Below are 82687 nucleotides of genomic sequence, written 5' to 3'. Positions count from 1 at the left end.
CGCTCCCACCCCCCGCCGGCGCCACCCTGCGGCGGCCCCCCGCGTAACCTCCCCCGGGGGGGGGGCGCTGGGCCCCCCCCCCCCACCGCTCGACTCTCAACTCCACATCCCTCCTAGCCCAAGATGGAGGTGACCCATGCCCCCCAGGGTCCGCCCCCCGCTCCATCGAGGCCCTGCGGACAGCACAACGACCGGCGACGCCGGCTTCACAGTGCTCGAGGCGCTGGTCTCCTTCACTCTTCTCGCCGTCGTCGGCGCCGCCAGCGTCACGGCGTCGGTCAATGTCACGAGCACCTCGAACAATTCCGGCAACCGGGTCGCCGCAGCGAACCTCGCCCAGCAGGATCAGCAGGCTGCGCAGGCCTTGCGCTACCCCACTTACCCTGCAGCCATAGCTGCAAGGTCCGTCGTGGTCGGCAGCACCACCTACACCGTGACGCGCACGGTCACCGGTTCATGCCCGCTGCCGCCGAACTACGACACGAACCCCTACATGACGGTGAAGAGCATCGTCACGTGGCCTCCGGCCAGCACGGCGCGCACGGTCACCATGGCTCAGGAACTGGCATGTTGAAGCGGGCGCGCCGACGCGACGACGCCGGCATGACGCTCGTCGAGGTCATCGTCGGGATGACTCTGCTATCCGTCGTGGGCGCGGTCGCGGTCAGCTTCTTCATCGGCACGGAGGCGCAGGCGAACCGCGTCACGGAGCAAAGCCTGGTGGGTGCCACCGCTCGGACGGCAGTCGCCCAGGTGACCAAGCTTCTGCAGGTCGCCGACACGCCCACGGCGAGTCCGGGCGACGCTACGAACCGCTTCGTGAACATGACGGCGACGGACGTGACTTTCTACGCGAACATCGCTGCGACCAACCGCAGCGGCACTGCGCTCCGCGGAGCTCCGACGAAGGTCGACATCCAGCTGACGAACGGGACCCTTTTTCAGTATCTGTACGCGCCACAGGGCAGCATCGCGCCCGCGACGTATCCGACGACCGCCACCTCGAAGACCGCGCTGGTCAGCGGCGTCACCAACTCGACCGTGTTCACGTACTGCTCGGACGCCACCGATCCGTCGTCGAGCTGCACCGTCACAACGAATGCAGCGTCCGTATCCCTGGTTCAGATCACCCTGACCGTGCAGGGCGCACGAGGGACGAACGCGCAGGTCGTGCAATCCGGCGTCGCCATCACCGGAGCCGTGTCGTGATCGCGTCGCGGCTGGGCCGGCGCGACGGCGACGAGAGCGGGTTCGCCCTGGTCTTTGTCCTGCTGGTAACCGCGATGGCCATGATCGGCCTGGCCACGACCTTCTCCGTGGCGGCGCCGAACATCATCGCGAGCAAGAAGAGTCAGGATGTCGCGGCCGCGCTCCTGGCCGCTCAGTCGGGCATCAACGACGCCGTCGCCTACTTGACCAACGTGCCGGCGTGTCGGTCGGAGACGCGCATCTGCCCACAGGCCCTCGGCGCCGATAGCGCAAGCCTCAACCGACCGTCGCTAGGCACCGCGCAGACGTTCCACTGGACGACTGCCACCTCGGTGACTGCCGATCAGGATGTCCGACTGACCTCGACCGGCACGGAAGACGGCGTCAATCGCACGCTGATCGCCGACCTGTCTCTCAATCCCAGCATCCTGCGCTACGGCTACTACACCGATTACGAGTCGCAGTCACCCACGTTCTTCGACAACTACTTCACCCAGCGCAACATAGATATCACCGACTCGAGCGTCTACGGCCAGACGAACTACAGCGGTTCGGTGCCGCAGGTCGCTTCCTGGAATGGCGCAAAGGCGGCCGTCACGTACCCCGATTCAGTGTGCGGACAGCATTACTACAGCGACTCAGCGACGCTAAAAGGACGCGCCTCGGTCGGCTCCACATGGCAAGAGACCGGAACCGTGAACGGGAGCGCGACAACGCACACGGGCCAGTGCGAACTCGTCTTCACGACCGGCATGGTGGCGAACGGGCCGACCTACACACGCGACGCGCTGTTAGTCAGTGACCTCGGCGGCAACGGACCATTGTTCAAGTCGCCGGTCGACACCCTGTGGGGTTACCCGGGGCACGACAGCCCGGCCCCATCGAACAACCTGTATTACCGGCAGAACGAGAAGGGCGCCACCGTGGACCCGTCGGGCCAATCGCCCGAGCTCGCTACCCAGGACATCACGCTGCCGACCACGATCGGCACCGACGGAGTCGAGACCAACAGCTGCGTCTACTACGGGCCGACCCGAGTCGTGCTCAACGGCGACGGCACGGCAACAGTGACCAGCCCGGCGACGAAGTCGAAAGCCTCCGGCGCGGACACGGGCTGCTACCCCAACGACGTCTCGAAAGGTGTCGCGGGCTGGACCTACAACTACACGACGACCGGTAGCGGCACCATCTATGCGAAGAACCTCAACACGCCGAGCAGCGGGACGTGGCCGCAGTCGACGCTGACCACCGCAACCTCGCCATCGGCCAGTAACGAAATTTTCTACCTGCCGGCGACCGGCGGCACCGCCGCCGATCCGTCCCCCTCTGCGCACAACCACTCGACGTCCGCGCTGTCCTCGGGTTGCTCGGGCTCCACGAAGTACGCGGCAACCGCCAACGCCAAGTGTGCGTGGACGGGCGTGACCACGGCCACCGATGCCACCTCGGCAACCGGTTGGACTGCGGATTCACGCGGTAGCCAGAAATGCTCGGCACTCACCAACTGGGCTGACCGAGCGACATTTGAATGCGATTACGGCAACCTGTCCAGCACAGCGACACCGTCAGCTTCGACGAACGGGTACGGCACACTCCGCTCAAAAATCCAGAGCGACATCGCGGCCAGCACGTGCCTGTCCGGTGACGCGAGTTCGCAGGCGACGTGCCTTGACACCCTCGTCACCAATGACCTGAGCAGCCAGACCACAACGACCAGTCGGTATGTCGCCACGGCCACCGCGGGAACGCCCGTCGTAACGAACACGACCGTCGGCGCCACGCCGACGTCTGCGGTGTCCGGCGACTCGTTGTTCTCCCCGCTGAGCGCGGCAAACGAGACCCAGACCGTCACGCCGGTGACAGTCACCGTGTATCACGAGACCAAGTCCCGTTCAACCTGGGGCAGCGACGTCGCCCAGTTCACGCTGACGAGCACCCAGACGAATTGGAACTTCACCCCGGCCAGCACAGCGAGCATGTTCCCGAACCCCAAGGACGTGACGCAGTATGCGATCGGCGCTACGTCGGCAGGCGCCGCGGCCGGCTCGTCCGGAACCTCACAGCCCGGTGACCTTTACGTTCAGGGTGTCAATCAGGGCACGCTGAGCCTGATCGCGCAGAACAACGTGGAGATCACCGGCGACGTCACAAAAGGGAGCGGTAACGACAGCTCGTCCTCCAATCCGGTGAGCATCACCGCCGGCAACGACGTCCGCAATTACCACCCCGTGTACTGCGCCGACCAGGCCACAGCAGACATCACGCAGACGACGGCTGGTTTCTGCCCGAACGATCTAACCGGGCTGACGTCAAATGGCGTCGTCTCAGGCAACGGGACCTTCTACTCATGGGCACCGCAGGCGCAGTACACGAACATGATCGCCAGCGGGAACCGAACAATCGATGCGGCCGTATTCACCCTCACCGGCTCGCTGCGGACCGACAACTACGACCGCGGCACGCTTGTCGGCAATCTGACCGTCAACGGCGGCATCTACCAATCACATCGCGGCGCCAACGGGGTGCAGAACAGCAGTGGCGGCAATGTCGCCCGGACCGGCACCGTCCTCCAGTACAACTATGTCGATCTTCAACGCGGGAACCTGCAATACGTGCCGAGCGCCCGGTACAGCACTAACCCGCGCGTCTGGAACATCGTCAGCATCTCGGCGGGCTCGTGATGACCACGCCGCGCCGCTCCCCATATGCAAGGAGTTTCTGATGGCCAACCCCGTTTCGATCGGACTCGACATCGGCTCGGTCTCGGTCCGTGCCGCCGAGGTGCGGCGCGGCAAGGGCCGGCCGATGATCGACCTCTTCGGTGACGTCGCGCTGCCCGACGGCGCCATGTCCGGCGGCGTCATCAAGGACGAGCGCGCGGTCACCGATGCCGTCCGAACGCTTTGGTCGAACGAGAAGTTCAGCTCCAAGAAGGTCCGTCTCGGCATCTCGCACCGTCAGGTCGTGGTCCGCGAGGTCGAGATCGCCAATCTGCCACCAAAAGAGATGAAGCAGGCACTGCCGCACCAGGTGCGCGACTCCGTGCCGATGCCGATCGAGCAAGCGATCTTCTCGTTCCGTCCGCTCGAAGACGCACCGAAGAAGGAAACCGTGCGCGGGCTGCTCATCGCGGCGCCCAAAGAGCCGGTACTCGCGACGGTCCAGGCGGTCGAGCGAGCAGGGCTTCATGTGGAGCACGTCGACCTCGCAGCCTTCGCGGTGCTGCGCGCAGTCGCCTCCGCGACCACCGGCGCCGAGGCGATCGTCGACATCGGCGCGAGCACCACTGTGTTGGTCATCCACCGTGGCGGCGTGCCGGAGATCGTGCGCACGATTCCCCGCGGCGGCGAAGAGATCACCCGCATGCTCAGCGCGCGGCTCGGCCTGTCCACTGCTGAGGCAGACTCCCTCAAGCGGTCACTCGGCGAAGCGCCGCCGCAGCTGCGCAGCGACGCTGTCGATGCTGTCCGCGACGCGCTGCGCCCGCTGATCAGCGAGCTCCGTAGCTCGGTGACGTTCTATCTCAACAACGGACACCAGCGGTCCCTGAACCACGTCACGGTCGTCGGGCGAGCTTCCTTGCTACCAGGGCTCGCCGACGAACTGCACGCGAGCACCAACGTGCCGGTGCGCGCCGGCGACCCGCTGCGCTTCGTGCGCTCCGCGCAGCACCGGGACAGCCGCGACGAGCTGATGGAATTCCGGGCCGCAGCGGCGGTCTCGGTCGGCCTTAATCTGGGAGCAGCGTCATGACTACCGTCATCGAGCCGCCCGTCGGGCCGCCACTGGTGTCGGGCGCACACGTGTCCGAACCGCTGTCGACGATCACCGCAGACCTGATGCCGGACGAGATTCTCGTCGGACGGCGGGTTGCCTTCCTCAAGCGGAGACTGGCCGTCGTCATGGTCGGGCTCGTCGCGCTCGTCGTGCTCGGCGACGCGCTGGCGCGCGAGCAGACGAGTAGCGCGCGTAGTGACCTCTCAGCCGCAAACGACCGGACTGCGTCGTTGACCCGTCAGTCAGAAGGCTTCAGCACCCTGCTCACTACCAAGGCCGACACGCAGAGCATCCGGACCCAGCTGGCGGGTGCGATGGTCGACGACGTTTCGTGGACGGCGCTGTTGAACAAGCTGGCGCGCCCCGCGCCGGCCGGCCTACAACTCACCGCTGTTGCAGCGCAGCTTCCCGGCCCCAATGCCGCTGACGGTGCGGGCGACGCCACGAACACTGCGCCGATCACGTCCGCGCAGCCGATCATCGGCACGATGACACTATCCGGCGTGGCGCGCAGCTGGGCCTCGGTCGCGACCTACGTCAGCGGACTCTCGGCGATCAACGGCATCACCGCCGTCAACCCGTCCACCGTATCGGCCGTCGCGGGGACGCCCGGCGTGTCAGCGCACAGCATGATCTTCACGATTACGTTGTCCCTGACGAAAGCCGTACTGAGCAATCGGTACGCGGCGGCGCCGAGCGCGAGTCAAGGGGCTACCGCCGCCCCTGACGCAAGAACGACGACCCCCGCTGCCGCAGTGAACGCCGTGCCAGCTCCGAGCACAGCGCGTCCCCGACCCGCAACGCACTCGCCCGTGGTCAAGCCACACGCCGAGGGCCACTCGACGCGGCACGTCAGCAAAAAGCGCTCGCGCGTCTCGCGCGGTTCCCAGGAAGCGAATTGACATGACCCGTACCCGCACCGAACGATTCTGGCTCGGCGGTGGCGTCGCCGTCGCCCTGCTCATGGCCGTCGTCGGCTACTTTTTCCTGATAAGCCCGCAGCGCGCCGAGACGGCGGACGTGCAGGGTCAGGTGGCGAACGCCCAGTTGCAGGCAACGACACTGCAATCGCGCATCGTGAGTCTCACGGCGGAGCAGAAGAAGCTACCGACCTACCGGGCGGCCCTGGCCCAGGCCCAGGCGGGCCTGCCGTCGCTCGACGATCAGTCGGCCAACCCGAGCCTGCTGCGTTCCCTGCAGGCAATCGCCCGCGCGACCTCCACCAGCGTTTCCACGCTGACCGTTGCCGCGCCCTCGGCCAGCGCAGCACCCGCTGCGCCCACCGGCAGCGCCAGCGGGGGAAGCGCGTCACCGAGTGCGTCGCCCAGCAGTACGGCCGCTAGCGGGGCGGTCGTCGCGTCCAGCAGTCTCTACTCCGTGGCGATCACGGCCGCGGTCAGCGGCACGACCAGCAACCTGACGGCATTTCTCACTCGACTGCAGCTGCACCAGCCCCGCGCACTGCTGGTCAGCGGCGTCACCATCGGCACCGCGGGCACCCAGCCCGGCGCTCATAGCGACCAGACGATGACGCTCACCATGACTGCATTCGTCCGACCGTCGTCAGCTGCGGCGCCCGCAGCGGCGACGCCGTCTGCAAGCCCGGGCACTCCGTAGGAGACCGAGTGCTCGCTCGACGCCGCACCCTTCGGGTGCGTCGGCCGGATCAGCGGGCACGGCCGGCAGGCCGTGTCCGCTCGATCCGGCACAACGTCCGCCTTGTCTGGGGAGGCACCTGGCGGACAGCAGAAAGCGGGGCCGCGGCCAGGCAACGACCGGGGCGGTCAGGGCCTGGCTGCGGTCCCGCAGCTGCACCAACGATGACGTGAGGAGGTACGGACCATGAGCTTCGTCGTCGTGCTCGCGATCGCCGCGGGTGTCCTCGGCCTCGCGGTCGGGTCGTTCCTCAACGTCGTCATCCACCGCGTGCCGCGCGGCGAGTCGGTGGTGTCTCCGCCGTCGCACTGCCCGCGGTGCCACTCGCGCATCAGGTCGCGGCACAACGTTCCGGTGTTCGGCTGGCTCGTCCTGCGCGGACGCTGCTTCGACTGCGAGCTGCCGATCAGCGCTCGGTACCCCCTGGTAGAAGCTGCGACCGGCGCGCTGTTCGTCGCGGTGACCCTGTGCTTCGGTGTGACCGCGACCCTGCCGGCCTACCTCTACCTCGCCACCGTCGTGGTGACCGTGGCGATGATCGACGTCGACCTGCGCCGGGTGCCGAGCGCCGTCGTACGGCCGTCCCTGATCGTGGCTGCCGTGCTGCTCGCGACGCCTGCCGTCGTGGACGGCGACTGGTGGCGCATTGCGCGTGGACTAGTCGGGGGTGCCGCGCTGGTCGCGGTTGTGTTCGGCATCGGAGCGGTCACCCAGCGGCTCGACGCGAGCGCAGGCGCGCTTGTCGCCATGCTCGGGCTCTACCTGGGCTGGCTCTCGTGGACCGCCCTGCTGCTCGGCGTGCTTGCCACGGCCGCCCTGAGCGGCGCAGACGCGGCTGCAGGCGCGTCGTCGGAAGCCGACCCCGGAGGTCCCGTCGCAGTCGCGGTGGCCTGTCGCACCCGCGTGCCGCTCGCGGCGTGCCTGTGCGCCGCGACGATCGTCGTCGTCCTGAGCACTGCGTCCGCATCCGGATTGCCGGCACTTCGATGAGGACGGCAAAACGTCTTAGTGCGTCGGTGGCGATCACCGCCGACGCCGCCTCGCAATGCGATGTGTGCCTCGCGCACACGTCGCATTGAGCACGTGTCCTCGGACGCGTGAGCTGGTGCCGGCGGGATCCGGCTGGGGGGCTCGCACCCGCCGGCACCAGCACCCTTGTGCGGTTCAGCCGTGCTCGCGGAACCCGCGCGTCGGGTAGTCCTGCCGATACTCGTCCCACTCGTCGCCGCGCTGCGGCGCCACGCCGTAGGCTGGGCGCGAACGGCGCTCGCCGTCCTGCTCGATCAGCCTGTTGATCAGCTGCTGCTGGTCGTCCGAGCGCGGCACGTCGGTCAGCGTCTCCTGCCCGTGCTCGCCGGCCGACTCGATGGTCAGCGTGCCGGCGCCCACGATGCGGTCCCACAGCGACTGCACGAACCCGACGTCGTTGATGCGCTGCAGCGAGATGTCGCGGCCGACCCGGCGCAGCACGCCGCGGCGGATCAGGACGCGGTGCGTGGTGAAGATGTAATGCGTCGTACGCCAGCGGATGGCCGGCCCGAGCGTGAGCCAGCAGACCAGCAGCACGGCCGCCACGACGATGGCGATGACCGCGGCCTCGCGAGCAGTGCCGCTGTCCGGCGCCTTCGCGATGCCGAAGCCGGCCGCGGCGCAGATCACGAGGAACCACAGCGTCGCCGGCACGAGCGTGATCCAGTGCGGGTGCAGCCGCTCGACCACCTGCTCGTCCTCGGCGAGGATCTTCTCCGGATACGCCACGACGACCTCCCCTCGACGGGTGTGAGGCTATCCGGGCGCCGGCCGGACGTGTGTGACGTCGCCGGCACCGATTCGCTGCTCGCCGTGCGCGGTCGCCAGCACGAGCCGGCCCGTGTCGTCGACGTCGCGCGCGGTGCCCAGGAGCGGCGCGCTGCCCTCGACGTCGACGCGGACGTCGCTGCCGAGTGTCACGCACCGGGCACGATAGGCCGCCGCGATGCCGCTCGCTTCGGCGTCACCGGCCGCTGCCGCCCACGCGGTGAGCCGGTCGTCGAGCCGGTCGAGGATCGCCGCGAGCAGCTCGGTGCGATCGACCTCGGACGCCCCCTCGAGCGCCAGCGAACCGGCCGTCGGAACGGGCAGCTCCGCGCGCTGGGTGTCGACGTTCAGGCCGACCCCGACGACGGCGTCCGGCCCGGTCGTCTGGGCGAGGACACCGGCCAATTTGGCGCCGGACGCCGCAGCGAGCAGGTCGTTCGGCCACTTCAGCGCGGTCGCGACGCCGGTGCGGTCCTGGACGGCCTCGGCCAGCGCCAGCCCGGACAGCAACGGCAGCCAACCCCACTGCGCGAGCCCGACGTCCGGGCGCACCCGCACCGAGAACAGCAGGCCGGCGCGCGGCGGCGACGACCAGCCGCGGTCCAGCCGCCCGCGGCCCTCGCTCTGGTGTTCGGCGACCAGCACGCGCAACGCGTCCGGGCCGGACCCGGCGAGCAGGTCGGCGTTGGTGGATCCGGTCTGCTCGACGACCTCCAGCCGCATCCAGCGGGCGGGCAGCCGGGCGCGCAGCACGGCGACGTCGAGCGGGGCGCGCGGCATGCGGTCACCGTAACCGCGGCCGTCCGGGCGTCCGCGAGATCGGTCACCTGCGGCGGGCCGGTCCGCACGGCGCCACTAGGCTCCGATGCCATGGCAGCAGACGCGGTTGGGCCAGACATCGACCCGCACACCACGGCCGGCAAGCTGGTCGAGCTCGAGCGGCGTTACGACGAGGCAGTGCACGCGGGTTCCGAGCGGGCCGTCGAGAAGCAGCACGCCAAGGGCAAGATGACCGCCCGCGAACGCATCCTCGCGCTGCTCGACGAGGGCTCGTTCATGGAGTTCGACGAGTTCGCCCGGCACCGGTCGACGTCGTTCGGGATGGAGAAGAACCGGCCGTTCGGGGACGGCGTGATCACCGGCTGCGGCACCGTCGACGGTCGGCCCATCGCCGTCTTCAGCCAGGACGTCACCGTCTTCGGCGGTGCGCTCGGCCAGGTGTACGGCGAGAAGATCGTCAAAGTGCTGGACTTCGCGATGAAGACCGGTTGCCCCGTGGTCGGCATCAACGAGGGCGGCGGCGCACGGCTGCAGGAGGGCGTCGTCTCGCTCGGCCTGTACGGCGAGATCTTCCACCGCACGGTGAAGGCGTCCGGCGTCATCCCGCAGATCTCGCTGATCATGGGCGCTGCGGCGGGTGGGCACGTCTACTCCCCCGCGCTGACCGACTTCGTCGTCATGGTCGACAAGACGTCACAGATGTTCATCACCGGACCCGATGTCGTCAAGACGGTCACCGGTGAGGACGTCACCCTCGAGGAGCTCGGCGGCGCCCGCACGCACAACACCAAGAGCGGCAACGCGCATTACCTCGGCTCGGACGAGGACGACGCGATCAATTACGTCAAATCGCTGCTGAGCTATCTGCCGTCGAACAACCTCGACCCGGTGCCGGTGTACGAGTCGGACGTCAGCGACGTGCCCGACGAGTCGGACGCGTTCCTCGACACGTTCATCCCGGACTCGGCCAACATGCCGTACGACATGCACGAGGTGATCTCGCACCTGCTAGACGACGGCGACTTCCTCGAGGTGCAGGAGCTGTTCGCGCCGAACATCCTCGTCGGGTTCGGCCGTATCGAGGGGTATCCGATCGGCGTCGTCGCGAACCAGCCGACGCACCTCGCGGGCTGCCTGGACATCGACGCCTCGGAGAAGGCGGCACGCTTCGTGCGTACGTGCGACGCGTTCAACATCCCGGTGCTGACGCTCGTCGACGTGCCCGGCTTCCTGCCCGGTGTCGACCAGGAGCACACCGGCATCATCCGCCGCGGCGCGAAGCTGATCTACGCGTACTGCGAGGCGACGGTCCCGAAGGTCACGGTGATCACCCGCAAGGCATTTGGCGGTGCGTACGACGTGATGGGCTCGAAACACCTGGGCGCGGACATCAACGTCGCGTGGCCGACGGCGCAGATCGCGGTGATGGGTGCGCAGGGCGCGGCGAACATCCTCTACCGCAAGCGATTGGCCAAGGCCGACGATCCCGAGGAACTGCGCGCGAAGCTCGTGCAGGAGTACGAGGACGAGCTGTTCAACCCCTACGTCGCCGCCGACCGCGGATACATCGACACGGTGCTGCCGCCGTCGCAGACGCGTGCGTTCGTCGTGCGTTCGCTTCGGATGCTGCGCAACAAGCGCGAGTCGCTGCCGCCGAAGAAGCACGGGAACATCCCGTTATGAGCGACAACGAGCAGGCGCGGCCGGCGCTGCTGCGGGTGGTCGGCGGCTCGCCGACCCCGGAAGAGCTCGCGGTCCTGACGGCGCTGGTGTCCGCGGCCGGGGGTGGTGACGAGTCCGCGCCGCGGGTCCGTCGCGGCGGCTGGGACGACCCGTCGGCCCTGCACCGGCGGCAGCTGACGCCCGGCCCGAACGCCTGGCGCTCCGCCCTGCGCTGAACGTCACCCGCAGCGATTCGCGGTGCGGCGTTCGACGCCGCTGTCGGTCACCACCCAAGGCGGTGTCGAGCAGACGCCAACAATCCGTCGCCGCGGCGACAAATAATTGGCGTCTGTCGGGTCAGCCCGATGTGGGTGGCGTGCCGGCGCCCGAGCCTGCAGCGACGCTCAGTGGCCGGTGTAGGTGGCCTTGCCGGGGCCGTCGCGCAGGAACGACGCGACGGCATTGCGCAGGTCGTCGGTGCCGAACAGCGCACCGCTGAGCTGCGGTGTCACCGCGTCGGCCGCGCGGGTGCCGGCCGCAACCTGGGTCGCGACGATCGCCTTGGTGGCCGCGTGCGCGCGCGTCGGCCCGTTGGCGAGCCGCAGCGCGAACTCCCGCGCCGCCTCGGCGAAGCCGTCGTCGGGTAGCACCCGATTGACGACGTTCCATCGCTCCAGCGTCGCGGCGTCGTACAGCTCGCCGGTGTAGACGAGCTCGCGGGCGCGGGCGGGGCCCGCGCGTTCGGCCAGCCGCTGCGGACCACCCATCGACGGCGTCAGGCCGACGACGATCTCGACCAACCCGAACTTCGCGGACTCCGCGGCCAGCAGCAGGTCGCACGCCAGCGACACCTCGAACGCGGCGGTCAGGCACAGCGCGTGCGCCGCGAAGACCGTCGGGACGGGCAGCGACTCCAGCTGGTGGATCAGCTCGAACAGCGAGCGCCACAGCGCGGCGCCCGACTCGGGCGTCAACGGCTCGAACAGGTGCACGTCGACGCCCCCGGACACCGCCCGTCCGTTCGCGCGGATCAGCAGCCCACGGGCGTCCGGCGAGGCGGCCACCGACGCGACCGCAGCGCGCAGGCCCTCGATCAGGTCCTCGTCGAACAGGTTCAGCGGCGGGGCGTCGAGAGTGATGACCGCGAGGGGTCCGTCGTGGGCGAGATCGACCGAAGGCATGACCGCAGGCTATCCAGATGCCGCACCGCTGCGATGGCGATCGTGATGATCGTCGCCCACAGATAGATCGCGACGCTGTGGTGTGTATGGACGAGGTAGCACAGCCCCGGGGCCAGCACGATCGGCAACCACTCCACCGCGCCGGACAGCGCGACGAGCGCCAGCAGGATCCCCGCGTACCACCCGAAGGTCGGGGTGAACACGACGAGCGCGAGTCCCACCACGACCACCGCCGACCGCTCGACGTGCTCCGTGGGCCCGCGCAACCAGGCCCACAGCGCGGCCACGGCGACGATGCACACCGCGACGATCGTGTTCGCCGGGTGCGGCACCACCTGCCGCAGCAGCAGCAGGCGCTGCCCGCTGTTGTACTGCTCCTCCTGCAGGTAGCCGGGCAGGTAGCCGATGACGGCCGAGCCGGCTGCGATGAGGTGCGGCACGTAGACGAGCACGACGAGCCCGGCGGCGGACACCGCGGCGAGCCACGAACGGCGCATCAGCGACGGCAGCACGAGCACCGGATAGAGCTTGACCGCGATCGCCGCGCCGACGAGCGCGCCCGCACGCCACGGCCCGCGAGCGATCAGAGCGAGCACCACGAACAGCGCCGCCAGCCAGTCGATGTGCGCGTTGTTGGCGAATTCGATCACCACGACCGGACTCCACGACCACAGCGCAGCTGCCCACGCCGGACGCCGGCGCAACAGCAGCCAGCCGAGCGCGAGCGAGCCGAGCGCCCCGGCCAGCTGCAAAGGCAGATGGTTCCCGTGGCCGCCGAAGGACGCGAGCCGTAGGACGTCGAAGGCTCCCTGCGCCACCGGCGGGTAGATCGTGTGCACGGTCGGCCGGTTGATCGACGTGCAACCGCCGGGGAAGCGGTGGACGCAGTGCGCAAGATCGCCGGGACCGCCGAACAACGACGGCGTGCGCAACCTGGCCAGTGCCGGCGACGCCGCCGTGTGGGTGTACGGGTCGATGCCGGCGAGCTGCACCTTGGCGTCCCACATGTAGCGGTAGTCGTCGTCGGAGGTCGTCGGCGGGTGGGTCAGCGCGATCGCGCTGAACACCGTTGCGGCGCCGAGCACGACCACGCCCGCGGTGCGTCGCGTCGGCCGCAGCCGGGCGAGCAGCAGGACGGCCAGCACCCACAGCGGCGCGGTGGCCTCGATCAGCCACTGCGCGTGGTGGACGTGGCTCAGCGAGTCGTAGCGCAGCAGCCAGGCGAACAGCACCGCCTGCGCGGCCAACACGATGCCGAGCGCCGTCGCGGTCACCCTCCGCGCAGCCGCCACCACCCGAGCCTGCCAAATCCGGTGGAACCGCGACGCACCGACTCGTCGAATGTCTTGATGTCGTAAGCATCGGCTCGAGGTGGACGGGTGACAATCAACAAGTGGCCACACGACTGACGCTCGGCGCACGCCCGAAGCTGTGGCCGCATTTCACCAGCACCCTGCGCTCGACAGCGGTGACCGCGCGGGTGGGCCGGGTGCTGGGCATCTGCTTCGGCATCTGCTTCGTCACCGGCATGCTCAGCCACTACCAGTACCAGCCGTGGTCGTGGCTGCCCGAGCCGTCGGCACCGAAGTACCTCTACCGCATCACCCAGGGCACGCACGTGCTGACCGGCACGTTGTGCATCCCGCTGATCCTGGTCAAGTTGTGGTCGGTCTATCCCAACCTGTTCCAGTGGCCACCGGTCAAGTCGACGAAGAACGGGCTGGAGCGGCTGTCGATCGCGATCCTCGTGTCGTCCGCGCTCGTGCAGCTGACGACGGGGTTCCTCAACGTCCTCAACTGGTACCCCTGGCCGTGGAGCTTCGTGCCGGTGCACCGTTTCCTCGGCTACGTCGTCATCGGCTCGATCCTGCTGCACATCGCGATCAAACTGCCGGACATCAAGTACGGCCTCGGTACCAAGCTCAAGCAGGGCGATGTGCTGAACGAGCTCGGCTGGGAGGAGAACCCGAACGCGTACAGCAACAACGACAACACGCATCAGGAAGCCCCACCCACCGAAGGCATCTCGCGCCGCGGCGTGTTCATCGCGGCCGGCACCGGCGTCGGCATCGTGGCGGTGACCGCTGCCGGGCAGACCGTCACCCCGCTCGAACCGATCGGCCTGCTCGCGGTCCGGCAGTTCCCGAAGGGCCCGCTGCACGTGCCGGTCAACCGCACGGCACACCAGGCACGCATCACCATGGCGGGATCCTCCTATCGACTGTCGATCAAGGGTCCGAAGCCGTTCGCGCTGTCGATCGCCGAACTCGAGGCGATGGCGACGCACGAGGAGAGCTACCCGATCACCTGCGTCGAGGGGTGGAGCGTCGGCGCGCACTGGCGCGGCGTACGCCTGGTCGACCTGCTCGAGCGCGCGGGCGGCGACGCCGGCTCACGAGTGAGGGTGACGTCGATGGAGCGCCGCGGCTCCTACAACCACTCGTTCGTCGACGGCCCGCAGGTGGCGGCGGCGTTGCTCGCGACGCACCTGAACGGCGAACGCATCACGATCGACCACGGTTACCCGATCCGGCTCATCTGCCCCGACCGTGCCGGTGTGCTGAACACCAAATGGCTCGAGTCGGTGGAGATCCTGTGATGAACGCTCGCGCGGTGTGCCGGCGGCGAACATGAGGACGCGCGTACTGATCGCCGTTCCCGGCGTACTGCTGGGGTTGTTCGGCATCTTCCGGCTGCTGACCCAGATCGACGGCGCGGACCTGCTCGTGCTGTTCATGTGGCTGGTCGGCGCGTTGATCATCCATGACGGCATCCTGTCGCCCGTCGTCGCGACCTTCGGCGCCGGCATCTCGCGGGTCGTACCACCGCGGGCGCGGCGCTTCCTGCAGGGCGGTCTGATCGCCGCGGCACTGATCACCGTGGTCGCACTGCCGCTCATCTACCGGCAGGGCACGCAGCCACGCGTCAAAGCGATCCTGCAGCAGAACTTCAAGGCCAATCTCGGCATCCTGTTGCTGATCGTGCTGGTCGGGTCGGTGCTGCTCTACGTCGCGAGCGTGCTGCGTCGCGGCGCTCCCGCGTCCGCAAGCGCGCTGCCCGACAGTGCGCAGAACTCCCGACCGGACGCGGACCACGACTCGACGACCGAGTAGCCGCCGGCCGCGGCGTACCGGGCCAGCGCGCGCCGGCCGACGAGCGCCCAGTCGAACAGCGGGCCGACCGGCCGACCGTGCTCGGTGAAGCGCACCGCCAGCACGTCGTCGGCATCGTCGTCGGCAGCGACCTCGACCAGCACCCGGCCGTCCGCCGCGAGCAGCGCGCGCACGCGGCGTAATAGACGCGCAGGATCCCCGCCGATGCCGATATTGCCGTCGATCAGCAGTGCGGTGGGCCAACGTCCCTCGCCGGGCAGGTCGTCGAAGACATTGCGGCGCAGGGCGAGCATCCCGCGCTCGCGATTGAGCGCCACCGCCGTCTCGGCGATGTCGACGCCGAGCGCCGGCACGCCGCGCTCGCTGAGCGAGGTCACCAGCCGACCAGGGCCACACCCCATGTCGATCACCGGCGCCACGCATCGACTCAGCACGGTCTCGTCGGCGGCGTCGGCGACGGCGAGCCAGCGCCGCACGTCCAGCGTCACGACCCGGCCGTCGTCGGTGCACAACCCGAGCGGCCCGCCACCGCCGAGCGCGCGTTCGAACGGTGCGAGTGCACCCGCTTCCATCAGCCGCTCCCGTTCACGCCGCGCGTCGCATCCCGGTGAGGACGGCCGCGAACCGCGTGTCGGGCGCCGCGGCGGCGACGGCATCCGCGTCCGCGACGGTGTCGACGTCGGTGAGCACGCCGAGCAACTGCACGTCCAGCCCGGCCGACTGCATGCGGCGCAGCTGCTCGGCACCGGTGTCCGACGTCGACATCGGCACGCCGGAGATCACCGACCGGGCGACCGACGGATCCCGGAAGCCGATCGTCCAGAATCCGCCGTCGGTCGCCATGCCTAGGCAGGCGTCGTACCGCACCGGGTCGAAGGCATCGAGGTGGACCGGCCGCAGCTGCGGGGTATCCATGCCGACGAGCACGGCCGGGACGCCGGCATGTGCCGCGTCGAAAGCCGCGCCTAACCGCTCGTCGAGCCCACCCTCGGGCTGATCGACGTGCGTCCAGCCGTGCGGTAGCCACCCGCTGACGTCGCCGTCGAACGCCAGCACGTGTTTCCTCGCGCGGACCGCGTCAGCAGCCGCGAGCGTGTCGTGCAGCGCCGCACCGGCGAGCGTTGCCGCCTGGTGGTGGGTCAGCGGCGGGACGAGCCGGGTCTTCACCCGTCCCGGCACCGGTTCCTTCGCGATGACGAGCACCGTGCCGAACGCGGTGGTCACGAGGCCAGCACCGCGCTCATGTCGCGCACCGCCTGCACCGTCCCGCGCAGCGTGCCGGTGACCTTCGAGCGGCCGGCGCGGGGCAGGTAGGCGACGTCCAGCTCCTGCACCGCCCAGCCGGCCTGCACCGCACGTAGCACCGTCTCGACCGGGTAGCCGCTGCGCCGGTCGGCGATGGGCAGCGCCAGCAGCGGGGCGCGGCGGGCGGCGCGCACCGGGCCGATGTCGCGCAGTGACAGCCCGGTCCGGGCGCGGACACGCCGCGCGAGCTCGCGGTTCGCGAAGCGCGAGCTCAGCGACCAGGCGCCCCGCTCGGCCGGTACCCGACGACCGACCACCAGGTCGGCGCCGGCCTCCAGCGCGGCCACGAACTGCGTCGCGACCGCCGGGTCCAGGGAGGCGTCGCAGTCGCAGAACATCACGAATTCGGCCGTAGCGGCCTCGAGCCCGGCATGGCAGGCGGCGCCGTAGCCGCGGCGGCCGCACTCGACCACGAGCGCCCCGCGATCGCGGGCCAGCTGAGCGGAACCGTCGCGTGAGCCGTTGTCGACGACGATCGCCCGCGCCTGCGGCGGTATGCGATCGAGCACCCAGGGCAGCGCGGCGGCCTCGTCGAGGCATGGCAGCACGATGTCCACGACTGCCACATACCCAGAGTAGGCAATGCGTGTCGCGAGACTCTTACAGTGCCGTGACGAGCGGACGCCGGGCCCAACACCTGACCACGCCCTCCATACGATGATCCGATGGCGTACGTGTTGGTCGTCGACGACGACGACACGGTCGCCGCCGTCGTGCTCAACTACCTCGAGCGGGCCGGCCACAGCACCCGGCACGTCAGCGACGGCCCGTCCGCGATCGAGTCCGTGCGCGACAAGCTGCCCGACCTGATGGTGCTCGACCTCATGCTGCCGGGGATCGACGGGCTCGAGGTGTGCCGGCGGGTGCGGGCCCAACACCGGGATCTGCCCGTCGTCATGCTGACCGCACTGGCCGAACCCGACGACCGCATCGCCGGGCTCGAGATCGGCGCGGACGACTACGTCAGCAAGCCGTTCTCGCCGCGCGAACTCGTCCTACGCGTCGATTCCGTGCTGCGCCGCGTCACCGCGCCGGCGCGCTCGCAGACCGCGCAGCTGCTCACCGCGGGCGACATCGCGGTGGATACCGCGGCCCGGCGCGCCACCCGAGAAGGTGCCGAACTCGCACTCACCGTGCGCGAACTGGACCTGTTGACGTTCCTGCTGGCGCATCCGGGGCAGGCTTTCGGCCGGGAGCAGCTGATGCACGAGGTGTGGGGCTGGACGTTCGGTGACCAGTCGACGGTCACCGTGCACGTGCGCCGGCTGCGCGAGAAGATCGAGAAGGACCCGAGGCACCCGGCGTTGATCCAAACGGTATGGGGCATCGGTTACCGCTTGGAGCTGCCGTGAACCTCACGATCGGTAACTTCGGTGCGGCGCTGCTCTGGTGCGTGATCGGCGGCGTCGCAGCGTGGCTTGCGCTCACGCCGGTGCGCCGCCGGTCGACGACCGGCCTGCTCGTCACCCTCGTGCTCACCGGTGCCGCTGCGTCGGCGTGTGCCCTGTGGGGCGCGATCCACGCGATGCTTGTGCCGTGGTGGAGCTGGCAGACGGTGATCGCGGTGACCGCGTTCAGCGCGCTGGTCACGGGCAGCGCGGCGTTCGCCGTCGGCCGCCGGCTCGCCCGCGACAACGCGGCACTGCGCACGGCCGTCGCCGACGTCGGTGCCGGCCGGCTGCCCGAGACGGACGGTCCGCGGCTGAGCGCCGAGGTCGAGCAGGTGCGCAGCGAACTGAGCGCGACGGCCGCCGCGCTGGCCGCGACGCGCGAGCGCGAACGCGGCCTGGAGTCCGCGCGCCGCGAGCTCGTGTCGTGGGTGAGTCATGACCTGCGCACGCCGCTCGCCGGGCTGCGCGCGATGGCCGAGGCCCTCGAGGACGGCATGGCTGACGACCCCGAGGTGTACTACAAGCAGATCGCCGCGTCCGTCGAGCGGTTGAACCAGATGGTCGAGGACCTGTTCGACCTCTCGCGTATCCAGGCCGGCGCGACATCGCGCGACATGGAGAGCATCGCCCTCGGCGACCTGGTGTCGGACTGCGTCGCGGCGCTCGAACCGCTGGCCACCGCGCAGGGCGTGCGGCTCGTCGGTCGCGTGCACGAGGACGTCGACGGGACGACCGAGGTGAACGGCAACGGCCCGGAGCTCAACCGCGCGCTCACGAACCTGGTGGCCAACGCCATCCGGCATACCCGGGCTGCCGGCAACGTGGACGTGCGCGTGAGCGTCACCGGCGAGTTCCGGACGCATGCCGAGGTCGAGGTCCGCGACGAATGCGGCGGCATCCCGGATCGTCATCTGCACCGCGTCTTCGACGTCGGCTATCGCGGTGAGCCCGCGCGTACGCCGGACGCTGCCGGCCGTAACGGCGCCGGCCGAGGTGGTGCCGGCCTCGGGCTGGCGATCACCCGCGGCATCGTCGAGGCGCACGACGGCACGGTCGAGGTCCGCAATACCGACGACGGCTGCAGCTTCCGGGTGCGTCTCCCGGTCTCGACTCAGTCGAAGCGCTGATCAGCCGGCGAGTTCGCGCATCCCGTCGGCGAAGTCGACCGCCGGACGCCAGCCCAACTCCTGCCGGGCGCGCGACGAGTCCGCCGTGACGTGCCGGACGTCGCCGAGCCGGTACGCGCCGGTGATCGATGGCGCTGGGCCGCCGACGGCGTCGGCGAGCGCGGCGGCCATCTCCCCCACCGTGCGTGGTATGCCCGAGCCGACGTTGTACGCCCGCACGCCGTCGTCGTGCGCAAGTGCGGCGACGGTTGCCGCAGCCACGTCGCGCACGTGCACGAAGTCGCGTCGCATGCCGCCGTCCTCGTTGACCTGTGGCGCCGCACCGCCGCGCAGCGCGGACAGGAAGATCGCCGCGACACCGGCGTAGGGCGTGTCCATCGGCAGGCCCGGGCCGTAGACGTTGTGGTAGCGCAGCGCGGCCACCGACGATCCGGTGACCCGCGCCCACGACGACGCGAAGTGCTCCTGCGCGAGCTTCGCGGCCGCGTAGGCGTTGCGCGGATCGAGCGGCGCGTCTTCGGGCACCAGGGCCGGCTCGAGCGGGCGCCCGCAGATCGGGCAGGGCGGCTCGAACCGCCCCGCGCGCAGGTCCGCCTCGGCGCGCGCACCCGGTCGGACGTCGCCGTGCTCGCGACATCGGCCGAGACCCTCGCCGTAGACGACCATCGAGCTGGCGAGCACCAGCCGCCGCACGCCCGCGTCGGCCATCGCGGCGAGCAGCACCGCGGTGCCGTGCACGTTCGAGTCGGCGTAGTCCGGTGCGTCGGCGATGTCCACACCCAGGCCGACCTTCGCCGCGAGGTGGATGACGGCGTCCGCACCGGCCAGGGCCGCGTCGACGGACGTGCGGTCACGCACGTCGCCGACGACCAGCCCGTCGAAGGCCGGCGGGGCGCCGCGGTGCACATCGGCACGCAGCGAATCGAGCACGACGCTCTCGTGGCCGCCCGCGGCGAGTGCCGCCCGCACGTGCGTGCCGACGAACCCGGCGCCGCCGGTGAGCAGCACCTTCACGGCAGGACGTGCGACGACGGGTAGCCGGAGGTGTCGGCGCAACTGCAGTCGTCCTGTCTCTCGGGCAGCTGCTCCAGCGTCGCGATCAGCAGGTCGCGCAGCCGCGGCAGGTTGGCGGCGAACTGCTCGAGCACCTCCGCGTGCGTGACGCCTTCGCCGGCCTCGACGCCCGCGTCGAGATCGGTGACGACCGCAAGCGTCGTGTAGCACAGCGCGAGCTCGCGGGCGAGCGTCGCCTCGGGCATCGCCGTCATACCGATGATCGACCAGCCGTGCGACTGGAACTCGAGCGACTCGGCACGCGAGGAGAACCGCGGGCCGTTCACCACGACCAGCGCGCCGCCGTCGTGCACCGCGCCGCCGTCGTGCACCGCGCCGCCGTCGTGCACCGCGCCGCTGTCGGCGAGCGCGGCGGCACGCCCGCGCGGGCAGTAGGGATCGGCGAAGGTCGCATGTCCGACGCCGTCCCCCGCGCCGAAGAACGTGTGCTCGCGCCCGGACGTGCGGTCGACGAGCTGGTCCGGCACGACGAGCGTGCCCGTGGGCAACTGCGTGGTCAGCGACCCGACCGCCGACAGGGAGACGACCTGCCGCACGCCCTGCGCGCGCAGCGCCCAGAGGTTGGCGCGGTACGGCACGACGTGCGGCGCGAAACGGTGTCCGCGTCCGTGCCGCGGCACGAACACCACGTCGCGCCCGGCCAGCGAGCCGTGTGTCAACGCGTCGCTGGGCGCGCCGTACGGCGTGTCCACGGTGCGTTCGTCCGGGTCGTCGAGCAGGGAGTAGAAACCGGAACCGCCGATGACGCCGATGGGTTCGCTCACTGCCTCGGGCACACGGCAACACTAGGACGTCGGCAGGTAGTAGGACGTCCTAAGATCAAGGTCATGGACCGCAAGCACTACGACGAGGACCACCGCGCGTTCGGCGAGGCGTTCCGTGCCTTCGCCGACAAGGAGCTGGTGCCGAATTACCTCGAATGGGAACGCGCAGGGATCGCGCCCCGCGAGATCTTCGCCGCGGCGGGGCGCAGCGGGTTCCTGGGCATGGCCGTGCCCGAGGAGCACGGCGGCGGCGGCGTCGAGGACTTCCGCTTCAACCAGATGCTGAACGAGCAGATCGCCCTGGCCGGCGTCACCGGCGCAGGCCTCGGCATCTCGCTGCACAACGACACCTGCTTGCCGTACTTCCTGTCCTTCGCCGACGACGAGCAGCGCAAGCGCTGGCTGCCGGGCATCGCGTCCGGTGAATTGATCACCGCCGTTGCGATGACCGAGCCGGGCGCAGGTTCCGACCTCGCCGGCATCCGTACGAACGCGAAGCGCGACGGCGACAGTTACGTCGTCAACGGCTCGAAGACGTTCATCACCAACGGCATCAACGCCGACCTCGTCATCACGGCGGTGCAGACCGGCGGCAGCAGCGACGACCGCCGCAGCGGCGTCTCCCTGTTGATCCTCGAACGCGGGATGCCCGGCTTCGAGCGCGGCCGCAACCTGGACAAGCTCGGCCTGCACTCGCAGGACACCGCCGAGCTGTCGTTCACCGACGTCCGCGTCCCCGTCGACAACCTGCTCGGCGAGGAGGGCAGCGGCTTCGCGCAGCTGACGCAGAAGCTGCCGCAGGAGCGCACGTCGATCGCGGTCAACGGCGTGGCCGAGGCGACGGCGGCATTCCAGGAGACGCTGCAGTACGTGCAGGATCGCAAGGCGTTCGGCAAGTCGATCGCGTCGTTCCAGAACTCGAAGTTCGTGCTCGCCGACGTGGCCACCGAGATCGACGTCGCGCAGGCCTTCCTGGATCGATGCGTCGACCGGCTCAACGCCGGCGAACTCTCCGCCGCGGACGCCGCCAAGGCGAAGTACTACAGCACGGAGCTGCAGGGCCGGGTGATCGACAAGTGCCTGCAGCTGCACGGCGGGTACGGCTACATGACCGAATACCCCATCTCGCGCCGGTACGCCGACGCACGCGTCACCCGCATCTACGGCGGCACCAGCGAGATCATGAAGTCAGTGATCTCGAAGTCCTACGGCCTGTGACGGCGTCCCGCGGGCTGGTGACGTTCGTCCTGGCGTCGCAGTCGCCTGCTCGCCTCGCGACGTTGCGCCGGGCCGGCGTCGAGCCCGAGGTGATCGTGAGCGGCGTCGACGAGGACGCCGTCGACGCACCCACGACCGCCGAGCTGGTGACCCGGCTCGCCGTCGTGAAGGCGCAGGCGGTCGCCGATCGGTGCCCGGACGCCCTGGTGCTCGGCTGCGACTCGCTGCTCGACCTGGACGGCGTCGCGCTCGGCAAGCCAGGCACGCCCGACGCCGCGCGCGACCGCTGGCGGCAGATGCGCGGGCGGACCGCGGCGCTGCACACCGGGCACCACCTGATCGACACCGCGACCGGCCGCTCGGTGACGCGTGCCGTCGCCACCCGGCTGCGCTTCGCCGAGGTCACCGACGACGAGATCGACGCCTACTGTGCGACCGGCGAGCCGTCGGCCGTGGCCGGCGCATTCACCATCGACGGGCTGGGCGGTTGGTTCGTCGAGCGCATCGACGGCGACCCGCACAACGTCGTCGGGCTGTCGCTGCCGACGGTGCGCGCCATGCTGCACGAGCTCGGCCACTCGCTCGCCTCGATCGGCTACCCGGCGTCCGACTGACGAACCCGCACCGTCTTCCCACCCGGGATGGCCGCTCTCGCGCGCAAAATCGCGACCATCTCGGGTGGGAAGGCGATGGTCAGTCGCGGCTGAGTGGTGACAGGTCGGTGACGACGCGCGCGGCGCCCTGCAGCCGGCGCGCGATGCTCGGGGGCGCGTCGGTGTCTGCCGCGGTGGCAGTGCGGTAGGTGTCGGTCGGCGTCTCGCGCCCGCGCAGCCGCAACTGCCGGCCGTGCACCCAGTGCGCGCGCTCGGCGTCGTCGGCGGCGTCGACGGTCGTCGCGCTGGCGAGCACCCGCCCGTCGACGCGCTTGGCGAGCTCGGTGAGGCGCGACGCTTCATTCACCGCGTCGCCGATGATCGTGTACTCCAGCCGGCTCGCGGAGCCGATCTGACCCGCGATGACCGGACCCGACGCGACGCCGACACCGATGTCCACCTCACCCGCCTCGGCGACGCGATCGCGGATGGCACGCGCCGTGGTCAGCGCGGCCGTCGCGGGATCGTCCAAATGGGCCGGTGCGCCGAAGACGCAGAGCACCGCGTCGCCCTCGAACTTGTTCAGCAGGCCACCGCACCTCTCGACCTCCTCGACAACGATCTCGAAGAAGCGGTTGAGCATCTCGACGAACGCGACCGGCTCGGTCTCGCGCGTCAGCTTGGTGGAACCGGTGATGTCGACGAACAGGGCCACGACGTCCAGCGATTCACCGCGCAGCGTCACGCCGCTGTCGATCGCCCGCTCCGCGACCGCAGACCCGACGTGCCGGCCGAAGAGATCCTGGATGCGTTCGCGCTCGCGCAGCCCCGCCACCATGTCGTTGAAGCCGTTCTGCACCAGGCCGATCTCGCCGGCGTCCTCGATGTCGACATTGCCGCGGAGGTCGCCGTCACCGACCTTGCGCAACGCATCGACCATGCCGCGCAACGGCTCGCCGATGTCGCGGGCGGACAGCGCGATTGACAGCCCGCTCACGAGCAGCGCGAGGAGTGCGACGACGATGCTGACGCCGACGATGTGCGTCTTCCCGTGCGGCGAGGTGAGCACCACGATGACACCGACGATCGGCGTTGCCGTCGTCAGCACCCAGTTCAGCATCAGCCGCCAGCGCACGCCGACCACCGGTACGGTCTTCGGCGGTTGCGCGGCGAGCGCGAGCAGCGCGACCGGCTGGTGCGCGCGGCCGATGAGCAGGTAGCTCAAACCGGCCGTCGCCAGGCCGGCCAGCGCGATGCCGGCACCGATGCCGAATGCGGTGTGCCCGTCCTTGCCGACGATGGCTGCGGTCGCCGACACCACCACCGCACCGATCGTCCACAGCACGACGGTCAGCGCGGCGATGCGTAACGGGAAGCGCAATGCGAGCCGGGCGTCGGCGGGCGAGGGTTGCTCGCCGCGCAGCACCCACCGCAACGTGCGCCTGTGCAGCAGCAACGCGGTACCCAGACCGACCACCACCGCGGCGGCGGTGAACACACCCGATGCGATCAGTACGTCGACCAGCTGGCGATGCGTGGCCGTCTCGTTCAACCCGACGCTGGCCACCACGACGACGCCGACACCGATGATGTTGGTGAGCACCGCCAGGGCGGCCATGCCGAGCAGCGTGCGGACGAGGAACGGCAGGTTGTTGGCAACCTCCCGGACGTCGAGCGGTTCGCCGGTCCGAGGGCCGGCGTCCGCGACGCGCTGCACGACGCGATCCACGCGTCCATTGTCGCCTACCGACGCCCTCCCCGCCGGTTCAGCAGCTCGCTATTTAGCCTGCGCCACAGCGATTTGCCGCACTCGTCGCCATTTCTCGTAGTTGTTCACCGGCTGTTCGCGCGCACGCTGCGCAGCCAAGGCCGCGAGCACGGCGGCGACCTCGACGGGAGTGGCGCTCACGTCGGTGGCACCCCGTGCCGCTTCGCGGCAACGTCGCGCGACTTGCCGACCAGCACGGCGTAGCGCCGGATCAGCTCGCCGCGCAGCTCGCCGGGTTCGATGACGGCGTCGAGGACGAGGTCCGCGGCGAGCCGGAGCAGGTCCACGTCCTGCTCGTACTCGGCTCGTTTGGTCGCGACGTACTCGTCGCGCTCGTCGGTGTCGGCGATCTCGGCGATCTTGTTCGCATAGACGGCGTTGACCGCGGCCTGCGGACCCATGATCGCGATCTTCGCGGTCGGCAGCGCGATGCAGGCGTCCGGCATGAAGCCCGGGCCGGCCATTGCGTAGAGCCCGGCGCCGTACGCCTTGCGCACGATCACCGACACCTGCGGCACGGTCGCCTCGGACACCGCGGTGATCATCTTGGCGCCGTGCCGGATGATTCCCTGCCGCTCGACATCGCTGCCGATCATGAAGCCGGGCACGTCGGCCAGGTAGAGCAACGGGACGTTGAACGCGTCGCACAGCCAGATGAAACGCGCACACTTGTCGGCGGAGTCGACGAACAGCACCCCGCCGCGCACCGCGGAGTTGTTCGCGACGATGCCCACCGGCCGCCCGTCCAGCCGGCCGAACCCGACGACGACCTCCACGGCGAACAACGGCTTGATCTCGAAGAACGAGCCGTCGTCGACGAGCCCGTCGATCATGCCGTGGATGTCGAACGGTGCCGACTCCTGCGCCGGCACGCAGTCGTCGGCGAGCTCGACGGCGGCCGGCTCCGCTGCGCTGTCCGGCGCCGGCTCGCGCCAGCACGTCGGCAGGTAGGAGAAGAAGAGCCGGGCCTGCTCGATGGCGTCCTCGTCGTCGTCGGCGAGGTTGTCGCCGCAGCCGGACACGGTGGCGTGCATGCGCGCGCCGCCCATCTCCTCCAGCGTCACCTTCTCGCCGACGACCATCTCGGCCATCCGCGGCGAGCCGAGGTACATCGACGCATTGCCCTCGACCATGATCACGATGTCGCAGAACGCCGGGATGTACGCGCCGCCGGCGGCGGACGGACCGAACAGGCAGCAGATCTGCGGCACCTTCCCGGACAGCGCCACCTGGTTGTGGAAGATCTTGCCGGCGCCGCGCCGCCCCGGGAACAGCGCAACCTGATCGGTGATCCGGCCACCTGCGGAGTCGATCAACCAGAAGATCGGCAGCTCCTCGACGAGCGCACGCTCGGTGATCCGGATGATCTTCTCGACGGTGCGCGCACCCCACGAGCCCGCCTTGACGCTCGGGTCGTTGGCGACGACGAGGGCAGGCCGGCCGTCGACCAGCCCCTGGCCGGTGACGACACCGTCGGCGGGCAGGTCGGCGGCGAGTGCGTTGGCCAGCTGCCCGTCCTCGACGAACGAGCCGTCGTCGACGAGCAAGGCGATGCGCTCGCGCACATAGAGCTTGTGCTGCGACGCCAGCTTCGCGGCAGCCTTCTCCGACGGCGCCAGCGTGCTCTCCCGCGCGGCGCGCAGCTCCTTGTCGTGCACGGCTACTGCACCGGCAGGCCGAGGCCGCGGGCGATCAGCATGCGCTGCACCTCGGACGTGCCCTCGCCGATCTCGAGGATCTTCGCGTCCCGGTAGAAGCGCGCGACCGGGAACTCCTCCATGAAGCCGTTCCCGCCGAAGACCTGGGTCGCGATGCGGGTCGCGGTGACCGCGGCCTCCGTGGAGTACAGCTTGGCGATCGCGGCAGCCTGCTTGACCGCGGTGCGCGGACGGCCGGCGTCCTTGAGCCAGGCGGCCTTGTACGTCAACACGCGCGCGGCCTCGACCGACACCGCGAGGTCGCTGAGGGAGAACGCGACGGCCTGGCGCGCGCCGATCGGCTGCCCGAATGTGTGCCGCTCCCCCGCATAGCGCACGGACACGTCCAAGCAGGCCTGGGCCAGTCCGACGGCCAACGCGCTGATCGCGATCCGGCCGTCGTCGAGCACCGCGAGGAATTGCCGGAAGCCGTCGCCCCGGTTGCCGAGCAGGTTCGCCTCCGGCACCCGGCAGCCGTCGAAGGTCAAGCCGTGTGTGTCGGAGATGTGCCAGCCCAACTTCGCGTACGGCGCTTCGACGGTGAACCCCGGCGTGCCGGACGGGACGATGATGCTGGAGATCTCGTCGTCAGCGGTCTTCGCCGTCACGGTGACGAGCGAGGTGATCGCGGTGCCGGAGTTCGTGATGAACGCCTTGGCGCCGTCGATCACCCAGTCCCCGCCGTCGAGCGTCGCGCGGGTGCGGGTGGCTCCGGCGTCCGAGCCCGCCTCGGGCTCGGTGAGGCCGAAGCCGGCGAGCGTGCGACCGGCCACGAGATCGGGCAGCCAGCGCTCCTTCTGCTCGTCGGTGCCGTAGGTCAGGATCGGGTTGATCCCGAGGCCGACACCGGCCTCCAAAGTGATGCCGATGGACTGGTCGACGCGGCCGAGTTCCTCGATCGCCACGCACAGCGTGGTGAAGTCCGCGCCCGCCCCGCCGTACTCGGGCGGGGCAGTCAGGCCGAACAGGCCGAGCTCGCCGAGCGCCTGCACGGTCTCGACCGGGAAGAACTTCTCGCGGTCCCAGCGCGCGACGTGCGGTGCGATCTCACGTTCGGCGAAGTCGCGGACGACCTTGCGGAACGTCTCGTGGTCCTCGGTCAGTTCGAACGACACGTGCTCGCCTCCGGTGGCGCCTTGACGTTTACGTCAACGTGAGGCCACCATAGCGCTGTGGCGAGCCCGGCGAAAGAGCGGACGTGGACCGTCGGCGAGCTCGCCGACGAGCTCGGGGTCACGCCCCGCACGCTGCGTTTCTACGAGGCCGAGGGGCTGCTGACGCCGCGCCGCTCCGGCAACAACCGGGTCTACGGCGCCCGCGACCACGCCCGCATGCGACTGATCCTGCGGGGCCGCCGGTTCGGCATGACGCTCGCCGAGTGCCGCGAGATCGTCGACATGTACGACGGGGCCGCGTCGTCGGAACAACGTCAGCTGCGGACCCTGCTCGGCCGCCTCGACGAGATCGCCGCCGACCTGCGCAACCGTCAGGCGGACATCCGCCGCACGCTGACCGAGGTCAACGACGTCGCCGCGCAGTGCCGCGAGCGGTTGACCGAGTTGGGCTGACCAGCCACCTAGCCGGCCGTGGCCAGCTCGGCCTCGGCCGCCTCGCCGTGCAGGCGCACACCGGCACGGCGGTCGTAACCGGCCGACCACGCGGCGACGCCGAGTCCGAGCAACGCCAGAGCGGCAGCCACCGCATTCGGCGACGAGTACCCGAAGCCTGCCGCGATCACCGCGCCGCCGAGCCACGCGCCCAGCGAGTTCGCGATGTTGAACGCCGCGTGGATCGAGGCGGACGCGAGGTTGGGTGCGCCGCCGCCGAGCGCGACGATGCGTGCCTGCAACGCAGGCAACATGGCCATGCTCGTCGCCGGGAAGGCGAAGATCGTGAACGCCGCAGCGATCTCGTTGTGCGAGGTAAGCAGGAAGGCGAGCGCGATGACGACCTCGGCGCTGAGCGCGCCGTAGATCGTCGGCATCAGCTTACGGTCGGCAAGGCGGGCACCGACGAGGTTGCCGGCCGTCATGCCGAGTCCGAAGAGCACCATCAGCCAGGTGACCGACGACGTCGCGAAGCCGGCGACGTGCGTCATCATCGGCGCGATGTAGCTGAACGTCGCGAAGAGCGCGCCGCCGCCGATCGTCGCGATGCCGAGCGCGAGCCACACCGGCGGGGTGCGGAACGTGTTGAGTTCGCCGCGCAGCGCGGAACGTGCGGACGCTGCCCGGTCGGTACGCGGCAGCACCACGGCAATGAGCGCGGCAGCGAGAATCTCGACGAGCGCGACGCCGACGAATACCGGCCGCCAGCCGAGGTGCTGGCCGGCGAAGGTCGTCAGCGGCACGCCGACGACGTTCGCGGTGGTCAGCCCGGCGAACACGACTGCCATCGCCTGACTGCGCCGCGACGCGTCGACGAAGCTGCTCGCCGCCACCGACGCGACGCCGAAGTACGCGCCGTGCGGCAGGCCGGACAGGAAACGCAACGCCAGCACGGCGTCAAATGACGGCACGAGTGCCGTGGCGATGTTGCCTGCGGCCAGCGCCGCGGCGAGGCCGATGAGCAGCCCCTTGCGCGGCAGGTGCGAGGTGAACGCGGTGACCGTGGGTGCGCCGACGACGACCCCCAGCGCGTACGCCGAGATCAGGTAACCGGCCTGCGGGATCGACACGTGCAGGCCGTCGGACACCTCGGGCAGCAGCCCGAGCATCACGAACTCCCCGGTGCCGATGCCGAAGCCACCGAGAGCGAGGACGAGCAGGGCGCGGCGCGTGTGCGTCAGTGACGACAGCGACGGCAGACGCATGGAACAAACCTTCCGAACGATCGGGGGCCGCAGATCGCGGTACGCCCTCCAGTGCAACCGTAAGCGGTTACGGGGATGTTCCCGAGCGATGTTCATCCGGTGGCCAGCTGCCGGCACGCAGGCGCGGCGCGCTACCCGCAGGAACGTGCGGGCCGCCGGACGGTGGGCTGCCGGTAATGTTCGCCGCGACTGCGAGGACGGGGTGTCGTGTACGCCCGCGCAGGCCCCGGCGGCCCGAGATAGGAGTCGAAACGTGCAGAAGGTGCTGATCGCGAACCGCGGCGAGATCGCCGTGCGGGTCATCCGCGCGTGCCGCGACGCGGGATACACCTCCGTCGCCGTCTACGCCGACCCGGATCGCGACGCGCTGCACGTGACGAGCGCCGACGAGGCGTACTCCCTCGGCGGCACGACGCCCGGCGACTCCTACCTCGTCATCGACAAGGTGATCGAGGCCTGCAAGCAGTCCGGCGCAGACGCGGTGCACCCGGGTTACGGCTTCCTGTCGGAGAACGCCGACTTCGCGCAGGCCGTCCTCGACGCCGGCCTGACCTGGATCGGGCCGTCGCCGAAGTCGATCGCCGACCTCGGCGACAAGGCGGTCGCGCGGCACATCGCCGAGCGCGCCGGCGCGCCGCTGGTGGCCGGCACCAAGGATCCGGTCAAGGACGCCGACGAGGTCCTCGCATTCGCCGAGGAGCACGGCCTGCCGATCGCCATCAAGGCCGTCTACGGCGGCGGTGGCCGCGGCATGAAGATCGCTCGCGAGATGAAGGAGGTCGCCGACCTCTACGAGTCGGCGGTGCGTGAGGCGACGTCGGCCTTCGGCCGCGGCGAGTGCTTCGTGGAGCGCTATCTCGACCGCTCGCGGCACGTCGAGGCGCAGGTGCTCGCCGACCAGCACGGCAACGTGATCGTCGTCGGCACCCGCGACTGCTCGCTGCAGCGGCGCAACCAGAAGCTCGTCGAGGAAGCGCCCGCGCCGTTCCTCACCGACGACCAGCGCGCCACCATCCACGCGTCGGCGAAGGCGATCTGCCGCGAGGCCGACTACTACGGCGCCGGCACGGTGGAGTACCTCGTCGGCAACGACGGCGTGATCAGCTTCCTCGAGGTCAACACGCGGCTACAGGTCGAGCACCCGGTCACCGAGCAGACCAGCGGCATCGACCTGGTGCGCGAGCAGTTCCGCATCGCCGAGGGCGAGCAACTGCGCTTCACCGAGGACCCGGAGCCGCGCGGGCACGCGTTCGAGTTCCGGATCAACGGCGAGGACCCGGGCCGCAACTTCCTGCCGGCGCCGGGCACCGTGACCACGTACGTCGAGCCGGCCGGCCCCGGTGTGCGCGTCGACTCGGGCATCGCCGGCTCGTCGGTGATCGGCGGCGCGTTCGACTCGCTGCTCGCCAAGCTGATCGTCACCGGCGAGACGCGCATCGAGGCCTTGGAGCGCGCCCGCCGCGCGCTCGACGAGTACGTCGTCGACGGCATGGCCACCGCGCTGCCGTTCCACCGCGCGGTCGTGCGCGACGAGGCGTTCACCAGTGAGCCGTTCACCATCTTCACCCGTTGGATCGAGACGGAGTTCGACAACCAGATCGAGCCGTTCGCCGGCGGCGCAGCGGGTGACGCGACCGACGCTGGAGCACGCGAGACGATCGTCGTCGAGGTGGGCGGCAAGCGGCTCGAGGTTTCGCTGCCCGCCGGGTTCGGCGCGGGTGGCGGCGGTGGCGGTGCCCGCCGCGCGGCACCCAAGCGTTCGGCCGGCAAGAAGGCCGGCGCCGCGGCGTCCGGCGATTCGCTGACGGCACCGATGCAGGGCACGATCGTCAAGCTCGCCGCCGCCGAGGGCGACACCGTCGAGGCGGGGCAGGCCATCGTCGTGCTCGAGGCGATGAAGATGGAGCAGCCGCTCAACGCGCACAAGGCCGGCACGGTCACCAACCTGCAGGCCGAGGTCGGCGCCGTCGTCACCGCCGGGAGTGTCATCTGCGACATCAAGGATGCGGAATAGCACCCGTACGCGGCTGACCGGCTAGCGGCGCGGGTCAGATGGGCACGGTGCCGTTATGGCAACCGAACCGATCACCCGCCCTACCGCGATCCACCACGTCCGGCTGACCGTCACCGACATCCACCGCTCGAAGGCGTTCTACCAGCAGCTGCTCGGCGAGGACACGATCGCGTTCGACATGAGCGACAAGGTGGACGAGCCGGGCGTGCGCGAGGACCAGACGCAGCTCTACGGCGGCACCGGCTTCCAGATCGGCGATCAGTTGCTGGGCCTGCGCCCGGTGGCAGCGGCCGGTGACAGCTTCGATTCCACCCGCGTCGGCCTGGACCACGTCGGCTTCCTGGTCGGCAGCGAGGACGAGCTCAACTCGGCCGCGCAACGCCTGAGCGACGGCGGTATCGAGCACGGCGAGGTGCAGACCGTCGCAACCGGCATGATGATCTTGTCGATCCAGGACCCGGACGACATCAACATCGAGCTCATGTACATGCCCGAGAGCTGAGCCGCGCCCAGCCTCCGTTGATCAACAGCAGGAAACGCACCCCAGGGCGACCATTTCCTACTGTTGATCACCAGGGGAGGGTGGCCGGCGGCCACGCCACTCCCGGGGAGGTTGGACGGCGGCCACGCCACTCCCGGGGAGGTTGGACGGCGGCCACCGCCAAAACCCGGTGATCAACAGCAGGAAACGCACCCCAGGGTGACCATTTCCTACTGTTGATCAGCGAGAGGGTGGGCGCGAGGGGTGAGCGCTGGGTCAGGACTTGCGCGCGTTGATCCGGGTGATCATCTCGGCGCGGCGGCGGGCCAGCGTGGCCATCTCCTCGGCGCGGCGGCGGACGCCGTCGGCGTCGGTGCCGTCGGTGAACACCATGGCCCAGCCCTCGCGTTCGAGCTCCGGGATGCGCTCGACGATCTCGGTCTGCGCGACGTGGTGCGTGCCGGTGAAATCGTGCGTGTGGTCGACGACGGCGACGAGCACATGCCCCTCGGGTACGTCGGGCAACGCCGCGACGATCACGTCGGCGTTGTCGGCGAAGACACCGGCCGCCTGTGCCTTGCGCAGCGCAGCAGCGTGCGCCTCGGGCGAGTGATCACCGTGGTTGGTCATGACAACACCTCAATCCAGATCGTCGTGCAGCATCAGCCGGCGCGCCGCCTCGGCCACCGAGCCGGCCAGGGACGGGTACACGCCGATGGTGCCGGCGAGGTCGTTCACGGTGAGCCCGCGCTGCACCGCCAGCGCGATGGGGTAAATCAGCTCGGACGCGTCGGGCGCGACGACGACCCCGCCGATGACCGCACCGGTGGCCGGCCGGCAGTACATCTTGACGAAGCCGTCCACGTGGCCCTGCATCTTGGCGCGGGCGTTGGTGGCGAGCGGCAGCGTCACCTGGCGCGCGGGCACCGCGCCCGACGACACGGCGTCGTAGCCGACCCCGACGGTGGCGATCTCCGGGTGCGTGAACACGTTGGCGGCCACCGTCTTGCGGCGCAGCGGGGCGACGGCCTCACCGAGCGCGTGCCACATGGCGATGCGCCCCTGCATGCCCGCGACCGACGCAAGCAGCAGCACGCCGGTGCAGTCGCCGGCGGCGTAGATCGACGGCACGTTGGTGCGCGACACACGGTCGACACCGATGTAGCCGCGGTCGGTGAGCCGCACCCCGACGTGCTCGAGGCCGAGCGCGTCGACGTTCGGCACCGACCCGACGCACATCAGCGTGTGTGACCCGATGACGGTGCGGCCGTCGACGAGCTCGACCACCACGCCGTCGTCGGTACGGCGCACCGCGGCGGCGCGCGCGCGGCGTACGAGCGTGCCGCCGCGGCTGGTGAAGACGTCCTCGATGACCCGCGCGGCGTCCGGGTCCTCGCCGGGCAGCACGTGATCACGGCTGGACACCAGCGTCACCGGCACGCCCAGCTCGCTGTAGCCGCTGGCGAACTCCGCGCCGGTCACGCCGGAGCCGATGACCACCAGGTGCTCCGGCGCGCGCTCGAGGTCATAGACGTCGCGCCAGGACAGGATCCGCTCGCCGTCCGGCACCGCCGTCGGCATCGTGCGTGGCGTACCTCCGGTCGCGAGCAGCACGACGTCGGCCTCGACGATGTCGACAACGGCGCCCGAGGCGGGGTCGAGAACCTCGACGCGGTGCGCCCGGGGCGGCTGCTCGACAGCGAACCGGCCGTGGCCGCGCAACACGGCGACGCCCTCGTGCGCGAGCCGCGCCGCGATGTCGTCGGACTGCTGCTGGGCCAGCAGCTTGATGCGCTTGTTGACCGCCGCGAAGTCCACGGCCACTTCCCCGGCCGCCGTGCCCACACCGACCCGCGGGGCGTCGCGCAACGCGGTGACGCGGTCACTCGTGGCGATCAACGTCTTGCTCGGTACGCAATCGGTGAGCACGCAGGAACCGCCCACGCCGTCGCCGTCGAGCACGGTCACCTCGGCGCCGAGCTGCGCCGCGACGAGCGCTGACTCGTAGCCGGCCGGGCCGCCGCCGACGATCACGATGCGCGTCACCACACGATTGTGCCGCCGGGCCGGCATCGTCGGTACGCTCCCCCCGATATGGGCGAGCACGACAGCGGGCTGTACGCGGCGTACGGCTCCAACATGGACCCCGAGCAGATGCTCGAACGGTGTCCGCACTCGCCCGCCGCCGGCACGGGTTGGCTGAGCGGCTGGCGGCTGACCTTCGGCGGCGAGGATCTCGGCTGGGACGGCGCGCTGCCGATGGTGGTGCCCGACCAGCGGGCGCAGATCTTCGTCGCGCTCTACGAGGTGTCCCCGCCCGATCTCGCGAAGCTCGACTACTGGGAGGGCGCGGACACCGGGCTCTACAACCGGATTCGGCTGCGCATCAACACCCTCGATGACGAGGTCGTCGCGTGGGTCTACATCCTGGACAGCTACGAGGGCGGCCTGCCCTCGGCGCGCACGATCGGGCTGATGTCCGACGCCGCCCAGGCCGCCGGCGCCCCGGACGACTACGTCGCCGATCTGCGCGGGCGCGAGTGCCGGTCGTTGGGCGAGTAGCTCAGACGTCCAGGCCGAAGTTCCCGACCTCGCCCAGCGGCACGCTGAGCTGGACGTGCTGCTCGGCGTCGACGTCCCGTGCCGCGACGACGACATGTCCCTCGCGCGGTCCTGCACCCGTCACGCCCTCCGGGCGCAGCCGCAGCGTGCGGTCCCCGTGCTGCATGGTGACGACGTCGGTAGGCCGGTAGGGGTCGACGGCGCTCGGCTTGAACCGCCAGCGGCCGTTGTCGTACAGCCCGGCGGTGAATGCCTGCGGGTGCAGCTGACGCTTCTCCAGCCAGTTCGCCAGCCAGCTGCCGGCGCCCGGCCGCCGCCAGTTGGACGGCGCGCCTCGAGCCACGTGCTCAGGCTAGTCGCGCGTTGGCTCGGCGCCGTCGAGTGCGGCGCGCGCCACCGCCACGGTGTAGCGCACCCCGACGTCGAGTGCGGCCTCGTCGATGTCGAAAGTGCCCTGGTGCAGGTCGAACGCCGGACCCCCCGGGCGACGCACGCCGAGTCGGGCCAGCGCGCCGGGCACGCGTTCGAGGTACCACGCGAAGTCCTCGCCGCCCATGCTCTGCTCGGTGCTGACCAGCGCGTCCTCGCCGAGCGCCTCGAGCACGGCACGCCGTTGCACCGCCACCGCGGCCGGGTCGTTGACGACCGACGGCACGCCGCGGGTGTAGTCGACCTGTGCGCGCGCGCCGAGCGGCGCGACGAGCTCGTCCACGAGGTCGCGCACCAGCGGTCCGGCGGCCTCCCACGCATCGTGGCCGAACACCCGCAGCGTCCCGAGCAGTCTGCCGCTGGTGGGGATCGCGTTGGCGGCGCGACCGGCCTGCGCCGATCCCCACACGAGGCTCAGCGACGCGCGCGGGTCGACGCGCCGCGACAGCACGCCGGGCAGGTCGGTGATCAACCGGCCGAGCGCGTAGACGACGTCCTGCGTCAGGTGCGGGCGGGCGGTGTGCCCTCCGCTGCCGGTCAGCACGACCTCGATGTGGTCGCACGCCGCGGTGATCGCGCCGACCCGCACGCCCACCCGGCCGGTCTCCAGCCGCGGGTCGCAGTGCAGCGCGAAGATCTGCGAGACGCCGTCCACAACGCCCGCTGCCGTGGCGTAGTACGCGCCGCCCGGCACCGTCTCCTCGGCCGGTTGGAAGATCAACCGCAAGGCACCGTTCGTCGGCGGGTCGAGCGCCAGCTCACGTGCCGCGGCCAGCAGGATCGCGGTGTGCACGTCGTGCCCGCAGCCGTGGCACATGCCGTCCACCGTCGACCGGTACGGCACCGCCTTCTCGTCGGACAGCGGCAATGCGTCGATGTCCGCGCGCAGGCCCACGACCGGTTCGCCACTGGCGGCATTGCCGATCTCGCACACCACACCGGTGCCGTCGGCCATGATCCGCGGCGCGAGCCCCCAGGCGCGGAGCTGGTCGACGATCAACGCCGTCGTGCGCGTCTCGTGGTAGGCGATCTCGGGATGGGCGTGCAGATCGCGGCGGATCGCGACGACGTCGAAGTCCGGTGAGACGTCCGGTCTGGCAGCACTGCTCACAGTTTCAGCCCGTCCTGCATCTCGGCGAGCAGCTGATCGACGACCGGCTCGAGCGCCCCGTCGTGCGCCGCTGCCATGGCGCGTTGCCGCTGGTAGCTGGCACCGCGCTCGATGAGCCGCGGGATCGTCTCCAGTTCGTCCGCGCATTCCAGACGCCGTGCGGTCGGCAGCAGGTCCTCCACGAGGTTCGTGACGGCCTCGGTGACCGGCTGCAGCCGCCCGGTGTTGTCCACGACGATCTCCGCATCGAGGCCGTACCGCGCGGCCCGCCACTTGTTCTCGCGCACCAGCCAGGGCCGCGGCACCGGCAGCGTGTAACCGTCGTCGAGCTGGCGGTCGAAACGTTCGACGAGGCACTGCGCCAGCGCGGCGACGCAGCCGATCTCGTCCAGCGAGGGCAGGCCGTCGCAGATGCGCAGCTCGACGGTGCCGAAGTTCGGGTGCGGCCGGATGTCCCACCACACCTCGCGGATCGACTCGATCGCCCGGGTGGCGACGAGCAGATCCATGTAGCGCTCGAACTCGTCCCACCCGGACAGTTGGTACGGCAGTCCGGCGGTCGGCAGCGCCTCGAAGATTTTCGACCGGTACGACGCCAGCCCGGTGTCCGACCCGATCCAGTACGGCGACGACGCCGACAGCGACAGGAAGTGCGGCAGGTAGCCGAGCAGTGCGTTGACGATCGGGATCGCCTTCTCCGGCGCCCGGATGCCGCAGTGCACGTGCACCCCGAAGATCTGCAGCTGCCGCGCCATCCACTGGTTGCGCTCGATGAGCTGCAGGTAGCGCGGGTTGTCGGTGACCTCCTGCGTCGCCCAGTCCGTGGTCGGGTGCGTCCCGCTGCACATCAGGCCGGCGTCGAACTTCGCCGCCGCCGCGCTGACCTCCGCGACGGTGGCCGCGAGGTCGGCCTTGGCCTGCTCGACCGTCTGGCAGATGCCGGTGATCACCTCGACGCACGACTGCAGCAACTCGTGCTTGGCCTTCGGGTGCTCGCCGTCGCCCTCGGGTGAGATGGCCTCGAGAACGGCGTTCGACACACCGGTGAGCTGGCGGGTCTGCAGGTCGACGAGCTCGAGTTCCCACTCCACGCCGAGGCTGGTCCGCTGCGACGAGGTGAAGTCGATGCGCATCGTCCGAGCCTAGAGGTGCCGGGTCGATCGGGGCGTCTTCAGGCCTCGACTGCCGCGGTCCGCAGGGCGTCCACGACGGTGCGCACGGCCGGGGTGGGTTCCTTGCGCGACTGCCGGTACAGCACACCGATGCGCCGCGCCCCGAGGCCGGGCAACGCCAGCTCGCGCACACCCGTGGGATACGCCGCCAGCGCGAGCATCGGGACGAGCGTCGCGCCGAGGCCGGCCGAGACGAGCAGCAGCGCGGCGGTGAAGTCGTGGCACAGGTGCGCCGCGGGCAGCTTGACGCCGCTCGTGTGCCGCACGCGCCGCATCGCCTGCCCGACGGCACTGTCGCGCGGCCCGTCGATCCACGGCCGCTCCGCGAGCAACGCGAGGTCGTCGACCTCGGCCCAGTCCTCGGGCACGACGACGCGGAACGGGTCGTCGTAGAGCGCCTGGTAGCGCAGTCCTTTCGGCACCGGCCGGCGCTGGTGGGCGTCGTCCTCGACCAGCGCGAGATCGGTGCGCCCGGCGAGCAGGTCGGCCGCGGCGGACTGGTCGTCGAGCTGGCGCACGCTCAGCGTCAACGCCGGGTGCTGCCGGCGAAGATCGGTGATCGCGGTGCCGGCGAAGCCACGCAGGGCGGTGAGGAACGCGGCGAAGGTGACCGGGCCGGTGATCGCGTCGGACAGCGCACTGAGCTCGGCCTCCGCGGCGTCGAGCTCTTCGGCGATCGCGTTCGCGTGCGAGATCAACAGCCGGGCTGCCGGCGTGAACTCGACCGCGCGCTGCCCACCCCGCCGGGACCGGTCGATGATCACCACGCCCGCCTCGCGTTCCAGGGCGGCCAGCTGTTGCGAGACGGCGGACGGCGACACGTGCAGCGCGGCAGCGGCGCCGACGACGCCGGCGTAGCGGTCCACGGCGCGCAGGACGATCAGCCGACGGGGGTCAAGTTCCATGAAGTAAAGCTTCACTCCGAGTTGATCGGAATGCAATAGTCTTTCAACCGCTCATGCGCCACACTTGAGGAGTCCAGGCCGTACCACACAGAAAGATCCAGGCCATGTTCTCCCAGGCTCGACCCTTCACCGCATCCAACAGCAAGCTCGCCTACGCGCAGGCGTTCAGCCGCACCGACGGCCGGCACGCCGAAGCCCCCGCGGCCGCCCGGCACCATCATCTCGTCGCCAAGTTGCTGCGCCGCAACGGCTGACGCCGAACTGCGGCGTCAGCCGCGGAACACCCGCTCGACCGCGTCGGCGTCGTGCGCGTCGACGAGGGCGAGCACTTCGTCGCCGGGCTCCAGCACGGTCGTGCCGCGCACCTGCACGAGCGCACCCGATCGGCTGATCATGCTGATCCAGAAGCCGTCGCCGACCCCGATCGCGGCGACCGTACTGCCGGCGGCCGGCGAGCCGGGCGCGACCGTGAACCGGCGCTGGCCGCGTGGCTCGTCCTCGAAGCGCATGCCCGATGCGAACGGGGCCGGGCGAGTCTCGCGCATCGGGACACGTGCGCGCCGGGCCACGGTGGGTACCAAGCCGCCTTGCACGACCACCGACACGAGGACGACGACGAAGATGACGTCGTAGATCCGCTCGGCGTGTGCCGCCCGTTCGGCGAGGACATACGTGCCGAGCAGGATGGGTACCGCGCCCTTCAACCCGCTGAACAGCACGAACGCGCGTTCGCCACGGGTGAGCCGCACCGGCAACAGCACAGCACCGACGAACAGCGGGCGCACGACGACGATCAACAGCGCGGCCAGTCCCAGACCCGCCCAGAGGTCTCCGCTGCTGACGATCGCGCCCAGGTCGACGGACAGGCCGAGGACGACGAAGGCGACGATCTCCGCCAGCCCGGCCAGAGCCCCGCTGAACCGTTCGATCTCGCGCTTGAACGGCGCACGGACGTCCCCGACGACGATGCCCGCGAGGAACACCGCGAGGTAGCCCGACCCCTCGACAGCTGTGGTCGCGCCGTACAGGGCAAGCGCGAATGCGACGGTCTGCACCGGGTACAGCGCGTCGCTGGGCAGCGTCACGCGCCGCATCAGCAGGCGGAGCAGCCAGCCGCCCGCGAGCCCGGTGACCGTGCCGACGGCGAGTTGCAGGGCGAACTGACCGACACCGCTGCCGACAGCGGACCAGCCGCCACCTGCGGCGCCGAGCAGGCTGACCATCACGGCGATGCCCACCGGGTCGTTCGCGCCCGACTCGCCCTCGAGCAGCGTGCCGGACCGGCCGGACACCTCGCGCCGGCCCAGCACGGAGAAGACGACTGCGGGGTCGGTCGGCGCGAGCGCGGCGCTCACCAGCAGTGCCGACCGCCAGTCGAAGCCGAAGATCAGATGCGCGCCGACGGCCAGCGCCGCCGAGGTGACGAGCGTGCCGGCGATGCCCAACCAGGCGACGGCGCCGACATTGCGCCGGATGCGGCCCAGCCCGATGTGCATGCCGCCGTCGAGCAGGATCATGACCAGCGCGACCGTGACGATGCGCTGGTTCGTGACGACGGTCAGCGCGCCGAGGCTCGGGACGAGGTCGGAGGCCGCAGCCGCGACGATCAAGAAGAGTGCCGGTGCGGGGATTCGCAGGAGCTGCGCGAGACGTTGCGAGCCGATGGCCGCCAGCAGCGCAAGGGCGAACAACAGCACGACCACTGCGTAGTGCGCGAGATCATGCATGTGGCGCAGACCTTTCCGGGCAGCGGTCGGACGACGCCGACCAGACTTCCCGGCACACCGCCTAGCAGCTTAGGCGAGCGCTACCGCAATCGCCTGCCGCCCAGTGACGCCAATGCGCTGGGTGAGCAGGTGCAGTCGGCGACCCACCGCTGGCCGTCGCGCTTGCCGGTGACAAAAACCCACCAACTCGGCGTAGCCGAGCGGCGCTTCATCAGCTGCGCGGCGTAGCTGCCGAAGTCGATCTCGATGGTCCCGTCCTGGCTCGTGCAACGTCCGGACTCGCTGTCGGCGTCGATCCGCGGGCAGTTCAACGCGTTGATCAGCTCGGCGAACGGCCGCTGGTATTGCGGCAACAGGCGGCCGGTCTGCGCGGCACTCTCGCCGCCGGACTGCGACGTCACCACGTTCCGAACGACCGCGACCTTCGGATCACGGTGCGCGGCCGAGGCCCGGCTCGCCGACACGGCGCAGCCGGCCAGCACCAGGCAGGCCGCAACCGCGCTCAGGACGCGCCGACGATTCACGGCGATCATCTTTACAGAAACTAAACACCGAGACAAGAGCTAGGTCAGGGGCTGACGTCCAGCGCGGCGAGTATCTGCGTGGCGGCCTGGTCGGGAGTCAGCTCCGCGGCACGCACCGCGGCCTCGGCGCCGTGCACCGCGTCGCGGACCGGGCGCTGGTCGAGCCGCGCCAGCAGCCGGTCGCGCACCATCGCGCGCGTCCACTCGACGAGCTGCTCGCGGCGCTTGCGCTCCAGGCCGTCGTGCGCGTCGAGCCACGACCGGTGCCGCTGCACGTGCTTCCACACCCGGTCCAGGTTGATGTCGTGCAGACCGCTGCACGTCACGACCGGCGACTGCCAGTCGTCGTCACTGCCGCGCAGGCACCGCAGCGCGGCCGACAGTTCGCGGCCGGCGCGCTCGGACTCGCTCTCATGCGTCTCGTCGGCCTTGTTGACCGCGATGACGTCGGCGAGTTCGAGGATGCCGCGCTTCATGCCCTGCAGCTGATCGCCGGTACGCGCAAGCGTCAGGAACAGGAACGTGTCGACCATGCCGGACACGACGTACTCGGACTGGCCGACACCGACCGTCTCGACGAGCACGACGTCGTAACCCGCGGCCTCCATCACGAGCAGGGTCTCGCGAGTCGCCTGCGCCACCCCGCCGAGCGTGCCCGCGCTCGGCGACGGCCGGACGAAGGCGTGCTCGTCCGCGGCGAGCCTGGTCATTCGCGTCTTGTCGCCGAGGATCGAGCCGCCGGTGCGGCCGGACGACGGATCGACGGCGAGCACCGCGACGCGGTGGCCGTCGGCGATGAGGTTGACGCCGAGTTGGTCGATGAACGTGGACTTGCCGACGCCGGGCACGCCGCTGATGCCGACCCGCTGCGCGCCGCCGGTGTCGGGCAGCAGCCTGCCGAGCAGTTGCTGCGCCTGCTCGCGGTGGTCGGCACGGCGTGACTCGACCAGCGTGATCGCGCGCGCGATCGACGCGCGCCGCCCGGCGCGCACGCCGTCGGCCAGCTCGTCCACCGTCACGTCGCCCTCACCGCCGTCGCACCCCCGCCGCCCACCTTCTTGCATGCCGAGATGACCATCTCCGGCCCTCGATTCTGGTCATCCGGGCATGCAAGAAGCGAACAGGCGGGTCAGGAGGGTGACGACGAGAGCTGCTCGGTGAGCTTGTCGAGCAGCTCGAGCGCGGCCTGCGCGATCACCGTGCCGGGCGGGAAGATCGCCGCGGCACCCGCCTCGCGCAGCGCGTCGAAGTCCTGCGGCGGGATAACCCCGCCGACGACGATCATGATGTCGTCGCGGCCCTGCTCGGCGAGCTCGTCGCGCAGCTGCGGCACGAGCGTCAGGTGTCCCGCGGCCAGTGAGTTGACGCCGACGATGTGCACGTCGGACTCCACCGCCTGCCGCGCGACCTCGCCCGGCGTCTGGAACAGCGGCCCGACGTCCACGTCGAAGCCGAGATCGGCGAACGCGGTGGCCAGCACCTTCTGGCCGCGGTCGTGCCCGTCCTGGCCCATCTTGGCCATCAGGATGCGCGGCCGTCGGCCCTGCGCCTCGGCGAACGCATCGGTGGCCGCGCGAGCGCGGTCGATGACAGCCACGTCGGAACCCGCCTCCTCGCGATACACCCCGGAGATCGTCCGGATGGTCGCCGAGTGCCGACCATAGACCTTCTCCAACGCGTCGGAGATCTCGCCGACCGTCGCCTTGGCACGCGCCGCGTCGATCGCCAGCTCGAGCACGTTGCCCGACTTGTCGTCGGCGGCCCTGGTCAGCGCGTGCAGGGCGGAGTCGACAGCGTCCGCGTCGCGTTCGTCGCGCAGCCGGTCCAGCTTGTCCTTCTGCTCGCGCCGGACTCCGACGTTGTCGACCTTCAGCACGTCGAGCAGGTCCTCCTCGGCGAGGCGGTACTTGTTGACGCCGATGACCGGTTGCCGGCCGGAGTCGATGCGTGCCTGCGTACGTGCCGCGGCCTCCTCGATGCGCAGCTTGGGCAGCCCGTTGTCGATCGCCTTCGCCATGCCGCCGGCCTGCTCGACCTCGGTGATGTGTGCCCAGGCGCGGCGCGCCAGGTCGTAGGTCAGCTTCTCGACGTAGTACGAGCCGCCCCACGGATCGATGACACGTGTGGTGCCCGATTCCTGTTGCAGCATCAGCTGGGTGTTACGCGCGATGCGTGCGGAGAACTCCGACGGCAGCGCCAGCGCCTCGTCGAGCGCGTTGGTGTGCAGCGACTGCGTGTGGCCCTGGGTGGCGGCCATGGCTTCGATGCAGGTGCGGATCGCGTTGTTGAACACGTCCTGTGCGGTCAGCGACCATCCGGACGTCTGCGAATGCGTACGCAGCGAGAGCGACTTGTCGCTCTTCGGGTCGAACTGTGCGACCAGCTTCGCCCACAGCAGCCGGGCTGCGCGAAGCTTCGCCACCTCCATGAAGAAGTTCATGCCGATGGCCCAGAAGAACGACAACCGCGGCGCGAACGCGTCCACGTCGAGGCCGGCGGCAATACCGGCGCGGAGGTACTCGACGCCGTCGGCGAGGGTGTACGCGAGCTCGAGATCAGCCGTCGCCCCGGCCTCCTGGATGTGGTACCCGGAGATCGAGATCGAGTTGAACCGCGGCATGTGCTGCGAGGTGAACTCGAAGATGTCGCTGATGATCCGCATGCTCGGCTGCGGCGGGTAGATGTAGGTGTTGCGGACCATGAACTCCTTGAGGATGTCGTTCTGGATGGTCCCGGTCAGCTGTTCGGGCTTGACGCCCTGTTCCTCGGCGGCGACGACGTAGAGCGCGAGCACCGGCAGCACGGCACCGTTCATCGTCATCGACACCGACATGCGGTCGAGCGGGATGCCGTCGAACAGCTGCCGCATGTCGTAGATCGAATCGATCGCGACACCCGCCATGCCGACGTCACCGACGACGCGCGGGTTGTCGCTGTCGTAGCCGCGGTGCGTGGGCAGGTCGAACGCGATCGACAGGCCCTTCTGTCCCATCGCGAGGTTGCGCCGGTAGAACGCGTTCGACTGGGCGGCGGTGGAGAACCCTGCGTACTGCCGGATCGTCCACGGCTGGTTGACGTACATCGTCGGGTACGGCCCGCGCAGGTAGGGCTTGATGCCGGGGTAGGTGCCGAGGAAGTCGACGTCGTCCAGGTCTGCCGCGGTATAGAGCGCGGCGACGTCGATTCCCTCGGGTGTTTCCCACGGGGCAGCGGGCTCGGCACCCGGCGCGCGAGTGCCTGCTGCGTCGCCGCGCAGCGTGGCCACGCCGAAGTCGGGGATGCTCATCGGCCGATCCCCAGGGCCTCGAACGTCCGGCCCAGCGCGTCGAAGACGTCGCACCCGACCGACAGGTAACCGTCCACCCCGGCTGCCTCGTGCTTGCCGGCGAGCCAGATCAACGTGGCACCGGCGTCGCGCAGTGCCTGCGCGGTGGCGTCGGCCTGGTCGGCGTAGAGCTTGTCCGGACCGCAGATGCAGGCGACGGACGTGCCCGCGGCGGCAAAGTCCTCGACGCTGCCGGTGACGGTCTCGACGCCGCCGGCAGCGAACAGGTTGGTGGCGAACCCGGAGCGCGCGCTGTACTGCGCCTGCGTGCCGAGCGCGGCCAGGAACACCGTCGGGCGTTGCGGCGCGGCGTCCGCACGATCCCGGAAAACCTCGTAGTGATGGGCCCAGCGAAGGCTCGGCAGCAGGCCGGACACGGGCTGCGCGAGCGCAGGCCGGTCGACCGGCTGCTCCGCAACGAAGGCGTACTCGCTGACACCCGTGATCGGTGCGCGGCGGTGGGCGATGTCGTCGTGGCGCTGCGAACGGATCGGCGCGAGGAACGTGTCCACGGTGCCGTCGTCGAGCCGGGCGAGCACGCCGCCGTTCTTCTCGACGTCGGTGAACACCGTCCACGCGGCGTCGGCGAGTTCGTCGGTCAGCGACTCGACGAACCACGACCCGCCCGCGGCGTCGAGCACCCGCGCCAGCGACGACTCGTCGTGCAGCACCGCGTGCGTGTTGCGCGCGATGCGCCGCGCGAAGTCGTCGGACTGGCCGATGGCGGAGTCGAACGGTGCGACGGTGATCGCGTCCGCTCCGCCGACCGCAGCGCTGAAGCACGCGACCGTGGTGCGCAGCATGTTCACCCACGGGTCGCGGCGCGTCATCATCGCCGCGGACGTCACCGCGTGCTGCCGCTGGCCGCAACGGTCGGCAGCGGCACCGGACAGCTCCGCGACGCGGTCCCAGACCCGTCGCGCGGCGCGCAGCTTGGCAATCGACGGGAACTGCTCGGCAGTGACCGCCCAGCGGAAGTCGATCGCGGCGAGCGCGTCGTCGACGGACAGTCCCGCATCGACCAGCGCCCGCAGGTACGCCACGCCGACGGACGTCGCGAGGCCGAGCTCCTGGGCGTCGGACGCGCCGGCGTCGTGGAACACGGTGCCGTCGGCCGTGGCGATGCGCAGCCCGGGTGCGTCGCCGCGCACGGTGACGAGGTCGGCGAGTGAGCCGACATCTGCCGCAGCACCGGTGCGCGCCCGCAGGCCGATCGGGTCGGCCCCGAACGAGCCGGACAGCTCACCGGCGGGCACGTCACGGCCGGCAGCCAGCGCCATGTACGCACGTGCGGCTGCCGCGGTGTCGACGCCGGCGTCGAGCACGACGGGCGCGAGGTCGAGGTACACGCCGTCTAGCGCGCGACCCAGCTCGTCGACCGGCAGGCCCGCCCCGCCGAGCACCAACCACGTCGAGGTCGCGCCGCGTTCGAGATCGTCGAGGACCGCGCGGTTCACCTGGGTCGCGTCGCGTCCGGCGTGCAGCGTGCACACGTCCCAGCCGGCCACCGTCGCGCCCTGCGCCGTCGCGCCGCGCACGAACGGCGGCGCGCCGGGAACACCGTCGGCCTCGGGCGCGTCGTCGGCGGTGTAGAGCGGATCGATCTCGATGCCGTCGTACGTCCGGTAGGCGAGCGCGGCCTCGGGATCGTCGGTCTCGACGCCGGATTTGGCCAGCACGCCGGCCACGAGTTCGCGCCATTGCGCGCGCGTCGGGGCCGGGAAATCGGCCGCGAGCGCCAGGCGATCGGGCTCGGCAGGCATTCTCAGGATGCTAGGTGCACCGCGCACGAAACGTCGCGGACGGTGGCCGATATCTCGTAAGCACTGCAGAACCAGCTGTGTTTTCCCGGAATCGGACAACGTGGCTGCTCTTCCGTTCGTCCTCCCTTCATGCAGGCCAGCCCTCGCACCCGAACCGCCCTTTCCGCCGCCGACGTGCGCGACCTGCGCACGATGCTCGAGGAACAGCGCGAGTTCCGGATAGAGCAGCTGATGCACCTGCACGGGCTGGGCAGCGAATCGCCGCTGGCGAGCCCGGATCCGGAGGTGTTCCGCTCGCTGGACGACGGCGCGCGCAGCGCCCTGCGCGACGTGCAGGCGGCGTTGTGGCGGATGGACGAGGGCAGTTACGGCCGGTGCACCTCGTGCGGCGGTGACGTCGAGGTGGCGCGGCTGGAGATCCTGCCGCAGACCGCGACCTGCCTGCCCTGCGCCCGCGCGATGTGACCGGCGGGCCGCCGCCCGTTTGCACCCGCAGCCGTCGCTATCGACCCCGTCCGAGGTGGCGTTAGCGACGGTTGCGGAGGCAAACCGACCCGGTGCAGGGCGGCGGGTAACGTCTCGCCGGTGACCGACGCTGCCGACACAGCACGCGCCGCGCAGGAACTCGCGGAGCGCACCGGCGTCGAGCGGCACGATGTCGCGATCGTCCTCGGCTCCGGCTGGGTGCCGGCGATCGACGTGCTGGGCGCCGCCGACGCCGAGCTCGCCTTCACCGAGCTGCCCGGCTTCCTGCCGCCCGCCGTCGAGGGCCACGCCGGGCGCATCCGCTCGGTGCAGGTCGACGGCGTGCGGGTGCTCGGCTTCCTCGGGCGCACGCACCTCTACGAGCAGCGCGGCGCCGATGCGGTGGTGCACGGCGTGCGCGTTGCCGCCGCGGCAGGCTGCCGCACGATCGTGCTCACCAACGCCTGCGGCGGTCTGCGCGAGGGCCTGGCCGTCGGCGACCCGGTGTTGATCAGCGACCACCTCAACCTCACCTGGCGTTCGCCGCTCGTCGGCCCGCGCTTCGTCGACCTCACCGACTGCTACTCGGCGCGGCTCCGGGCGCTCGTGCGCGACGTCGACCCGTCGATCGCCGAAGGCGTGTACGCGATGTTCCCCGGGCCGCAGTACGAGACCCCGGCCGAGGTGCGGATGGCCGGCATCCTCGGCGCGGACCTGGTCGGCATGTCCACCGTGCTCGAGGCCGTCGCCGCTCGTGCCGAAGGCTGCGAGGTGCTCGGCATCTCGCTGGTGACGAACCTCGCCGCGGGCCTCGGCGACCCGCTCGACCACGAGGACGTGCTCGCCGTCGGCCGCGCCTCGGCCACCCGGATGGGCGAGCTGCTGCGCAAGGTCATCCCGCGCATATGACCGCTGCATCGCCCGGGACGGTGCTGCTCACCGGCGCCGCCGGTTCGATCGGCAGCGCGCTGCGCGAAGGGCTGCCGAGCCTCGGCTGGGCGGTGCTGCCGTTGGACCGCGAGCCGGTGCCGGGCGGCATGGTCGCGGAACTCGCCGACACCGCGGCACTGGACCGGGCGCTGACCGGTGAGCCGCGACCGACCGCGGTCGTGCACCTGGCCGGGGTGCCCTCGGAGGCGCCGTGGCCGGTCATCCGCGACGCGAACGTCGACGGCCTGGTGCAGGTGTTCGAAGCCGCGCGCCGCGCCGGGGTGCGCCGCGTGGTCTACGCGTCGTCGAATCACGTCAGCGGCTTCACGCCCGTGCCGTCGCCCGACGCGGTGCCGCTGCCTGCGGACCTCGCGCCGCGCCCGGACACGCTCTACGGCGTCAGCAAGGCGTTCGGCGAGGCGCTAGGCCGCTACTACGCCGACCGGTACGGCATGCAGGTCGCCTGTCTGCGGATCGGCAACTTCACCGAGCGGCCCGACGACCGCCGCACGCTCGCGATGTGGCTGTCCCCCGGCGACGCCGTGCGGCTCGTCGACGCGTGTCTGCGCGCGTCGGCGCTGACCTTCGCCATCGTGTGGGGCATCTCGGCCAACACCCGCCGCACCTGCGACCTTGCCGCCGGACGGGCGCTGGGTTACGAGCCGCGCGACGACTCCGAGGCCTACGCCCATTCGCTGGACGAGCCGCAACCCGACCCGTCGGACGGGCTGCTGGGCGGCGGGTTCACCTCGCCCGGGTTCGGCATCGACGAGGTGGCGGCGCGCTCGTGACCGAACCCGACCTCGACGCGGTGCGCGCCTGGATCACCGATGACGTCGACCCGGCCGATGCACGTGAGCTGCAGGCACTCGTCGACGCGGGCGCGCACGACGAGCTGACGCAGCGCTTCGCCGGCCCGCTCACCTTCGGCACCGCCGGACTGCGCGGGCCGCTGCGCGCCGGCCCGAACGGCATGAACCGCACCGTCGTGCGCCGGGCCGCCGCCGGACTGGCTGCGCACCTGCACGCCGCCGGACATCCGGCCGGTGCGCCGGTCGTCGTCGGGTACGACGCGCGGTACGGCTCGCGCGATTTCGCCCACGACTCGGCAGCCGTGTTCGCCGCGGCCGGGTTCGCCGCCGCGGTGCTGCCCGCGCCGCTGCCCACCCCGGTGCTGGCGTTCGCGACGCGCCGCCTGCACGCGGTGGCTGGCGTGATGGTCACGGCGTCGCACAACCCGCCGCAGGACAACGGCTACAAGGTCTACGCGGCGGACGGTGCTCAGATCGTGCCGCCCGACGACGTGCAGATCGAGGCGGCGATCCGCGACGTCGCCTCGGCACGGGCTGTACCGCTAGACCGCGACGCCGTGCAGGTGCTCGGCACCGACATCGTCGACGCGTACGTCCACGCCGTGCTCGCCGCCGTCGACGACGACAACGGACCGCGCGAGCTGCGTATCGTGCACACCGCGATGCACGGCGTCGGCAGCGAGACCGCGCTCGCGGTGCTGCGCCGCGCAGGCTTCGCCGACGTCACCGCCGTGCCGCAGCAGGAACGTCCGGACCCGCAGTTCCCGACCGTCGCGTTCCCCAACCCGGAGGAGCCCGGCGCGCTGGACCTGGCGCTCGACCTCGCCCGCGCGCGGCAGGCCGACATCGTGATCGCCAACGACCCGGACGCCGACCGCTGCGCCGTTGCGGTGCCGGACGCGACGGGCGCCTGGCGCACGCTGCGTGGCGACGAGGTCGGCGTGCTGCTCGCCGACGAGCTGATGCGCCGCGGCGTGCCCGGTACCTACGCCACGACGATCGTCTCGTCGTCCATGCTCGCGGCGCTGGCAGCCGCACGGGGTGTGCCCTACGCCGAGACGCTGACCGGCTTCAAGTGGATCGCGCGGGCAGCCCCCGACCTCGCGTACGGCTACGAGGAGGCGCTCGGGTACGCCGTCGCGCCGCAGCTCGTGGCGGACAAGGACGGCATCAGCGCGGCGCTGCTGGTGGCGCAGCTCGCGGCACGCGAACGTGCCGCCGGCTCGTCACTGCTGCAGCGGCTCGACGCGTTGGCTACGGAGTTCGGCCGCTACGCCACCGACCAGGTGTCGGTGCGGGTGGACGACCTCGGGGTCATTGCCGAGACCATGCATCGACTGCACGCCGAACCCCCGGCATCGCTGCTCGGCGAGCCGGTGCAGGCGGAGGATCTGCTGCCCGGCGCCGACGTCCTGCGCTGGCGGTGGCCCGGTGGCCGGGTGGTGGTGCGCCCGTCGGGTACCGAGCCGAAGCTCAAGGCGTACCTCGAGGTGGTCGAGGCATCCGGCTCGGCCGAGCGGGCGAACGCCGCGCTGGCACGGCTGCGTACCGAGGTAGCCGCGCTGGTGGGCTGAGGCTCAGTGCGTCGGCACGACGCCGCCGCGCAGCCACGTCGACCACGAGACGTTCCAGTCGCCGAGTCCGGCCCCCGCCGTCATGGTCGGCCCGTTGCTGTTGGGGAACCGGACGACGTCACCCACCTCGGACTGCGCGTAGAACGCCGCCGCGTCCGACGGGAGCATATTCGTGCAGCCGTTGGACGAGTCGACCCCGCGGTCGATGTTCGAGACGTTCCACGGCGCGGAGTGCAGGTACTCGCCGCCGTAGGTGAGCCGCTGGGTGTCCTTGATGCCGCATTCGTCGTAACCGGGGCCGTGCATGCAGATGCTGGCGCCCTTGGACATCACCACCTTCGTGCCGCGCGCGGTGGGAGTCTTCTTCGCGCCCAGTGAGACCGGGAACTTGTCGATCACCTTGTCGTCGCGGCGCACGGTCATGACATGCGTCCGATCGTCGACGGTGGAGATCATTGCAGCGCCGGTGAAGAACGACAGCTGCGCGTCGTCCGCGAAGTGGTAACCGTCGCCGGCCGACACCCCGTGCGCCGCAAGCGACACGTAGACGCGCGCATGCGCGCGCCAGTAGGTGCGCGTGCGCAGGTGCGCCTCGAGCGGGTAACCCTTCTGCCGAGTCGACGGTTCGAAGTACCAGTCCGCGTCGACCGCGTGGCCGTCCACGGTCACGTTCGTCGCCCGCTGGAAAGCTCTGGCGTCGGTGATCCGGTGCGAGATCAGCACGACGACCGGCATGCCCACTCCATAGGTGGCGCCCGAGTCGGTGGTCACCCGCATCCGCACCGGCTTCGTCACCGCGACGGGCGCGGCGGGCACCGCGGGCGTCGCAGAGCGCACCGAAGAGGCCGACGAGTGCGCAGTCGAGCCGGCCGCCACCGGCCGCTTCGCCGGTCCCGCACGGGTCAGGCCGAGGACCAGCCCGACGATCGCCACGACCACCGCCGCGGCGGCCGCCGGCGCGAGCCACGCCCGACGCGGGCGGGCCGCCCGCTGCGACTCGGTAGGCGCACCCGCGAAGCGCGGCAGCGGCGGCGCGACGTCGGCGCGCACCCGTGCGCGGGCCTGCGCGTCGAGCGCCTCGGCAAGCACCCGCTCGACGTCGTCGCCGCTCACGACTCGCCCCCGAGCACCTTGTGCAGCGCGGCCAGCCCACGGCTCGCGGCCGACTTGACCGAGCCGGCGGTGATCCCCAGCGCCTCGGCGATCTCGCGCTCGGACAGTCCGGACCAGTACCGCAGCACGAGCACCTCGCGCTGGTGCCGCGGCAGGGAGTTGACCGCGCGCAGGGCGGCGCGGTGCTCGTCGCGCAGCAGGACGTCGTGGTCGGCCGGCGCCGTCGCCTCCGGCTCGGCGACCTTGAGGTGTTTGCGCACGGTGTGCCGGCGACGCAGCACGGAGCGGGCCTGGTTGACCACCGAGGTGCGCAGATAGCCGAGCGCCGCGTCCGGGTCACGCAGGTCGGCCGAGCGCCGGTGCAGCGCGACGAATGCGTCCTGCACGACGTCCTCGGCGCTCGCGATGTCGTCGACGAGCAGCACCGCCAGCCGGACGAGGTAGTGCCAGTGCGCGGTGTAGAGCGCGTGGATGTCGATCGCCTGCGCGCGCAACCGCTCCCGCTCGTCCGGTTTCACCGGCGCCAACACTGCCACACGACAAGGACGCCCGAGGTGCCGTCGAGGTTGTGTGTGCCGCGCCACGCCCGGCGGCGCGGGCTACCGCTCAGGCGCCGGCGGAGCGCGCCGGCAGCGTGCGCGGCGCGCGGCGGCGCACCTGCACCCGGCCGTTGTCGATGCGGGACTCGAGCCGGGTCTGCGGCCGGGTGGCCGGCCCGGAGCGCACCTCGCCGTCGTCCAGGGAGAACACGCTGGCGTGCCAGGGGCAGACGACGCAGCCGTCCTTGATCTCCCCTTCGTCGAGCGGGGCGCCGCGGTGCGTGCAGCGATCGGTCAGCGCCACGACGTCGTCGCCGCGGCGGGTCACCAGGATCGGCACGCCGTCGACGTTCTGCCGGCCGAGCGTGCCCTCCGTCGGCAGGTCGTCGACGGCGCACAAGTGCGTCCATTCCTCGGGCAGCGTCTCGAACACCGTGGTGTCCACGCCGACCCCCTGCGCATAGGACATATGGCCACCGAGCCAGCCCGCCGCCGACACCACCGCCGTCCCGGCTGCACTCAGCCCGATGCCGAGACCACGGCGCCCGCGGCCACGCGCCAGCCAGCTCAGGCCGTACAGCGAGATCGCGCCGTAGTTCAGCAGCGCGTGCACGAGCCCCACGCGGCGCTCCGCGCCGTCGACCGTCAGCCAGTCCGACGCCCCGGTCGCCGCAGCCGGGACGGCCGTCACGACCCCCAGCCCGATCAGCCGGCGCGCGGCGTCGTCCTCGCCCGCGAGATCCATGGCGATCGCGGAGCTCCACGCGCCGATCGGCAGCGCGACCAGCGCCGGATGCGCGGGATGCCCGATCGGCGTTCCGCTGAGCACGTCCTCGACCGGTCCGCTCGGGATCAGCTTGCCGATCGAAGAGTTCAGCGTGGCGGCCAGACCGTCCAGGCCCTGCGCGTTCTCGATGCGGTCGACGATGCTCTCGGCAAGGCGGGACGTGCGCATCACGGGCTCCCTGAGGTCGATTACGCGGTTGGCAACCGCCTACCCGAATTCGCGCTTCGTCCACCACCGCCGGTCGCCTACCGTCGACTCATGCGGACGCACAGGCGCGAGGAGCCGGGACCGGGCCAGGAGTCGGTGTGGGACTACCCGCGGCCCCCGGCGCTGGTGTCCTCGACCCGACGCGTGGTCGTCGCCGCGCCGCGCGGTCCGGTTGCGGACACGACGGCCGCCTACCGCGTGCTCGAGACCAGTCATCCGCCGACGTGGTACCTGCCGCCGTCCGACGTCGTGGCCGGGGCGCTGACGCCGTCGAGCGCGGCGTCGACGTGGTGCGAATGGAAGGGCGCGGCGACCTACTGGGACGTGTTCGGAGTGCCCGCGGCCGCGTGGTCCTACGAGCAGCCGACCTCGGGCTTCGAGCCGATCGCCGGGTACCTGGCGTTCTCCCCCGCTGCACTGCGCTGCGTCGTCGACGGCGAGGCCGTGCGCCCGCAGCCCGGCGGCTTCTACGCCGGCTGGATCACCGACGACGTCGTCGGCCCGTTCAAGGGCGGCCCCGGCACCTGGGGCTGGTGACCCGCTCGTCCTCGCACGTCCCTCGCTCGTCCCTCCCGGTTCATCAACTCCCTCCCGCTGATCAACAGTCGGAATTGGCTGCCCAGACGACCAAACGCTCCTGTTGATCAGCGGAAGGGGTGGTTCGGACCCGCTACCGCGGTCCGCTCCGCTTCCGGTTCGGACCCGCTACCGCGGTCCGAACTGACGGTCGCCCGCGTCGCCCAGGCCGGGAACGATGTAGGCGTTCTCGTTCAGCCGTTCGTCGACGCTGGCGGTGAACAGCTTGATCGGCAGGCCGGAATCCTCGAGCGCCGTCAGACCCTCGGGCGCGGTCAGCGCGCAGACCACGGTCAGGTCCTGCGCGCCGCGCTCGACGAGCAGCCGCAGGCAGTGCAGCAGCGAGCCGCCGGTGGCGAGCATCGGGTCGAGCACGATGACCGGCCGGTCGGCGAGCGAGTCGGGCAGCGACGCCATGTACGCGTGCGGCTCGTGCGTGCGCTCGTCGCGCGCCAGGCCGACGAAGCCCATCTGCGACTCCGGCAGCAGGTTGAATGCCGCCTCGGCCATCCCCAGCCCGGCGCGCAGCACCGGGACGAGCAGCGGCGGGTTGGCGATGCCCGTGCCGACGGTCGGGGCGACCGGTGTCGTGATCGGCACCTCGGCGCGGGCGAGGTCGCGCGTCGCCTCGTAGACGAGCAGCGTCGCCAGCTCGCGCAGGGCGTAGCGGAACTCGGAATTGGCGCTGCGTTCGTCGCGCATGACGGTCAACCGCGACTGGACGATCGGGTGGTCGACGACGTTCACCTGCAGGCTGGCCACGGGACCGAACCCTACTGACCCACCCGGCCGTCGATGCGCTCGCGCAGCAGGTCGGCGTGACCGCAGTGCCGGGCGTACTCCTCGATCATGTGCACGAGGATGTCGCGCAGCTGCACCGCGTCGTCGCCCGTCTGGGCGCCATGCGTCGCGAGATCATCCTGGCCATCCACGTACTGCTGGGCGAAGGCGATCTCGGCGTGCCAGCTCTCCATCGCCTCCCGCACGCACTCCGGTTCGGCGGTGACGCCGTTGAACTCCCAGTCCCGGTCCTCCGGGATCCGGAACGGACGGGTGCCGTCCTCACCGGCCATGACGTTGCGGAACCAGTGCCACTCGACGCCGGCCATGTGCCGCACCAGGCCGAGCAGGGACATCGTCGACGGCGGCACCGCGCGCCGGGTCAGCTGCTCCGGGTCGAGTTCGGCGCACTTGAGTCCCAACGTCAGCCGGTATCGCCGCAGGTAGTCGAGCAGCGTGCTGCGCTCGTCGACGCACTCGACGACGTCCATCTCGCGCGGGTCCTCGGCGGCGTCGGCCCACATGTCGCGGTGCACGGTGGCCTGCGTCCACCGCTCAGGAGTGGCGTCGTTGGCGATGTCGAAATCACGCATGGCACCCATCGTGGCGGACGGCGCGGGACGCGCGCCAGCGGTTTCAGCGGCTCGGGCGGGCGCCCAGCCAGATCGGGTTGCTCAGCGCCGCCATCGGGCCGAGCTGCACATCGGTGCCCTCCGCGGTGCCGCTGCCCGCCGTGCCGTCCGGCCGCGGGTGCCGGACCTCGACCCGCACGTAGGCGGCCAGCGAGGGCGTCGTCGTCCACTCGACGCTGCCGTTACCCGTCGCCGGCAGCGAGCTCTGGACGGTTTGACCCTCGTCGGTGATGAACCGGACGACGCCGTTCGGCACGCCGCCGACGTCTGCCCGCACGCGCACCGGTTGTTCGGGCGCAGCGCGCAGCCGGTCGCCGATCTGCGCGGTGCGGCTGCCGACGGACGCCGTGAAGGCCAGCGAGACCGCGGCGGATTCGGCAATCCAGTTGCGCCCGGCACGGATGCCCGCCACCAGTGCGTCGTGCGCGAGCCGGTCGGCGTGCACGACGTTGTGCGGCAGGCCGATCACCTGCGGCTCGCTGTGCGCGTCGCTGTTGCCCATCGCGGGCAGCCATCGCCCGTGTTCGCGCGCCGCCGCGACCAGCATCGAGTCCCACGTGTCGACGGCCGACTCGTCGTCGACCGTCCACGGGCCGTTCCACACCTCGACGGCGTCCGCGCCGTCGTAACCGAACTTCCAGCGGCAGGCGACGTACGGGCAGTAAGGGTGCGCGGGCACGGCGATGCCACCCATGTCGTGGATCTGCCGGACGAAGTCGTCGTAGACGCCGTCGCGGGCGCGGTAGCGCCAGTCGATCCACTGTCCGGGCGGCAGACCGAGCGCGAGGTAGTGGCCGTTGCGGGTCGTCACCTCTTCACCGGTGACGATGAGCAGGTCGTCGGCGGCGTACTGGCCCCACACCGCGTGCGACGCGGACGTGTTGTGGTCGGTCGTGACCATGAAGTCGAGCTTCGCCGCCCGCGCGCCGGCCGCGACCTGGTCCGGCGTGCGCTTGCCGTCGGAGTAGACGGTGTGCAGATGGCAGTCGCCGCGATACCACTCGGCGCCGCGCCCGGCAATCTGCTGCGGCGGGTAGTCGGCCAGGAACGCCGGGCCGCGCGGCCCGTACGTCAACGTCACCCGGACGCTGTAGTCGAGGCCCTGCTCGGCGACCTGGTACGGGCCGAGAACGACGTGCCAGGTGCCGCCCTCGACCGGCCCGGGCAGGTAGCCGGGCGTGGCGGAGGAGTTGCTGATCGCGAACTCCGTGCGGAAGCCGCCGGACCACCCGCGGAAGCCGGTCCGCCGCCCCCCGTCGTGGTCGGCGAGCTCGATGCCGCGCTGGTCGAAGATGCCGATGTCGCACGAGTTGGACAGCGCGCCGGGCGGCACGCTCGGCTTGCTGTAGCTGTAGGACACGGCGATCTGCGTGACGCCGCGCGGCACCCGCACCGGCAGGTACACGAAGTCGGCCGCGCCGGGCTCCAGATGACCGGTGATCGTCTTCGTCGCAGTGCCGGACTTCGGCTGCGCCTCGGCGAAGGACATCGGGGCGAGGGTGATCGCAGCGGCACCGACGGCACCCGAAGCGAGCACGGCGCGGCGCGAGACGGACAAATCGGCAACAGTCATGTCCGCGAGACTGCGCTCTGCGGGTGAACGACAGTCGAACTCCGGCACTCCTACGATGGGCGGGTGACGGTCATCGACAGCCCGCGGGGCGCTTCCGGTGCGCTCGACGATGTCACGCGTGACGACGCGACACTGCGCCGCTTCCTGCACGGGCTGCCCGGCGTGGACCAGGTCGGCGCGGAGGCTCGCACGGCCTCGCTCGCGACACGCAGCATCAAGACGACAGCCAAGGCCTACGCCATCGACACCGCGATCTCGATGGTCGACCTCACCACGCTGGAAGGCGCCGACACCCCCGGCAAGGTGCGCTCGCTGTGCGCGAAGGCGCTGCGCCCCGATCCGTCGGATGCCTCCGTGCCGGCCGTCGCGGCGGTCTGCGTCTATCCGGACCTGGTCGAGACCGCGGTGCACGCGCTGCGCGGCTCGACGGTGCAGGTCGCGTCCGTCGCCACCGCGTTCCCGTCCGGGCGGGCGGCGCTCGCGACGAAGCTGCAGGACGTGCGCGACGCCGTCGGTGCCGGAGCGACCGAGATCGACATGGTGATTGACCGCGGCGCGTTCCTGGCCGGGCGTTACCTGCAGGTCTTCGAGGAGATCGTCGAGACCAAGGCCGTGATGGACGCGGGCGCAACGGACGCCGGGCACGCCGTGCATCTGAAGGTCATCCTGGAGACCGGCGAGCTCGCCACGCTGGACAACGCGCGCCGCGCGTCATGGTTGGCGCTACTCGCCGGCGGCGACTTCATCAAGACGTCGACGGGCAAGGTGTCACCCGCGGCCGCGCCGCCCGTGGCGCTGGTGATGCTCGAAGCGGTGCGCGACTTCGCCGCGGCGACGGACGAACGGCGCGGCGTCAAGCTCGCCGGTGGCATCCGGACGTCGAAGGATGCGGTGCGCTACCTGGTGCTCGTCAACGAGGTGGCCGGTCCGGAGTGGCTGACGCCGCAGCTGTTCCGTTTCGGCGCGTCGTCACTGCTCAACGACCTGCTGCAGCAACGGCACAAGCTGGCCACCGGCAACTACGACGGCCCCGACTACGTGACGGTGGACTGATGACCAGCGGCCCGTTCGAGTACGCACCCGCGCCCGAGTCGCGCGACATCGCGCGGCTCAAACCCAGTTACCAGATCTTCGTCGACGGCCAGTTCCGCGACGGCTCGGGCGACGCGGTCAAGACGATCAACCCGGCCGACGAGGAGCCGCTCGCCGAGGTCAGCGAGGCGGGCGTGTCCGACGTCGAGGACGCGGTGCGCGCTGCGCGGCGCGCGTTCAACGGCCCGTGGTCGGCGATGGGCGGCGCCGAACGCGGCAAGTACCTCTTCCGCATCGCGCGCGCGATCGCCGAGCGCGGCCGCGAGCTTGCGGTGCTCGAGTCGCTCGACAACGGCAAGCCGATCCGCGAGTCGCGTGACGTCGACATCCCCACCGCGGCGGCGCATTTCTTCTATTACGCCGGCTGGGCGGACAAGCTCGGGCATGCGGGGTACGGCCCGGCGCCGCGCCCGCTCGGTGTCGCCGGCCAGGTCATCCCCTGGAACTTCCCGCTGCTGATGGCGGCATGGAAGCTCGCGCCGGCGCTTGCCGCGGGCAACACCGCGGTGCTCAAGCCGGCCGAGACGACGCCGCTCACCGCCCTGGTCCTTGCCGAGATCATCGCCGAGGCGGACCTGCCGCCCGGCGTCGTCAACGTCCTTGCCGGCGGCCCGGCGATCGGCCAGGCGATCGTCGATGCCGACGTCGACAAGGTCGCCTTCACCGGCTCGACGGAGGTCGGCAAGCTCATCGCGCGGTCGGTGGCCGGCACGTCCAAGAAGCTGACGCTCGAACTCGGCGGCAAGGCGGCCAACATCGTCTTCGACGACGCGCCACTTGATCAGGCCGTCGAGGGGATCGTCAACGGCATCTTCTTCAACCAGGGACAGGTGTGCTGCGCCGGCTCGCGGTTGCTCGTGCAGGAGTCGATCGCCGACGAGCTGATCGCCGCGCTGCAGCGGCGACTCGGCACGCTGCGCGTCGGGCATCCGCTGGACAAGAACACCGATGTCGGCGCGATCAACTCCGCTGCGCAACTCGCCCGCATCCGGTCGCTGGTCGACTCCGGTGAGGCTGAGGGCGCGACGCGCTGGTCGCCGCCGTGCGAGCTGCCCGATCGCGGTTTCTGGTTCGCGCCGACGGTGTTCACCGACGTGTCGCAGGCATCGCGCATCGCACAGGAGGAGATCTTCGGGCCGGTGCTGTCCGTGCTGACCTTCCGCACGCCGGACGAGGCGATCGCCAAGGCGAACAACACGCCGTACGGACTGTCGGCGGGCGTCTGGACCGAGAAGGGTTCGCGGATCCTGTCGATGTCGTCGCGGCTGCGCGCCGGCGTGGTGTGGGCGAACACCTTCAACCGCTTCGATCCGACGTCGCCGTTCGGCGGATACCAGGAGTCGGGCTTCGGTCGCGAGGGCGGTCGGCACGGATTGGCGGCCTACCTTGACGTCTGATCCCGACGCGCTGTCCCGGCTGCCCGTGCGCAAGACGTACAAGCTGTTCATCGGCGGCGCGTTCCCGCGCTCGGAGTCCGGGCGCGTCTACCCCGTGCACGCGGCGTCCGGCGAGCTGATCGCACACGCCGCGCAGGCGTCGCGCAAGGACCTGCGTGACGCCGTGCTGGCGGCACGTGGTGTGTTCGGCAAGTGGTCCGGCGCGACGGCGTACAACCGCGGCCAGGTGCTGTACCGCATCGCGGAGATGCTCGAAGGCCGGCGCGCGCAGTTCGCCGAAGAGGTCGCCGCGGCCGAAGGCGTCACGCACGATGCCGCTGTGGTCGAGGTGGACCGGGCGATCGACCGCTGGGTGCATTACGCGGGCTGGGCGGACAAGTACGCGCAGATCGTCGGCTCGACCAACCCCGTCGCGGGGCCGTACTTCAACTTCTCCCTGCCCGAACCGACCGGTGTCGTGGGTGTGCTCGCCCCCCAGGACACGTCACTGCTGGGGCTGGTCTCGGTGCTCGCGCCGGTGCTGACCACGGGCAACACCGCGGTCGTCGTCGCGTCGGGTGCGCGGCCGTTGCCGGCTTCGTCGTTCGCCGAGGTGCTGGCGACGTCGGACCTGCCCGGCGGCACCGTCAACCTGCTCACCGGCGCGCCGGCCGAGCTCGCGCCCTGGCTGGCCGGACACCGCGACGTCAACGCGCTGGACCTCACCGGCTGTGCGGACGACCTCGCGCTACGCACTGAGTTGCAGGTCGCCGCCGCGGACAACGTCAAGCGCATCTTCGTGCCGCGCCACGGCGAGAACTGGCGCGACGATCCGGGGCTGACGCGGCTCAACGCGTTCGTCGAGACCAAGACCGTCTGGCATCCCATCGGCGTCTGATCTCTGGTCAACTCCCGGCCAAGCTGAACGCCGCGACGAACAGCATGATCAGACCCCACACGACGCTCCAGCCCATCAGCGCCGTCCACGCCAACGTGAGCCCGAAACCTCGCCGCCGCCACACGGCCGACGCCTCGGTTGATTGCGCGGCACGTGCCCGTGACCGGGCGTAGTGGCCGACAACGATGCCGGCGAGCGCGAACGCGGTTCCGAGGAAAAGGAGTGGGCGCAGGGACTCGCTGTGCCATACGCACCCGAGCAGGCAGACCAGCGCTGCCGTCCCCAGGACGCCCGGTGCTGCGATGAATCGGCTCGGCAGTCGCGTAACGCTTGTGCTGGACATCGGTTCCAACCTCTCGATTTCGCTGCCCGCTGTGCACGCAGCTCGACTCCTCGCTCCTATCGACCCTCGCCGAACGGCCTCGACGACTCGAGAGCACAACTACTCAACAGCGCGCGCCCGCACCGCTCGGTGGGGCAGGCGCGGCCGGTCTCAGGTCGCGTCGTCCCAGACGGACATCGTGAACTCCGAGCCGCGATCGCCGACGATCAGCCGGCGCGGTTGGCGCGGCTGCCAGTAGGTGTATTCCGGCACCGTTGGGTCGCGCCGGCTCCAGGCGATGCGCCACCAACCCCACCAACCTTCGCCGACGTCGAGCTCCCTCGTCTCGATGAAGGGCAGATGCGCCGGCAGGTGTCGGCCGGCGCGGTCGCGTGGGTGCTCGCGGTCGTCGACACGTAGCCGCCGGCCGAACTGATTCTCCACGACGAGCTCGTAACCGACCGAGCGCAACAGCGTGTCAAGCGTGTTGACGCGCGGGGACGTCCCGCCCGCTTCGATACGCTCGATCGTCTGGCGCGGGACGCCGGACACGTCGGCGAGCTGCCGCTGGCTGAGCCGGCGCCACCGACGCGCCGCCCGTAGCGCCGAGCCCGCATCCACGCTCGCCATCCTCCAGGTAGGCGGCTCGGTCTCGTCGAGTGACGCCGCTCCCTGTGGACGGCGGGGCGTCATGCGGGATGACGGACCCAAGCTGCTGGCATGATCTTTGGCATGACAGGTGTCCTCGCTTTGGCCTCCACGACCGGCGGTACTGCTCAGCAGCTCCTGGCGGCAAGCAAAGGCCCCGGGTCACCGTTCCTGTACGTGCTTCTCGGCGTCGCCATCATCTTCATGATCGTGTACGTGATACGCCGGAACCGGAAGTAGCTCTTACCGCTTCCGCACGAGCGTGACGATGATGATCACGACGACGATCGCCATGAAGATGACCACCGGCACCACCACAGCCGGATTCCACGTGCCGCCCACTGCTAAGAGCATGACCTAACGGCCCCGGATTTTCCGGATGATCGTCACCGCGACGATCACCACACCAACGGCGATGAAGATGCCGACCGGCACCGCGACGGCTGGATTCCAGGTGCCTCCGGTGACCGCTAGATCCACGCCTCCGATGGTACGAGCCGGTTCCGGCCGGTCATGCGGGGATGTACGGACCCAGATGTCCGCGCCGCCAGCCGTCGCTGCGCTCGCAGATGCCGTTCTCTGGGTTACGCGGCTGTAATTCCGTGCCGGCCCGTTGTGGAACTAGTAGTCTCTTCCCAGAGATGCGATTCTGGGAGCGAGGTGGCGAAATGACGGGTAAGGCAGAGGCGCTGCAAGAGCTGCTGCAATCTGCGCGCACCGAGCGAATCAACGCTCTGGCGGAGCTTGAAGTTCTTGAGATCAAGATCCGCGAGGTCCGTGAGCGTGCCGCCGCTCTGACGATCGACGAAGAGACGCTTCGCGACCTACACCGTCGTTGGTTTCCCGGCCCGGATGACGATGACCACCATGTCGAGAACGGCAATCCCGTTGTCGCTGTCGGCGGCGATGACTGGGCCGCCATGACCCGCTCTGCTGCCGTAGAGCGCGCAATCATGATGATGAACGCCAGCCGGCCGACGGTCAGCCCCGGCGACATCGAAGATTTCCTCGCGAAAGCGGGCCGCTCCGATACTCGCGACGAGATCGGCGGCGTCACCGCTTATCTGAACCGGACCGGCAAGATCCATAGCCAGGGTCGGGGTAAATGGGTCTACGGACCTGACCCCGAGCGCGTCCGGCACCTGATCTCTCTCGGTGAAGAAGCCATCGAGAGTCTGCCGCGAGCCTCTTGGGAGGCCACTACCTAGGAGACAAGATCAAATGTTGTTGAAGCTGCCCCGCTACCGTGCCAGGCCCTACCAAAGTCTCACTCGGTAGCGGGGCGTAACACCCGGGCCAGTGTCCGAAGCGGCTGCAACCGCTGCGGACACGTCTAGGCGCTGGGTGCGCTTAGCTTGATTTTAGCGCACCCAGCGTCGCCTACCTGTCTCATTCGGCGGCGATCTGGTACACGCGTGCTCGCGAGACGCCGAGCGCGGCGGCCACGTCCACGGCGCTCATCTGCTCGCGTGCGGCACGGACGGCGTCGGCACGAAGCACCCCCATCTTTTCCAGGGCGTAAGCCAACGCGGTGATCTCGTCGTTGGCTGCGCGGGCGCGCGTCACTGGGTCGGCCTGCTTCGCCAACCGCTTCTCGACTGCGGCCACGTAACGATCGGATTCCATACTCACAATTGTCAAGGTACCCCTTGACGCACGTCAAGGGAGGGCTATACATTATGGAGGTGAGCAAGCACGAGTTCAGCATCCCGAAGCTGGCAGCACTCGTCCCCGACGAAGCCGCCGCCTACAAGTTCCTGGAAGAACTGCGCTGGACCGACGGCACCCCGGACGCGTGCCCGCACTGCGACGCGGCCGGGAAGTTCTACTACCTCAAGCCCGCAGACGGCATCGCTCGCGCGACCCGCACCGGCAACCCGACTCAGCGGCGCATCTGGAAGTGCGCGTCCTGCCGCCGCAAGTTCTCCGTCCTGACCGGGACGCCGATGCACGGAACGAAGATCAGCATCCGCACGTGGGTGCTCGTGATCTTCGAAGTTGTCGCGTCGAAGAACTCGATCAGCGCTTGGGAGATCAGCCGCAAGTACGAGATCCACAACGAATCCGCGTGGTTCCTGCTGCACCGCATCCGCGAGGCCATGAAGATGGACCCGGTCGCAGGTCTGCTCGGCGGCGCCGTCCAGGTCGATGAGACGTGGATCGGTGGGGAACCGAAGAACCGGCACGCCAACGACCCCCGCGAAGCAGCGCGCAAGGCGCGTCCCGGCCGCGACGGTTACGCCGCGTCAGACAAGCAGCCCGTCGCCGCTCTCGTCCACTACGAGACCCGCTCCGTGCACGCGGTCGCGGTGCCGAACGTGACCGGCGCGTCCCTGCTGCCCGCTATCGAGCACGTCATGGACCTCAAGCGCACCGTCCTGCACACCGACGGGCACTCCGGTTACAAGAACATCGCCGGCCAGTTCCGCGCTCACGAGTACGTCGACCACAAGGCCGGCGAGTACACGCGCGGCAACGTCTCCACGAACCTCGTTGAGGGCTTCTTCTCCCAGCTGAAGCGGTCCATCAACGGCACGCACCACTTCGTTAGCACCGAGCACCTGGACCGCTACCTCGTGCAGTTTGCGTTCATGTACACCTACTGCCGCGCCGACGACTCGCAGCGGATGCGGGCACTGGTCGGCAACATGACCGGCCGTCGCCTGCCCTACAAGCCCCTCACGAGCCACTGAGCGCGGGTAACCTCGCCGTATGGCAACTCCGGACGTGCCCGCCGACGCGGACCCCGTGGAGGTGTTGCGCGGTTTGCTGCGCATGACTCCAGAGGACGCGGCTCAGGCCCGGGTCAACGCGCGAGAGGCCACACAAGCTAGACGCGGACAGCACGTCTCGTCACCGGTTCGTCGCGCGCACGAAGCCCGCGCAGACGGCGAGCAGTAGTAACCAGCTCTAAGTGGTGGGGGCGACGATAGCAACCACGGCCGCTTCGGCGGCACTCGCGGCGGCCGAAGCGCGCCGAGCGTTGTCGTGCGCAGACTGCAATTGGCTGGCGATATCCGTCTGAACGGCGGGCGCAGGAATGGGCACCCAGAATTGTTTGATCTCGTTCGGGTAGATTTCCAACTGGCCTGACGATCCAGATTGCCATTTGTAGGTCTGTTGCCGACCGATAGCCGAGTTAAGGAACACGGCCAGAAAAAGCGGGTTCATCTCGTCTGGGTCGTTAACCCGGAGAACCGTTACGTGGTTATCGACCACTGATTTCTCATCGTGTAAGACACAATTTGCCCGACCGATCGTGCCAACGCCAGTTGAGTTCAATAAGATATCAAATTTTCGCGTCCGCGAGCCGGGTTTTCGCTCCCAGAAATCCATAGTTGTGCGAGCTGCGCCATCAATGTTGATGAGGTGTTCGCTGACGTGTTGGCTGTTGATGACTAATACGTCGCCATCAGGCACGTACTCGGGCTGCGATCCGCGTCTTACGTATGAGACCAGCGATCCAAGCTGTTTGGCGCGATTTCGCTTTGCCCTTATGTTGGCTTCGATAGCTTTGTACTTGGGTTGGAAATGATCCGCATCGGAGCGCATAGCATCGACTACGTCCGACACTGTCTGCGTCCAGAATGTCATTGCCAAAAACCTAACTGCTCACGTTTCGCGAACTCCACAAAACCGTCTGCGATCGAGTTCAGATCGTCATCTATTATTTTGTTGCCTTCAGAATCTCGGACAAAGGCACCATCTGATTCGCGCCGATACAAATACCGACCCGATGAGTCCTTGACTGGAAGCTCGTTGACCGCCATGAAGATGTTGTAATCGCTTGACCTATCGGAATCGTCGGACCATTTCTGTATAACGATAACCGAGGTTTTTCGTATTGGTGAACTTCTGGAAAGTGTTTGCGCTGAGGCTGACGACGGCTAGAATACGGCCATGCGCCCGGAGGTAAGTACGTAGATATTCGGCGCTGACATTGTTGAAATTGCCTTGCGGCAGGACAAGCGCCATGCGGCCACCTGGCTTCAGAAACTTCATGCACCGTTCCACAAACAGCACGTCCCGGGACACGCTGTTGGCGCGCTTCGTCTTCCCCGGTGATCCCTTGTAAGCCAGGTCGTAACGTCCCAGCACCTCTGGCTGCTTGATAGAACCAGCAAACGGCGGGTTCGTCATGATGACGTCGAACGCGGCGTCGGGGATGCTGTGCACAAGGCCATCATCGCGGCCGAGCCATTCGCGGGGGTCTAGCGCGCTGACGCGGAAGATGTTGGAACGACCGTCGCCAGCTATAAGCATCATTGCTCGCGCGACGCGCATCAGGCGAGCGTCGAAATCAATACCGAACAATCGGTTACCGGCGTACTGTGATTTCTTAGTTTCGAAATTCGATTTGTACTTGGCCGTCAGGTAGCGAGTAGAAACCCAATTTAGCGTGTGGATGAGAAAACCCGCCGGTCCACATGCTGGATCGAGCACTCTTTCCGATTCTTTCGGGTTCAGCATGCGAACGCACATTTTGACAACCGGGCGAGGGGTAAAGTACTGGCCCTTGTCACCCTTTTGCTCGGGGTTAATCAGATATTCGAAAGCTGCGTCAATAACGTCGAGGTCGGCATCAAAAAACCGTTTGTCTTGAAATTCGGAGGCAACCGCGACAAGAGCTTCGGGCGAAAGCTCGATGTTTTCGTTTGCGCCGAAGATGTCCGGCCATTGAACACAAGCTTCTCGAAATATTGCGTTGATGTGCTTGTATTGAATCGCTGGGCTCTCGGTAGTTGTCCGAAAGTCAAGCGGTTCGTAGTCGCCTTTTTCGGATTCGTCGTACAATTTAGCGAAGATAAGTTTGAAAATTTCGTCGAATGTCGAAACACCAGCGTTCGTCAGTACAGTGTTTTCTAGATACTGAACTTCATCTTTGAGATCTTGCAATCTAATCAAATCAGCCTTGACGATAGCACTTTTCACATCGTCAATAGTTTCGCCGGTCGCCGGCAGCTTCTTGACTGACTCGAATATGTTCGGGTTGGATCGAAGCTGGTTGACGCGTGCGCCGCCGTTGACCCACGCGCCGAAATACACGCCAGTCGCGTTCATGTATGAGTGAAGCTGATCCAATCCATCGAGACGCTTAGGCTTCTTGCATTCAATGATGATATGCATATGCTCTTTGGTGCTGTCGCTATAGACGACGATGTCAGCTGCCTTATTGGCAAACGACGAACCCATCTTAATGCGAACCTCGATCGCGATCTGATCTAGGTCGTACCCCAGCTCATCGCGCAACTGCGCAAGCTCAAGTTGCCGGACGATCTCTTCCGGCCGTGCGAGCTTGACTTTCTGACTGACGAGACACGTCAGGTAGTAACGCCCACCTCGAACCAACATGGGAAGCGCGTGTCGAGCAGCTTCGGGGTACAGAGTGAGCTGATGCTTGACTTGGGCGTCACCGAAGATCGAGTCGAGGGCCTCGTCGATGTCAGCCGGTTTCATCCGGGCCACCACGTCGCTCATCGTGGATATCTTCGCATCCTGCTAGCCCGTTTACCGGCTGAAATCGCGGGCGAGAAGCTCCCGGTTTGACCAGCGTCTTGGGTCCGTCATCCCGCATGACGCCGACGGCGGAACGCCTTGTGGATGGCCACGCACGCGTCGCCCGCGAGTGAGCGCCGCGGCCGACGAGGTCGAGCACTTACTGCCCCGCCACGGACCTAGAGGATTGCCCACACAAACGTGCCGCGGGACTGCTTCTCGAACCCAGAGGTCTGCCCACACAAACGTGCCGCGGGACTGCTTCTCGAACCCAGAGGTCTGCCCACACAAACGTGCCGCGTGCGCCCGCGAGCAGTGCGCGTTGTCCCGCGAGCCGTATTGGCTGCTTCTGTGCGTCTCGAACAAGGGTCGGCACGAATGTGTGGGCAATCCTCTAGGACCGAATAAGGCCATGTGTTGTCGGCGGCGGGACCAACCGAACGCACGCGGCTATCGTCGGCGGCGATGCCTGCAGAGCCGACCCAAACCGCGGACACCGCGGACACCGCGGACACCGCGGACACCGCGGGCGCTGCTGACTCGGGCGGCGCGGTCTACACCCACGGCCACCACGATTCCGTGCTGCGCTCGCACCGCACCCGCACCGTGGCCGATTCCGCCGCCTACCTCGCGCCGCACCTGCGGACGGGCATGACGCTGCTCGATGTCGGATGCGGGCCGGCGACGATCACGGTCGAGCTTGCCGAGCGGGTCGCGCCGGGACGGGTGAGCGCAACGGAGATCAACGATGCCGCGCTGGACATCGCGCGACGTGAAGTCGCAGCGCGCGGGCGCGACAACGTCGACCTTCAGGTGGCCGACGTCCACGCGCTGCCGTTCGACGACGACACGTTCGACATCGTGCATGCGCATCAGGTGCTGCAGCACGTCGGCGACCCGGTGCGCGCGCTGGCGGAGATGCGGCGCGTGTGCCGGCCGGGCGGTCTCGTTGCCGCCCGCGACGCGGACTACGCGGCGTTCACCTGGTGGCCGGAGATCCCGGAGCTCGACGAGTGGCTACGGCTGTACCGGCTGGCAGCCAGGCGAAACGGCGGCGAACCCGACGCGGGACGCCGCATGCTCGCGTGGGCGCACGCTGCAGGCTTCACCGACGTGACGCCGACGACCAGCACCTGGTGCCGGGCGACCCCGGCTCAGCGCGAGGCGTGGGGCGGCATGTGGGCCGAGCGCGTGCTGCACTCCGATCTCGCGCGGCAATTGATCCGCGACGGTGACGCCGACGAGGCGCAGCTGCAGGCGATCTCGGCAGCGTGGCGGGCGTGGGTGCAGGAGCCCGACGGCTGGTTCGCGCTGCTGCACGGCGAGATCCTCTGCCGCGCCTGACCGCTGTCCGAAGCACCGCGGCCGGCGAACCGGCTACTTCGCCGCGCGTAGGGCAGCGAGCAGCTTCGCGCCGTCGGGCACGCCGAGGCCGGTGCACGCGTCCCAGCCGGCATCCGCGGAGTACGCGCCGTTGCTGCCCTCGGTGATGTCGCGAAAGCCGGGCGGCGAGGCAGTGGCCGTCGCGCCGGCGTACAGCTTGGTGTGCACGAGCCCCAGTGGCTTGCCCAGTTCCGCGGCGAGCCGGCATATGAGCCCTGCCCACAGGGGCGCAACGGCGCTGGTGCCGCCGAACACGGTGTCGGTGCCGTCGACACGCACCTTGTAGCCGGTCTGCGGATCGGCGTCGCCCGCGACGTCCGGCACGCCCCGGCCGACCTTGCCGCCGGCACCGGCGCGCTTGGGCAGGCCCGCTTGCTTCTGGTACGCCGGCACCGGGAAGGCGTCGCTGATGCCGCCGCCGGTGGCGCCGCCCTGGCCGCCGTCGTCCCACACCGTCTCGGCCGATGCCGTGCCGCTTGAATCGATGGTCAGATGCGTGCCGCCGCAGCCGAGCACGTGCGGGCTGGACGCCGGGAAGTCGGCGTGCGGCGCGCTGCCGGACTGGTTGTCCGTGCTGCCGTTGTCACCCGCCGCGGCCGTCACCGTGACGCCGAGCAATGCGGCGTCGGCGCAAGCGTTGTCCATCGCCGTGCGCGCCGACGCGCTCCACTGGTCCTCGCTCTGCCCCCAGCTGATGCTCATCGTGGTGGGCGCCGGCGTGGCGTGCGCCGCCTGCGTGATGGCGTCGAGGAACCCGCTGTCGGTGTTCGGCGCGAAGTACACGACCTGCGCCGCAGCGGGCGCGATGGCGCCCGCGACCTCGATGTCGAGCAGCACCTCCCCGTCGGCACCTTGTGGGTCCTTGCCCGCGACGTTCGTCGCGCCGTCGACGCCCACCGCTGTGACCTTCGGCGACGTCAGTTTCAGCTCCGCGAAGTACGCGTCCAGGTCGGACTGCGCGAACCCACCGCCGAGCTCGATGATCGCGATCGTCTGCCCGGCGCCGTCCGAGGGCGGCAAATCGTAGGCCTGGGCGATCTGCAGCGGCGTGTAGCCGGACGTGGCCGCGGCGGCACCGGCGACCGCATAGCGCGTCGCCGCCTGCGGCCGGTTGTCGAGGCCGAGCACACCGACCAGCAGGCCGCCGAGTTCGGCGGACAACGCGAGCTCGCCGTTCGGCTGATAGGCCGACGCGCCGTCGGCCAGCCGCACCTCGCGCAACTCGGTACCGAAGAGCGCGTTGACCGCCTGCGCCGCTCCGCGCACCTGCACCAACCGGGTGCCGGCGTCGGCCGCGACGACCTCGGCGCCCGCGGCGGTCACGGCGGCACGCACCGCCTCCAGATCGTCGGGTTGGGCGCCGTAGCGCTCGGCGAGCTCGTCCACCGTGAGCGGAGCTGCGTCGAACGCGGCGTCATCGGGTTCGGCGCGCCGGCGTAGCACCAGCGTGGCCGTGACCTCGGCGGCGGTGTCCAGGGGGCCGACGACCGACGCGTCGGCCCACAGGGTGCGCAGGTTGCCGGTGAACGGCACGCGGTTCTCGCTCATGCCGTAGATCATGGACCCTGCCGACGACAATTCCGACCTCGACCGGACTTCGGGCGGCATCCGAGACCCGGGTCCTGGCAGGTAGGTTCGCGCGTATGACGAGCTCCGCCGCCTCGATCGTCCCGATCACCCTCACCGTCAACGGCCGCACCGGCCTCACCCTGTGGGCGCCGCCCTGGGAGGACGAGGACGGGGACGAGTGGCACGGTTTCCTCGGCGACGGCGCCAAAATTCTGCTCTACCCGAACGCCGACGAACTCGCCACGTTCATCACGTCCGGCGAGGAGAACGACCTGTCCGATCACCCCGGCTGGGGCCAGGTGCTGAAGTCGACGCCGGCCGAGCTGCGTCCGGACGGCGATGACCACTACGACCTCGATGCCGTGTACGAGTGGGCAGGCGACGAACCCGACCCGGTGCACGTGTCCGCGCTGGCCAACGTCGTCGACATGGTCGCCAAGATCGCCGACTGCTGCGACGACGGCGCGCTGCGGCGGCTCGTCGAGGACACGCCGGAGTACGCCGAGCTGACCGACGACGAGGTGAGCTACCAGGGCAAGGACGGCCGCAAGCGCTGGAACGAGCTCGGCGACACCATCGCCGACTCGTGGGAGCGGGCGATCAACCGCGTCGACTCGTGGCTCAACTGGCAGGGCGAGTACGACGAGGAAGACGCCGAGATCCTCGACGAGGAGGCGCTGTGGGCGCGGGTCGGCGCGCAACCGATCGAGCTCGTCGTCCAGGACACGACGTACTACACCGTCCGCGGCGAGGTGCTCGTCGACGCATCCAGCACGAACACCGAGATGGCGTTCATCGGCGGCGACGAACGGGTCGCCGTGTTCACCTCGGTCGCCGACCTCGCCGACTACTGCCGCACGGCCAAGGGTCACCGACTGATGAAGCTCGAGTGGTGGAACGAGCTGGCCGACGTCGAGGACGACGCCGAGTTCACGCCGGAGGACGACGCCCGCTTCGACCTGCGCAAGCCGACGCCGGATGCGGTGGCCGTCGCCCGCCAGCTCGCGGACTTCTGCGGACTGCACGACGACGTCGAGGTGCTCGACGGACCGCGCGTCGACCGTGACGACTGGCGCGCGCTGGTCGACGAGATCGAGTCGTGTTTCGAGAAGGCGGACTGATCCGCTCCACCGCCGGGGTCGCCGTGTTGGCCGCGACCGTGCTGGCCGCGCTCGCGGCGTGCACGGACGGTTCCGGCGGCGGTTCGTCGACGCCGTCGCGTCCACCATCGTCCACCAAGCCGCCCGCGTCGTCGCCCCACAGCCCGACGGCCAGTTCCCGCGCACCGGCACCGAGGCCGGCCGCGCAGCAGGCGCTTGACGCGATGAGCCTGCGTGAACGCGTCGGTCAGCTGCTGATGGTGGACTCGCCGTCCACCGCCGTCGGCGGCGCAACGCGCACAGCCGTCGAGGCCCACCACGTGGGCGCGGTCATCCTCGACGGCACCAGCACGGCCGGCGTCAGCACGACGCGGGACGTGACCGACCGGCTGCGGCGCCTCGCGCCACGCGACGTCGGGCTGCTCATCGCCACCGATCAGGAGGGCGGGCAGGTGCAGCGGCTACAGGGCGCGGGGTTCACCCGCGTGCCGAGCGCCGTCGCACAGGGCGCGTTGACGCCGTCGACACTGCAGCACGATGCGCAGCAGTGGGGCGACGAGCTGCGGCGGGCGGGCGTGGACGTCGACCTCGCACCGGTGCTCGACACCGTCCCGCCCGGCACCACGCACAACCCGCCGATCGGCGACCTCGACCGCGAGTACGGCCGGCATCCCGACGCGGTGAGCACGCACGGAGTCGCCGTACTGCGTGGCCTCGCCGCAGCGCACGTCGCCGCGACCGCCAAGCACTTCCCGGGCCTCGGCCGGGTCGCCGGCAACACCGACACGACGGCCGGCGTCACCGACACCGCGACCACCCGGAACGACGCCTACCTCGCGCCGTTCCGTGCCGCGGTGCAGGCGCACGTCCCGTTCGTGATGATGTCGACGGCGATCTACCGCCAACTTGATCCGGGCACACCCGCGGCGTTCTCACAGCCGATCGTCACCGGGATGCTGCGCGAGCGACTCGGCTTTCGCGGCGTGGTGATCAGCGACGACGTGGGCGCGGCGAAGCAGGTGGCGCGCTACTCCCCCGGCGAACGAGCGGTGCGTTTCGTCGCAGCCGGCGGCGACATGGTGCTTACCGTCGACGCGTCGCAGGCGGGTGAGATGTGCGACGCGTTGGTGGCGCGGGCGACGAGCGACAAAACCTTCCGCACACTCGTCGACGCGGCCGCACTGCGCGTGTTGCAGGCCAAGCAGGCGTTCGGCCTGCTGCGGTAGCGCGTCAGCCCATCAACGCCGCATAACCGGGCTTGACGACGTCGTTGATGATCGCCAGGCGTTCGTCGAAGCCGATGAATGCGCTCTTCAGCGCGTTGACGGTGAACCACTGCAGGTCGGCCCAGGTGTAGCCGAACGCCTCGCTCAGCAAGAACATCTCGCGGGTCATCGACGTACCGCTCATCAGCCGGTTGTCGGTGTTCACGGTGACCCGGAAGTGCAGGCGACGCAGCAGGCCGATCGGGTGCTCGGCGATCGACGCGGCCGCGCCGGTCTGCACGTTGGACGACGGGCACATCTCCAGCGGGATGCGCTTGTCCCGCACGTACTGCGCGAGCCGGCCCAGCCGGGCGCCCTCGCGGGTGGTGCCGGTGTCGTCCGCGACGATGTCGTCGACGATGCGCACACCGTGCCCGAGCCGGTCGGTGCCGCACCACTGGATCGCCTCCCAGATGGACGGCAGCCCGAACGCCTCGCCGGCGTGGATGGTGAAGTGGAAGTTCTCCCGCCGCAGGTACTCGAAGGCGTCGAGATGGCGCGACGGCGGGTAGCCGGCCTCGGCGCCGGCGATGTCGAAGCCGACGACGCCGGAGTCGCGGTAGTGCGCCGCGAGCTCGGCGATCTCCAGCGACCGCGCCGCGTGTCGCATGGCCGTCGCGATCGCGCCGACCTGAATGCGTTGCCCCGCGGCGGCCGCGTTGGCGGTGCCCTCGGCGAACCCGTTGAGCACCGCCTCGACGACCTGCTCGAGGGTGAGCCCGTTGTCGACGTGCAGTTCGGGCGCCCACCGGACCTCGGCGTAGACGACACCGTCCGCCGCGAGGTCCTCGACGCACTCACGCGCGACGCGGGTGATGCCCTCGACGGTCTGCATGATCGCAACCGGGTGCACGAACGTCTCGAGGTAACGCACCAGCGACCCGGAGTCGGCCGACTCGCGAAACCATGCGGCGAGTTCGTCGACGTCGTAGCTGGGCAACGCGTCGTAGCCGATGCGGCGGGCCTCGTCGATGATCGTCGCCGGCCGCACGCCGCCGTCGAGATGGTCGTGCAGCAGGACCTTCGGCGCGGTGCGGATGGACTCGAAGGTCAGCGGGGTCGGCATGAGGTCACGTTATCGATCTGGCTTCACGGCACGAGCGGGCGCACCTCGTGCGCGACCCGCTGCACGAAGTCGGTGAGCGGCACGTCGTCGGCGAGCGAGCGCAGCAGCACGTGGGTGACACCCAGCTCGGCGAGTGCAGTGACCCGCTCGGCGGTGCGCTGCGCGGGCTCGTCGGCCGGGACGCCGCGGAACACGACGACGTTCCCAGCGCCGTCGCGACCGGAGTCCGAGCGCGCCGCGAGGTAACCGGGCAGGGCGGCGCGGACGGCATCGTCGTCCACCTGCTCGTCGAGGATGACGCCGTCGGCGAGCTCGCCGCCCACGGCGACGGTCTTCGGCCCGCGGCCGCCCACCACGAGCGGCGGAGCCTGGCGCGTCGGCCAGTCGAGCGCGACGCCGTCGAGGCGCACGTAGCGGCCGGACGTCGTGACCGTCTCGCCGGCCAGCAGCGCGTGCAGCGCCTCGGTGTATTCGCGCAGCAGCGCCATCGGTGATTCCACGCGCGCGCCCACCTGACCCATCCAGTCGAGTACGCCGTGGCCGATGCCCGGGACGAACCGGCCGGGGAACGTGCGCTCGATGGTCGCGATCTCCATCGCGGTGAGCGCGACATTGCGCAGCGGCACCGGCAGCAATCCGATACCGAGCGTCAACCGCTCGGTCCAGGCCAGCGCGGCGGCGGCGCTCGCGATGCCGCCCTCGCGGAAGCAGTCCTCCCACACCCACAGTTGCTCGAGCCCCGCGGCGTCCGCGGCCTGCGCCACGGCGCGCAGCTGTTCCGGTGGTTGATCGGGCGGGAAGATGGCTCCGAGCGTCGTCATACCCGAATCCTGTCACCCTCCGCCGACGGTGCCCCAGCCCCTTCTTGCATGCCGAGATGACCAAATTCCGGGCCGGAATTTGGTCATCTCGGCATGCAAGAAGCGAACAGGGCGGGGGTCAGGCGATGCGGTCGAGGATCAGGGGGGACGGCTCGTACACCGTGCCGATGTCGTAGGCGCCGTGCAGCGCGTCGAGCGCGCGGTCGAAGCGGCCGGCGTCGTCGGCGTGCAGCTCGAGCAGCGGCTGACCGGCCTGCACGGTATCGCCGGGTTTGGCGTGCAGCACCACACCGGCACCAGCGGACACCGCGTCCTCCTTGCGCGCCCGGCCCGCGCCGAGCCGCCACGCAGCCACCCCGACGGCCAGGGCGTCGAGCCGCGCCACCGTGCCGGACGTCGGCGCCGGCACGGTGTGCGTCTCGCGCGCGACCGGCAGCGCCGCCGACGGATCGCCGCCCTGCGCCGTGATCATCGCGCGCCAGACGTCCATGGCACGTCCGTCGCGCAGCGCGTCCGCGGGGTCGACGTCGACGAGCCCCGCACCGGCGAGCATCTCGCGGGCGAGCGCGAGCGTCAGCGTCACGACGTCGCTCGGGCCGCCGCCGGCGAGCACCTCGAGCGACTCGCGCACCTCCAGCGCGTTGCCCGCGGTCAGGCCGAGCGGCGTCGACATGTCGGTGAGCAGCGCGACCGTGTGCGTGCCGTGCTCGGTGCCCAGCGCGACCATCGTGCGGGCCAGCTCGCGCGCGTCGTCGACCGATTTCATGAATGCGCCGGTGCCGACCTTCACGTCGAGCACCAGCGCCGACGACCCCTCGGCGATCTTCTTGCTCATGATCGACGACGCGATGAGCGGGATCGCCTCGACGGTGCCGGTGACATCGCGCAGCGCATAGAGCTTGCGATCCGCGGGCGCCAGTCCGTCCCCCGCCGCGCACACCACCGCGCCGACCGAGCCGAGCTGGCGCAGGAACTCGTCGTTGGACAGCTGCGCGCGCCAGCCGGGGATCGACTCGAGCTTGTCCAGCGTGCCGCCGGTGTGGCCCAGGCCGCGGCCGGACAGCTGCGGGACGGCTGCCCCGCACGCAGCGACCAGTGGCGCCAACGGCAGCGTGATCTTGTCACCGACGCCGCCGGTCGAGTGCTTGTCCGTGGTCGGGCGGGTGACCGACGACAGGTCGAGCGTCTCCCCCGACGCGATCATCGCGGCGGTCCAGCGGGCGATCTCGGCACCGGACATGCCACGCAGGAGGATCGCCATCGCGAGCGCCGACATCTGCTCGTCCGCGACCGCGCCGCGGGTGTAGGCGTCGATCACCCAGTCGATCTGTGCGTCGTCGAGCGTGCCGCCGTCGCGCTTGGTCCGGATGACGTCGACGGTGTCGAACGGCTCGCTGCCGCGACCGGTGTCGAACGCCTCGCTCACGCCAGGTCCGCCGGGCCGAACGCGAGCGGCAGCACCTCGGCCATCGTCTTCGTACCCTCGGCGGTGTCGACGAGCAGGTCCGGGCCGCCGTGTTCCCACAGCAGCTGCCGGCACCGCCCGCACGGCATCAGCACCGACCCGTGGGAGTCGACGCACGCGAACGCGACGAGCTGGCCGCCGCCCGTCGCGTGCAGCGCCGACACCAGGCCGCACTCCGCGCACAGCCCGACACCGTAGGACGCGTTCTCGACGTTGCAGCCGACGACGACCCGGCCGTCGTCGACGAGCGCCGCGGCACCGACCGGAAACTGCGAGTACGGCGCGTACGCGCGGCCCATCGCCTCGACGGCGGCCCGCCGCAACATCGGCCAGTCGATCTCGGTCATCCGGTCGCTCCTTCGGTAGTGACCTGCAGCGAGCGCACGCCGCGGATCACGAACTCCGGCCGCCGCACGGGCGTCTCGGCGAGCGCGAGCCGCGGGAAGCGGCGCAGCAGCGTGCCGAGTGAGCTCTGCAATTCGACGCGGGCCAGCGGCGCGCCGACGCAGAAGTGGATGCCGGCGCCGAAGCCGAGGTGCGGGTTGTCCCGGCGTCCGACGTCGAAGCGGTCCGGGTCGGCGAACACCGCGGGATCGCGGTTCGCGGCACCGAGCAGCGCGGCGATCTTGACCCCGGCGGGGACGACGACGTCACCGATCTGCGTATCGGCCACGGCGGTGCGCTCGAACAGCTGCAGCGGTGAGTCGAAGCGGATCAACTCCTCCACCGCGCTCGGCACCAGATCGGGGTCGGCGCGCAGTGCGCCGAGCTGGTCCGGGTGCTGCAGCAGCGCCGTGACGCCGTTGCCGACGACGTTCACCGTTGCCTCGTGACCGGCGTTGAGCAGCAGCGTGCAGGTGGTGACGAGCTCGTCCTCGCTCAACCGGGCACCGTCGGCGTCGGTCTCCGCGATCAGCGACGACACGAGGTCGTCGCCGGGCGTGCGGCGGCGTTCGGCCACCAGTGCACGCAGGTAGGCGACGAACTCGGCCGAGGCCTGCTCCGCAGCCGCGCGCTGCGCGTCGGACACCGCGTACTCGTACATCTTCACGATGGCGTTCGACCACGGACGCAGCAGCGGCCAGTCGGGCTCGGGCACGCCGAGCAGTTCGGCGATGACCTGGACGGGCAGCGGCTCGGCGTAGTGCGCGATGAGGTCGACGGAGGCGCCGCCGCCGCCGGCCTCGGCCACGCCATCGGCGAGCCGCTCGGCCAGTCGGGCGATGCGCGGGCGCAGCCGCTCGACGTGTCCGCGCGCGAACGCCGCGGCGATCAGTCGGCGCAGGCGAGTGTGCGTCGGCGGTTCGTTCTCGAGCAGCGAGTTGACGTGGATCAAGTCGAAGGCAGGCATCGGGACGCTCGGCCAGCGCGGCGCCCACAGCCGGCCGAGTGAACGCGCGCGCAGCACCGCACTGGCCGCGGCGTGCGTGAACGTCAGCCACATCTGCATGCCGTCGTGCCATTGCACCGCACCGTCGGCCCGCGCCGCGGCGAAGTGCGGGTACGGGTCCGCGACGACGTCGGGGGCCGTCAGGTCCAGTTCGGTAGCGAGCCGCACGGCGGGGTCAGGCCCCTTGCCCGCGCCGCCACGGCAAGCCGTCGGCCGCCGGCATGCGCAACCGTTGCGACGCGATGGCCAGCACGAACAAGGTGATGATCTGCGGGCTGTAGGTGGCGAACTCGTCAGGGATGCTGTCGGTGGTCAGGTACCAGATCAGCAGCAGCGCGGCCGCCACCAGCGCGACAATCCCTTGACGGAGATGTCGGCGGAACAGGGCGTACGCCGCTACTGCGAACAGCACGATCGCGATCAGCAACAGCAGTGCGTGCACGGTTTTGTCGGAGAACTGCTGCTGCAGCGCATCCGTGTAGCCGAACAGGCTGGAGCCCGCGAGCAGCCCGCCCGGCCGCCAGTTGCCGAAGATCATCGCGGCGAGGCCGATGTACCCGCGCCCGGCAGTCTGATTCTCGTGATAGATGCCGGTGTACTCGACGAGGAACGCACCGCCGAGGCCGGCCAGCAGCCCGGAGACGACCACCGCGGTGGACTTCATCGTGTAGACCTTCACGCCAAGCGTCTCGGCTGCCGTCGGGTTCTCCCCGCACGAGCGCAACCGCAGGCCGAACGACGTGCGCCACAGGACGAACCAGGTCAGCGGGATCAGCAGCAGCGCGATGATGGTGAACAGGTTGAGGTTGCTCAGCACGCCGTTCACGAGGCCGGCGAGATCGGAGAGCAAAAACCAGTGGTGGTTCTGGATGCGGGTCAGGAAGTGGTCGGCGGCGTGCCAGTCGAGTGTGGAGAAGGTCTTGACCTTCGGTGACTGGGTAGGGCCGCCACCGGCCTTCAGGGCAGCAGGCGTGTTGAAGTAGATACCGGACAGGTACTTGGTGACGCCGGGCGCCAAGAGGTTGATCGCGACTCCGGAGATGATCTGGTCGACGCCGAAACCGACCGTCGCGATCGCGTGCAGCACACCGCCGATCAGCCCCCCGAGCAGGCCACCGACGAGCAGCATCCACGGACTGCCGGTCTTGTAGACGAACTCGGCCGCGAACCAGGTGCCGAAGATCATTTCGCCCTCGAGGCCGATGTTCACCACACCGGACCGCTCGGACCACAGGCCGCCCAGGCCGGCGAGCATGATCGGCATCGCAGCGTTGATGGCGCCGCCGAGTGCACCGTCGGACGTGAGGTCGCTCTGCCCGCTGATCACCCGCGTGAGGCTGAGGGCGACGAGTCCGAAGAACGCGGCGAGCACGAGCCGGGTCAGCGTGCGGTTGACCACGTCGGCGCGCCGGTCTGCACGCAGCCCCGCGTCGGACACCGCCTGCGCCGAGGCGTCACGGATCGTCATGCCTGCGCACCGTCCGCGGGCAACGGATCGGCACCGGCCGGTGGCGCAGCCAGTTCACGGCCGACCCGGCGCTGCTGCAGGCGCAGGCCGTAGCGCCGCACCAGCTCGTAGGCGACGACCGCGGACAGCACGACGACGCCCTCGGCGATCGCCACGATCGAGGTCGGGATGTTGTTGATCTGCAGGATGTTCGACGAGGTGTCGAGGAACGCCCACAACAGCGAGGTGAAAACGATGCCCAGTGGGCTGTTGCGGCCGAGCAGCGCGATCGCGATGCCGGTGAAGCCGATGCCCGACGGCGTGCTCAGCGAGTAGTTGTGCGCCTCGCCGAGCAGCACCGGCATGTTGACCAGTCCCGCCACCGCTCCGGAGAGCAGCATCGCGATGAGCACCATCTTCTTCACGTTGACGCCGCTGGCCTGCGCGGCCGACGCCGAGCGCCCGGTGGCGCGCAGGTCGAAGCCGAACCGGGTGCGCGACACCAGCAACTGGAAGCCGACACCGACGATGATCGCCAGGACGATCAAGCCGTACACCTTGGTGTCCGCCCCCGGAATCAGCGGAAACCCGCGCACCTGCCCGGAGCCGTCGATGGGTTTCGTGGTCAGGCTCTCGCCGGACAGTTGGCCGAGTCGCTTGGGCGTCAGCAGGTAGGCGATGACGCCGGTCGCGATGAAGTTGAGCATGATCGTCGAGATGACCTCGCTGACGCCGCGGGTCACCTTCAGCACTCCGGCGATGCCGGCCCACACCGAACCGACCAACATGGCCACCACGACGATGGCGATCTGGTGCAGCCCGTTCGGCAGCGCGACCTCACCGCCGAACGCGGCGGCCAGCAGTGCGGCCAACTGGTACTGGCCGTCCACGCCGATGTTGAACAGGTTCATCCGGAAACCGATCGCCACCGCGATCGCCGACAGGTAGTACGTCGTCGCCTGATTGACGATGGCGGCCAGCTGATCGGCACCGGTGCCGTAATCCACCATCTGGGTGAGGGCGCCGATCGGCGCGTGCCCGGTGGCCAGCAGGACCAGCGAGGTGATCACCGCGGCGAAGGCGACGGCCAGCACCGCAGCGAATACGCCCAGGCCGAGCCTGCCCAGTCGCTCTCTCACGAGTCGGCACCGGTCATCGCTGTGCCGAGCTCGCTCGGCGTGACGGTGCGCGGATCCATTTCCGCGACGAGCCGCCCGCGCAGGATGACGCGCAGCGTGTCGGACATACCGATCAGCTCGTCGAGGTCAGCGGAGATCAACAGGACGGCCAGGCCCTCGGCACGGGCAGTGCGCAACAGATCCCAGATCGCGGCTTGCGCACCGACGTCGACGCCGCGCGTCGGGTGCGAGGCGATCAGCACCTGCGGGTTGGCGCTCATCTCCCGCCCGACGATCAGCTTCTGCTGGTTGCCACCGGACAGCGATGCCGCGGTCACGTCGATACCCGGCGTGCGGACGTCGTAGCTGTCCACGATGCGCGCGGTGTCGCGCTTCGCGCCGCGCACATCGAGGAGCGGCCCGCGGGCGTTCGGCCGCTCGGTCTGGTGGCCGAGCATCCGGTTCTCCCACAGCGGCGCCTCGAGCAGCAGGCCCTGGCGGTGCCGGTCCTCGGGGATGTAGCCGATGCCGGCACGGCGCCTGCGCCGCGTCGACCAGCCCGAGATGTCCTTGCCGTCCAGGGTGATGCGGCCGGTGGCGCCGGGGCGCAGCCCCAGGATCGCCTCGACGAGCTCGGCCTGGCCGTTGCCCTCGACACCGCCGACGCCGACGATCTCGCCGCGCCGGATGGTGAAGCTGATGTCGTCGAGCACCGGGCGTCCCTCGGCCGAGCGGACGGTCAGCCCGGCGACGTCCAGAGCCACCGTGTCGGTGATCGTCGATTCACGCAGTTCGGGGACCGGCAGTTCGCTGCCGACCATCAGCTCGGCGAGTTGGCGCGCGGTGGTCTGCTTCGGGTCCACCGTGCTGACCGTTGTCCCTCGCCGGATGACGGTGATCTCGTCGGCGACGGAGAGCACCTCGTCGAGCTTGTGCGAGATGAACAGCACGGTCAGGCCCTCGGCCTTGAGCTCGCGCAGGTTGCCGAACAGCTCGTCGACCTCCTGCGGTACGAGCACCGCTGTCGGCTCGTCGAGGATGAGGATGCGCGCGCCCCGGTAGAGCACCTTGCAGATCTCGACGCGCTGCCGGTCGCCGACGCCGAGGTTCTCGACGAGCTCGTCCGGGCGCAGGCCGAGCCCGTACGCGTCGGAGATCTCGATGATCTTGCGTCGGGCAGCCCGCTTGTCGAGGCGGGCGCCGCGCGTGGGTTCGGCGCCGAGCACGATGTTCTCGAGCACGGTCAGGTTGTCGGCGAGCATGAAGTGCTGGTGCACCATGCCGATGCCCGCGCGGATCGCGTCGCCGGGCGACCCGAAGTGCACCGGCGAGCCGTTGATCTCGATCGTCCCCTCGTCCGGCTTGTGCATGCCGTACAGGGTCTTCATCAGCGTCGACTTCCCGGCGCCGTTCTCGCCGACGATCGCGTGCACATGACCGCGCCGCACCGTGATGTCGATGTCGGAATTGGCGACGACGCCCGGGTAGCGCTTGGTGATGCCACGCAGCACCACGGCATCGTCGGACCCTGCCGACGCCGCTGCGGGTACCTGCCCTGACGCCGCGGATTCAGCGCTCATACGGGTAGCCACACCGTCCTAGGAAACGTGCAAGCGGGAGAACCGAGACCGGTCCGGAAAGACGCTATACCGCGCCTTCCCGGACCGGTCCGGACGTGCAGGGTCAGGGCTTGGTCGGCACCGTGATCTGCCCGCTGATGATCTGCTGCTTGTACTTGTTGATGGTCGCCTCGTAGGGCTTGATCTTCGGGTTGGACGTTGCGTAGCCGACACCGTTGCCCTGCAGGCTGAACCGCTGGACGCCGGCCTTGAACTGACCCTTCGCGGCGGTCGAGATGAAGGAGTAGACCGCGGTGTCCACACCCTTCAGCGCGGAGGTCAGGATCAGGGACTTCTCGTTGGCCGGCGCAGTCTGGTACTGGTCGGAGTCGACGCCGATCGCAAGCTTGTTGTCCTGTTTCGCGGCGTCGAACAACCCCGCTCCGGAACCGCCCGCAGCGTGGTAGACCACGTCCGCACCGGCGGCGTACATGCCGAGCGCAGCGGTCTTGCCCTTGGCCGGGTCGCTGAATCCACCGAAGTCCGGCGGCTGGGTCAGGTACTTGACCTGGATCTTGATCGACTTGTTGATCACGTGCACGCCGGCGTCGAAGCCCGCCTGGAACTTCTGGATCAGCGGCTCGTTCACGCCGCCGATGAAGCCGACGTTCTTCGTCTTCGTCGCGAGCGCCGCGGCGACGCCCACCAGGTAGGAACTCTCGTTCTCGGTGAACAGCAGGCAGGTCACGTTCGGCTGCACGCCGGTGCCGCCCTGCGCCGTGGTGGTGCAGTTACCCGCGTCGTCCACGATCGCGAAGTGCGTCTTCGGGAACTTCGGCACGACCTTCTGCACCGCGGTGGCGTACGCGAATCCGACGGCGACGATCGGGTTGTAACCCGACTGGGCCAGCAGCGTGAGCCGGCTCTCCTTCGACTGCTCGCTCTCGCCCTGGGTGGCTGCGAGTTCCTTCGTCTGGACGCCGAGGGTGGTCTTCGCCTTGTCCAGCCCTGCCGCCGCGAGGTCGTTGAACGACTTGTCCCCGCGACCACCGACGTCGTAGGCCATGCCGACCTTGACGTTCTTGGTCTGCGCGCCGCCGCTGCCTGCAGCCGCCCCGCCCGAGGACGGCGAACCCGAGCCGCTACTGCCGCTGCCGCCGCCGCTGCTGCCACATGCCGCCAGCGCCACGGCGGCGGTCACCGCCAGCGCGCCGACCCTCATCCCACGCACGATGCGCAAGACCGATCCCCTCACTCTCGCCTGACCGTGCCGCACCCGGCGAAGGCCACTCCCCCGCTCGGGCGCCGCGGCACGTGATGGGCAGACGGTAGTGCCTGCCGTCTCGGCGCCAGCAAGCGTCCCCGGCGTCGAGACCGGATTGTTGCGCGCAGACCATCCGCGGTACATGTGACAGGTCGTGCCGACCAGGCCGTCCGGCCCGTCGGCGTCAGCCCGCGATGCCGAGCACGAACGGATGCACCACCTCCGCACCGGCCATCCGCAGCGCCCGCGCGACGACGGTGAGTGTCCAGCCGGTGTCGGTGACGTCGTCGACGAGCAGCACGGCGCGGCCCGCGACCTGCGCAGCAAGCTCGCCCGGCAGCCGGTAGGCCGACCACACGTCGCGCAGCCGGAACGCGCTGTTGGCCCGGCCCTGCGCGGACGCGCCAAGGTGCTCGACCGCACCGAGGTGCGGCAGCCGGCCGACCTCGGCCCGCCGCGCGGCGGGGGGGCCGCCCCGCCGCGGGTGCCGCCGCGACCCGACGTGCACGACGACCTCGGGACGGCGTTCCCAGCCCCACGCGGCGAGCACCGCGATGCTCGCCCGCAGCAGCTCGCCCGGCAGCGGCGCGTCCGGGGCTTGATCGTCCGCGACCGCGCGCACCGCCTGCCCCAGGCCGAGGTCGGTGAACCGGGCGATCGCCCGGCCGGCGAGCGGTTGCTGCGCGGCGTCTATGCGGCCGCGCACGTCGACGCCGAGGTTCGGCATGGCCGACGGCCACATCCGGCGCGGGTCGAAGGGCACGCCGGGGCGCGCCAGCGTGTCGTCGGCAGCGTGCACGGCGGCGTCCGCGACGTCGGTGTCGAGCTGCAGGCCACCGCAGTTGTCGCAGCGCCCGCAGTCGTCGGCGTGCGGGTCGTCGAGCTGCTCGCGCAGGAACCGCAGCCGGCAGCGGTCGGTGGCGAGGTAGTCGAGCATCGCCTGCTGCTCGTCGCTGCGCACCTGCGCGACCCGCGCGTACCGATCGGCGTCGTAGTGCCAGGGCTCGCCGGTGGCGACCCAGCCGCGGCCGACCCGCCGCACTGCGCCGTCGACGTCGAGCACCTTGAGCATGGCTTCCAGCCGCGAGCGGGAGAGCTCGACGCGGGTCTCGAGCGTGGCGGTGCTGACCGGGCCCTCCTCCGCGCCGAGCACGGCCAGCGCCTCGCGGACCTGCGCCTCGGCCGGGAAGCCGACGGACGCGAAGTAGCTCCAGATGGCGCGGTCCTCGGCGCCGGGCAGCAGGATCACCTGCGCGTCGTCCACGCCGCGGCCGGCGCGGCCCACCTGCTGGTAGTAGGCGATCGGCGACGCCGGCGCCCCGAAGTGGACGACGAAGCCGAGGTCCGGCTTGTCGAAGCCCATGCCGAGCGCCGACGTGGCCACCAGCGCCTTGACCCGGTTGGCGAGCAGGTCGTCCTCGGCGGCCAGCCGCTCCGCGTGTTCGGTCTGCCCGGTGTAGGCGGCGACGGCCAGGCCGCGCCCGCGCAGGTAGTCGGCGACGTCCTGCGCGGCCGCGACGGTGAGCGTGTAGACGATGCCCGAGCCGGGCAGCTGCTCGAGCCGGTCGGCCAGCCAGGCGAGGCGGTGCGCCGTGGACGGCAGCGCAGCCACGCCCAGGCGCAGCGACGCGCGGTCGAGGCTGCCGCGCAGCACCAGCACGTCCTCGGCCGCGGTACCGAGGCCCAACACGTCGGCGACGTCGGTGACGACGCGGCCGTTGGCGGTGGCGGTGGTGGCGAGCACCGGGATGCCCGTGGGCAGTTCGGGCAGCAGGGTGCGCAGCCGACGGAAGTCGGGCCGGAAGTCGTGGCCCCAGTCGCTGATGCAGTGCGCTTCGTCGACGACGAGCAGGCCACAAGACGCGGTCAGCTGCGGCAGCACGTTCTCCCGGAAGTCGGGGTTGTTCAGCCGCTCCGGCGAGAGCAGCAGGACGTCGACCTCACCCGCGGCCACCGCGTCGTAGGTGGCGCGCCATTCGTCGACGTTGGCGGAGTTGACGGTCGCCGCGTTGATGCCGGCGCGCTGCGCGGCCGCGATCTGGTTGCGCATCAGGGCGAGCAGCGGCGAGACGATCACCGTGGGGCCGGCGCCCGCAGCGCGCAACAGGGCGGTGGCGACGAAGTACACCGCCGACTTGCCCCAGCCGGTGCGCTGCACGACGAGCGCGCGGCGCCGGTCGGCGACCAACGCCTCGATCGCGCGCCACTGGTCGTCGCGCAACCGGGCGTCCGGTCCGGCCAGCGCGCGCAGATGCTCTTCGGCGCGCTCGCGCAGCCCGGCACGCTCGATCGTCGTGGTCACCGGACCTGTCTAGCAGCGGCCGGTGACGTTCTTGGCCACGGCCTGAGTCCGTCACGCACCGGAAACGTGCGCCCGGGATCGTGGAGGGCATGACGACGACACAGACCACGGAGCCCCGCGCCCTGCGAGCCCGCCTCGCGACGGCCCTGCGCCGCCTGCCCGCCGCCACCGACGCCTACAC

At 70.0% G+C, this 82687-nt stretch carries 83 protein-coding genes; 34 read left to right on the top strand and 49 right to left on the bottom strand.

Translation table 11 applies throughout. From position 1 onward, the window contains the following. The first annotated feature begins 211 nt into the window (after nt 1–211). The 7 genes from ACFFCN_RS00585 (at nt 212) to ACFFCN_RS00555 (ending at nt 7632) form a co-directional block, all read left to right on the top strand. Entirely contained in the window at nt 212–574 is a 363-nt protein-coding gene (locus ACFFCN_RS00585; protein WP_375488676.1) for a hypothetical protein, read from the top strand. Next, complete coding sequence (locus ACFFCN_RS00580; protein WP_375488674.1) at nt 568–1209, top strand: type II secretion system protein J; 642 nt, start codon at nt 568–570, stop codon at nt 1207–1209. Before ACFFCN_RS00585 ends, ACFFCN_RS00580 begins: the two co-directional genes overlap by 7 nt. Continuing rightward, nucleotides 1206–3890 (top strand): hypothetical protein, encoded by a 2685-nt coding sequence (locus tag ACFFCN_RS00575; protein ID WP_375488673.1) that lies wholly within the window; start codon nt 1206–1208, stop codon nt 3888–3890. Before ACFFCN_RS00580 ends, ACFFCN_RS00575 begins: the two co-directional genes overlap by 4 nt. Beyond that, the gene (pilM, locus tag ACFFCN_RS00570) at nt 3790–4962 is read left to right on the top strand and encodes a type IV pilus assembly protein PilM (RefSeq protein ID WP_375488671.1); all 1173 of its coding nucleotides are present in this window, start codon (nt 3790–3792) and stop codon (nt 4960–4962) included. Before ACFFCN_RS00575 ends, pilM begins: the two co-directional genes overlap by 101 nt. Beyond that, nucleotides 4959–5888: a PilN domain-containing protein gene (locus ACFFCN_RS00565; RefSeq protein WP_375488669.1), complete on the top strand. Its 930-nt coding sequence runs from the start codon at nt 4959–4961 to the stop codon at nt 5886–5888. Before pilM ends, ACFFCN_RS00565 begins: the two co-directional genes overlap by 4 nt. A gap of 1 nt (nt 5889) precedes the next feature. Further along, nucleotides 5890–6603, top strand: coding sequence for a hypothetical protein (locus tag ACFFCN_RS00560; protein WP_375488667.1), 714 nt, complete (start codon nt 5890–5892; stop codon nt 6601–6603). Nucleotides 6604–6828: 225 nt separating this feature from the next. Beyond that, on the top strand, nt 6829–7632 hold the full coding sequence (locus ACFFCN_RS00555) for a prepilin peptidase (protein ID WP_375488665.1): 804 nt from the start codon (nt 6829–6831) through the stop codon (nt 7630–7632). Between the two features lie 174 nt (nt 7633–7806). On the opposite strand, the gene ACFFCN_RS00550 is transcribed toward ACFFCN_RS00555, so the two are convergent. Together ACFFCN_RS00550 and ACFFCN_RS00545 are read right to left on the bottom strand one after the other, a co-directional pair. Next, nucleotides 7807–8400 (bottom strand): PH domain-containing protein, encoded by a 594-nt coding sequence (locus ACFFCN_RS00550; RefSeq protein ID WP_375488663.1) that lies wholly within the window; start codon nt 8398–8400, stop codon nt 7807–7809. A gap of 27 nt (nt 8401–8427) precedes the next feature. Continuing rightward, nucleotides 8428–9219 (bottom strand): biotin--[acetyl-CoA-carboxylase] ligase, encoded by a 792-nt coding sequence (locus ACFFCN_RS00545; RefSeq protein WP_375488661.1) that lies wholly within the window; start codon nt 9217–9219, stop codon nt 8428–8430. A gap of 90 nt (nt 9220–9309) precedes the next feature. On the opposite strand from ACFFCN_RS00545, the gene ACFFCN_RS00540 reads away from it, so the two are divergent. Both ACFFCN_RS00540 and ACFFCN_RS00535 read left to right on the top strand, forming a co-directional pair. Continuing rightward, on the top strand, nt 9310–10902 hold the full coding sequence (locus ACFFCN_RS00540; RefSeq protein ID WP_375488659.1) for an acyl-CoA carboxylase subunit beta: 1593 nt from the start codon (nt 9310–9312) through the stop codon (nt 10900–10902). Next, nucleotides 10899–11117, top strand: a complete 219-nt coding sequence (locus tag ACFFCN_RS00535; RefSeq protein WP_375488657.1) for an acyl-CoA carboxylase subunit epsilon — start codon at nt 10899–10901, stop codon at nt 11115–11117. Before ACFFCN_RS00540 ends, ACFFCN_RS00535 begins: the two co-directional genes overlap by 4 nt. Nucleotides 11118–11285: 168 nt before the next feature. Here the strand turns inward: ACFFCN_RS00535 and ACFFCN_RS00530 are convergent, their stop codons facing one another. Together ACFFCN_RS00530 and ACFFCN_RS00525 are read right to left on the bottom strand one after the other, a co-directional pair. Then, complete coding sequence (locus tag ACFFCN_RS00530) at nt 11286–12062, bottom strand: enoyl-CoA hydratase/isomerase family protein (protein WP_375488655.1); 777 nt, start codon at nt 12060–12062, stop codon at nt 11286–11288. After that, complete coding sequence (locus tag ACFFCN_RS00525; RefSeq protein WP_375488653.1) at nt 11996–13354, bottom strand: glycosyltransferase 87 family protein; 1359 nt, start codon at nt 13352–13354, stop codon at nt 11996–11998. Before ACFFCN_RS00525 ends, ACFFCN_RS00530 begins: the two co-directional genes overlap by 67 nt. A gap of 101 nt (nt 13355–13455) precedes the next feature. Here ACFFCN_RS00525 and ACFFCN_RS00520 point away from each other — a divergent pair, with 101 nt between their 5' ends. Together ACFFCN_RS00520 and ACFFCN_RS00515 are read left to right on the top strand one after the other, a co-directional pair. Further along, nucleotides 13456–14661, top strand: coding sequence for a molybdopterin-dependent oxidoreductase (locus tag ACFFCN_RS00520; protein ID WP_375488651.1), 1206 nt, complete (start codon nt 13456–13458; stop codon nt 14659–14661). 31 nt (nt 14662–14692) lie between these two features. Beyond that, entirely contained in the window at nt 14693–15175 is a 483-nt protein-coding gene (locus ACFFCN_RS00515; RefSeq protein WP_375488649.1) for a hypothetical protein, read from the top strand. Here the strand turns inward: ACFFCN_RS00515 and ACFFCN_RS00510 are convergent. From ACFFCN_RS00510 to ACFFCN_RS00500, 3 genes are read right to left on the bottom strand one after another with little or no spacing between them, the layout of a single operon-like run. Then, nucleotides 15067–15747 (bottom strand): methyltransferase domain-containing protein, encoded by a 681-nt coding sequence (locus tag ACFFCN_RS00510; RefSeq protein WP_375488647.1) that lies wholly within the window; start codon nt 15745–15747, stop codon nt 15067–15069. The two genes, ACFFCN_RS00515 and ACFFCN_RS00510, sit on opposite strands and share 109 nt — an antisense overlap. Nucleotides 15748–15760: 13 nt before the next feature. Then, the gene (locus ACFFCN_RS00505; protein WP_375488645.1) at nt 15761–16399 is read right to left on the bottom strand and encodes a DUF2064 domain-containing protein; all 639 of its coding nucleotides are present in this window, start codon (nt 16397–16399) and stop codon (nt 15761–15763) included. Further along, entirely contained in the window at nt 16396–17037 is a 642-nt protein-coding gene (locus tag ACFFCN_RS00500; protein WP_375488765.1) for a glycosyltransferase family 2 protein, read from the bottom strand. Before ACFFCN_RS00500 ends, ACFFCN_RS00505 begins: the two co-directional genes overlap by 4 nt. Before the next feature lie 108 nt (nt 17038–17145). On the opposite strand from ACFFCN_RS00500, the gene ACFFCN_RS00495 reads away from it, so the two are divergent. After that, nucleotides 17146–17832, top strand: coding sequence for a response regulator transcription factor (locus ACFFCN_RS00495; protein WP_375488643.1), 687 nt, complete (start codon nt 17146–17148; stop codon nt 17830–17832). Next, a complete protein-coding gene (locus tag ACFFCN_RS00490; RefSeq protein WP_375488641.1) occupies nt 17829–18998 on the top strand; it encodes a sensor histidine kinase in 1170 nt (389 codons plus the stop codon). Before ACFFCN_RS00495 ends, ACFFCN_RS00490 begins: the two co-directional genes overlap by 4 nt. Here the strand turns inward: ACFFCN_RS00490 and ACFFCN_RS00485 are convergent, their stop codons facing one another. Together ACFFCN_RS00485 and ACFFCN_RS00480 are read right to left on the bottom strand one after the other, a co-directional pair. Beyond that, complete coding sequence (locus ACFFCN_RS00485) at nt 18999–20012, bottom strand: NAD-dependent epimerase/dehydratase family protein (protein ID WP_375488639.1); 1014 nt, start codon at nt 20010–20012, stop codon at nt 18999–19001. Then, nucleotides 20009–20848 carry an S-methyl-5'-thioadenosine phosphorylase gene (locus ACFFCN_RS00480; RefSeq protein WP_375488637.1) on the bottom strand — a complete coding sequence of 280 codons (840 nt, stop codon included), beginning with the start codon at nt 20846–20848 and terminating at the stop codon, nt 20009–20011. Before ACFFCN_RS00480 ends, ACFFCN_RS00485 begins: the two co-directional genes overlap by 4 nt. A gap of 51 nt (nt 20849–20899) precedes the next feature. Here ACFFCN_RS00480 and ACFFCN_RS00475 point away from each other — a divergent pair, with 51 nt between their 5' ends. Both ACFFCN_RS00475 and ACFFCN_RS00470 read left to right on the top strand, forming a co-directional pair. Further along, the gene (locus ACFFCN_RS00475; protein WP_375488635.1) at nt 20900–22054 is read left to right on the top strand and encodes an acyl-CoA dehydrogenase family protein; all 1155 of its coding nucleotides are present in this window, start codon (nt 20900–20902) and stop codon (nt 22052–22054) included. Then, nucleotides 22051–22668 carry a Maf family protein gene (locus ACFFCN_RS00470; RefSeq protein ID WP_375488633.1) on the top strand — a complete coding sequence of 206 codons (618 nt, stop codon included), beginning with the start codon at nt 22051–22053 and terminating at the stop codon, nt 22666–22668. Before ACFFCN_RS00475 ends, ACFFCN_RS00470 begins: the two co-directional genes overlap by 4 nt. A 79-nt stretch (nt 22669–22747) precedes the next feature. Here the strand turns inward: ACFFCN_RS00470 and ACFFCN_RS00465 are convergent, their stop codons facing one another. Genes ACFFCN_RS00465 through ACFFCN_RS00450 form a run of 4 tightly spaced genes read right to left on the bottom strand, consistent with a single transcriptional unit; the run spans nt 22748 to nt 27227 of the window. Further along, on the bottom strand, nt 22748–24376 hold the full coding sequence (locus ACFFCN_RS00465; RefSeq protein WP_375488631.1) for an adenylate/guanylate cyclase domain-containing protein: 1629 nt from the start codon (nt 24374–24376) through the stop codon (nt 22748–22750). Between the two features lie 48 nt (nt 24377–24424). After that, nucleotides 24425–24556 carry a hypothetical protein gene (locus ACFFCN_RS00460; protein ID WP_375488629.1) on the bottom strand — a complete coding sequence of 44 codons (132 nt, stop codon included), beginning with the start codon at nt 24554–24556 and terminating at the stop codon, nt 24425–24427. After that, nucleotides 24553–26073, bottom strand: a complete 1521-nt coding sequence (locus ACFFCN_RS00455; protein WP_375488627.1) for an acyl-CoA carboxylase subunit beta — start codon at nt 26071–26073, stop codon at nt 24553–24555. The genes ACFFCN_RS00460 and ACFFCN_RS00455 overlap by 4 nt, the downstream gene beginning before the upstream one ends. Nucleotides 26074–26075: 2 nt before the next feature. Continuing rightward, nucleotides 26076–27227: an acyl-CoA dehydrogenase family protein gene (locus ACFFCN_RS00450; protein ID WP_375488625.1), complete on the bottom strand. Its 1152-nt coding sequence runs from the start codon at nt 27225–27227 to the stop codon at nt 26076–26078. Between the two features lie 57 nt (nt 27228–27284). On the opposite strand from ACFFCN_RS00450, the gene ACFFCN_RS00445 reads away from it, so the two are divergent. Continuing rightward, a complete protein-coding gene (locus ACFFCN_RS00445) occupies nt 27285–27680 on the top strand; it encodes a MerR family DNA-binding transcriptional regulator (protein ID WP_375488623.1) in 396 nt (131 codons plus the stop codon). 8 nt (nt 27681–27688) lie between these two features. On the opposite strand, the gene ACFFCN_RS00440 is transcribed toward ACFFCN_RS00445, so the two are convergent. Then, nucleotides 27689–28924 carry an MFS transporter gene (locus ACFFCN_RS00440; RefSeq protein ID WP_375488621.1) on the bottom strand — a complete coding sequence of 412 codons (1236 nt, stop codon included), beginning with the start codon at nt 28922–28924 and terminating at the stop codon, nt 27689–27691. A 253-nt stretch (nt 28925–29177) separates the two neighbouring features. Here ACFFCN_RS00440 and ACFFCN_RS00435 point away from each other — a divergent pair, with 253 nt between their 5' ends. Beyond that, nucleotides 29178–30938 (top strand): acetyl/propionyl/methylcrotonyl-CoA carboxylase subunit alpha, encoded by a 1761-nt coding sequence (locus ACFFCN_RS00435; RefSeq protein WP_375488619.1) that lies wholly within the window; start codon nt 29178–29180, stop codon nt 30936–30938. A 55-nt stretch (nt 30939–30993) separates the two neighbouring features. Continuing rightward, on the top strand, nt 30994–31440 hold the full coding sequence (locus ACFFCN_RS00430; RefSeq protein WP_375488617.1) for a VOC family protein: 447 nt from the start codon (nt 30994–30996) through the stop codon (nt 31438–31440). Between the two features lie 255 nt (nt 31441–31695). Here the strand turns inward: ACFFCN_RS00430 and ACFFCN_RS00425 are convergent, their stop codons facing one another. Together ACFFCN_RS00425 and ACFFCN_RS00420 are read right to left on the bottom strand one after the other, a co-directional pair. Next, nucleotides 31696–32049 carry a hypothetical protein gene (locus ACFFCN_RS00425; RefSeq protein WP_375488615.1) on the bottom strand — a complete coding sequence of 118 codons (354 nt, stop codon included), beginning with the start codon at nt 32047–32049 and terminating at the stop codon, nt 31696–31698. Between the two features lie 9 nt (nt 32050–32058). Beyond that, the gene (locus ACFFCN_RS00420; RefSeq protein WP_375488613.1) at nt 32059–33465 is read right to left on the bottom strand and encodes an NAD(P)H-quinone dehydrogenase; all 1407 of its coding nucleotides are present in this window, start codon (nt 33463–33465) and stop codon (nt 32059–32061) included. Between the two features lie 48 nt (nt 33466–33513). Here ACFFCN_RS00420 and ACFFCN_RS00415 point away from each other — a divergent pair, with 48 nt between their 5' ends. After that, nucleotides 33514–33981: a gamma-glutamylcyclotransferase family protein gene (locus ACFFCN_RS00415; protein WP_375488611.1), complete on the top strand. Its 468-nt coding sequence runs from the start codon at nt 33514–33516 to the stop codon at nt 33979–33981. Nucleotide 33982: 1 nt separating this feature from the next. Here the strand turns inward: ACFFCN_RS00415 and ACFFCN_RS00410 are convergent, their stop codons facing one another. The 4 genes from ACFFCN_RS00410 to ACFFCN_RS00395 are packed head-to-tail and all read right to left on the bottom strand — an operon-like array spanning nt 33983 to nt 37598. Next, nucleotides 33983–34324 carry a hypothetical protein gene (locus ACFFCN_RS00410; protein WP_375488609.1) on the bottom strand — a complete coding sequence of 114 codons (342 nt, stop codon included), beginning with the start codon at nt 34322–34324 and terminating at the stop codon, nt 33983–33985. Nucleotides 34325–34333: 9 nt separating this feature from the next. Continuing rightward, a complete protein-coding gene (locus ACFFCN_RS00405) occupies nt 34334–35521 on the bottom strand; it encodes an amidohydrolase (protein WP_375488607.1) in 1188 nt (395 codons plus the stop codon). Continuing rightward, the gene (locus ACFFCN_RS00400; protein WP_375488605.1) at nt 35518–36654 is read right to left on the bottom strand and encodes a glutamate--cysteine ligase; all 1137 of its coding nucleotides are present in this window, start codon (nt 36652–36654) and stop codon (nt 35518–35520) included. The genes ACFFCN_RS00405 and ACFFCN_RS00400 overlap by 4 nt, the downstream gene beginning before the upstream one ends. Before the next feature lie 38 nt (nt 36655–36692). Continuing rightward, on the bottom strand, nt 36693–37598 hold the full coding sequence (locus tag ACFFCN_RS00395; protein ID WP_375488603.1) for a LysR family transcriptional regulator: 906 nt from the start codon (nt 37596–37598) through the stop codon (nt 36693–36695). A gap of 104 nt (nt 37599–37702) precedes the next feature. Between ACFFCN_RS00395 and ACFFCN_RS00390 the strand changes: the two genes are divergently transcribed. Continuing rightward, complete coding sequence (locus tag ACFFCN_RS00390) at nt 37703–37852, top strand: hypothetical protein (RefSeq protein ID WP_375488601.1); 150 nt, start codon at nt 37703–37705, stop codon at nt 37850–37852. A gap of 15 nt (nt 37853–37867) precedes the next feature. On the opposite strand, the gene ACFFCN_RS00385 is transcribed toward ACFFCN_RS00390, so the two are convergent. The 5 genes from ACFFCN_RS00385 to ACFFCN_RS00365 form a co-directional block, all read right to left on the bottom strand. Further along, on the bottom strand, nt 37868–39325 hold the full coding sequence (locus tag ACFFCN_RS00385) for a cation:proton antiporter (RefSeq protein WP_375488599.1): 1458 nt from the start codon (nt 39323–39325) through the stop codon (nt 37868–37870). Nucleotides 39326–39405: 80 nt separating this feature from the next. Next, complete coding sequence (locus tag ACFFCN_RS00380) at nt 39406–39849, bottom strand: hypothetical protein (protein WP_375488597.1); 444 nt, start codon at nt 39847–39849, stop codon at nt 39406–39408. A gap of 44 nt (nt 39850–39893) precedes the next feature. Beyond that, nucleotides 39894–40913, bottom strand: coding sequence for a methylmalonyl Co-A mutase-associated GTPase MeaB (gene meaB / locus ACFFCN_RS00375; protein ID WP_375488595.1), 1020 nt, complete (start codon nt 40911–40913; stop codon nt 39894–39896). Nucleotides 40914–40978: 65 nt separating this feature from the next. Further along, entirely contained in the window at nt 40979–43135 is a 2157-nt protein-coding gene (gene scpA / locus ACFFCN_RS00370) for a methylmalonyl-CoA mutase (RefSeq protein ID WP_375488593.1), read from the bottom strand. Beyond that, nucleotides 43132–44937 carry a methylmalonyl-CoA mutase family protein gene (locus tag ACFFCN_RS00365; RefSeq protein WP_375488591.1) on the bottom strand — a complete coding sequence of 602 codons (1806 nt, stop codon included), beginning with the start codon at nt 44935–44937 and terminating at the stop codon, nt 43132–43134. The genes scpA and ACFFCN_RS00365 overlap by 4 nt, the downstream gene beginning before the upstream one ends. 129 nt (nt 44938–45066) lie before the next feature. On the opposite strand from ACFFCN_RS00365, the gene ACFFCN_RS00360 reads away from it, so the two are divergent. From ACFFCN_RS00360 to ACFFCN_RS00345, 4 genes are all read left to right on the top strand, one after another. Continuing rightward, a complete protein-coding gene (locus ACFFCN_RS00360) occupies nt 45067–45402 on the top strand; it encodes a TraR/DksA family transcriptional regulator (RefSeq protein ID WP_375488589.1) in 336 nt (111 codons plus the stop codon). A 120-nt stretch (nt 45403–45522) separates the two neighbouring features. Beyond that, nucleotides 45523–46311, top strand: a complete 789-nt coding sequence (locus ACFFCN_RS00355; RefSeq protein ID WP_375488587.1) for a purine-nucleoside phosphorylase — start codon at nt 45523–45525, stop codon at nt 46309–46311. Beyond that, nucleotides 46308–47123 (top strand): NAD-dependent epimerase/dehydratase family protein, encoded by an 816-nt coding sequence (locus ACFFCN_RS00350; protein ID WP_375488585.1) that lies wholly within the window; start codon nt 46308–46310, stop codon nt 47121–47123. The genes ACFFCN_RS00355 and ACFFCN_RS00350 overlap by 4 nt, the downstream gene beginning before the upstream one ends. Further along, a complete protein-coding gene (locus ACFFCN_RS00345; protein ID WP_375488583.1) occupies nt 47120–48718 on the top strand; it encodes a phospho-sugar mutase in 1599 nt (532 codons plus the stop codon). The genes ACFFCN_RS00350 and ACFFCN_RS00345 overlap by 4 nt, the downstream gene beginning before the upstream one ends. 3 nt (nt 48719–48721) lie before the next feature. Here the strand turns inward: ACFFCN_RS00345 and ACFFCN_RS00340 are convergent, their stop codons facing one another. The 3 genes from ACFFCN_RS00340 to ACFFCN_RS00330 form a co-directional block, all read right to left on the bottom strand. Beyond that, nucleotides 48722–49831 carry a L,D-transpeptidase gene (locus ACFFCN_RS00340; protein ID WP_375488581.1) on the bottom strand — a complete coding sequence of 370 codons (1110 nt, stop codon included), beginning with the start codon at nt 49829–49831 and terminating at the stop codon, nt 48722–48724. After that, a complete protein-coding gene (locus tag ACFFCN_RS00335; RefSeq protein WP_375488579.1) occupies nt 49828–50361 on the bottom strand; it encodes a SigE family RNA polymerase sigma factor in 534 nt (177 codons plus the stop codon). The genes ACFFCN_RS00340 and ACFFCN_RS00335 overlap by 4 nt, the downstream gene beginning before the upstream one ends. Before the next feature lie 76 nt (nt 50362–50437). Further along, entirely contained in the window at nt 50438–51325 is an 888-nt protein-coding gene (locus tag ACFFCN_RS00330; RefSeq protein ID WP_375488577.1) for a Rieske 2Fe-2S domain-containing protein, read from the bottom strand. Nucleotides 51326–51415: 90 nt separating this feature from the next. Here ACFFCN_RS00330 and ACFFCN_RS00325 point away from each other — a divergent pair, with 90 nt between their 5' ends. Beyond that, on the top strand, nt 51416–51901 hold the full coding sequence (locus ACFFCN_RS00325; RefSeq protein ID WP_375488575.1) for a DUF427 domain-containing protein: 486 nt from the start codon (nt 51416–51418) through the stop codon (nt 51899–51901). Between the two features lie 168 nt (nt 51902–52069). Here the strand turns inward: ACFFCN_RS00325 and upp are convergent, their stop codons facing one another. Genes upp through ACFFCN_RS00310 form a run of 3 tightly spaced genes read right to left on the bottom strand, consistent with a single transcriptional unit; the run spans nt 52070 to nt 54925 of the window. Next, a complete protein-coding gene (gene upp / locus ACFFCN_RS00320) occupies nt 52070–52693 on the bottom strand; it encodes a uracil phosphoribosyltransferase (protein ID WP_375488763.1) in 624 nt (207 codons plus the stop codon). 20 nt (nt 52694–52713) lie between these two features. Further along, nucleotides 52714–53313 (bottom strand): DinB family protein, encoded by a 600-nt coding sequence (locus ACFFCN_RS00315; protein ID WP_375488573.1) that lies wholly within the window; start codon nt 53311–53313, stop codon nt 52714–52716. A gap of 43 nt (nt 53314–53356) precedes the next feature. After that, on the bottom strand, nt 53357–54925 hold the full coding sequence (locus ACFFCN_RS00310; RefSeq protein ID WP_375488571.1) for a CehA/McbA family metallohydrolase: 1569 nt from the start codon (nt 54923–54925) through the stop codon (nt 53357–53359). Between the two features lie 63 nt (nt 54926–54988). On the opposite strand from ACFFCN_RS00310, the gene deoC reads away from it, so the two are divergent. The 3 genes from deoC to ACFFCN_RS00295 are packed head-to-tail and all read left to right on the top strand — an operon-like array spanning nt 54989 to nt 58291. Beyond that, on the top strand, nt 54989–55978 hold the full coding sequence (gene deoC / locus ACFFCN_RS00305) for a deoxyribose-phosphate aldolase (protein ID WP_375488569.1): 990 nt from the start codon (nt 54989–54991) through the stop codon (nt 55976–55978). Beyond that, complete coding sequence (locus tag ACFFCN_RS00300; protein ID WP_375488567.1) at nt 55978–57414, top strand: aldehyde dehydrogenase family protein; 1437 nt, start codon at nt 55978–55980, stop codon at nt 57412–57414. Before deoC ends, ACFFCN_RS00300 begins: the two co-directional genes overlap by 1 nt. Then, on the top strand, nt 57404–58291 hold the full coding sequence (locus tag ACFFCN_RS00295; protein WP_375488565.1) for an aldehyde dehydrogenase family protein: 888 nt from the start codon (nt 57404–57406) through the stop codon (nt 58289–58291). The genes ACFFCN_RS00300 and ACFFCN_RS00295 overlap by 11 nt, the downstream gene beginning before the upstream one ends. A gap of 7 nt (nt 58292–58298) precedes the next feature. Here the strand turns inward: ACFFCN_RS00295 and ACFFCN_RS00290 are convergent, their stop codons facing one another. The 3 genes from ACFFCN_RS00290 to ACFFCN_RS00280 form a co-directional block, all read right to left on the bottom strand. Next, on the bottom strand, nt 58299–58634 hold the full coding sequence (locus tag ACFFCN_RS00290; RefSeq protein ID WP_375488563.1) for a hypothetical protein: 336 nt from the start codon (nt 58632–58634) through the stop codon (nt 58299–58301). 150 nt (nt 58635–58784) lie between these two features. Continuing rightward, entirely contained in the window at nt 58785–59234 is a 450-nt protein-coding gene (locus ACFFCN_RS00285) for a helix-turn-helix domain-containing protein (RefSeq protein WP_375488561.1), read from the bottom strand. A 384-nt stretch (nt 59235–59618) separates the two neighbouring features. Continuing rightward, nucleotides 59619–59741, bottom strand: a complete 123-nt coding sequence (locus ACFFCN_RS00280) for a hypothetical protein (RefSeq protein WP_375488559.1) — start codon at nt 59739–59741, stop codon at nt 59619–59621. Between the two features lie 188 nt (nt 59742–59929). Here ACFFCN_RS00280 and ACFFCN_RS00275 point away from each other — a divergent pair, with 188 nt between their 5' ends. After that, nucleotides 59930–60469, top strand: a complete 540-nt coding sequence (locus tag ACFFCN_RS00275; RefSeq protein WP_375488557.1) for a hypothetical protein — start codon at nt 59930–59932, stop codon at nt 60467–60469. A 181-nt stretch (nt 60470–60650) separates the two neighbouring features. Here ACFFCN_RS00275 and ACFFCN_RS00270 read toward each other — a convergent pair whose 3' ends face one another. Further along, nucleotides 60651–60887 carry a hypothetical protein gene (locus ACFFCN_RS00270; RefSeq protein WP_375488555.1) on the bottom strand — a complete coding sequence of 79 codons (237 nt, stop codon included), beginning with the start codon at nt 60885–60887 and terminating at the stop codon, nt 60651–60653. Between the two features lie 59 nt (nt 60888–60946). Between ACFFCN_RS00270 and ACFFCN_RS00265 the strand changes: the two genes are divergently transcribed. Beyond that, on the top strand, nt 60947–61954 hold the full coding sequence (locus ACFFCN_RS00265; protein ID WP_375488553.1) for an IS1595 family transposase: 1008 nt from the start codon (nt 60947–60949) through the stop codon (nt 61952–61954). Nucleotides 61955–62171: 217 nt separating this feature from the next. Here the strand turns inward: ACFFCN_RS00265 and ACFFCN_RS00260 are convergent, their stop codons facing one another. The 3 genes from ACFFCN_RS00260 to ACFFCN_RS00250 are packed head-to-tail and all read right to left on the bottom strand — an operon-like array spanning nt 62172 to nt 64739. Next, complete coding sequence (locus ACFFCN_RS00260) at nt 62172–62855, bottom strand: restriction endonuclease subunit S (protein WP_375488552.1); 684 nt, start codon at nt 62853–62855, stop codon at nt 62172–62174. After that, nucleotides 62852–63031, bottom strand: a complete 180-nt coding sequence (locus ACFFCN_RS00255) for a hypothetical protein (RefSeq protein ID WP_375488550.1) — start codon at nt 63029–63031, stop codon at nt 62852–62854. The genes ACFFCN_RS00260 and ACFFCN_RS00255 overlap by 4 nt, the downstream gene beginning before the upstream one ends. A gap of 22 nt (nt 63032–63053) precedes the next feature. Further along, nucleotides 63054–64739 (bottom strand): restriction endonuclease subunit M, encoded by a 1686-nt coding sequence (locus ACFFCN_RS00250; RefSeq protein ID WP_375488548.1) that lies wholly within the window; start codon nt 64737–64739, stop codon nt 63054–63056. 483 nt (nt 64740–65222) lie between these two features. Between ACFFCN_RS00250 and ACFFCN_RS00245 the strand changes: the two genes are divergently transcribed. Beyond that, nucleotides 65223–66101, top strand: a complete 879-nt coding sequence (locus ACFFCN_RS00245) for a class I SAM-dependent methyltransferase (protein WP_375488546.1) — start codon at nt 65223–65225, stop codon at nt 66099–66101. Nucleotides 66102–66134: 33 nt separating this feature from the next. Here the strand turns inward: ACFFCN_RS00245 and ACFFCN_RS00240 are convergent, their stop codons facing one another. Next, nucleotides 66135–67688, bottom strand: a complete 1554-nt coding sequence (locus ACFFCN_RS00240; RefSeq protein WP_375488544.1) for a protease pro-enzyme activation domain-containing protein — start codon at nt 67686–67688, stop codon at nt 66135–66137. Between the two features lie 95 nt (nt 67689–67783). Here ACFFCN_RS00240 and ACFFCN_RS00235 point away from each other — a divergent pair, with 95 nt between their 5' ends. Genes ACFFCN_RS00235 through ACFFCN_RS00225 form a run of 3 tightly spaced genes read left to right on the top strand, consistent with a single transcriptional unit; the run spans nt 67784 to nt 70035 of the window. After that, the gene (locus ACFFCN_RS00235) at nt 67784–68830 is read left to right on the top strand and encodes a hypothetical protein (protein WP_375488542.1); all 1047 of its coding nucleotides are present in this window, start codon (nt 67784–67786) and stop codon (nt 68828–68830) included. A 58-nt stretch (nt 68831–68888) separates the two neighbouring features. After that, nucleotides 68889–69029 (top strand): hypothetical protein, encoded by a 141-nt coding sequence (locus ACFFCN_RS00230; protein WP_375488540.1) that lies wholly within the window; start codon nt 68889–68891, stop codon nt 69027–69029. A gap of 4 nt (nt 69030–69033) precedes the next feature. Beyond that, on the top strand, nt 69034–70035 hold the full coding sequence (locus tag ACFFCN_RS00225; protein ID WP_375488538.1) for a glycoside hydrolase family 3 N-terminal domain-containing protein: 1002 nt from the start codon (nt 69034–69036) through the stop codon (nt 70033–70035). 4 nt (nt 70036–70039) lie between these two features. On the opposite strand, the gene ACFFCN_RS00220 is transcribed toward ACFFCN_RS00225, so the two are convergent. The 10 genes from ACFFCN_RS00220 to ACFFCN_RS00175 form a co-directional block, all read right to left on the bottom strand. Next, nucleotides 70040–71140 (bottom strand): adenosine deaminase, encoded by a 1101-nt coding sequence (locus ACFFCN_RS00220; protein ID WP_375488536.1) that lies wholly within the window; start codon nt 71138–71140, stop codon nt 70040–70042. Nucleotides 71141–71163: 23 nt separating this feature from the next. Next, nucleotides 71164–71961 carry an LLM class flavin-dependent oxidoreductase gene (locus ACFFCN_RS00215; RefSeq protein WP_375488534.1) on the bottom strand — a complete coding sequence of 266 codons (798 nt, stop codon included), beginning with the start codon at nt 71959–71961 and terminating at the stop codon, nt 71164–71166. A 118-nt stretch (nt 71962–72079) separates the two neighbouring features. Further along, the gene (locus ACFFCN_RS00210; RefSeq protein ID WP_375488532.1) at nt 72080–73387 is read right to left on the bottom strand and encodes a thymidine phosphorylase; all 1308 of its coding nucleotides are present in this window, start codon (nt 73385–73387) and stop codon (nt 72080–72082) included. After that, nucleotides 73384–73773 (bottom strand): cytidine deaminase, encoded by a 390-nt coding sequence (locus ACFFCN_RS00205; protein WP_375488530.1) that lies wholly within the window; start codon nt 73771–73773, stop codon nt 73384–73386. The genes ACFFCN_RS00210 and ACFFCN_RS00205 overlap by 4 nt, the downstream gene beginning before the upstream one ends. Beyond that, a complete protein-coding gene (locus ACFFCN_RS00200; protein ID WP_375488528.1) occupies nt 73770–74984 on the bottom strand; it encodes a cytochrome P450 in 1215 nt (404 codons plus the stop codon). Before ACFFCN_RS00200 ends, ACFFCN_RS00205 begins: the two co-directional genes overlap by 4 nt. Nucleotides 74985–74991: 7 nt before the next feature. Then, entirely contained in the window at nt 74992–76284 is a 1293-nt protein-coding gene (locus ACFFCN_RS00195; RefSeq protein WP_375488526.1) for an ABC transporter permease, read from the bottom strand. Continuing rightward, the gene (locus tag ACFFCN_RS00190) at nt 76281–77402 is read right to left on the bottom strand and encodes an ABC transporter permease (RefSeq protein ID WP_375488524.1); all 1122 of its coding nucleotides are present in this window, start codon (nt 77400–77402) and stop codon (nt 76281–76283) included. The genes ACFFCN_RS00195 and ACFFCN_RS00190 overlap by 4 nt, the downstream gene beginning before the upstream one ends. After that, nucleotides 77399–78961, bottom strand: coding sequence for an ABC transporter ATP-binding protein (locus tag ACFFCN_RS00185; RefSeq protein WP_375488522.1), 1563 nt, complete (start codon nt 78959–78961; stop codon nt 77399–77401). Before ACFFCN_RS00185 ends, ACFFCN_RS00190 begins: the two co-directional genes overlap by 4 nt. A gap of 103 nt (nt 78962–79064) precedes the next feature. After that, entirely contained in the window at nt 79065–80162 is a 1098-nt protein-coding gene (locus ACFFCN_RS00180) for a BMP family protein (protein ID WP_375488520.1), read from the bottom strand. A gap of 226 nt (nt 80163–80388) precedes the next feature. Beyond that, nucleotides 80389–82506, bottom strand: a complete 2118-nt coding sequence (locus ACFFCN_RS00175; protein WP_375488518.1) for a RecQ family ATP-dependent DNA helicase — start codon at nt 82504–82506, stop codon at nt 80389–80391. Between the last annotated feature and the right edge of the window lie 181 nt (nt 82507–82687).

Origin of the sequence: uncultured Jatrophihabitans sp. (assembly GCF_964246335.1) — a bacterium.
Classification (GTDB): domain Bacteria; phylum Actinomycetota; class Actinomycetes; order Mycobacteriales; family Jatrophihabitantaceae; genus Jatrophihabitans.
The sequence above is the reverse complement of the archived record's forward strand: the minus strand, read 5'-3'. Positions and strand labels throughout refer to the sequence as shown.

Bases quoted from the DNA above. Each gene is read 5' to 3' on its own strand.
- ACFFCN_RS00395 (WP_375488603.1), bottom strand. From the start codon at position 37,598: ATGGAACTTGACCCCCGTCGGCTGATCGTCCTGCGCGCCGTGGACCGC.
- ACFFCN_RS00560 (WP_375488667.1), top strand. From the start codon at position 5,890: ATGACCCGTACCCGCACCGAACGATTCTGGCTCGGCGGTGGCGTCGCC.
- ACFFCN_RS00535 (WP_375488657.1), top strand. From the start codon at position 10,899: ATGAGCGACAACGAGCAGGCGCGGCCGGCGCTGCTGCGGGTGGTCGGC.
- ACFFCN_RS00385 (WP_375488599.1), bottom strand. From the start codon at position 39,325: ATGCATGATCTCGCGCACTACGCAGTGGTCGTGCTGTTGTTCGCCCTT.
- ACFFCN_RS00220 (WP_375488536.1), bottom strand. From the start codon at position 71,140: ATGCCGACCCCGCTGACCTTCGAGTCCATCCGCACCGCGCCGAAGGTC.
- ACFFCN_RS00360 (WP_375488589.1), top strand. From the start codon at position 45,067: ATGCAGGCCAGCCCTCGCACCCGAACCGCCCTTTCCGCCGCCGACGTG.
- ACFFCN_RS00240 (WP_375488544.1), bottom strand. From the start codon at position 67,688: ATGAGCGAGAACCGCGTGCCGTTCACCGGCAACCTGCGCACCCTGTGG.
- ACFFCN_RS00580 (WP_375488674.1), top strand. From the start codon at position 568: ATGTTGAAGCGGGCGCGCCGACGCGACGACGCCGGCATGACGCTCGTC.
- ACFFCN_RS00510 (WP_375488647.1), bottom strand. From the start codon at position 15,747: ATGGAAGCGGGTGCACTCGCACCGTTCGAACGCGCGCTCGGCGGTGGC.
- ACFFCN_RS00350 (WP_375488585.1), top strand. From the start codon at position 46,308: ATGACCGCTGCATCGCCCGGGACGGTGCTGCTCACCGGCGCCGCCGGT.
- ACFFCN_RS00250 (WP_375488548.1), bottom strand. From the start codon at position 64,739: ATGAGCGACGTGGTGGCCCGGATGAAACCGGCTGACATCGACGAGGCC.
- ACFFCN_RS00475 (WP_375488635.1), top strand. From the start codon at position 20,900: ATGGACCGCAAGCACTACGACGAGGACCACCGCGCGTTCGGCGAGGCG.
- ACFFCN_RS00430 (WP_375488617.1), top strand. From the start codon at position 30,994: ATGGCAACCGAACCGATCACCCGCCCTACCGCGATCCACCACGTCCGG.
- pilM (WP_375488671.1), top strand. From the start codon at position 3,790: ATGTCGATCTTCAACGCGGGAACCTGCAATACGTGCCGAGCGCCCGGT.
- ACFFCN_RS00180 (WP_375488520.1), bottom strand. From the start codon at position 80,162: ATGAGGGTCGGCGCGCTGGCGGTGACCGCCGCCGTGGCGCTGGCGGCA.
- ACFFCN_RS00545 (WP_375488661.1), bottom strand. From the start codon at position 9,219: ATGCCGCGCGCCCCGCTCGACGTCGCCGTGCTGCGCGCCCGGCTGCCC.
- meaB (WP_375488595.1), bottom strand. From the start codon at position 40,913: ATGCAAGAAGGTGGGCGGCGGGGGTGCGACGGCGGTGAGGGCGACGTG.
- ACFFCN_RS00495 (WP_375488643.1), top strand. From the start codon at position 17,146: ATGGCGTACGTGTTGGTCGTCGACGACGACGACACGGTCGCCGCCGTC.
- ACFFCN_RS00330 (WP_375488577.1), bottom strand. From the start codon at position 51,325: ATGCGCACGTCCCGCCTTGCCGAGAGCATCGTCGACCGCATCGAGAAC.
- ACFFCN_RS00215 (WP_375488534.1), bottom strand. From the start codon at position 71,961: ATGACGACGCTCGGAGCCATCTTCCCGCCCGATCAACCACCGGAACAG.
- ACFFCN_RS00275 (WP_375488557.1), top strand. From the start codon at position 59,930: ATGACGGGTAAGGCAGAGGCGCTGCAAGAGCTGCTGCAATCTGCGCGC.
- ACFFCN_RS00530 (WP_375488655.1), bottom strand. From the start codon at position 12,062: ATGCCTTCGGTCGATCTCGCCCACGACGGACCCCTCGCGGTCATCACT.
- ACFFCN_RS00205 (WP_375488530.1), bottom strand. From the start codon at position 73,773: ATGACCGAGATCGACTGGCCGATGTTGCGGCGGGCCGCCGTCGAGGCG.
- ACFFCN_RS00195 (WP_375488526.1), bottom strand. From the start codon at position 76,284: ATGACGATCCGTGACGCCTCGGCGCAGGCGGTGTCCGACGCGGGGCTG.
- ACFFCN_RS00325 (WP_375488575.1), top strand. From the start codon at position 51,416: ATGCGGACGCACAGGCGCGAGGAGCCGGGACCGGGCCAGGAGTCGGTG.
- ACFFCN_RS00270 (WP_375488555.1), bottom strand. From the start codon at position 60,887: ATGGAATCCGATCGTTACGTGGCCGCAGTCGAGAAGCGGTTGGCGAAG.
- ACFFCN_RS00185 (WP_375488522.1), bottom strand. From the start codon at position 78,961: ATGAGCGCTGAATCCGCGGCGTCAGGGCAGGTACCCGCAGCGGCGTCG.
- ACFFCN_RS00425 (WP_375488615.1), bottom strand. From the start codon at position 32,049: ATGACCAACCACGGTGATCACTCGCCCGAGGCGCACGCTGCTGCGCTG.
- ACFFCN_RS00555 (WP_375488665.1), top strand. From the start codon at position 6,829: ATGAGCTTCGTCGTCGTGCTCGCGATCGCCGCGGGTGTCCTCGGCCTC.
- ACFFCN_RS00565 (WP_375488669.1), top strand. From the start codon at position 4,959: ATGACTACCGTCATCGAGCCGCCCGTCGGGCCGCCACTGGTGTCGGGC.
- ACFFCN_RS00225 (WP_375488538.1), top strand. From the start codon at position 69,034: ATGAGCCTGCGTGAACGCGTCGGTCAGCTGCTGATGGTGGACTCGCCG.
- ACFFCN_RS00245 (WP_375488546.1), top strand. From the start codon at position 65,223: ATGCCTGCAGAGCCGACCCAAACCGCGGACACCGCGGACACCGCGGAC.
- ACFFCN_RS00290 (WP_375488563.1), bottom strand. From the start codon at position 58,634: ATGTCCAGCACAAGCGTTACGCGACTGCCGAGCCGATTCATCGCAGCA.
- ACFFCN_RS00300 (WP_375488567.1), top strand. From the start codon at position 55,978: ATGACCAGCGGCCCGTTCGAGTACGCACCCGCGCCCGAGTCGCGCGAC.
- ACFFCN_RS00260 (WP_375488552.1), bottom strand. From the start codon at position 62,855: ATGACATTCTGGACGCAGACAGTGTCGGACGTAGTCGATGCTATGCGC.
- scpA (WP_375488593.1), bottom strand. From the start codon at position 43,135: ATGAGCATCCCCGACTTCGGCGTGGCCACGCTGCGCGGCGACGCAGCA.
- ACFFCN_RS00390 (WP_375488601.1), top strand. From the start codon at position 37,703: ATGTTCTCCCAGGCTCGACCCTTCACCGCATCCAACAGCAAGCTCGCC.
- ACFFCN_RS00415 (WP_375488611.1), top strand. From the start codon at position 33,514: ATGGGCGAGCACGACAGCGGGCTGTACGCGGCGTACGGCTCCAACATG.
- ACFFCN_RS00440 (WP_375488621.1), bottom strand. From the start codon at position 28,924: ATGCGTCTGCCGTCGCTGTCGTCACTGACGCACACGCGCCGCGCCCTG.
- ACFFCN_RS00315 (WP_375488573.1), bottom strand. From the start codon at position 53,313: ATGCGTGATTTCGACATCGCCAACGACGCCACTCCTGAGCGGTGGACG.
- ACFFCN_RS00310 (WP_375488571.1), bottom strand. From the start codon at position 54,925: ATGACTGTTGCCGATTTGTCCGTCTCGCGCCGCGCCGTGCTCGCTTCG.
- ACFFCN_RS00400 (WP_375488605.1), bottom strand. From the start codon at position 36,654: ATGCGCATCGACTTCACCTCGTCGCAGCGGACCAGCCTCGGCGTGGAG.
- ACFFCN_RS00515 (WP_375488649.1), top strand. From the start codon at position 14,693: ATGAGGACGCGCGTACTGATCGCCGTTCCCGGCGTACTGCTGGGGTTG.
- ACFFCN_RS00365 (WP_375488591.1), bottom strand. From the start codon at position 44,937: ATGCCTGCCGAGCCCGATCGCCTGGCGCTCGCGGCCGATTTCCCGGCC.
- ACFFCN_RS00235 (WP_375488542.1), top strand. From the start codon at position 67,784: ATGACGAGCTCCGCCGCCTCGATCGTCCCGATCACCCTCACCGTCAAC.
- ACFFCN_RS00540 (WP_375488659.1), top strand. From the start codon at position 9,310: ATGGCAGCAGACGCGGTTGGGCCAGACATCGACCCGCACACCACGGCC.
- ACFFCN_RS00255 (WP_375488550.1), bottom strand. From the start codon at position 63,031: ATGGCGGTCAACGAGCTTCCAGTCAAGGACTCATCGGGTCGGTATTTG.